Genomic DNA, 114209 nt, shown 5'->3' on the forward strand with positions numbered 1-114209 from the left:
GAAACGCCGACCTGCCCGGAGATCGCGTAGTCGGCCTCCGCGATGATCTCCTTCATGTGCTCGTCGCCGCGCGCGGTCCCATGCGTCAGCACAAAGCCATCAGGCAGCAGCGCACGCAGCCGGTCGGCCCGCTCGGGGCTGGTCATGTCCAGGAGGACGATGGTCTCGGGCATGGAAAGGTCCGGCAATTCGATCAGATCGTGAAGCGCGCGCCGGCACGGGCAAGCCCGCCGGAGATGGCAACCGGCGTGCCGTCGGCGCGCCAGCAGGCGGCCCCGGTCAGCGTGCCGTCCGCATTGAAGGCGATGGCGTTCATGCCGCCGGCAACGCGCGGCGAGCGCACGATCCGGTGGCCGCGTGCCGCAAGCTCCTGCGCGACCGCTTCAGGGATCGCCTCCTCGAGCTCGAGCACCCCGCCCTCGGTCCAGACCCGCGGCGCCTCGACCGCCTCCTGCAATGTCATGCGATGGTCGATCAGGTTGACGATCGCCTGCAGCGCCGAGGGGAAGATGCGCAGCGCGCCGGGCAGGCCGAGCGCGAAGGCGAGCCTGCCCTCCTTCAGCGCCATCATCGGCGCCATCGAGGTGAAGACCCGCTTGCCCGGCGCGATCGAGAGCGCGCGGCCGGGATGCGGATCGAAGTTGAACATGTAGTTGTTGGCGATCATCCCCGTGCCGGGGATCTGGACGCAGGCGCCGAACAAGCCGTTGATCGTCTGCGTCGCGCTGACGACGTTGCCCTGCGCATCCGCGACGGTGACATGGGTGGTGTCCGCGGATTCGCCGCCGGAAAGCCCGGCTGTCCAGCTCTTCGCCTGCCCCATCGCGATCAAGGCGCGGCGCTCGTCGGCATAGGCCTTGTCGATCAGCCTCGCGACGGGGACCTTGACGAAGGCCGGATCGGCCGTCGCCACGGCGCGGTCGGCGAAGGCGATCTTCAGCGCCTCGGCCAGCAGATGCACGGCATCGGTCGAGCCGAAGCCGAGCGAGCCGATATCGTAGCCTTCGAGAATGTTGAGCATCTGCGTGATATGCACGCCCGAGGACGAGGGCGGCGGCGGGCCGATGATCTCGTAGCCGCGATAAGAGCCCCGGATCGGCTCGCGCAATTCGATCTTGTAGTTCGCGAGGTCGGCCTGATCGATCAGGCCGCCATTCGCCGCCATATAGTCGGTCAGCGCCCGCCCGAGCTTGCCGCCATACAGCGCCTCCGGCCCCTCCGCCGCGATCAATTTCAGGCTCGCGGCATAGTCGGCCTGGACGAGCCGCATGCCCGGCTGAAGCGGCTTCCCACCTGGCAGCAGCATCGCCGCAAGACCGGGATCGCGGGCGAGATCGCTGGCGTTGTCGGTGATGCAGTTCGACAGATAGGGCGTCACCACGAAGCCGCGCTCCGCCAGCCCGATCGCCGGTTGCAGCACCTCGGCCAGCGGCAGCGTGCCGAAACGGGCGAGCGCCTCGCACCAGCCTTTCAGCGCGCCGGGAACCGCCACCGCCTTGGCGCCAACGACGTTCTCGCGGTCGCGGGTGTCGCGTTGCCTGCCGATCTCGTCGGACAGGCAGTCATACATGTCGGGCGTCGCATGGCCCGGCGCGGTCGAGAGATTGTCGATCACGACATGGCGTCCATCCGCGAGGCGGATGTGACTCAGGCCGCCACCGAGAATGCCGACCATCATCGGTTCGGCGACGGTCAGCGCGAAGAGCGAGGCGACAGCGGCGTCGATCGCATTGCCGCCGCCGAGCAGCATCTGCGCGCCCGCCGCCGAGGCGAGCGGATGATTGGTGACGACCATCCCGCGCGAGCCCGTGGCCGGCTTCTTTTCGCAGGTAAAGGAGGCGATGCGGGGTGGCGGCGCAGGAACGTTCATGGCCGGCACAGAAACGGTTTTGAGGGCCCGCGTCGAGCCTCTTCTTCAGCATGCGCGCCATGTCCCGGCTTCTCGCCGAAAGCGGCGGGCCCTGCGCCGGCAATGCTTGACAAGCCATGGCCCGAAGCCCCACCTAAAACCCGTTCCCAGGGGGGCCTCGCTAGGAGGCTGAGATTCCGCCGGCCGGGCGTCAAACCCGGCAACGCGGTGACCCTCCGAACCTGATCCGGATCATACCGGCGTAGGGATGCGGGACATGCGGCCGTCACAGGCCCTGATTCCAGCTTGCGCCCATGATCCTGTTGCGATCGACGCTCCCGGCTTGCCAGCGAGCGTCCGAACGGAGTGAGCCGCAGTGACGCAAGCCGAGATCATCGAGGCGCTCCTCGCGTTCATCTCGCTTCCCGATGCCACGGAAGCCGAATTCGAGGCGATGGCGCTGAAAGTCTTCACCTATCAGTTCCGCAACAACGAGCCCTACAAGCGCTTTGCCCTGCAGCGCGGCCGCACGCCGCTCTCGGTGAGACGCTGGCGCGACATCCCCGCCGTGCCGATCACCGCCTTCAAGGATCTGACGCTGAGCTGCAGCCCGCCGGAGGCGGCAAGCCATGTCTTCATGACGAGCGGCACGACGCAGGGCGTGCGCGGCCGCAGCTACCACCCGACGCTCGACGTCTGGAAGCGCTCGATGCTGGTGAACTTCCGCGCGCGTTTCATGCGTGGCCGCGAGCGCATCCGCATGGGCATCCTCTTCCCTGACGAGACGAAGCTGCCGAACTCCTCGCTCGCCACCTACCTCTCGCTCGCCCGGCGCGAGTGCGGCACGCCGGACTCGCAAGTCTTCATCAATGCGGACGGGCTCGACCTGGACGGCCTTCTGTCGGCGCTGGAGCAGGCGGAGACGAGCGGTGAGCCCTATTCCCTTCTCGGCGCGAGCTATTCCTTCGTGCCCGTGCTGGACGCGCTCGCCGCGAGCGGCCGGCGCTTCGCCCTGCCGGAGGGCAGCCTGATCCTCGACACCGGCGGCTTCAAGGGCCAGTCACGGGAGCTCGGCCCTGATGAGTTCTATGACGGGCTCGCAGCCGCCTTCGGCGTGCCGCGCTCGGCCTGCATCAACATGTACGGGATGACCGAGCTGAGTTCGCAGCTCTACGATGACGGAAACGAGACCTGCCCCTCGGTCAAATCCGGCCCGCACTGGATCCGCAGCCGCGTCGTCGATCCGCTGACCGGGGCGGACCTGCCGGAAGGCCAGCGGGGCGTCATCGTCCATCACGACCTCGCGCATTTCAACTGCGTTTCCGCGATCCTGACCGAGGACGCCGGCGAGATCGTCCCGGGTGGCTTCAAGCTGTTCGGCCGCGTCGACGGCGAAGCCTCGAAGGGCTGCTCGGTCGCGGTGGCCGAGTTCCTTGCGGCGGCGCGGGGCTGACCGCCGTGATCGAGCACGCAGGCCATCTGCCCGGCCTGGACCGCGAGGCGCTCCGCTGGCGCGAGGTCAGTCACAGTGCCTGGGGCGAAAGCGTCACTATCGCGCTGCCGGAGCTCGACGGAGCACAGGCCGCGGCTCTCTGCGAGCATGTGCGCAGCAATGCACGCGCCCGGCTGAAGCGGATGGACACCGCCCGCATCGTCACCGCGATCGACGCCGCCGTCGCGCGTCTGCTCGACCGCGGGCACCCGCTCCGACGCAAGGCCGAGCATCTCCTGCCGATCGTCACCGGCTATGATCGCGAGACGGTCCGCCTCGGCCTGACCGGCTATCTCAAGACCTTCCGGCGCCCGCAGCTCCTGCGCTTCCTGGCCGAGGATTTCGCCAATCCCGCCGTGCTCGACGGTTTCCAGCCGACGCCCAAGGGCGGCTACCTGCGCGCCCACGGCCCGGAACTGCTGCTGCATGTCTGGGCCGGCAACGTCCCGGCGCTCTCGCTCTGGAGCCTGATCTGCGGATTGCTGGTCAAGGCGGGCAGCGTGGGCAAGCTCGCCTCGGCCGAGCCGTTGACCGCGGGGTGGTTCGCCAGCCTCCTCGCGGAGATCGACCCGGAACTCGGCGAATGCCTCGCCATCGTCTGGTGGAAGGGCGGCGAAGCGGCGGCCGAACCGGTTTTCCTGCGCGAAGCCGACACCGTCATGGCCTATGGCGGCAACGACACGCTCGCGGCCCTGCGCGCCAAGCTGCCGGTCACCACGCGCTTCCTGCCGCATGGCCACAAGATCGGTTTCGGTGTCATCGCCCGCGAAGCGCTCGACAGCCGCAAGGCACCGGCGCTCGCCCGGCTCGCGGCCCATGACGTCGCCCGCTACGAGCAGCAGGGCTGCTACTCGCCGCAGCTGCTCTTCGTCGAGCGCGGCGGACGGGTCGCCCCCGCCGAATTCGCGCGCTACCTCGCGCAGGAGCTCGGCGCCCTCGTCCATCGCCATCCACGCCGCGCCCTGTCGCAAGGCGAAGCCGCGTCGATCGCCGCATGGCGGGGCGCGCAGGAGATGCGCGCGATGGACGGTGGGGCCGAACTCCTCGGCGAGCCCAGCGATTCCTGGAGCGTGATCCATGTCGAGGCGCCCGAAACCCTGAGCCCGACTGGCCTGAACCGCATGCTCAAGCTGGTCTCGGTCGACAGCCTCGATGAGGTCCCCGCCCTCGTCGCGCCCTACCGCAGCTTCCTGCAGACGGCGGGTGTCGCTGTGGCGCCCGAGCGGCTGTTCCTGCTCGCCGAGCGGCTAGGCGCGGTCGGCGTCAGCCGCGTCGCCCCGCTCGGACGCATGACCGCGCCGGAAGCCGGCTGGCATCATGACGGGCGCTTCAGCCTGCTCGATCTCGTCACCCTGACCGAGATCGAGCAGAGCACTGAGGCCGTGGCGGAAGGGTTCGCACCCTATGTCGATTGACCCTGCCATGCCCGGCTTCGTCGCGATCGAGCAGGTCGGATATAGCTATGACGCGTCCGGCCCCGCCATCGTCGATCGCGTCGACTGGGCCATCCCGCGCGGCGAAATTCATTGCCTGCTCGGCCGCAGCGGCTGCGGTAAGACCACGCTGCTCAAGCTCGCCGCCGGCCTGCTCATGCCGACAGAAGGCTCCATCCGCATCGGCGGTGAGCCGCTGCAGGGCCCAAGCCCGCGAGCCGGCTTCGTCTTCCAGGCTCCCACCCTGCTCGATTGGCTGAGCGCCCTCGACAACGTGCTGCTGCCGATCTCGCTGAAGCGCCGCCCGACGGCCGTCGACCGCGACGCGGCGCTCGATCTGCTCGCCCGCGTCGGACTTACGGACTTCGCCGCACGCCGGCCTTCCGAGCTCTCCGGCGGCCAGCAGAGCCGCGTCGCCGTCGCCCGCGCGCTGGTCGGTAACCCGGACCTGCTGCTGCTCGACGAGCCCTTTGCCGCGCTCGACGCCCTGACGCGCGAGGAATTGCAGGACGACCTGCTGCGGCTCTGCGCGCTCAACGGCACGACCGCGCTTTTCGTAACGCACGATATCGGCGAAGCCGTCTATCTCGGCGACAAGGTCGCGGTGATGGCCACCGGCCAGCTCACCCATGCGCGCCGTATCGAGCTGTCCCGCCCGCGCCACCGCGACATGCGCTACACTCCAGGCTTCACCGCGGCCTGTCACGATCTGCGCGACGCCATGGATGGCGGGCCGCAGGCCGCCACGAGCCGGAGGCCGGCGGCATGACGGCGCGCCTGCCCTCACTCCTGCTGCTGCTCGCCCTGCTTGCCGGCTGGGAAGCCTGGTGCCGGCTCGGCGGCCTCTCGGCGCTCGTCCTGCCGCCGCCCTCTGCCGTGCTCGCAACGCTGTGGAGCGAGATCACCACCGGCCGCCTCTGGCCGCATCTTGCCGTCACCGCCGCAGAAATGGCTCTGGGCCTGAGCATCGGCACTGTCGTCGGGCTCGGCGTCGGCATCCTGCTGGCGGAAGTCCCCGCGCTCAGCCGGCTGCTGCGCCCCTATATCCTCGCGAGCCAGCTCGTGCCCAAGCTCGCGCTCGGGCCCCTCTTCATCATCTGGTTCGGATTCGGCATGACGCCGACCGTCGTGATCACGGCGCTGATCTGCTTTTTCCCCCTGATGGAGAACACGCTGACCGGGATCAGCGAGGTCGATCCCGCCCGGCGCGAGCTCTTCCGCATGCTGGGTGCCGGCCGCCTTCAGACGCTGTTGCGCCTCAAACTGCCGGCGGCGCTGCCCGTCATCATGGCGGGCCTGCGTGTCGCCGTCGTGCTGGCGCTGGTCGGCGCCGTCGTCGGCGAATTCATCGGCGGGCGGATCGGCCTCGGCGCCTCGATCATCGCCGCCCAGAGCGTGATGGATTCGAGCCTGATTTTCGCGCTCTTCATCGTCATCACCGCTCTCGGAATGCTGCTCTATGAGGCCGTGCGCCTGCTCGAGCGCCGCGTCCTGCACCGTTTCTCGAAAGGCTAGATCCCATGTCCACGCTGCGCGCCCTTCTCCTGCTCGCCCTGTCCTGGCTGGCCGCCTCGCACGCTACAGCCCAGCCACTCGACAAGGTCACCGTCGCTGGCTGGAGCCAGCCGATCAGCGAGATCACCAATCTGCTGGCCGAGCCGGACAAAGGCTTCTTCAAGGCCAAGGGCATCGCGCTCGACTACGTGCCCGGCAATGGCGGCGGCGCAGCGCTCCAGACCCTGATCGCGGGACAGGCCGATGTCGCCTTCACCGATCCCGCCGCGCTCTATCTCGCGCTCGACAAGGGCGAGAAGCTCGTCGCGATCTACAACATCTATCCGCAGAACGTCTTCAACGTCGTCGCGCTCAAGAGCAGCGGCATCCGCTCGGCAGCCGATCTCAAGGGCAAGCGCATCGGCGTCTACAGCCTCGCCAGCGGCACCTATCAGAACCTGCTCGTGCTGCTGCATCAGGTCGGCCTGAACGAGAAGGACGTCACCATCCAGCCGACCGGCCTGCTCAATTTCGCGCCGCTGATGCAGGGCCAGGTCGACGCCACGGCCGCGACCGATACCGGCCTGCTCGTCGCCCGCGCCCGAGGACTGGGCGACGCCAACGTCATCGAGGTCCGCGACCAGCTCAACCTGCCCAGCGACATCTTCGTCGTGAAGGAAAGCTATTACGAGCAGAACAAGCCGCTGCTGAAGCGCTTCCTCGCCGCCTATCGCGACGCCGCCGCCTGGATGATCGCGAATCCCGCTGAAGCCGCCCGCCTCGCCGTCACCCGGGCCATCAACGGCCGCGACGAGGCTGTCAATCTCGAGATCATCAAGTTGCGCAACCTCTCCAGCGTCTCGCAGACGACGGAACGCGAGGGTCTCGGCCGCTTCGATCTCGACGCACTGCAGAAAGGTGCCGATACCTTCCGCAGCCTCGGCCTGATCGCCCGCCCGCTCGATATGAAGGCCGTCGTGAAGAGCGATCTCATCCCGCAGAAGGACGGCGCGCCGTGAAATTCCGCGACCGGTCCATCCTCGTCACCGGCGCGAGCCGCGGCATCGGCGCAGCGATCGCGAAGGCCTTCGCCGCCGAGGGCGGGATCGTCATCGTCAACTACCGGACGAACGATGGGGCAGCCGAAGCCGTCGCCGCGGAATGCCGCGCGCTCGGCGGCGAAGCGCTGGCCATCGCGGCCGACGTGACCTCGCCCGAGGCGGTCGCCGCCATGGCCGAGCGCATCTCGGAGGAGGTCGGCCGGCTCGACGTCGTCGTCAACAACGCCTTCGCGCCCTATCGCTTCGACCCGGACAATCGCGCCCGCTTCTGGGAGACGCCCTGGGAGGCCTATGGCCAGCAGTTCGAGGGCGCGGTGAAGGCGACCTACACGGTCTGCCGGGCTATGCTGCCGCTGCTCCAGCGCCGCAGCGGCGCCAGCATCGTCAATCTCGCGAGCGATCTGGTGACGCGCCCGAGCATTCCCTATCACGACTACACCACCGGCAAGGCGGCGCTCATCGGCTTCAGCCGCAACCTCGCGGCCGAGCTTGGCCCGCTCGGCATCCGGGTGAACTGCGTCGCACCGGGGCTGGTCTATCCGACACAGGCGAGCGAGGCGACGCCGGAGGAGGTGCGCGAAATGCTGGTCGCGCAGACGCCGCTGCGCCGCATCGCCACGCCGGCCGATATCGCGGGCCCTGTCCTTTTCCTCGCCAGTGACTGGAGCGGTTTCGTCACCGGCCAGACGCTGCATGTCGATGGCGGGCTGGTGATGGCCTGAGCCGCGGGGTGGTTAGCGACTGCTGATGTGACACCAACTCACGGTGTCATCCCGGACAAGCCGCGTCAGCGGTGCCGATCCGGGATGACGGCGTGTTTCCGCCAGGGCTCATCTCCACACTAGGCCGCCACGCTATCCCTACGCCGCTGGCGGCGTCCCATGGGTATGGAAGCTCTCGATCGTCCTGAGCCCCCAGGCCTGCCCCTTCTTCCGCTCGGTCTCGGTCCAGGTCACGGTCTGCCAGTCCGGATCGAGGATCAGCCGCGCCCCGGCATTCGCGATCTCGACGCGGTTGCCGGCCGGCTCATAGACATAGAGGAAGAAGGTCTGCTGCACGGCGTGCTTGTGCGGGCCGGTCTCGATGAAGACGCCGTTCTCAAGGAAGAGATCGGCCGCCTCCAGGATGTGCTCGCGCTGGTCGACCGCATAGGTGACATGGTGGAAGCGGCCCTGCGCCGGCGTGTGGTCGCGGGTATAGGCGATGTCGTAGCTCTTGTTGTTGACGGTGAACCAGCAGCCGCCGACTTCCCCCGAATCCAGCACGATCTGCTCGGTGATGCGGCTGCCGAGCGCCTTCGGCATGAAGTCTCGGATCGCCGCGACGTCCTGCGCCAGCAGGTTGAGATGGTCGAGCCGACGCACCGCGCAGCCACGGCCATGGTTGCGCTGTGCCTGGTTCTTCAGCGCCGGCCGCTCGCCTTCGGGGGCAACGTACTTGTTGGTGTCGAAATAGATCTCGAAGATGTGGTTGTCGGGATCGCGGAAGCGATAGGCGCGGCCGTGACCGAGATCGCCTTCGCTCCAGCCGATACCGGCCCCCAGCGCCTCAATCGCGGCGACGCGGCGCAGCAGCGCCGCCTCGCTCGAGGCGCGATAGCCGATATGGCCGACGCCGGTGGTGTTCGACGCCGTGAGTTTCAGCGTGTGGAACTCGTAATCGTCCCAGGCACGCAGATAGACCGAGTCGCCCTCGCGTCCGCTCTCGGTCAGCCCGAAGATGTTGACGAAGAAGTCGAGGCTCGCCTCGGGCTTGTTGGTGAAGAGCTCGACATGGCCGAGATGGGCGATGTCGAAACAGGGCTCGCTGCTCATCCCCAGACTTCCTTCGCGACTTCGAGGATGCGCGAGAGCTTGGCCCATTGCTCGTCCTCGGCCAGCACATTGCCTTCCTCGGTGGAGGCGAAGCCGCATTGCGGCGACAGGCAGAGCTGTTCGAGCGCGGCGTATTTCGTCGCCTCCTCGATGCGGCGCTTGAGATTGTCCTTGCTCTCGACCGTGCCGAACTTGGAGGTGACGAGGCCGAGCACGACCTGCTTGTCGCCCTTGGGCAGGAAGCGCAGCGGCTCGAAACCTCCGGAGCGGTCGTCGTCCCACTCCATGAAGTAGCCGTCGACATCGATCTGGTTGAAGACCATGTCGGCCACCGGCTCGTAGCCGCCCGAGGCGATGAAGGTCGATTTGAAATTGCCGCGGCAGGTATGGGTGGTGATCTGCATGTCCGCCGGCTTGGCCTTCAGCGCGGCATTGAGCACGTCGCGATAGACGAAGATCAGCTTGTCCGGATCGTCGCCGCGATCCGCCAGCATCTTGCGCTGCTCCGGATCGCAGAAATAGGACAGGCTGGTGTCGTCGAGCTGCAGATAGCGGCAACCGGCGTCATAGAAGGCCTTGATCGCCTTGGCGTAAGCCTTGCCGAGGTCGTCGTAGTAATCCTCCATCCTGAGATAGGCGCTCGGATCGATCGCCTTTCGCCCGCCGCGATAGTGCAGCATCGACGGGCTCGGAATGGTCATCTTAGGCACGCGGCTGGTGACCGAGGCCAGGAACCTGAAATGCTGGAGATGCGGATGATCCGCCGGGAAGTCGAGCTTGCCGGTGACGCGGATGCCGTGGCCCTTGGTCGCGACGCCCTTGAACTGGATCCCCGAGTCGGTCTCGTAGCTCGTGACGCCGGTCAAGCCGTCGAGGAAATCGAAGTGCCAGAAGGCGCGGCGGTACTCGCCGTCGGTCACCGCCTGCAGCCCGATCTCCTCCTGCTTGCGGACGAGTTTCTTGATCTCCTCGTCCTCGATCCGGGTCAGCTCGGCCTGCGCCATCTCGCCGGCGGCGACCTTGGCGCGGGCCTCCTTCACCGGCGCGCTGCGCAGCAGGCTTCCAACCATATCGCCCCGGAATGGCGGCTTCTTTCTCTGTGTCATAATGTTTCCTCCCGGTTCTTGATGGTCATGCTGCGGCGGCGAGGCCGAGATGATGTTCGAGCCGCGCGGGCTCGGCGATGAGCGTAGCACTGCGCTCGGCCAGGACCACGCGGCCGCGTTCGAGCACGATGGCGTCGTCCGTCAGTTCGAGGATCTTGCGCGCATGCTGCTCGATGACGATGGCAGCAAGCCCTTCCTCGCGGAACAGGGCCTTCAGTGCCTTGAGCAATTCCTCGACGATGATCGGCGCAAGCCCCTCGGTCGGCTCGTCGAGCAGCAACAGCTTTGGATTGAGCATCAGCGCCCGGCCGATCGCCAGCATCTGCTGCTCGCCGCCCGAGAGCTGGTTGCCGAGATTGGCCTTCCGCTCGGCCAGCCGCGGGAACATGCGGAAGACGCGCGCGACATCCCACGGCCCCGGCCGGGCGACCGCCGTCAGGTTCTCGAGCACGGTCAGCGACTTGAAGATGTTGCGCTCCTGCGGCACCCAGCCGATGCCGGCATGCGCCCGCTGCTCGGGCGAAGCGGTGGAGAGGTCGCGCCCCGCCAGCACGATCCGCCCACCGCGCCGGCGCGTGACGCCGATGATGCTGTTGACCAGCGTGGTCTTGCCGACGCCGTTGCGGCCGAGCAGCGCGAGCGAATGCCCCTCGGCGAGAGTGAGATCGATGTCGAACAGCACCTGCGCCTCGCCATAGCCGGCGCTCAGCTTCTCGATCTGCAGGAGCTCAGGCGTCGATGCGTCAGACATGGGCGCCCTCGCCGAGATAGGCCGCACGCACGCTCCTGTCGCGCGCCATCTCGTCGGGCGTGCCCTCCGCCAGCACGCGGCCATTGACCAGCACGGTGATGCGCGTGGCAAAGCGGAAAACGAGATCCATGTCGTGCTCGATCAGCAGCACCGAGACGTCGTCGGGCAGTTCGGCGACCGTCTGCATCAATTCGCGCCGCTCGGCCTCCGGCACGCCGGCGGCGGGCTCGTCGAGCAGCAGCACGCTGGGCCTCGCGGCAAAGGAAGCGGCGATCTCGATCTGGCGCTGCTTGCCATAGGGCAGCGTCGCGATCGTCCGGTCCATGATGTCGCCCAGCTTGAAGCGCGCCAGGATCTCGGCGGTCTGCTCTACGAGTTCCGCATCGCGGTCGAGCGCACGGAAGGGATGGCTGCCGCGCCCGAGCCGCTCGGAGGTGACGAGAGCGATCATCTCCAGCGGCGTCATCGTCGCGAAGAGCTGGTTGATCTGGAAGGTGCGGGCGAGGCCACGCTTCACCCGCGCCTCGCGCGGCAGCCTTGTGATGTCCTCGCCCATCAGTTCGATGCGGCCGGAGCTCGGCTTGAGCACGCCTGTGAGCTGGTTGACGAAGGTCGTCTTGCCGGCGCCGTTCGGACCGATCAGCGCGTGGCGGGCGCCCTTTGCCAGCGTGAAGTCGACATGATCCGTCGCGGTGATGCCGCCGAAGCTCTTGACGAGGTCGAAGGTCTGGAGAGCGACGCTCATCATGCCCCTCCCCGTCGAAAGCGAGCGAAACGGCCGGCAACGGCCTTGACCGCGCCATGGATGATCTCGCGCCCGCCGAGCACGAAGAGCACGAGGAAAAGCCCGATCCAGAACATCCAGTATTGCGGGGTGAAGGTCGCGATCGCGTCCTGCAGCAGCTTGAAGGCGATGGCGCCGATGAGCCCGCCATAGAGATAGCCGGCGCCGCCGATGATCAGCACGAGCATCAGATCGGCCGAGCGATGGAAGTCGAGCACGTCGAGCGAGACGAATTGCGTCGTCTGCGCGAGCAGCGCTCCCGCCGCCCCGGCATAGCCCGCGGCAAGCATGTAGGCGGCGGCGAGACGGCGCGCATTCGGTACGCCCGAGGCCGAGGCCCGCAGCGGATTGTCACGGATCGCGCGCAGGGAGAGCCCGAAGGGCGAGTGCACCACACGCCGCGCGATCAGGAACAGAACGAAGAGCACACTGAGCGAATAGAGATAGGCGGTGCGGCCGAAGAGATCGAAGTCGAACAGGCCGAGCACCGGCCCCATCATGATGCCCTGCAAACCATCGGCACCGCCGGTCAGAAAGCCGAAGGAATTCGCCAGCTCGTAGAGGATCAGCGCGACGCCGAGCGTGATCATCAGGCGTGTAAGATCCGTGCCGCGCAGCACGAGCGGGCTGGTGACGAGGCCGAGCAGCCCCGCCGCCGCCATGCCGACGACGAGGCCGCCGAGCGGATCGCCCCCGACATGCTTGGCGAAGAGCCCCGCGGCATAGGCGCCCATGCCGAGAAAGGCGGCGTGCCCCAACGACACGATGCCGGCATAGCCGAGGATCAGGTCAAGCGAGAGCGCGAACAGCGCCAGGATCGCGATCTCGTTGAGCAGCAGCAGGTTGCGTGGAAACAGCAGAAAGGCTGCAAAGGCGATCAGCCAGAAGGCGATCTCGGCCGGATGCCAGCGGCGGCCCGCATAGAGAGCCTGTCTGACGCGGCTTTCGAAGGTTTCCGCCCTCATGCCCGCGCCCTCGCGAACAGTCCGTGCGGCCGGATGATCAGCAGCAGGACCATCAGCGCGTAGATGATGAAGGCGCCGACCTGGGGCACGAGATATTTGCCGACGACATCGGCGACGCCGAGCAGCATCGCGGCGAAAAACGGGCCGGTGATGCTGGAGGTGCCGCCGACGGTGACGACGATCAGAAAGTAGATCATGAACTTCAATGGAAAGGTCGGGTCGAGGCCCATCAGCTCGATGCCGAGCGCGCCGCCCAGCCCGGCTAGTCCGCAGCCCAGCGCGAAAGTCAGCGCGAACAGCCGGTTGACCGGGATGCCGAGCCCACGCGCCACCCGCGCATCGTCGACAGCGGCGCGCAAGCGGCTACCGAAGCGCGTCCGCGTGAAGCCCCATTGCAGCGAGAATGCCAGCAGCCCACAGATCACGATGACGAAGAGCCGGTAGCGGCCGATGCCGATGCCGGCGATCTCGAAGCGGCCCTGCAGCCAGGCCGGCAGATGGATGAACTGCTGGGTCGAGCCCATCAGCCAGTCGGTGCCGGCCACCGCCATGAAGACCAGTCCGATCGAGAACATCACCTGGTCGAGATGGCTCTTGGCGTACATCGGGCGGTAGATCAGCCGCTCCAGCACGATCCCGACCAGCGCCGCCGCCAGGAAGGCGAGCGGCAGGCACGCCAGGAAAGGCATGCCGAGCCGCTGCATCGCCTGAACGGCGACATAGCCGCCGAGCATCGCGAAGGCGCCGTGGGCGAGGTTGACGAAGTTCATCAACCCCATCGTCACGGAGAGCCCGCAGCCGAGGACGAAGAGCACCATCCCATAGGCGACGCCATCGAACAGGATGGTCAGCATGAGCTTCGATCCCGGCTGGCTGTCCGGCCCGTCACTTGCGGGCCTTCACCGGGTCCTTGACGTCCTTGATCGTCGCGAACTCGACATTGTGGAGTTCCGAGCCGACCTTCTGCGTCTTGCGGACATAGATGTTCTGGATGATGTCGCGGGTATCGGGGTCGATCTTGACCGGCCCGCGCACGCTCTCCCATGACGCCCCCTTCATCGCCGCGATCAGCTTGTCGCCGCTGGCGTCGCCCTTGGTCGCCTCCAACGCCCTAGCGATCAGCTTCATGCCGTCATAGCCGCCGACCGCCATGAAGTTCGGCCGCATGCCGGGATTGGCCTTCTGGAAGGCTTCGACGAAGGCCTTGTTCGCCGGGCTGTCATGCGCGGCGGAGTAATGATGCGTGGTGATGGCGCCGAGCGCGACGTCGCCGATGCCTTCGAGGATGTCGTCATCGACCACGTCGCCGGGGCCGATCAGCTTGACGCCGGCCTTGTCCAGCCCGCGCTCGACGAACTGCTTCATGAACTGCGCGCCGATCCCCGACGGCACGAAGACGAAGAGCGCGTCCGGCTTGGCTTCCGAGACGCGCTGCAGGAAGGGTGCGAAATCGGGGTTGCGCAGCGGCACGCGCACGCTCTCGACCGTGCCGCCCGCCGCCTTGAACTTGGCCGCGAAGGAGGTCTCGGCGTCGATGCCCGGCCCGTAATCGGTGACGACCGTGAAGACCTTCTTGATGCCGTTTGCCGCGGCCCAGTCCGCCATAGGCTCCGACGCCTGCGGCAACGTGAAGGAGGTCCGCACGATATAGGGCGAGGCCTCCGTGATGGAGGCGGTGGCCGCCGCCATCACGACCTCCGGCACCTTCGCCTGCGTCGCGATCTGCGCCGTCGCCATGGCAAGCGGCGTCAGGCCGAAGCCGGCCAGCACCGAAACCTTGTCGTTGACGACCAGCTCCTGCGCCAGGCGGCGCGTCGTATCGGCATTGCCGGCATCGTCCTTGAGGATCACTTCGAGCTTGCGCCCGCCATGAACCGCGCCTTCCTTGGCGAGGAAGAGCTTCACCGCCGCATCGATCTGCTTGCCGGTCGAGGCGAAGGGCCCCGTCATCGGCAGGATCAGCCCGATCTTCACCGCTTCCTGCGCCAGTGCCGCGCTACCAGTCGTGGCCGCCAGCGTGAGGCCGAGAATTCCACCCAGAACTGTCCTGCGATGCGTCATGCCGTCATTCCTCCCGAAATGTCTGTGGTCCCCTTTTGGCGGGGCTTTTCTTCTGCTTATTCGTCTTCGTCGTCGCGATAGACGAGGCCTGCTTTGGCGAGGCCTTCGCGCATAGCGTACATGTCCAGCCCGAGTTCGCCAGAGGCCAGGCGTCTACGCTTTTCGTCTTCATTGGCCTCGCGCTTGCGGCCGGCTGCCGCGACGGCTTCCGCCTGCAGCCGCGGCACCACCACGACCCCGTCATCATCCGCGACGATCACGTCTCCGGGATGAACCAGCGCCCCGGCGCAGACCACCGGCACATTGACCGAACCCGGCGTCGCCTTGACCGTGCCCTTGGCCGAGATCGCCCGCGACCAGACCGGAAAGCCCATCTGCGTCAGCACGCGCACGTCGCGCACGCCGGCATCGATGACGAGGCCCGCGCCGCCGCGCGCCTTGAGCGAGGTCGCGAGCAAATCGCCGAACATACCGTCGGTGTTGTCGGTGGTGCAGGCTACGACGAGCACATCGCCCGGCTGCACCTGCTCGATCGCGACATGGATCATCCAGTTGTCGCCGGGCTGGGCGAGCACGGTGACGGCGCCGCCCGCGATCTGCGCGCCGGCGTAGATCGGCCGCATATAAGGCTTCATCAGCCCGGCCCGCCCCATCGCCTCATGTGTGGTGGAGACGCCGAGTTCCCCGAGATCGGCCATCGCCGCGGCCGGGGCACGCTTCTTGGTGCGGATGACGACGGGGGTCATGCCAGCGCCTCCAGCGCTTCCGGGAAGAGCCGCTGATAGGCCTCGCCATAGGTCATCGCCTTGCCGGAGTTGCGGCCACCCTGCATGCCGCGGTTGAGCGCGACACGCGTGTAGTATTCCCAGAGATGCTTCTGCGCGGCCAGGATCTCGAAGGCCTTGCGCTTCTGCTCCCAGACCGCGTCGATGTTCAGGATGACGTTCGGCTTAAAATTGCACTGCTCGGGCTGGTGCGGCTCAAACAGGAAGACAGGCGGGGCGGCATAGGCGCGCTCCGGATCAGGCTTGTGCCCGGCCGCCTGCGCGATAATGCGCGCCTCCTGCGCGAAGCGCGTCGCCTCGGGATGGTCGACATTGTAGGGATCTTCGAGCGCGTGGGTCAGCACGAAGCTCGGACCCAGCTCGTGGAAGATGTCGATGGCGCGGTCCAGCATATCGGGCGTCGTCCGCAGCGGATAATCTCCGGCATCCATGAACTCGATCTCGGCGCCGAGCAGTTCGGCCGCAGCGGCGGCCTCCTCGTGGCGCTGGGCCTTGACGTCCTCCATCCTCACCCCCGCCTTCTTCCAGGCGAACTGGCTCTCGCCGCGCTCGCCATAGGACAGGCAGAGGATCTTCACCCGCATCCCGCGCTTCGCATGCAGGGCGATGGCCCCGCCCGCCCGCCAGACGAAATCGCCCGGATGCGCGGTGATCACCAGACCTGTCTTCTGCGCGTCGGCCATTGCCGTCAGCCCTCTTTCAATCATTCGGCAGCACGGCGAGCGTTGCCCGCATGCGCCGCCATGACGCTCGCCGGCACGAAGGCGCGGCCTTCCATCAGGATGCGCGCGGTGCGCAGCAATCCGGCCCGCTCGACCAGCGGCCGCTCGGCTGTTCCGCCAACCGTCAATGTCACGGTGAATTCGCCAGTGGGATGCTCGACCGAGACTGCGCGTTCGCGCCCCTCGGGCATCGCAGCAACGGCGGCCGCCGGCGAACCCGGCAGCACTGCGGCGGTCGCCACCGTCACCGCGGCGAAGACGCCGATCGAGCCGTGGCATTCCTGGGGAATGAAGCTGCGGGTGCAGATCGCCCCGCCGGCCTGCGGCGGCGCGACGAGTGCAACCTTGGGCACGACCTTCTTGGCGACATCGCCGAGATTCATCAGCGGCCCGGCCGCAAGACGAATGCGCTCGATCCGCGCCTTCAACTCCGTGTCCTTGTCCAGTTGCTCGCGCGGCTCGTAGCCCGTGCGCCCGACATCGGCCGCGCGCATCACGATCACCGGCATGCCGTTGTCGATCAGTGTGCACGGCGCGCCCTCGATCACATCGACAACGTTGCCGGTCGGGAGCAGCGCGCCGCAGACCGAGCCTTCCGCATCGAGGAAACCGATATCGATCGGTGCCGAAGTGCCCGGAACGCCGTCGATACGCGCTTCGCCCGCAGCGCTGGCCTCGCCATCGGGCGTATCCATGGTGAGGTCGGCGATGGTGCCGGTGTTGATCGTGCGGACGCGGACGCTGGTGCGCGCGCCGGTCGCCTTGACCAGCCCCAGCGCCAGCGCAAACGGCCCGACCCCGGCGAGGATGTTGCCGCAATTCGGCGTCGTATCGACGGTTCCCGTCTCGATGCCGACCTGCGCGAACAGGAAATCGATGTCGCAGCCTGGCTCGCTCGAACGCGAGACGATGGCGACCTTGCTGGTCAGCGGATGCGCGCCGCCAAGCCCGTCGACCTGCCGCTTGTCCGGCGAGCCCATCACCGCGAGCAGGAAGGCGTCGCGCGCCGCGATATCCGCCGGCAGGTCATCGCGCATGAAATAGGCCCCCTTCGAGGTGCCCCCGCGGATCAGCATGCAGGGAACGGCGATCTGGCTCATCGCCTCACGCTCCTGCTGCGAAGTTTGCGCGTGCACCGCGTTGCTGGGCGTCGGCAACGGCGTTGGCGAGGCCGGGCTCCAGACCGGCGGCAGCGAGCATCTCAGCCGCCTCGCGCATCTCCGCCGCCCGGCGGATGCCATGGGTCGCGACACGCTCGCGCATATCGGCGGCCAGCGCATAGAAATCGATCGACGGAAACGTCGCGTGCAGGCTGGCGAAGACCGGATCCTTGACGTCCCAGGCCTCGCAGGCAGCGGCGCAATCGACCATCAACGCCTCCAGCCCCTTGATGACGATGCTGCGGCAGAGCTTCATCGCCGATGCACGGCCGAACGTCTCGGAAACCGGCGTCAGGTTCATGCCCAGCCCATTCAGCGTCTCGGCCACGACCTCGGCCTTCGGACCGCCGGCGAGGATCGCGACCTTGAGGCCGGGCTTCAGCACCGGCGCCATCACCGCGGCCTCGACATAATCGGCGCCGCTGGCCTCGACTGCCTTCGCGGCCCGCTGCTTGGTCGAAGGCGCGGCCGAATTCACGTCGACGAAAACCTGACCGGGTCTCAGCCAGCTCGCTGCCTCGGCAGCCACGGCCTCGGCGCGGTCGGCCGTCACCGCCGAAAAGATGAAGGATGCCTGCGAGCAGGCTTCAGCCGCCGACACGCCGCAGCTCACGCCGATCTGCCGCGCCGCATCCTCAAGCCGCTGCCCGGCAGCCCTGCCGAAAAGCAGGTCGTAGGTGCGAATTCCGGCCGCGCCATTGGCCAGGAGGCCGCGCGAGAAGGTTTGCCCGACCTCACCGAATCCGATGAATGCGATCGCCGCCGGTGCCGAACCAGCCATCGTCGCCACTCCTTGTGCGTTTCTTCCCGCAGCAAAGGTGGAGCAGGCTCATTGCTTCATCAAATGATAAGAATGCAGCGATTGATTAGTTTCATTCATCTCACCGCGGCGAGACCGAGCGCTTCAAGGCCTGGCTTAGCAGGGACAGAAGATCGCGCGCCGCCGGGCGCAGCGGCACGGTCTTGCGGGTGATGATGCCGAGCGTGCGCGTCACCGCCGGCGCGCGCAGCGGCACCGCGACCAGCTCTCCGGCATCGAGCACATCGAGTGCCAGCTGCGGCACCACCGCATAGCCGATGCAGGAACGCACCAGACTGACCGCAGTGACGACCCGCTGGACCTCGTAGCGCCAGGTCAGGCTTTCGCGCCGCGCGCCCAGCGCATCGTCGATCAGGATGCGGTTCCCGGTTTCGGCGCTGATGCGCACGAGCGGCTCGCCCTGCAACTGGGCCCAAGTCAGCGACGACGCCTGGGCGAGCGGCATGCTGCGATGGCTGACCAGCACGAAGGGCTCCTTCACCACTGGCTTCAGCTCCAGGTCCCAGCGATTCGCCGCAACAATGGTGACGCCAAACTCCGCCTCGCCGGACTGCACCTTGTCTGCGATCTCCGAAGCCGAGTTGTCGTGGACCCTCACCCCGACGCCGGGATGGCGCTTGGCGAAGGTCGCGATCACCGAGGGCATGCAATGGACGGCGACCGTCGGCAGGCAGCCGACCGAGACCTGCTCGTCGCCCTCCCGGACATCGACCCTGACCTCGTCGAGCGCCGATCCCAGATCCTCGAAGATTCGGCGAGCGCGCGGGAGCAGTGCCGTGCCTGCCGCCGTCAGCGAGACCTGACGCGTGGTGCGCAGGAACAGCGGCGTGCCCAGCGATTCCTCGAGCTTGCGGATGCGGTGGCTGAGCGCGGTCTGCGACAGGTTGAGATGGGAGGCGGCGGCGCGGAAGCTGCCGCGCTCCGCGATGCTGATGAACGCCTGAAGCCCTAGAACATCCACGCGCATGGGATTGCCTGGTCCTCGCGATGGCAGCCGCCGACGGAAAGCGATCCGTCACCGGTATCAGCAACCGCGCGGCTGACAAACCTCCCGCAGCCCTATTCGCCAAACTGACGAATCCAGCCGATCTGCCGGTCGATGCAGCGCTCCCGCTCGTAGCTGGCAATCACCGTCTCGCGGGCGGCCCGCCTCAGCGAACGAGCCAATGCGGGCTGTGCCAGCGCTTCCGCGATGCGTTCCGCCAAGAGCGCTTCCTCATGGAACGGCGCGAGCAGGCCATTGCTTCCGTCGCGGATGACCTCCTTCACCGGCTCCGTATCCGAGCCGATGACGAGGCAGCCACAGGCCATCGCCTCGAGCAGCGACCAGGACAGAACGAAGGGAACGGTGAGATAGACATGCGCGGCCGAGACCTGAAACAGCCGAATCAGTTTCTCATAGGACAGCCAGGGGATGTGGACGATGCGTTCGCCGAGCCCGGTCTCGGCGCACATCGCCTCACGCCAGCTGTTGTCATCGGAACGCGGGCGTCCATAGCCGGCGCCGTCGCCGCCGATCACGACGAAGATGAGGTCCGGATGGCGGGCGGCCAGGATGGCCGCGGCGCGCATGAACTGGGGATAGCCGCGATAGGGGTCGAGGTCGCGGGCGACGAAGGTGACCACCGGCGAGCCAGGCACCAGCACGCGGCCATCGGGCAGCACGAAGGACGCTTCCGCGTCGGACCTGCAGAAGGTGGTGTCGATGCCGTCATGACAGACGGCGATTCGCTTGCGGTAGGCCGCCGGATATTGCTGGCGCTGCCACTGCGTCGGCGCATAGGCGGCATCCAGCGTGTCGAGAGCGAGAAGCTGTGCGGCGTTGCGCATGCGCACGCGATAGCGGTCGGCAGCGGGAACCGGATCGCTCATGCCGAAATCCAGGTCGGACCCCGTGCTGCGATAATAGTACTCGCAATAGCCGATCAGCGCGGCATCGGGCAGCGTGTCGCGCGCGAACAGCAGCCCGCCCCACCCGATGTGTCCGAGGACGACATCGGGTGGGTCAGTGCTCTTCAGCCGCTCCATCAGCCGGGCAACCGCCTCGCCCGTCCGCAGGTGATATTCGGTGGCGGCGAGCGCGGGATGCCGCGTCGACGTCTCCTCCACCGAATAGACCAGCTGACTGACGCCGGGTTGCTCCTGCCCAGGACGCTCCGTGATCAGCGAGACCTCGACGCCCTGGGCGACGAGGCTCGCGATCAGAGCAGCGAACTGACCAGATCCTGCGCGATGAACGAATAGGACATGCATGATGCGAGGAGCACGCCGCCGTAGCGGAGCGCGTCATTCCACCATTGTTCGAGATGGCGCAGGGTTTCGTGGGTGGTGCGCAGGTCGGTGTCGCGGTTGCTTTCGAGCCGCTGGCCGAACTGGCTGGCTTCGTCGAGAAGCCGCAGACGCTCGCACAGCATCTGCCCCTTCAACGAGAGCGAGATTCGCGCCTGCCGACGATCACGAGGCGACGCACCGCGGTCGAGATAGCCACTCTCCACCAGTTGCTTGAGATTGTAGGACGCGTTGGACCCTCCGTAATGCCCACGGTCCAGGAGATCGCGGACCGCGATCTCGCCGTGCCCGATCGTCATCAGGACCATCACCTGCGATGGCGAGATGTCGTCGATGCCCAGCTTGTTCAGCTCCAGGCGCAGGTAATCCAGAAAGCGCCGGCTGACACGTTCGATAACGCGAGCCAGATCGAACGGAGAAATTCCGCGATCCCGCTCTTCTTCGAGGTCATCGGACCCATCCGCCCGATGATGGCCATTCAAGGAACTGCCTAGGAATTGCCCGCCGCTATGCAATTTAAAGTGCATCCCTTACTCCGCCTGATCGAAAAATGAACAATCCACCCCTTTTGTCCCCTTTCTCTACTAAGAGCCTATAGGCAAAGCACATGCCATATTCCTTGGCTAATAATTAAGATTGCATCAATCCAGAGATGGTCGGAAACTAATTCGAAATTCAAAGTTTTGCATAGTTTTGCCTCATTTTCTTTCTTTCGAATCGATGGACTACCTTTCTAATCTGTCATAATCTTGACACCCGCTCCGTATCACGTTTGCCTTGCTGAAAGCGGGCGCGTGTTTGACGGTCTCGCCGCCACACCCCGCACCCCAACCACAATCCTGGAGTCGTGCATGAAGGCCGCGATGCTGGCACCTGACGTCCTGATCCGAAATCTCCAGCGATCCTTCGTTGGCGGCCTCGGCTATGCGGCGTTCCTCAGCCTCTGCGTGAACCTGCTGCTGCTGACCGTTCCGCTGTTCATGATGCAGGTGCAGGACCGCGTCATCGTCAGCCACAGCTACGACACGCTCACGATGCTCCTGATCATCGCCATCGGAGCTCTGACGCTGTACGGCACGGTCGAGTTCATCCGCTCCCTGACATTCCAGACCATGGCCAGCATTTTTGCGCGCCGGCTCAATCTGCCGGCGCTGCAGGCTGCCGTGAGCTCGTCTCTGGAGCAGGGTTCGGGACAGGCGACGCAGGCGATTCGCGACCTGAACGATATCCGCTTCTTCATCGCGAGCTCGGCGATCGCCACCCCGCTGGAAGCGGCCTGGTCGCCGATCTTCCTCGCAGTCCTTTTCGCATTGCATCCGATCTACGGGCTGGTCGGCCTGGCCTCGCTGATCATCCTGCTGCTGCTCGGCGTGCTCTCCGACATGCTCACCCGCCGGATTCTCAAGGAGGCGAACGAGGCGGGGGTCGCCAGCATCAACGAAGTCGGCGCGAGCCTGCGTCATGCCGAGACGATCGAGGCCATGGGCATGCTGCCCGCGCTTTCCAGGCGCTGGCGCGGCCAGCAGCTGGCGATGATCGAGCAGCTCGACATGGGCACCCGGCGCGCCAAGTTCATCGCTGCCGTGACGCGCTCCTCGCGCATGACCATGCAGCTTGCCGTCTATGCAACCGGCGCAACCCTCATCATCCGCAACGAGGTCACCGCCGGAACGCTGATGGCCGCGAGCATCCTGAGCGGCCGGCTGCTGGCGCCGTTTGATTCGATGATCACCGACTGGCGGCAATGGGTTTTGGCGGCCGCGGCCTGGAAGCGCGTGCGCGACCTTGTTCTGGCGCGCAGTTCGCAGCGGCAGACGGTGCCGACCCCGCCCTGCCAGGGCGACCTCGTGGTCGATCGAGTCGTCTTCGCGCCGCCGGGCTCGGAGCAGACCGTGATCAAGAGCGTCTCCTTCACGCTTGAGCCGGGCGAGGTGCTCGGCGTGGTCGGCCCTTCCGGGGCCGGCAAGTCGACGCTCGCGCGGCTGCTGGTCGGCGTGCTCAAGCCCAATGTCGGCGGCGTCTATCTGGACGGGCACAGCACCTTTCTGTGGGAGCGCGGCTCCTTCGGCGCGATGGTCGGCTACCTCCCGCAATCGGTCTCGCTGCTGAACGGCACGATCGCCGAAAACATCGCCCGCATGCGCGAGCCCGACCCCCACGCCATTCTGGAAGCCGCGCGAATCGCCGGGGTTCACGAGCTGATCGGCCGCCTGCCGCTCGGCTACGACACCAACGTCGCCGATACCGGCTTCACTCTCTCGGGCGGCCAGCGCCAGCGCATCGGCCTGGCGCGCGCGCTCTACGGCTCGCCGCGGCTGATCGTGCTCGACGAGCCCAACGCCAATCTCGACGCCGAAGGCGAGCAGAGCCTGATCCGCGCCATCGCCGCGGCGCGCGAAGGCGGCGCCATCGTCGTGCTGATCGCGCATCGTCCATCGGTGATGCAGGTCGTCGACAAGCTCCTCGTGCTGCGCGAGGGCCGCGTGCAGCAATTCGGCCCACGCGCGGCCATCGCCGGCATGATCACGCCAGGTGGCCGGATCGACATGGAGCCTCCCGCAAACGCACCTGCCCCGATCCGTGAGGTGAAGGCATGACCGGACGCTCCCTGATCAAACGCCCTGAACAGCCCCTGGTCGCGCAGATCGATGCGGAGCCGCAAGATGAGCGCGTCCCGAGCCTGCGCAGCCTGGTTCTCGCCGGCGCGGCCGCAATCGGCGTCGGCTTCGGCGGATTCGGCGCATGGGCGGTCACCGCGCGGCTCGACAACGCGGCCGTCGCGAATGGCGTCGTCGCGGTCGACAGCAAGCGCAAGACCGTCAGCCACCTCGAGGGCGGCATCCTGAAGACGCTGCTGAAGGCGGAAGGTGAGCGCGTCGCCAAGGACGAACCGCTGCTGCGGCTCGAAGACGCCCGCGCCCGCGCCGAATTGCAGCAATTGCAGGCCAAGCGCATCGGACTGGAAGCAAAGCTCGCCCGCCTGCGCGCCGAACAGACGAATGCGACCGATATCGCCTTCCCCGCCGATATCGCGCGCATGGAAACGCCGATCGCACGCGAAGTGCTGCGGGCCGAGCAGACGTTCTTCAAGTCACGCGGCCAGGTCCAGGACGGCAAGACCCATATCCAGCAGCGCGTCATCGAACAGCATCAGGCCGAAGCCGACGCGCTGAAGGCCCAGATCGACGCCACCCTTCAGCAGCGCTCGCTCATCGACGAAGAGGTCCGGATCATGGCCGACCTCTACGAAAAGCGCTACGCCAAGCGCGGCCAGCTCGTCGAACTGCAGACCAAGCAGAGCGAACTCGTCGGCCGGGCGGGCGAGTTCGCCGCCCGCAAGGCCAAGGCCGAGCAGGCGGTGGCCGGCGCCAATCTGGAAATCCTCTCGATCAGCCTGGAACGGCAGAACGACATCGCGCGGGAGATCCAGGAATCCCAACTCATGCTCTCCGAGGTCACCGAACGCATCGTGCAGGCCGAGGATGTGCTGCGCCGGCTGGTCGTGACCTCCCCGCAAGAGGGCATCGTCGCCAACATCCGGATGCGCACCGCTGGCAGCGTGATCGCCGCCGGCGAGGCGATCCTCGACATCGTGCCGGAGCGCGAACCGCTGATCGTGGAAGCGAAGGTCGATCCGCGCGACATTGATGCGGTCCGCGTCGGCGCCAACACCCGCGTGCGCCTGACCGCCTTCAACTCCCGTCTGCTGCCGCCGATACAGGCGAAGGTGACCTATGTCGCGCCGGATCAGCTCATCGATGAGAAGACCGGCGCGGCCTACTTCGTCGTGCGCGCCGAAATCGATCAGGAAAGCCTGCGCGACTACAAGGTTTCGCTGCACGCCGGCATGAACGCGGAGGTCATGATCGTCAATGGCGCGCGCCGGGCGATCGACTATCTGGTTTCTCCGTTCACCGACAGCTTCAACCGCGCCTTCCGCGAAGACTGACCCGCCCGCCGCGGCTGCCGCCGGCAAGCCACGGCTCGGCATGTATTTCGATTTTGGAAGTATATTTACGGCATACTCAAAAGAATTATCTCCGTAAATTAGAATCTAAACTGCGCTTCATCGCAAAATCGTCACAACAAATGTCTTGCTGCAACGCACTCATTGAGTAATTCTTAGATTGTCGAGCGACAGCATGACTATGCGGAGCTGTCGGAACCGTTCCTGGACTTTCAGTTCCGCGGCGCCACCGCCGAACGACCGGGATCACCAGATCGCTATGGAGGTGCCGTATGGCGACGATCGAAGGAAGTGCATTCGACGACTTTTTGATTGGGAGTCGGTTCAGCGACGTTATCTTGGCCGGTGCCGGCCACGATATCGTGCATGGCGGCGATCAGGTCGACTCGATCTTCGGCGAGGAAGGCAATGATCTGCTCTATGGCGACGGCGGCAACGACGCCCTGTTCGGCGGCGAGGGCGACGACATCCTCTTCGGCGGGCTCGGCGACGACATCCTCTCCGGCGATGAGGGCAACGACGCCCTCTTCGGCGGCGAGGGCAACGACACGCTGATCGGCGGCGCCGGCGACGACATCCTGCGCGGCAATGCCGGCGACGATGTGCTGATCGGCGGCGAGGGCAACGACCTGCTGCAAGGTGGGCCGGGCGACGACATCCTTCAGGGTGGTGCCGGCAACGACATCCTGCAGGGCGGCGATGGCGCCGATATCCTCTATGGCGGCGCCGGCGACGACATCCTGCAGGGCGGCGCCGGTGACGACATGCTGTTCGGCGGCGCCGGCAACGACGTTCTGCACGGCGGCGCCGGCAGCGACGTCTTCGTCTTCGCCGGCGGCGGCGGCAACGACGTCGTCCTCGATTTCGAGGCCGGCTCGGACATGCTGCAGATCGCGCACGACATCAATGGCACCGGCGTGGCTTCGGCCGAGGACGTGGCGGCGCGCGCCACCACGGTCGGCGGCAACACCGTCATCGATCTCGGCAATGGCGACACCCTGACCCTCGTCGGCGTCCACGCCGAGGACGTGCAGGCCGATCCGCACTCCTACTTCTCGGTCGCCTGATCGCCCTGACGCGCTGTCCCGCCGGCCATGGTCGGGCGGGACAGCACGCCTCAACAACGTCCCGGAGCGCCCTTTGCGGGGCGCTCCGGGCTCCCCCGTGCCGCAGGAACGCCTCCATGCTTTCACTTGCGCCCGCCCCTGTTGCGGTGACACCCCCGGCCCAGCTCGAACTCCATCGCCTCGGCGGCTCTATCTTCCTGCTTTGCTGGACGCTCGAGGCTTCGCCCTTCGGCAAGCCGTCGATCGCCCTGACCGGAGGAGGCAGACGCCTCGCAGCCGCATCGATTTCGCTCGGATTGCGTGACGGGCGCGAGCGGCTTGCAATCGCCTTCCGTTCCTCCGGGCACGACAGCATCGTCGCGACCCTTTCTGATCAGGGTCCGCAGGGTGACGTAACCGCTTCATTCGACCCCGCACTCGTCCATGGCCTCGCCGATCCCGCCGAGATCCTGAAGGATCTTGCGCCGCAAGCCCGGCTGACTCTGGCCAATGCGCTGGTGCGCGCCTGGCCGCCGCTGTTCGGCCTCTCCTCAATTCCCAACTACCTGTCCTTTCTGCGCCAGCTCCTGCTGACCTTGTTCGCAAAGCCGGCCGCGATGCAGCCCACTGCGGCGCTGGTCGAAGGCCAATGGCTCGTCGAGACCTTCGTGCCTGCAGATTTCGGCGCGTTGCGCACGGCGTCTCGCCTCGACGGTGCCGGCCTCACCCGCCTGGATCTGAAATCGCGCGTCGGCGCCGCCGATCGCAGCGGCAAGCGCGAGCTGCACCTCGTGCTGGAGGAGCCGCCCGTTCGTGGCGGCGGATTGCTGATCCTGCAGAGCGAGCGCTCCCTGATCGTCCGCGCTCTGCCCGGCCGGCAGGCCGCGCCCTCGCTTGGCCGCTGGTGGGCCGGGAAGGCGGCGAGCCGCGACGGCCTGCGCAACTGGGTCGTCGAACAGCTTGCCGGCCTGTCCGAGCAGGGGCGGCTCCTGGCCGTCGAAATGCAGCGGCGCGTTCCGCTCGCCGTCCAGCATGTCCGCCGGAACGATGACCTGCCCGCCGCCGAGCTCGACCTCGCGGTCTGCAACCGCGCCGGCCTGCTGATCGGCGGTTGGCTGCGCGATCCCGACGACCTCCTGCAGGAGGTGCTGTTGCATCGCGGCGCCGGCGAGCCGATCGCCATGCTCTCCCGCCTCCAGCGCTTCCCCGTGCGGCTGCCGACCGGCGCGGAAGGCGAAACGCGCACTGCGACGGGCTTCGCCGCCTTCGCCTCCGACTATGCCGGCGGAGCGCCGGTGCTGCAGCCGCGCTGCGAGATCAAGCTGAAATCCGGGACGACGCTGACGCTGCGCCCGGCAGTGCAGCCGGCCGACGCGGCAACGATCCGCGCCCGGGCCCTCGCGGCGATCCCGCCGCAATATCTGACGGCCGCGATGCTGGAGGGGACGCTCGCGCCGATCCTCGCCGCCTGTCAGGACGAATTGAGCGAAAGCCGCCCGGAACCAACGGTCAGGGAATTCGGGAAAGCCCCGGCCCGCCCGAAGGCCTCCGTGGTGATCCCGCTCTATCGGGTCTACGACTTCCTGCGGATACAGGTCGCCGCCTTCGCCGGTGATCCCTGGTTCGTCGAGAATGCCGAGCTGATCTATGTGCTCGACTCGCCCGAGCACGAGGCGGAGGTCGCACATCTGCTCGGCGGGCTCCACCTCGCCTACGGCCTGCCGATGCGGCTCGTCGCGATGCGGCGCAATGGCGGCTTTTCCGCCGCCTGCAATGCAGGTGTACGCCAGGCGCACGGCGAGGCTCTCGCGCTCGTCAATTCCGACGTGATCCCCAGCAGAAACGGCTGGCTGGCGGCGCTGATCGCCAAGCTCGACCGCCGCCGCCGGGTCGGAGCGGTCGGGCCGAAGCTGCTCTACGATGATGGCTCGCTGCAGCATGCCGGGCTTTACTTCAAGCGCGACAGCAAAGGCACATGGCTCAACCACCATTACTTCAAGGGCATGCCGGGTAGCTATGCTCCGGCCAATATCGAGCGCCCCGTGCCCGGCGTTACCGGCGCCTGCATCGTCATCGCGCGCGAGCTCTTCGACGAACTCGGCGGCTTCGACGAGAGCTATGTCATCGGCGACTACGAGGACAGCGACCTCTGCCTCAAGGTCCGGCGCGCCGGCTTCGGCATCCTCTATGCGCCGGATACGGCGCTCTATCACCTCGAGCGTCAGTCGATTTCCAAAAGCTCCGACTACACGCGCGGCGCCGCCTCCCAGCACAACGCCTGGCTCCAGACCCGGCGTTGGGACGCGCAGATCGATGCGCTGATGCAGGCCTTCGAGACCTCGGCGGCGGAGCCCGCGCTGCAAGGGCCCACGCCGAGCGAGCCCGACCTTGTTCCCCGCTTCGGCTTCAGGAAAGCGACCGCGGCATGACGGCTATCACAGCCCTGAGACAGATCGCGCCTGAGCCGGCGTCCGGGACCACCCCCATAGAGCCGCAGCTCGACTGGCTGCTGGCTTCGCTGCAGACCAACCGGTTCATGCCGCACCCGCCGCCGGACTCGATCTTCGTCGGCGATGGCGACTACCGCGCGATCGGCGCCGAGTTCCTCGGCCACTTCATCCGGATCGGCGGCTTGAAGCCGCATGAGCGCGTCTTCGACATCGGCTGCGGCATCGGCCGCATGGCCATTCCGCTGACGCAATATCTGGACTCCGAACGCGGCAGCTACGACGGCGTCGATCCGGTGATGGAGGGCATCCTCTGGTGCGCCCAGACGATCACCCCGGCCTATCCGCGCTTCCGCTTCCAGCGCCTCGACATCGCCCATCCGCTCTACAATCCGCGGGGTTCGCTGCCCGGCATCGAGGTGCGCTTCGGCTTCGCCAATGGCAGCTTCGATTTCGTGACGATGATCTCCGTCGCCACCCATCTTCCGCCCGACGAGCTCGTCGTCTATCTGCAGGAGGCTTCGCGGCTTCTCGCGCCGGGCGGCCGTCTCTTCCTGACCGCCTTTGCGATCGACGGCACCGCCACCGGCCAGGAACGCCTGTCGTTCAAGCGCTGGCAGGATGGTCCAGGCTGGTACGCCATCGACGAGGCGCCGCTCGCCGCCGCCGGCATTGATCCGAATTTTCTCATCGAGCAGGCGGCGCAGGCTGGTCTCGAAGTCGCTCCGCTGCGTCCGGGTCATTGGCGCGGCATCAGCGCGGCGCACTATCAGGACGTCCTGATCGCGACGAAGCCGCGGGGTCGGACATGACCCGCCGCATCCTCGTCGTCGCGCACAACCATCCCTCGCTGCATCCGGGCGGCACCGAGATCTTCGCGCATGATCTCGCCGGCGCCTATCGCGAGCAAGGTTGCGAGGCGCTGTTCCTCGGCGCGACCAACGCGATCCATCGCCAGCCGCATCCCGGGACGGCGCTGCAATCGGTCGGCGACGACGTGGTGCTCTGGAGCGGCCATTTCGACCGGTTCCACATGAGCCAGATCGATCACTACGGCACGCTGCAGGACCTTGCGACGCTGCTCGGCGAGTTCCGGCCGGATGTGATCCATGTCCATCATCTCGTGCTGATCGGCGCCGAGTTCCTGACGCTGGCGCGCCGGCTCCTGCCGGAAGCGACGATCGTGATGACCCTGCATGACTACTACCCGATCTGCCATCATGACGGGCTGATGGTGCGGCCGGCCGACCGCCAGCGCTGCTCCGGCGCCTCCCCCGCCGCTTGCCATGGCTGCTTCCCCGAAATCGGCTCCGACCGCTTCCTGCTGCGCGAGCGCTTCATCAAGACGCATCTGGCCGCCGTCGACCGCTTCGTCGCGCCGAGCCGCTTCCTGCGCCAGCGCTATGTCGAGTGGGGCCTGCCGGCGGAGAAGATCGAGGTCATCGCCAATGCTCGCCCCAGCCAGGAGCCGGCCCCGCACCGGCCCGGCGACGGGCGCCGAGCGAGCTTCGGCTACTTCGGCAATCTCAATCCCTGGAAAGGCGTCCTCCCATTGCTTCAGGCCGCGCAGCTGCTGCGCGCTGCCGGGGAGCGGGAATTCTCGCTGCGCATTCATGGCGGCGCGCCGTTCCAGAGCGAGGCTTTCACGACCGCCCTCGATGCGGCCCTCGCCGGTACCGAAGGTGTCGTCACCCATTGCGGCCCTTATCGCCGCGAGGAGGTGCCGGCCCTGATGGCCGAGGTCGATTGGGTCGTGATGCCTTCGATCTGGTGGGAGAATGCGCCCCTCGTCATCCAGGAAGCGTTCCAGCATCGCCGGCCGCTGATCGTCAGCAATATCGGCGGCATGGCCGAGATGGTGCGCGACGATGTCGACGGGCTCCATGTCCGGCCGGGCGACCCGGCCGCGCTGGCCCGCGCGATGCGCCGGGCAATGGATGAATACGGCCTCTGGCAGCGCCTCGTCGACGGCATTGCCAGCCAGCCATCGCTCGCCGAATGCGCCGGCCGCCACCTCGCCCTCTTCGATCGCCTCAAGCTTGCGGAGGCCGCATGACGACAGCCCAGCAACAGGACAGGGAAATCCGCCTGCCGAACATCAGCCCGGCGAAATTGAACGGACGGATCGACGCCCTCGACGGCAGCCGCCTGCATGGCTGGATCTGGGACGAAGCCCGTCCCGACGAAGCCATCACGGTCAAGCTCTATTGCGACGGCCAGCTCGCCGGCGAGACCAAGGCCGATCAGAGCCGGATCGACCTGCGCCGCAACGGCATCGGTGACGGCAGGCACGCCTTCTCGATGGAACTCGACGAGACGCTGGTCGCGGCCCGCAGCCGCCTCACCGTCGTCGGTGTTTCGCCGGCGACCGGCGCCGAACTGGAGCTGCGCCTCCCGGCGGCGGACGAGCTCGCGGCGGAAGCCGCGATCGCCGTACCGCTCGCGCGCTTCTTCGACAAGGTCGAGATGCTGATTGCGCTCAACCGGCGCAGCCAGCTTGCCCAGAAGGAGCTGAACGAAAAGCTCGACCGCATCGCGGCGCGGCTCGAAGAGAATCATGCCCTGGCGGAGGCCACCAAGGCCGAGACGGAGAGCCAGAGCGAGATCGTCCGCCGTCTCGGCGAGCTCGATGTCTTCCAGCTGCGCTTCGACGGCACGCTGCGCGGCTTCGACGAGCGGCTCGATGCGATCCGCAAGGAAGCGCGCGCCCCGCTGCGGCAGGTCACCGTCATTCTCGGCTTCCTGTCGGCGCTGGCCGCGATGATGTCCTTCGTCACGCTGGCCGTGACGCTCTGGGGAGGCTGAGGCGATGAGTGAGGTCATCGTTCCCGAGAGGACTGCGGTCGCCCCGGCTCCGACGGTCGCCTGGACGCCGCTCGGCGAGAACGCCATCCTCGTCCGCAGCACCTGCGACGCCATCCCGGCCAAGGTCCCGGTCGCGGTCGACGGCAATCCGCGCAACCGCGCCCAGACCATGGTGCTGAGCTGGCGTCGGCCCGGAGCCGAGGCTTCGGCAGCGACCGGCTTCCTCTGCCTGGCACCGGCCCCGAGCGTCGACAGCAGCGGCACCGGCGCGCTCCTGATCGGCCGCCCCGGTCGTCCGCTTCGGCTGATCCTGGCACCGAAGCCGCAGCCGCTTCAGGTTTTCCTGTCCGAACTCGCCGACGACGCCGGACAAGCCTTTCCGAGCGTCGTCGACGGCCTGCTCGAAGTGCTGCTGACCGGCGCGCCCAATCCGCGCCGCCTGCGCGCGGTCGCGATGCTCCTGCAAACCGTCGCGCGGCCCGGCGGCTTCGTCGAGGTGATGGGATCGCTCGATGGCGACGGCATCTTCCTGCAGGGTTGGACCTCCCATTTTGCAGCCGGGCGGATCAAGCTTCTGATCGCCCATGGCGGCCTCTCCCCAGCCAATCTCGAAGCCGGAACCTTGGAGCGGGATGATCTCGGCGAAGGCGCCCGCGGCTTCTTCGGCCTGCTCGAGGATTGCCAGGCCCAGCAGCCGGGAGAGATCGAGCGGCTCTATTTCCGCGGGAACGACGGCTGGCGCGCGCTCGAGGTCTATGAGCGCTATGTCCTGCTCGAACCGATCACCGTTCCCGGCCATCTCCGCGACGGGCTCCAGCGCGGCACGGCCCCCCAGGCCACGGCCGACAAGCTGCGGCGCGCCTCCCAGCGCTTCGACGGCCGCGACACTGTCTGCCTCCTGGAAGAGCCGGTCCGCGCCGGCATCGACGCCGTCACCATTGTCGAGAACACCGGTGTTCTGATCATCGGCTGGCTCTTTGATCCGGAGCGCCGGGTCGACGCGGTCACGCTGCGCAGCGGCAGCCAGTCCTGCGCCGTCGACCGGCTCTGGACCCGCGTGCAGCGGCCGGACGTCACGGCGGCCTTCATGGAGGACCCGCGCTTCGGCCCGGCCCTCGCCTCGCGGCGCAACAGCCACGGCTTCATCGTCTTCGCGCCCAAGCTCGTGCCGGAACCCGGCCAGCCGCTCCACCTCGCCTTCGAGGTCCAGGGCACCGGCCCTGCCTTCCTGCCGCTCGAACCCAATCGCGGCCAGGCGCGCCGGGCGCTCGAGCGCATCCTCGGTCTGCTCGACCCGCGTTCCGCGACGGCGAATGCCGTCGTCGAGCGCCAGATCGCTCCGGCCCTGCAGGCTGCGGAGATCGCGCCGCCGCGTGCCGTCGAGACCCTCGATGTCGGCGCGTTCGACCCGGAGGCTCAACTCGGCCTCGTCATCGGCCTCGACCATCGCCAGCGCGAATTGTCAGCGCTCTTCGCGCTGATGGCGATGGACCCGGAGGTCAGGCCGCTGCCGATCGTGCTCGCTGCGCCCTCGGAGAGCTTCGACCGCGTCGGTGCCGAAGCCCGCCGGCTGGCCCGCTTCTACGGGCTCTCGGTGCGTCTCATCGCCGTCGAAGGTGTCGAGGACGCCTGCGACGCGCTGGAGGCCGGTGTCCGCGCCTGCCGCTTCCAGACGGTGGCCCTGCTATCGGGCGCCGCCCAGATCCGGATGCCGGGCTGGCTCGGCCGGCTCGAACGGGCCTATCGCGCGCGCGGCGGCCAATGCGTTGCCAGCCCCACCCTGCTCTTCGAGGACGATTCAATCCGCTGGGCCGGCGCCTGGCTGGAGGGCGAGGGAGCCAGCCGGCGCATTGCCAATCGTTTCGTCGGCTATCCGCTGGAGGCGGTCGGCAATCTCGGTCCGATGGAGGTCGCGGCCGGCGCGAGCGAATGCTGCGTGCTCTCGCGTGCCGCCTTCGTCCAGGTCGGCGGCTTCGCGCGCAACTACTTCACCACGGCGGAGAAGGGTCTCGATCTCTGCCTCAAGCTCAGGATGGCGGGCTCCCCCTCTCTCTGGGTGCCGGATGTCGAGGTCTACGCGGTCGATGACGCCGAGATCGCCTCGCCCCATCTCGGCGCGCTCGCCCAGCTCGCGGACCGGACCAGCTTCGACCGGCGTTGGGCACTCGCCATCTCCAATATGAAAGGCTGAGGATGCGGGTTCTCGTGATATCCCACGGCCATCCCTCGCTCTCGCTCGGCGGGGCGGAGATGGCGTCCTACAACCTGCACAAGGGGTTGCAGACGGGCGAGGGTGTCGATTCCCATTACCTCGCCCGCGTCGGTTCACCGACCCCGCGCCATGCCGGAACGGCGCTGATGAGTCTGCGCCAGCGCGGCGGCGAACTGCTCTACTACGCCGAAGATTACGACCACTTTCTCATCTCCAACCGCGCGACGGAGGAGATCGAGCGCGACTTCGTGCGCGTCCTGAACGATTTGAAGCCGGACGTGGTGCATTTCCACCATTTCATCGGGCTCGGGCTCGAATGCCTGTTCGCAGTGCGCGACGCGTTGCCGGATGCATTGATCGTCGTGACCTTCCACGAATATCTCAGCATCTGCCACCACCACGGCCAGATGGTGAAGACCGGCGCCTTCAAGCTCTGCTACCGGGCCTCGCCGACCGACTGCAACGCCTGCTTCCCCGAGATCTCGCCGGCGCGCTTCCTGGCCCGCGAGACCTTCATCAAGGGTATGCTCGGCCTCGCCGACCATTTCGTTTCGCCGAGCCGCTTCCTCGCCGATCGCTATGTCGGCTGGGGGCTGGCGCAGGAGCGGTTCTCGGTGATCGAGAACGGCATCGACGTCGCTGCCGCCGCGCCGCCGCGGCCGTTGCCCGAAGGCAAGACGCGGCGCTCGCGCTTCGCCTATTTCGGGCAGCTGACGCCCTACAAGGGCGCCGATGTGCTGATCGACGCGGTGACGCGCATCCCGGATTCCGTCTGGGACGAGGATGCGATCCTGCTGATCTATGGCGGCAATCTCGAACGCCAGCCTCAAGGATATCAGGACAAGTTCGCCAAGCTGGTCGAGAGTGCCGGCCGGCGCGTGCGCTTCTGCGGCGCCTTCCAGAACCACGAGATGCCCAACCTGATGCGCTCGGTCGACTGGGTGGTGATGCCCTCGGTCTGGTGGGAGAACTCACCCATCGTGATCCAGGAGGCGTTCTTCCACGGTCGTCCGATCCTGGCGAGCAACCTCGGCGGCATGGCCGAAAAGATCACCGACGAGGTCGACGGCCTGCATTTCCGCGCCGGCAGCCCGGAAGACCTCGTCGACTGCATGACGCGCGCGCTGACCGAGCCCAAGCTCTGGGACCGGCTGCGCGGGGGCATCAAGCGGCCGATGAGCCATCGCGAATGTGCGCAGACGCATCTCGACCTCTATCGCCGCCTCCTGGCCGAACGCAGCCAGCCGGCGCCGAAGCGGCACGATCCGGCCGCGATGATCGCGTGAAACCATAACGAGATAACAGGGGAGACCTGACATGGCCCGCATCCTCGTCATCAGCCCGTCGGGAGAGGTCTACGACCACGACAATGTGCGCTGGTATCGCTATGCCGACCTGCAGAGTCACATCGACCACTACCACAACATCGGCGACGCCTTCGTCTTCGATTCCTCGCTGAAGCTGCTCAACTTCGACAAGCTCGACGAGCTGCCGATCGCGCATGTCGATCCGGCCAGGATCGACCGGCTCAATGCCGAGTACGACTACGTCTTCTTGCGCGGCTCAAACTACATCCATGCGCAGATGAACTGGTCGCGCGCCGCCGAAGTGCTGCGCCGGCTCAAGCTGCCGGTCATCGCCTTCGGCATCGGCGCGCAGGCGCCGGTCAGCGGCAAGCTGGAATTGAGCGAGGACACCAAGACCGTCCTGAAGCTCATTTCGGACTCCACCGCCTCGCTCGGCGTGCGCGGCGCTTACTCCGCCGAGGTCCTGAACAATCTCGGCATCCACAACGTCCGGATCATCGGCTGCCCGACCGCGTTCCGAAACAACAACCCCGATCTCGCCATTCGCCTGCCCGCGCTCGACCAGGTCAAGAAGGTCGGCGTCACGCTGCGGCGCGAGGTCTCGAAGACCTATGCGCAGGACATCAAGCGCTACCTCACCTTCCACCGCGATCTGGTGAAGGCGATGGCTGATCGTTTCGAGGTCACGCTGATGTCGCAGGGCGAGGTCGAGGAGAAGAAGCTCGCACTCGGCACGCCCGAGCAGAAGGCGCAAGCCATGGCGTCGCTGCGCGACAACGCCTGGGCGCGCGACTGGTACATCGATGAGCAGGTCTCGAGCCTTTACCAGAGCCGCATGTTCTATTCCGATGTCGTCGCGGAATATGAGCGGCTGGTGCGCGGGCTCGATCTCGTCCTCGGCTACCGGCTGCACGGCAATCTGATGGCGCTCGCCAACGGCACGCCCTCGATCTACTTCACTTATGACAGCCGCACCGTGGAGTTCGCGGACACCTTCAAGATCCCGAGCGTCGATGTCTTCTCCGGCCAGGACTTTCGGCTGGAGGATTACTGGGAGCAGTCCCGTTTCGACCGATTCAACGAGGCTTACGCCCAGGTCTACGGGCAGATGCGCGACTTCCTGGTCGAGAACCGCGTCGACAACAAGATGGCGGGTCGCACAGCCGCGGAACCGCAGCGGAAGGTGGCATGAGGGGCGCTCGCGCCCTCCTGCGCACGGCGCCGCTGCTTGCGGCGCTGCTGCCGGCTTCGCTCGCCGGTGCCGCGGAAGGCTCACGCTACCGCCTAGAACTTGCGCCGGGTGCGAAGGAAGAAACGGTCTTCGACTGGTCGAAGGAGCGCTGCCAGGAATGGCATATCCCCGATGCGCCGCTGCGCGCCTTCCGCGACGACAAGGGCGAGGTCGTCGCCTTCGCCAGCCACTATCGCAACCGCGCGCTGATCGGCGCAGGCCTCGACCGGATCAAGACCACTTGTGCGATCTCGTTCGAGGCGAAGAACAGCGCCGATCCCAGCCAGTTCAGCGACATGAGCTGGATCGCCGCGACCTGGACCAAGGACGGGCGCCGCGTCTACGCGCTGATGCATGACGAGTATCACGCCGACCGCCACCCGGGCGCCTGCCGGTTCAAGGACGGGATGAGCTGCTGGTACAATGTCGTGACGGCAGCGCGCTCGAACGATGGTGGCGAGAGCTTCAAGGTCGACGACCCGCCGACCGTCGTCGCCGCGCCGGCCTTCAGGCAGGATGCCGGGCAAGGCCGTCATCGCGGCTTCTTCAACCCCTCCAACATCGTCGAGAAGGACGGCGCCTGGTACGCGCTGATCGCGACGACCGGCGGCGAGGGCCAGAAGGGAGGCACCTGCCTCTACCGGACGACCGACATCACCGACGCGAAGGCATGGCGTGCTTTCGACGGCGAGGATTTCACCGTGCGCGCCGTCGATCCCTATCGCGGGGATGCCAGGCAGGCCAAACCCTGCCAGCCGCTCAAGGTGCTGCCAACGGTCGTGGGCTCGGTCACCCGCCACGAGGCGAGCGGAGAATGGCTCGCCATCTTCCATCTCGGCCCCGATCCCAAACAGGGCATCGCGGGTGGACGTGTCGCCTATAGCTGGTCGAAGGACCTGATCAAATGGACGCCGCTGCAAACGCTCCTCATGCACCCGACGATGTGGAGCAAGGATTGCGGCGACAGCGTGCGCTACGCCTATGGCGCCATCGCCGACCCCGCCTCGCCCTCGCGGAATTTCGAAACGACGGGCGATGAGCCCTACCTGTTCATGACCAAGATGCATGTCACGGACTGCAAAATGGGGCCGCAGCGCGACCTCGTCCGCATCAAGGTCCGCATCGTGAAGGAAACGCCATGAATGCGAATGCGCACGCGCAGCAATTCGCTGCGAGCCAGGCCGTGCAGACCATGAAGATCCTGCGCGCCAGCACGCGGGAGGTCGTCGTCCTTGTCGCCCGGGAACCGGGTGGAAGCTGGCCCTCCCTGCGCCTCCTGCTCGACGGCGAGGACTATGCCACGATCCATCCCGGCGCCCTTGTCGCCGGCGATGCGACGGTGGCGGAAATCGCCATTCCCCTGCCGGCCCTCCCCGAAACGCGGCTGCGCTCGATCGCGGTGGCCGATGCCAGGACCGGCGCGCTCGCCCCCGGCTCGCATTTGCGCCCCGTCGCCACGACGAAGGCTTTGCGCGCGCTGGTGATCTACCCGGCGGGCGAGGTCTACGACCACGACAAGGTGCGCTGGTACCGCGCGCCGCTGGAGAAGCTGCTCTCCGATTACTTCAATATCGGCGACATGATCGTCTACGATTCGACGCTGAAGTTGCTCGACTATGCGCATCTCGAGCCGATGAAGATCATGAACCCGACCGAGGCCGACATCGAGCGCTATGCCAGCGAGTTCGACTTCGTCTTCGTGCGCGGCTCCAACTTCATCCACGAGAAGATGGAGTGGTTCCGCGCCGTCGAGGTGCTGGAGAAGGTCCAGCTGCCGGTCTACGCCATCGGCGTCGGTGCGCAGGCCAGCCAGAACCGGGCAATCGATCTGCCCGAGAGCTCGAAGCGCTTCTGGCAGATCGTCGCCGATCGCTGCGCTGCCATCGGCGTGCGCGGCGCCTTCAGCGCCGAAACGCTGCGCCGCAACGGCGTCGGCAATGTCGAGGTCGTCGGCTGCCCCTCGATCTTCCGCACCCGCAACCGCGAGCTCCAGATCCGCGTTCCGGACCAGCGCGCGATCCGGAAGGTCGCCTTCAGCCTGCGCCGCGAGGCCGACAAGAGCTACACGGTCGACCCCGAAGCCTATCTGCGCAACCAGCGCGCGGCCCTGCTCAAGGTCGACGGCCAGAGCGAGATGGTGATGTCCTCGCATGGCGAGCAGGAGGAGAAGGCTTTCTTCCTGCGCGACGAGGCGGCCAAGGAAAAGGCCATCGCCGAATTCGCCAGGACCGGCTGGTGGGACGGGCCGAACGATGCCCGGATGCGCGAGATCTATGAGCGCAGGATGTTCACCTTCTTCGATGTCGAGGATTACGACCGCTTCGCGCAAGGGGTCGATCTCGCCGTCGGCTACCGCGTGCACGGCGTGCTGCCGGCTGTCGCGCATGGCGTGCCCGGCGTGCTCGTCGCCTACGACACGCGCAGCCAGGAGCTGGCGGAGACGCTGAAGATCCCGGTCGTGCCCGAGCAGGCTCTGGCCGAGGGCGGCTGGCGCGCCGTCTATCGCGAGGCGGCGCTGAACGGGCTCGCCAAATCCTATGCCGCCTCCTACGATCGGATGCGCGCTTTCCTCGATCGCAACGGCGTCCCGCACCGGATGTGACCGGAGGAGCCGGGGAATGAAGAAGGTCGCCGTGGTGACGATGCAGTACAACGAGGCGTTCTACGTCTCGCGCTGGATCGACTATTATTCCGGGCTCGTCGGCCGCGAGAATCTCTATGTGATCGACCATGACAGCGACGCGGAGATACGCGAGACCCTGCAGGGCGTCAGCATCGTCCGCTATCCCCGCTCGGCGCTGGACGATCAGGAGCGCGCGCGCTTCGTCTCGAAATTCGTCGGCGCGCTGCTCGAGCTCTACGAGACGGTGATCTATTGCGATTGCGACGAGTTCGTCAGCCACGACCCCCGCCGTTTCGAGAGCTTCGGCGCCTGGCTGGACGCCACCGATTTCGAGTACGCGACCTGCATCGGCTTCAATGTGACGCCGATGCTGCAGGGGGAGAACGCGGCGCTCCTCGACGGGCCGATCCTGCGCCAGCGCGGCCATGTCCGCTTCGTCTCGCCGATGTGCAAGACGTTGATCGTTCGCAAGCCCATCCGCTGGGGCGGTGGCTTTCACCACGCCAATCAGCCGCCGCATTTTCCCGGCGCCTATCTGTTTCACCTCAAATACGCCGATCTGGGCGAGCGCGTGTACCGGCAATCGCTGACGCGCGGGCTCGACTTCACCCAGGTCGACCAGGGCCATCACCAGCGCAGCAGCGACCTCGACCTGCTCAACCTCTATTGCAGCTTCGACCGGCTCGAGCGCCGCGACTGGGATGACGACGCGATCGAGCGCTACTGCCAGAGCTTCATCGAAGGCATCAAGCGCTCGGAGCGCGGCGGCGAGGTCGGCACCATGTATGTGGCACCGCTCAATATCGCCGGCACGGAAGCCTGGCGTCTGCCCGACAGCTTCCGCGGATTATTCTGAGCGGTTCGCCGCGGCCTAGCCCAACTCAGGCAACGGCGGGGCCTGAAGCCAGAGGGTCATGGCCGGCCTGCGCGGCGTGGAGGCTGCGATAGCGCCCATCCTTGCGGGCGAGAAGCTGGGCGTGGCTGCCCTGCTCGACGACATCGCCGTTCTCGACCACCACAATGCGGTCGGCATTGGCGATCGTGGCAAGCCGGTGGGCGATGACCAGCGTGGTGCGGCCGCGCGACAGCTCCGACAGCGATTGCTGGATCGCCTTCTCGGTCTCGGTGTCGAGCGCCGAGGTCGCCTCGTCGAGGATCAGGATCGGCGGATTCTTCAGGAAGATGCGGGCGATGGCGAGGCGCTGCTTCTGGCCGCCGGAGAGCTTGACGCCACGCTCGCCGATCACCGTGTCGAGCCCCTGCGGCAATGCGGCAATAACGCCGTCGAGCCGCGCACGACGCGCCGCCTCGACGATCTCCTCCTCGGTCGCATCGAGACGGCCATATGCGATGTTGTCGCGGATCGTGCCGGCGAAGAGGAAGACATCCTGCTGGACGATGCCGATGTTCGAGCGCAGCGACTTCAGGGTCATGTCGCGGATATCGATGCCGTCGATCAGGATCGCGCCACCCGTGACTTCATAGAAGCGCGGCAGCAGAGAGCAGATCGTGGTCTTGCCCGCGCCGGAGGGGCCAACGAAGGCGATGGTCTCGCCGGCCCTGATGTCGAGATCGAGGCCATCGAAGATCAGCCTTCCCGCGCCGTAGCCGAAGCTGATACCGCGATAGGCGATATCGCCCCGCAGCCGCTCGACGTCTCGAGCGCCCGGCCTATCGGCGACGTCGGGGCGCGTCGCCAGGAAGGCGAGATAGCGCTGGAAGCCGGCGATACCCTTCGGATAGCTCTCGATGACCGCGTTGATCTTGTCGACCGGGCGGAAGAACACATTGACCAGCAGCAGGAAGCCGATGAAGCCGCCCGCGGACAATTCGCCGCGCACGACGAACCAGCCGCCCGCCAACATCACCACCACCTGCACGAAGCGCATCGAGAGGTAGGAGAGCGAGGTCGAGGCCGCCATCAGCTTGTAGGCCTGCAGCTTCGTATCGCGATAGTGGCGGTTGCTCTCGGCGAAGAGCCGGCGCTCGTGGTCCTCGTTGGCGAAGGCCTGGACGACGCGGATGCCGCCGACATTTTCCTCGATGCGCGCGTTGAAATCCCCGACCCGGCCGTAGAGCGCGTGCCAGTTCGTGGTCATGCGGCTGCCGTAGCGGATGGTGACGAACGCCGTGAGGGGAACCACGAGCGCGGTGACGATGGCGAGCGGAGGATGGACCCACAGCATCAGCGCGAAGGCGCCGATCAGGGTCATGATCGCGATAAACAGGTCTTCCGGCCCGTGATGGGCGACCTCGCCGATCTCCTCGAGATCCTTGGTCAGCCGGGCGACGAGATGGCCGGTTTTCTGGTTGTCGAAGAAGCCGAAGGAGAGCTTCTGCAGATGGTCGAAGGCCTTGGCGCGCATCTCGGTCTCGATGCCGATGCCGAGCATATGGCCCCAATAGGTGACGATGACCTGTAGCCCTGCGCTGATGAGATAGGCGACGAAAAGACCTGCGGCGGCGACCGCGATCATTCCGATCTCGCCGGTCGGGAGCAGCCGGTCGATGAACAGCGTCACCGCGACGGGAAAGGCGAGCTCCAGCAGGCCGGCCGCGACCGCGCTGCAGAAGTCCAGCAGGAACAGGCCGCGATGCGGCCGATAATAGGCGGCGAACCGCTTGATCAGATCCATATCGGTCTCCGCGGCGGCCGCTCTCAGGCTGGAAGAGCGATCGGGCGCTGGGTCTGTGGGTGGGCGATGACGCTCATGTCGACGCCGTAGATGCGGCCAAGTTGCTGCGCGGTCATGACCTCCTCCGGCGTTCCCCGGACGATCATCTTGCCGGAATGCAGCGCAATGATCTCGTCGCAGAACCGGGCCGCCATATTGACGTCGTGCAGCACGACGATGACACCGAGGCCCTTGTCCGCGGACAGCCGGTGCACCAGCGACAGCACCTCGATCTGGTGCGCGATGTCGAGCGCGGAGGTCGGCTCGTCGAGGAGCAGGCATTCGGCATCCTGCGCCACGAGCATCGCGAGCCAGACGCGCTGGCGCTCGCCGCCCGAGAGAGTGTCGACCAGCCGGTCCGCGAAGGGCTCGACATCGGTCAGCGCCATGGCTTCAGTGACCTTCTCTCGGTCCTTCGCGCCGAAGCGGCCGAGTGCACCGTGCCAGGGATAGCGGCCGAGCGCGACGAGTTCCTTGACCAATAGTCCCGAAGATGGCGGCGTCTGCTGCGGCAGATAGGCGACCTTGCGCGCGAAGGCGCGGCCGTTCCAGGCGTCAAGCGCCTTGCCTTCGAACCGAATCGTCCCGCCCGAGGGCGCCTGCTGGCGGGCTAGCAGCTTGAGCAGCGTCGACTTGCCCGAGCCGTTATGGCCGATCAGCCCGATGACCTGCCGGGTCGGCAGCGACAGCGTCAGCGGCTCCAGCAGCACCCGGCCGGGCACGCTGAAGGTGACGCCCTCGAGATCGAAGAGGTCGCCCTGGCTGTCGGCGGCAAGCGGGCCGTTCCCGGCCATCGAAAGGGCCTTCGCCGCCAGAGCGCCATCACCGGACGGAAATGCGGTAGCCTTGCTCTGCATGGTCGGCGCGCCTTCGGGATCATCGGTTTTCAGCCGCAGCTTCCTCGGCCTACACCGCCGCGGCCCATGGCGAAAGTGGAGTTGTTTCGTCTCCGAAAGCCAGCGGGCTCGGCCTGCACGAGCCTCGCCCGATAGACGGTCCCAATCCATCGACGCACAGCCCTGCACCGTCACCGTCTCGGTAAACGACCGCTGGTAAGAGGCTCCCTCGTCAGGGCTGTGCTAGACCCGAGCGCATGATCGGCATCCCGTCATCCCCGACGCGGCGCGGCGCACTGGCGCTTCTCGGCGCCACCAGCCTCCCGCTCCCGGCCGTGGCGGCGGGGCTGCGCGTCGCGACCGTCGACTGGTCGGTGCTGGAGACCTTGCTTGCGCTGGGAGTGCCGCCGATCGCGGCACCGGAATTGCGCCAATTCCGCGAAGTCGCGGTCGAACCCGCGGTTCCCGCGAGCGTCACCGATCTCGGCCTGCGCGGCACGATCAATTTGGAGCTGCTCTTGCTGCTACGGCCGGAGTTGATCTTCTCGTCGAGCTTCTATGTCGCCTCCGAGCCGCGGCTGCGCCGGATCGCGCCGGTCGAGAGCTTCTCGATCTACGCGCCGCACCGCTTGCCCTATGAGCCGGCGGTCGCGATGACCCGCAGCATAGGCCAGCGCCTCGGCATCGCCGCGAAGGCGGAGCGCTACATCACCGGGACCGAGGCGGAATTCGCGGAGCTGCGCGAAAGGCTGAAGCCGCTGGGCGCGCGTCCGGTGCTCCCCGTCAATCTCGGCGATGCCCGGCATTTCCGTGTTTTCGGCGATGACAGCATGTTCGGCGAGGTGCTGAAGCGGCTCGGGCTCGCCAATGCCTGGACCGAGCATACGAACTATTCGGCCATGGCCCCGATCGGGCTCGAAGCGCTCGTCCATGTTCCCGACGCCTTCATCGCGCTGATCCCGCCCGTCCCGCCCGGCGCCATGCAGACCCTCGCGGCCAGCGCCTTCTGGAACGCCTTGCCGAACCTGCGCGAAGGCCGGCTCCTGCAGCTTGGCGCCATCAACCCCTATGGCGGCCTGCCGGCGGCGCGGCGTTTCGCGCGATTGCTGACCGACGCCTTGCTCAGGGCGGAGACTGCCCGTGGCTGAGGCGGTCCGAGCACTACGCCCGCCAACCGGCGGACACTCCGGTGCCTGGTTTCTCGCGGCGATGACGGCGGCTGCCCTTTTCTTGGCGGTGGTCGTGACGCGCCCGTCCCTGTCGGCGCCGCCCGAGCTCGCACGAACCCTCGAATCGATCCTGCTTTGGCACAGCCTCGTGCCGCGCGCCGCAACCGCTCTGATCAGCGGCGCGGCGCTCGGGCTCGCTGGCATGCTGCTGCAGCGCGTGCTGCATAACCCGATCGCGGATGCCTCGACGCTCGGCATCGCCTCCGGCGCGCAGCTCGCGCTGACTGCCGCCACGGCTTATGCGCCCGCCCTGCTCGTCTTCTCGCGCGAAGGCGTCGCGTTGGCCGGCGCCATCGCCGCGGTCGCTCTCGTCCTCGGCCTGAGCTGGCGGCGCCGGCTCGATCCGATGACGGTCGTCCTATCGGGCATGGTCGTCTCGCTCGTCTCCGCGGCAGCGAGCGCGACCGTCATTCTCGCCAAGGGCGAGTATGTACTGTCGCTGTTCATCTGGGGCGCGGGCTCGCTCAATCAGCAAAGCTGGGACGCAGCCATGGCGCTCGGCCCGCGTCTCGTGCTGAGCACCCTTGCCACCGCGCTGCTCTTGCGCCCCCTCGCCCTTCTGGGGCTCGACGAGGATATGGCGCGCGGCCTCGGCCTCGCCCTTCATGCGACACGTCTTGCCGTCCTCTGTATCGCCGTATGGCTGGCGGCGAGCGTCACAGCAGAGGTCGGCGTGATCGGCTTCGTCGGCCTTGCCGCCCCCGCGCTGGCGCGCGAACTCGGCACCCGCACCCCGCGACAGATGCTGCTGGCAGCACCCGCGCTCGGAGCCTTGCTGCTCTCGATCACGGACAGCACGGTGCAGTTGCTCGGCTCCGGCTTCAACGATCTCGCGCCGACCGGTGCCGCCACCGCCCTGTTCGGCGGCCCACTGCTGCTGTGGCTGATGCGCAGGGTCCCGCCCACCTTGCCGCCGCAGGCAGCCGATCCCGTTTGGCGCCTGGACCGGACCGCACGCTCGCTCCGGGCGCTCGTTCCGCTCGCCGCCATCATCGCGCTCGTCGCGGCGCTCGGTCTCGTGCTCGGGCGCGGACCACAGGGATGGGAGTTGGCGACGGGTTCTCTCTTCCGGGATCTGCTGCCGTTCCGTGGTCCGCGCCTCGCCGCGGCGGGCTCGGCAGGCGTTCTGCTCGGCGCCGCCGGCTGCCTGATGCAGCGCCTCACCGCGAACCCTCTCGCCGGCCCCGAGGTGCTCGGCGTCAGCGCCGCCGGCGGCGTCGGATTGCTGCTCGCCCTCACATTCTTGCCGGCGAGCCCCTTCGCGATGCTGGCAGGCGTAGCGGGCGGCTCGCTGGCGGTGCTCTTCGTCATGCTGCTGTTCGCCGGCCGCCCGGGCATCGGGCCGCAGCGCCTGCTGCTTGCCGGCATCGCCATGGGCGCGCTCAGCATGGCGGTGGTCTCGACAGCGCTCGCCCAGGGCGATCTGCGTGCCTACATGCTGCTGGTCTGGCTTTCAGGCTCGACCGACCGGGCCGGCGAGATCGAGGCCTGGACCGGCCTTATCGCATGCGTCCTGCTGATCGCGCCTCTTCTGCTCGCGATGCGCTGGCTCGATCTGCTGCCGCTCGGGGACGCCACCAGCCGCAGCCTCGGCCTCGCGGTGGAGCGCAGCCGCCTCTGCCTCGCTGCGCTGGCGGCGCTGATGACGGCGGTGGCCTCGCTTCTGGTTGGGCCCTTGAGTCTGATCGGGCTCATCGCCCCACATCTCGCCCGCCTCGCCGGCTTCGCACGCAGCCGCGACCAGCTTCTCGCCTCCGCCCTGATCGGCTGCGGCGTGATGATCGTTGCGGATTGGCTCGCGCGTCTCGTCGCTTTTCCCTATCAGGTACCCGTCGGGCTATTCGCCGCGCTGATCGGCGGGCCCTACCTGATCTGGCTTCTGAACCGCGGAGGAAGCCGAAATGGCTGACACCGCCGGTCCGCGTGCGAATCGGTTGTGGGAAGGCGGCCGTCAGGCCGCCTTCTTGCCCGCGTCGAACGGGATTTCGATATCGACGGCCAGGGTCGAGACCTGGGCGCCGCGTTCCATGCGGACGGTGACCTTCTCGTCATCGACCTGCATGTGCTTCGAGATCGCGCGCAGGATCTCATCCCGCAGCTTGGTGACGAGATCCGAGTCGCCGACGGCAGCGCGCTCATGAGCGAGCAACACCTGCAGCCGCTCACGCGCGGCGGGCGCCGACCGGGGGCGGGAGAAAAGACGAAGCAGGTTCATGCCGCCTTCCTTCCGAAGATCTTGCCGAAGAAGCCGCGCTTCTCGCCGGGAACGGTGACCGGCAGGGCCTCGCCCCTGAGCCTGCGCACGGCGTCGAAATAGGCGACGGCAGGCGCGCTGCGCTCGTCGGCCAGCGTGACGGGCGAGCCGACATTGGAAGCCCGCAGCACATCCATGCTTTCCGGGACGATGCCGAGCAGCGGGATCGACAGGATCTCGAGGACGTCGTCCACCTTGAGCATGTCGCCGCGCTCGGCCCGGACGGGGTCGTAGCGGGTCAGGAGGAGATGCTTCTCGATGCGCTCGCCGCTCTCGGCCTTCAGCGTCTTGGAATCGAGCAGGCCGATGATGCGGTCGGAATCGCGTACAGAGGAGACTTCCGGATTGGTCACGACGATCGCGATATCGGCGTGGCGCATCGCCAGCGTCGCGCCGCGCTCGATGCCGGCCGGGCTGTCGCAGATCACCCAGTCGAACGAGGTCTTGAGAGCGCCGATGACCGCCGCAACGCCTTCGGCCGTCAGGTTGTCCTTGTCGCGCGTCTGCGAGGCCGGCAGCAGGTAGAGCGTCTCGAGCCGCTTGTCGCGGATCAGCGCCTGCGTCAGCTTGGCTTCGCCCTGGATCACATTGACGAGGTCGTAGACCACGCGCCGTTCCGCCCCCATGACCAGGTCGAGATTGCGCAGGCCGACGTCGAAATCGACGACCACGACCTTCTCGCCGTCGCGCGCCAGGGCAGCGCCAAGTGCCGCCGAGGAGGTCGTCTTGCCGACGCCGCCCTTGCCCGATGTGACCACGATGACCTTGCCCATTGACCTCTCCTGTTGATGTGGACGCGCCTTCGGCTCAGGCGAGTGATCCGACCTTGAATGTCTCGCCTTCCAGCCAGAACTGGACGGCCTTTCCGTGCAGGCCCGGCTCCAAATCCTCGGCGGTCTTGTAGTAGCCGTCGATGGCGACGAGCTCGGCCTCGAGCTTGCGGCAGAAGATGCGTGCCTCGGCATTGCCGATCGTCCCGGCCATGGCCCGGCCGCGCAGCGTGCCGTAGACATGGATCGAGCCGCCCGCGATGACCTCCGCCCCCGACGCGACCGAGCCGACGATCGTGACATCGCCCTCGGCGAAGATCACCGACTGTCCCGAGCGGACGGGCTGGGTCACGACCAGGGACGGCAATGCCTGGGGCACGGCCATGGCCGCCGGGGCGACGCTTTCGGGAGCCGGCGGCTTGCCGCCCTCGTCGGCAGCCGGCGCTTCGATATCCGATGTCGGGCGGCCATCCGCCATCGCCGGCGGCAGATCCGTCCCGAGCAGCGAGGGGCGCGCGCCTTCGATGCCCATGATCCGCACATTGCGCGTGCCGAGCCGGTCGATCAGATCGCGCAGCTGGGGCCGGTCGATGTCCAGCCCGGTGATGTCGAGAACCACGGGCCGGCGCATGAAGAAACCGGTCGAGCGCGAGGCCAGGTCATCGAGCCGGACCAACCAATCCTCGAAGGGAAGCTCGGGGGTCAGGGCCAGCGCAAGGAAGCTGCGTCCCTTGAGACGAATGGGTCGGGATTGGGTTAACACGCCGGTCATCTTGGTAAATTTTCGGTTGCTTCGGTGTATCGAGCGTATGGTTAACAAGCGGTAAACCGGCGCCGCTTATCCACGCGAAGAAGCCGGCATCGCGCACCGGCCGGACCGATCTGTCAGGGTGTATGGAGCGCCTGAGCCGGGCCTCGCGGCATGCGAAAACCCGGCCAGATCGGCGACGGCAGGCGTGCGGAAGACCTCCGGCTATTCGGCAGGAGCAGCCTTTTGCGACGTCGAGCCTTGAGCGAGGAAATAGAACGCCAGCGAAGCCAGCCAGACGACTAGGCCGAACACGGCTGCTCCGCCCAGAACCAGCCCGAAGCCGCCCTGCGCATAGAGGACCGCCAGCATGGGCACCACGAAACCGCTCACGGTGAAGCCGAGGAAATAGCGCACGCTGAACGCCTTGGCGCGGTGCTGGGCCGGCACATAGCGCGCGACCATGGCATCGTTGACGACGACCTGCCCGTAGATCGCGGTCATCGTCAGGACGAGGCCGAGCAGCAGGGGGACGCCTTGGGTCGTTGCCGCCAGCACGAGGCCGAGCGGCTGCAGGAGGGCGAGGCCGACGAACAGGGCTGGCAGTGTGTAGCGGTCGACAAGCCGGCCCATCAGCCATTGCGCCCCAGCCCCGAACACGAAGACCAGCGTCGCCAGCGAGCCCGTCAGCACCAGCGGCAGGTCCAGCCCGAGCCGCTCGTCCAGGACCTTCGGCAAGGAGATGGTCGTGATGTTGAAAGTCATGCCGCCGGCGATGATCGCGACGGCGAAGACAGCGAGAAGCGCCACGGGGCGGCCCACAGGAATGAGCTCCGCCTTGCCGGAGCGGCTCGCATGCGGCGCCCCGTCGCCGGGCACGAGCGCTATGAACGCAACACCAACCGCGAGGCAGACGAGGCCCGGCAGCACGAAGGCCACACGCCAGCCGAAGCTTGCCGCCAGCAATGCGGTGACGCCGGCAGCCGACGCGGCGCCGAGATTGCCCCAGACCGCGTTGACCCCGAGATCGCGCCCGAGTTGGCGGGCGTGGTTGACCAGCATCGTCGAACCCACCGGATGATAGATGGCCGACGCCACGCCGAGCACGAGCAGCCAGGCCGCGAAGGCCGCAGGCCCGCTCGCGCTGGCGACGCCGAGACAGGACAGCCCGTAGCCGAGGAAGAATATCGCGAGCATGTTGCGCCGGCCGAAGCGGTCCGAGAGCCAACCCATCGGCAGCGAGCACAGGCCGAAGGCGACGAAGGCGCCCGTCGCAAGACCGATCAGCTCGGCATAGCTCAGGCCGGTCTGTGCCGCGATGGCGATCACGGCCGTGGGATAGATCAGCAGCACGAAGTGATCGAGCGCATGGGCTGCGTTGACGAAGAGAAGCGTGCGCTTGGACAGCGTCTCAGGGCTCATGGCGATGCTCGCGACAGGGGACGGTATTCTTATATCTTGACCCGCTGCGCTCTGTTGGGCCGTTATTCTGCACGATCGGGCCAAACGGAGTTTGCGATGCGTGGCGACAGCGACGCCTATCAGACGGTTCCGCGGGCCATCGGCGTCATGCCGAAGACCTATGAGGCGGGCGCGACCACCGGCTGGCACAGCCACCCACGAGCCCAGCTTCTCTATGCCACCGCCGGGCTGACCCTGGTGACGGCGGAGGACGGAACCTGGATTCTGCCCGCACAGCATGCGCTCTGGATTCCACCGGGGCTTTTCCACGAGGTCAGGATGCATGGAAGAGTCTCGATGTGCTCGGCCTATGTCGCACCTGAATCCGTGGGTGTCCTGCCGAAGGGATGCCGCGTTCTTCAGGTGACGCCGTTGCTGGCTTCGGCGCTGGCGTCGCTGGCGGCCGAGCCCCTCCTCTATGATGAGAACGGGCGCGGCGGGCATCTCGCCGCGCTGATACTCGATGAAATCGCGCGCGCGCCGGAAACAGCTTTGACCCTGCCCCTGCCGCGCGATCCACGGCTGCGTCGCGTCTGCGAGGCGTTGTTGAAGGACCCTGCCTCGCCCCTCGACCTCGACGGCTGGGCGCAGCACGCCGGCGCAAGCCGGCGCACGCTGACGCGCGGCTTCCGCATCGAGACCGGCATGAGTTTTGGCGAATGGAGGGCACGTTTGCGGCTGGTTCGCGCTCTCGCCCTGGCGACGGACGGCCGCCCCCCGCACCAGATCGTCCGCGCCGTCGGTTATTCCGATCTGCGGGCGCTGAGGGCTGCCGCCGAACGCATCCTTGGCAGCACAGCCTTGTCATGGCGGTGAATGACGAGGGGATATGCCGTGGATGCGCGCGAATCCATTCCGACAACGGGTCGCATGGGTGTTTTCGATGGCTCGGGGCGTCGGTGCTTTCACCGCGCTGCCGACGCGAAGCCCCGCGGCTACAGAGCGCCAAAAGCAGGCTTCGAATGATCCCTTGCATGCAGACATTCATGATCGGTCCGATCGCTTCGCAGTGGCGATCGGAGGGAGGCTTTCGCGGCGAAGCGACAACCCTCGGTCGGATATCCAGCAGACCAATGCCCGCACAGCAGCGCCCCAGAGCACTCATCGTCGGATTGGTCACACGATAGTACCAAACGAGACCCATCGCCTGCTGGAAAGCCCATGCAGCCCCGGGCGTCCATTCCAATTCACCGGTTTGAGTAGCTTCGCGAAAGGCTGCCCGAGGGGCACGATCCAGTAGGTGCCATGCAACGACGAGATCGAGCGCCGGATCGGCAGGGCTGCCACCGTCGAGAACTTCGGCACGGCTTCCGACGCGGAAGATATCGCGCAGCCTTCTCCACCTGCTCTTTCCGACCGAGAAGGAAATCCGCCTGATTGGAGTGATTCCGTCGTCGTTTGAAGACGATCGGCGAGATGAGCCAAGCCAGCCGAGCCTGATGATCTAGGCTAATGCCTGTGCTGAATTGCAGTGTTGCGTGAGCTTCCGCCGCTGCTCGAAGGAGGAGGACGTGCCGATCAAATGCGAGGCTTCGTCCGGGCGCTTTGCTGAATGGCTTAGTCGAGGATGCTTCGAGCGGAGCGTGATTGCTGGTGCGCTGACCAACGCCTGAGCGACAATGTCGCCTGTGGGCCACAAGCGCCCGTTCGGCAGCAGCCCGGCTTGTCGCCTTCCACTCGACCAGTTCCCTGAAGCATCGATTTGATGCAACTGCGCGGTCGGGCAGACGCGCCCTACAATCTCGCACAGGTGCTGGTGATGGGTGAGGTAGATCGCCTGTCCGGCCTGGGCCATCTCGGCGAAGAGCCGGAAAGCCTCCTCCGCGCGCAACTCCGCTGTAGCACGGATAGTTGCTCCGCTTGGCGTTTTGAAGCCAGCGCTTCCCGGCTTCTTTCCTCAACCCTTCGCAGTGTCCCGCGCCTCCTGGATCGCACGCCAGACTCGGGAGGGGGTGGCGGGCATGTCCAGATGCGTGACGCCGAGAGGCCGAAGCGCGTCGAGGATGGCGTGGATGACGGTCTGGGGCGCGCCGATGCAACCGGCCTGTCCCGCTCCCTTGGCACCGATCGGATTGGCCTCGGTTGCCAATTCCACCATCGAGAGCTCGAATGAGGGCAGGTCCATCGCGCGCGGCATTGCATAATCCATGAAGGTTGCGCTCAGGAGCTGGCCGCCATCGGGATCGTAGCGGGCTTCCTCCATCAGCGCCTGGCCGATGCCTTGCGCCAGCCCGCCATGCACCTGCGCTTCGGTCAGCAGGGGATTGATCAACGTGCCGTAGTCGTCGACGGCGACATAGCGCAGCAGGACGACTTCGCCGGTGTCGGGATCAACCTCGACCTCTGCCGCTTGCGCGCCGTTCGGAAAGGTCAGCGGAGCGTTGCGTCGCGCGCCATGGCTGGCAAGCGCCTGGCCTGTCGTCTCCGCGACATGGCGCGCGACATCGACGAGGTCGACTTCGCCGGCCCCGGGGGCACGGAAGCGTCCACCTTCGAAGGTGACCGTGTCGGGAGAACTCTGGAGGAGCTGGCCTGCTGCGGGCTTGCCGGCCTCGACCAGCGCCCTCGCGGCCAGAACCAGCGCCCCGCCGCCCATATGCAGCGAGCGTGCGCCGCCATGGCCGCCGCCGCTGGGGACGAGAGCCGTATCGCCCTGGACAAGATGGAAGCGCTCCACAGGCAGGCCCAACTCGCTCGAAAGCAGTTGGGCGAAGCTCGTCTCGTGACCCTGGCCGTTCGACTGGGTGCCGACCGCCATGTCGATGCGGCCATCCGCGCGGAACGACAACCAGGCATCCTCGTTCGGGGCGCCGCGCGAGGTTTCCAGAAAGCAGCCGATGCCAAAGCCGCGCAGCTTGCCGCGCCGACGCGACTGCGCCTTGCGGCGCCGAAAGCCGGGGCGGTCGGCCGCAGCCAGCACGCCGTCGAGATTGCTTCCAAAGCTGCCGCAATCGAGCACGGCGCCGAAGGGCTTCCGATAAGGGAAGCGGTGGATGAAGTTGCGCTTACGCAAGGCGGCGGGGTCGATGCGCAAGCGATGAGCCGCCTCGTCCACCAGTCTTTCGATCAGATAGTTGGCCTCCGGTTTGCCGGCGCCTCGATAGGCGTCGATCGGAACGGTGTTGGTGAAGATGCAGCGGACATCCATCGTCATCGCCGGGATGTCGTAGAGCCCTCCCATGGCCGGAGTCGGCGCAGTGGTCGCACTGCCCGGACCGAGCGAGGAGACATAGGCGCCGAGATTGGCGATGGTTTCGACCTGAAGCGCCAGGAAACGGCCCTTTTTGTCCAGGGCGAGTCTGCCGGTCGTCAGATTGTCGCGGGCGTGGACGCCGCCCGAGAAGTCCTCGATGCGCTCGGCGAGCCAGCGCACCGGCCGGCGGAGGCGCTCGGCCGCGACGAGCACCAGCGCATATTCCGGATAGGTGACATTCTTCATGCCGAACCCGCCGCCGACATCGGGGCAGGCGACATCGAGCCGTTCGGGCGCGACGCACAACACTGCCGCGAGCTCGCGGCGGATGTCGTGCACCGAGGCGCCGCTGAGCGACAACCGGTAGCGGCCGCTGGTCGGATCGAAGCGTCCGAGCGCGGCGCGCGGCTCGAGCGCGGCCGCCGCGATCCTGTTGTTCACGACCCGGCAGCTCACGACGTGGGCGGCCCGTTCGAAGGCGGCAGCCACGATGGCCTCGTCGCCGAGGCGATAGCGCAGCGCGAGGTTGCCGGGCGCCTGCGGCCAGATTTCCGGCGCGCCGAGCTCAGCCGCGGCTGTAAGGTCGGTGACGGCAGGCAGAATGTCGTAGTCGACGGCAATGAGTTCGCAGGCTTCGCGGGCAAGATCGATCGTCTCGGCCACGACGAAGGCGACGGGATCGCCGACATGGCGGGCGCAGTCACGCGCAAGGGCCTGCCGGGATGGCACGATCAGCGGCGCATCGCCAGCCACCGCCAGCGAGCAGGGAAAGGAGCCGAGATCGGCGATGTCCGCCGCGGTGTAGATCGCGTGGACACCGGGCAGCTTCCGGGCAGCCTCGGTATCAACGGCGAGGATCGCGGCATGAGCGTGCGGCGAGCGCAGCACCATCGCATGCAGCACCCCGGGCACCGCCTCGTCGTCCAGGTAGTTGCCGCGCCCTGTCAGGAAGCGCTCGTCCTCGAAGCGGCGCAGCGAGCGCGGGTCCGACGAGGCTGAATCCACGACGGCCGGCTCCTTCTCGTGGCTCGAAACTTTCGCATGCATCAGGCTGTCACTCGTCCGCCGAGGATAAAGGCCATACTCCAATTCTTGCGCCAATGCCCGGCTCGTTGTTGACGGGGACATCAGGAAATTCGGGAGAAAGCGGCAGCTTCCCGCCCGGCGATGCGTCCGCTGAAACAGCTCGGGCCGACCATCATGCCTTCGAGCGGCTTGATGCCGCCTATATGGCCACCGGCCATTCCCGCCACTTCGCCCGCAGCATAGAGGCCGGGAAGAGCTTCGCCGGACTCCAGCAAGGCGCGGCATTGCCGGTCGGTCTGCACGCCACCCATCGCCTTGCGCCCGATCGGCACGAAGCGGACGGCGTAGAAGGGAGGTTTGGCCAGCGGAGGAAGGCCGGCCAGCGGACGATGTGTCGCCGGTTCGCGCGCCAGCCCGGCAGCGAGCCTAGCATTCCACTGCGCGACCGTTTGCCCGGCGCCTTCCGCATCGATGCCCGAGCGGTGGAAGAGTTCGTCGAGCGTATCTGCCTGCCAAGCCCAGGTCGAATGAGCAAGATGGCGTCTCGCAGCCTCGTTGCCGGTTTCCGAGCCCGGTGGGACATGGTGGTCGTCGACGGTGATCGCCGGCAGCATGGCTGTGTCGAAGATCGCCCAGGCGGTGGCGCCGGGCTGGGAGAGCAGGCGCGGCACGGCGAGGTTACCGCTGGTCGACTGGCTTTCGTCGTGGAAGCGCCCGCCGTCCTGATTGAGCCAGAGCCAGCCGGTATTGCCCCTGAATACGACGCCGCGCTCGCCGGCCGGGTCACGGTAATCGGGGACGCCGGTCGCGTAGCAGTAGAGTTCGTCGAGATGGTCGAAGCGAACGCCATGGCGCTGCAGGATGGTGATCGCCTCGCCCTGGGCGCCAGGGCCGCCGCCCGCCAGGACCTGAGGCACGCTGTCGAGCCGGCGCGCATGGCGGCGGATCATCGCCAGGCTGCCGGCGAAGCCGCCGATGGCGATGACGACCGCCGGAGCGCGTAGCTGCTGCTCGCGGCCCTCTCCGTCGCGGCAGATCACGCCGTTCACCTTGCTGTCCTCGACGACGAGCTCGGTCAGCCGCCAGCGGAAACGCCAGGCCCGCTGCAAGCCGCGCTCCTGCATGCGTTCCCACAATACTCCCATGAGCCCGGCTCCCCCGTTCAGCGGGCGATGGAAGCGTGGAACGCTGTCGCCTTCGAAATGCCTGATGTCGGGAAAGCTCACGCCGAGCCCGGAGAGCCAGTCGATCAGGTCTGTGGAACCACGCTCGAAATAGGAGCGAGCCCAATCGCGGTCGAAATCATGGCCGTTGGCTTCCAGGTCTGCGAAGGCGAGATCGGCGGAGTCGACGATGCCGCGCGTGGCCTGAAGGGACGTCCCCGGCACGCACATGCCGCCGCCTGCCAGCCGGGCGGTGCCGCCGAAGCCGGGAGCTGCATCGATCCCGATGACGCTGGCACCGGCCGCCGCCGCTTCGAGGAAGGCGCTGGCACCGGCCACGCCCGCGCCGACGACGATGACGTCGGCATCCTTGTCCCTCTCAAGCGCCATGGGAGCCCTCCATGCGGTTGGGTGCGATCAGGTCCCGGGTGAGTTCGCCGATGATGCGACTTCCGGTCAGTGCCATCGTGCAATCCAGCTCGGCTTGCAACAGGCCGAGCACATGACTTGCTCCAGCCTCGCCCGCGGCGGCGATGCCGTAGAGCGGAGCGCTGCCGGTGAGCACGGCGTGGGCGCCCAGCGCGAGCGCCTTCGCGATGTCGCTGCCGCGGCGGATGCCGCCGTCGAGGAGGACGGAGCCCTTGCCCCCCGCCACGGCGGCGATGCGGGGCAGAGCATCGAGCGTGCAGGCGGCGCTGTCGAGATTGCGTCCGCCATGGTTCGAGACGACGACGCCATCGCAGCCGAGCGCGAAAGCGCGTTCGGCCTCCTCCTCGCGCATGATGCCCTTCAGTAGGAGCTGATGCGGCCAGCGCTGGCGCAGCCGGGCGATGTCGTCCCAGGTGACGGAGGGGCAGAGCGAGGTGCGCCGGGCGATCTCCTCGTCCACGAGCCCGGGGCCCGGCTGAGGCCTGTTGACGACGCGCGGCAGGCCCCCGGTCGCGAGATAGCGCAGTGCAACACCGATGAGCCAACGAGGATGCAGCAGCATCTCGGTGCAAGCCGCAAGCGAGGGGCCATAGGGCGGTATCAGCCGATCGCGCTGGAGATATTCGCGCTGGCCGAGCACCGGCGTATCGACCGTCACGACGAGGACACGAAAGTCGAGATCGCGCGCCCTGTCGACAATCTTGCCGGTGAGCGAACGGTCCTTCCAGAAATAGAGTTGTTGCCAGACGGTCGCACCGGTCGCCGCGATATCGCCCATGGCGACGGTCGAATAGGTCGAGAGCGTGAAGGGCAGGTTGGCGCGTGCCGCGGCCTTCGCCAGTTCCAGCTCACCGCGGTACCACAGCAGGCCCGCAGGCCCGGCTGGCGCGACCGCGAGCGGCATGGCATGGCGCTCGCCGAAGAGGACAGCTTCGGTCGAGCGTTCAGCCACGTCGACGAGGGTGCGCGGCAGGAAGGTCAGCGCGCGGAACGCGGCGCGGTTGCGGCCCCGCGCGAGGTCATCCTCGGTCGCCCGGTCGATGAAGTTGAACAGGCCCTTCGGGAGGCGTCGCTTTGCGAGGCGGCGCACATCCTCGACGTTGAAGCAGCGCGCGAGCGCCATCGCCTCAGGCTTTCGACATCGCCGTTTCCTGTGCCGTGATGAATTCGAGCAGGACCGGCTGGCCTTCCTTCGTCCTGGCGATGCCTCTATCGATCGCACTGCGGATCTCGGAAGGGTCGGTGATGCGCTCTGCATAGGCGCCGAAGGCGCGCGCCATCTCGCAGTAATTGCCGGTGATGCGGTTGGCTGCGTAGAGGCGGATCGCGTTCGGGATGCTGTTCAGCTCGGTGGCCATGCCGCCGTTGTTGAACAGGATCGAGAGGATCGGGATGCGTTCGCGGGCCGCTGTCTCGATATCCATGCCGGTAAAGCCGATCGCCGCGTCACCCCAGACATTGATGCAGAGCTTGTCCGGGCATGCGAGCTTGGCGCCCATGACGATGCCGAGGCCGTAGCCGAGCTGGGTGGTCTTACCCCAGCCGATGAAGCTCAGCGGATCGCGCGCGACCCAGAACGGCGTGAGCTGGTCGCGCGGCCGCCCGGCGTCGTTGGTGATGATCGTTGGCTCGTCTTGCGTTGCCGCCATCAGCTCCCAGACCACGCGATAGGGATTGATCGGCATCTCCGCCGAAGTCAGCTTCGGCATCCATTCGGCGAGCCAGGCCTCGCGTGCGCCGCGGATGCGGGTGGCGACGGCTGCTCCCTTGTCCGATTGCATACCGCGCCGTTCCAGTTCGCCGAGCAGCGCCTGCAAGCCAAGTTTTGCATCGCCGACGAGGCCGATCTCGGCGGGCACATCCTTGTTGAGATGCGCATGATCGAGCGTCATATGGATGATACGCTTGCCCTTCGGCACCGGCACCGCGAACAGAGTCTCGGTAAAGCTGCAACCGATGCCGAGGATAACGTCTGCCTCGTCGAGGAAGGCCTTCACAGGCATTGGATAGGTCAGGCCGCCGGAGCCGAGCGAGAGCGGATGATCCTCGGGGAACGCGCTCTTGCCGGGCAGGGTGGTGACGACCGGACAGGCGAGGCGCTCGGCCAATGCGCGCAACTCGTCCCAGGCCTGGGCGTAATGCACGCCCTGGCCGGCATGGATGACGAGATTGCAGGCGGAGCCGATCAACTCGGCAGCGCGGGCGATGTCGTCGGGATCGGGCGCCGTGCGATGGCCGCGGACCGGGACGTAATCCTCCGGCTGCGCCAGCTCTGCGGTCCAGAGATCGTTCGGCACTTCTACGAGCACCGGGCCGCCGCGGCCATTGCGAAGCTGGCTCAGTGCGCGGCGCATCACATTGACGACCTCGCCGGGTAGGTTGAGCTGCTCGGCCGACTTGGTGATGTCGCGCATACTCTGGACGGCGTTGAAGTTGGGCTTGATGCCCGCGACGCGCTGCGGATAGCCCTGCGGGATCACGAGCACCGGCACGGAATCGGCATAGGCCTGCGCGACAGAGCCGTAGGAGTTCTCGATGCCCGGCCCGTGCTGCATGGCGAAGACGCCGAACTTGCGGCCCGAAGACAGCCGCGAATAGGCATCGGCCATATGCATGCCCGTGCGTTCCTGGCGCACGACGATCGGCCGGATGCCGGCGAGAGCGGCCTCGTCGATCAGCTTGTTCGTGGGGTAGCAGAACAGTAGTTCCACCCCTTCCTTCTTGAGGATGGCGGTCATGGCCTGGGCGACGTTCATGATGCGGGCACTCCGGTTCTCAGGCCTGATCGGCCGCTGGACGCAAATCGGCGAGGGCTGGCGCCCCCAGCATTCCCATGGTGATCCTGAGTTCGTTGGTGAGGATGTCGAGGATGCGGCCCGCTCCCTCCGCTCCCCCGATCGCCACGCCGTAGAGCGGTGCGCGTCCGACGAGGACGCCGCCTGCGCCCAGCGCGAGGAATCGGGCGATGTCGGCGCCGCGGCGCACGCCGCTATCGGCCAGGATCTCGAGCCGGCCGGCGACGGCATCGGCTATCGCAGGCAGCACCTGCGTCGAACCGGGCGCACAGTCGAGATTGCGCGCGCCATGGTTCGACACGACGATGGCATCCACGCCGTGCGCCAGGGCCGCCAGCGCGTCCTCCACCCGCAGAATTCCCTTGAGCACGAGCTTGCCGCGCCAATGCCGGCGCAACAGCTCCACATCCTCCCAGGTCACGTCGGTCGCCAGGGCCAGCTCGTCGGAAAGCGAGGCGCGGCCGAGCTTGGTGCGGAACTCGTCGGGGTAATGCGCATAGGTCGGCACGCCGCCCGCCGTCAGAGCCCGCAGCATGACCGAGCCCGCCCAGCGCGGATGCAGCACGACGTCGAGCCCGGCTTTCCACGAGGCCTTGAGAGGAATGCCGAAGCCGTTGCGGAGGTTGTATTCGCGATTGGGGCCAACGGCGGTATCGACGGTCAGGACGAGGGTCTCGGCGCCCGCCGCCCAGGCCCGGTCGAGCAAGGCCAGCATGCGCTGCCGGTTCTTCCAGACATAGAGCTGGAACCAGAGCCGCGCGCCTGACTCAGCGGCAATGCGCTCGATCGCGGTGATCGACTGGGTCGACACGCAGAAGGGGATGCCCGCCGCGGCCGCGGCCTTGGCGATCGCGATCTCGCCATCGTGCCAGACGAGACCAGCGACGGCGGTGGGCGCGATCACCAGGGGAAGCGGTTGGCGGTGGCCGAGGATCTCGGCCTCGGTCGAACGTTGCGAGACGTCGACCAACACAGCGGGCGAAAGCCGGATCGCATCGAGCTGGCTGCGATTGCTCGCGATCGAGACCTCGTCCTCGCTGCCGCGATCGACATATTCGAAGAGGCCGCGCGGCAGCCGCCGTGAAGCGGCACGTCGCGCGTCGGCGACGTTGAGGATATGGGCGAAGGCGGGCTTGGCGGTCATCGCGTCAGGATCACCGTGGCAATTTTGCGCCGACACCGCGCTCTCGTGCGCGGACGACGACGAGATGCGCGAGCGCGAGATCGGCGAGGGCAAAACCGCGGAAGCAGAAGAAGGAACGGGCGGCCGGCGCGGTCGGATGGGCGGCGCTCGCCAGCTCGACGAGATCGTGGCCGAAGCGGACCGTCGTCACCGGGTTGCCGTCGATATCGTAGGGCGCCTTCGACTGTTCGAGGCTATCGGTCGCGAGGACATCGAAGGCCGGCATGCTTTCTGGAATCCAGCTTCGGCCGATATCGACGGCGGCGGCGAAGGCATTTGGCTTCATCAGCCTGGCGTCGAGGAATGGCTTCAGCCCCGGTGCGCCCGGAACCATCGAAATGATGATATCGCTGCGCGCCAATAGGGTATCGGCATCCGCAACGACCTCCGCCGCGAGCCCTTGCCCGGAGGCGGCTTGCGCGAGCTGCTCCGCCGAGGAGCGGCTGCGGCTCAGCATGAGCGCCGTGGTCAGGCCGGGATAGAGATCGAGGAAGGCGGTGAGATGGGCATGGGCCTGCAGGCCGCAGCCGACGAAACCGATGATCCTGGGCGCGGGCGGCGCCATCCGCGCGGCGGCGGCGGCCGAGAGCGCGGCGGTGCGGATCAGCGTGATCTCGTCGCCCTCTAGCACGGCCAGCGGCGCCCCGCTCGCGTAGTCGCTGACGCAGATCAGGGCGTTGATGCCGGGCACCGGACTATCCGGGGCAACCGGTGCCATCGAGACCCATTTCAGGGTGGCGATCCCGTCCGCCTGCGAGGCGGCCGTCATCGCCTGGAAGCCATGGCCGGGGCCGAGCCCCAGCGCGCTCTTGGGCAGGCTGCGGTTGAGGCCGGCGGCATGGTCGCGGAAGGCGCGGAGCACGGCCTCGCGCGCCGCGCCGGGAGCAATGGCCAGGGCCTTCACGTCATTGCGCGAGAGATAGAGCAGGTGCTCGCTCATCGGGCGAATCTCCGGGCGGAATAGGGGGTGGGATCGAAGGGCGGCTCGCGACCGTCGATCAGCGCAGCGACGAGCTTGCCTGTCGCCGGAGCCTGGGTGAGCCCGGTATGGGCATGGCCGAAAGCATGCAGGATATCGTGCGAGCGGGACGCGAAGCCGATGCAGGGCAGGCCGTCCGGCGTCGAGGGGCGATTGCCCATCCAACGGTCGACTTCGGCCGTATCGAAGCGCTTCGCCTGTTCGGGAAACATCTTGCGGGCATAGCCCAGCAGGATTTCGGCGCGGCGCCAGTCGGGCGGTGCGGAGGGATCGGCAAGTTCGACCTGTCCGGCGAGCCGCAGCCCTTGCGGCGTCGAGACGACGCCCATCTGGCCGTCCGAGGGCATCAGCCCGGCGCCCAGCTCCACATCCGGCTCGGGGATGACGACATGGTAGCCGCGCTCGGAAATCAGGGGCACACGGTCGCCGGCGAGCCGGGCCAGGGCGGCCGAGCCGATGCCGGCCGCAATGACGGCGCGCTGGCAGGCGACGGGCCCCCGATCGGTGGCGACGCCGCTCAGCCTGCCGACCTCGAAAGCGAAGCCGGTGGCAGTGGCGGTGAAGCGCTGTGCTCCGCGGCTGACCAGAAGCTGGGCGAGCGCGGCGCAATAAGCGCCGGGGTCGATGATCTGGCCGGCATCGTCGAGCCGAGCACCGAAACGATAGGCCGGCGACAGCTCCGGCTGAAGGCGACGCAGGTCGGCTTCCTCGACCTCGCTGAAGCGCACGCCCAATTCTTGGCGCATCGTCCAGATCCGGCTCTCCGCAGCGAAGGCGGCTCGATCCGGATAGACATAGACCAGCCCTTGCTGCCGGATCAGGTGGCCGACGCCGGCCTCGGCGGCATAGGACTGGTGATCCGCCACCGTGTCCTTGCAGAGCGGGTAGCGCTGGCGTGCGCTCGTCGTGATCCGATCCCAGTCCCGGCCGGCGGCGATGAAGCGGGCGAGCCAGCCGGCATGCCGCGGCAGGTCCCGCCACCGCACCGTGAACGGTCCGGTCCGGTCGAGCAGGAAGCCGGGCACCTTGCGCCAAAGTCCGGGCAGGGAAATCGGTGCGATCGCGCCGGGGTTGATCCAGGTTGCGTTGCCGTAGGAGGCCGCCTGCCGGCCGCCGGGCTCGCCCGGTTCGATGAGGAGGACATGATGGCCGCCGCGCTGGATCTCCAGCGTCGCGCACAGGCCCACGATTCCGGCGCCGATTACGGCGACGGTCAGGGGCGCATCCTTCGACATGGATCGCCTCAGCCGCGATTGTGGAAATGGCTGAGGAAGCTCTTGGTCGCTTCCTGCTGAGGCTGGCCGATCACCTCGCGCGCCGGCCCCTCCTCGACGATCACCCCGTCGCGCATGAATACGACGCGATCGGCGACCTCGCGGGCGAAGCCGATCTCGTGAGTAACGATGATCATCGTCATGCCCTCAGCTGCGAGATCGCGCATGACGCCGAGGACTTCGCCGACAAGCTCGGGATCCAGAGCGGAGGTCGCCTCGTCGAAGAGCATCACCGCGGGCTCCATGGCGAGCGCGCGTGCGATGGCGACGCGCTGCTTCTGGCCGCCGGAAAGCTTGCTGGGAAAGACGTCGACCTTGTCGCTCAGGCCCACTTTGGCGAGCAACTTGCGGGCGAGCTCCTCGGCTTGCGGCTTCCGCATCGCCTTCACGGAGATCGGGCCTTCCATGACGTTCTGGATCACCGTCATGTGCGGGAACAGATTGAAGTGCTGGAAGACCATGCCAGCGTTCGAGCGGAAGCGCGCCTGCTCGCGAGTGCCCGGCAGCTTCGAGCCGTCGCCGAAGGCGAAGCTGTCGTCGCCGATGCGGATGCGGCCGCCCTCGGGCATGACGAGCAGGTTGAGACAGCGCAGCAGCGTCGACTTGCCGGAGCCGGAAGGGCCGATCAGCGCGACGACCTGCGCTTCCTCTACCCTGAGGTTGATGTCGCGCAGCACCGTCAGCGAGCCGAAGCTCTTGCGCAGGCCGGAGACCTCGATCTTGTAGCTCATCGCTGCGCCCTCAATTGCTATGGGCAAGCCGCTTCTCGGCTTGCTTGACGATCGCGGTCAGCGGCAGCAGCACGATCACATAGATCGCAGCGACCACCGTGTAGACTTCGAGCGCGCGGTAGGTGTCCATCGCCGCCACCTGGCCCTGATAGAGCAGGTCCGGGACAGCGAGGACCGAGACGAGCGAGGTGTTCTTGAACTGGATGATCGACTGGTTCATGAGCGGCGGGATCATCCGCTTGATCGCCTGCGGCAGCACGATGCGGCGCATCACGCGCGCCGGGGTCATGCCCAAAGCCAGCCCCGCCTCGCTTTGTCCGGGATCGATCGAGACGATCCCGCCGCGAATGACCTCCGCGTAGAAGGAACCGCCATACAGCGTCAGCGTCACGATCGCGGCGGTGATCGCGTCCAGCTTGATCCCGGTCAGGATCGGCAGCGCGTAGTAGAACCACAGCAACAGCACGAGCAGCGGCGTCAGCCGGAACATCTCGATATAGGCCCAGGACAGCCAGCGTAGCGCCGGGGAACGCGAGAGCTGCGCGATGCCGGCGACCAAGCCCACGATCAGGCCGAGGATCACGACCGCGATCGTGATCCCGATCGTTACGCCGGTTCCGGTGAGGAAGATCCAGCGGTAGCTCCAGACGATGTCGAAGTTCCAAGTATAGGACATGCCAACCCTGCCCGCGCCCCGCGCGGCCTGAAGCCGTTCACAAGAATGGATGGGCTTCCCGCGGGCGGGCGCGGGAAGCCGAGGAGGCCTTAGAGAGTGATCCCCGCGGGGATGTCCTCGGGCTTGACGCCGACCTGATCCAAGCTCTCGACGACAGCGCTGCGGACGAGGCCGAGGCCGCGGGCATAGCCGACCCAAGTGTTGACGAAGAAGAGCCAGGTCTTGTCCACCTCGCGGCGGACGGCCGCATTCGATGTCGATCCGAAGAACGGTTGCGGCACGACAACCTTGCCGAGGCTGGGATCCGCTTTCACGGCACGCACGCCGCCCATCCAGAAGATGCACTGCGCATCGACGCGGCCGCTGCGCAGCGCCAGCATCGCTTCATTGATGGTCTTGAAGCGCGTGATCTGAGCCTTGGGGCACAGGAGCGTAGCGATCTGGTCATGCGCCGAGCCGACGTCGACCGAAATCTTGACCTCCGGCTTGTTCAGGTCGGCCCAGCTCTTCGGATCGAAGCCCGGCTTGGCGATGACGACCAGTGCGCTGTCATAGACGCCGTTCGAGAAATCGACCGCCATGGCTCGTTTCGGCGTCGGGTTGAGGCCGAACATGATGTCGATCTTGTCTGCCTGCAGGTCGAGCACCGCGTTGCCCCAGGTCGTCTCGACAAGCTCGAGCTCGACGTCCATGTCCTTGGCGAGCGCCGAGCCGATCGCGTAGAAATGACCGCTCCATTTGCCGGAGGCCGGGTCCTTGATGAACCAGGGGGCACTCGAGGTCACGGCGCCGAGCCTCATTTTCTTGCTGGCGATGATGCGGTCGAAGGTGTTCTGCCCGGCGGCCTGCGCCCTTGCTCCGTTGGAAGCCAGCGTCAATGCGCCGGCTGCAACTGCGCCGGCGCCGATGAGGCCTGCCAGATCCCTGCGTGTCGTCATTTTCACTCTCCCGGCGTTGTGAGGCGAACCTCGTTATGTCTGGTGAGGCAGGCTCCCGCTTCCCCTGCGGGCTTTCCGTGATCTTCCGCCCCTCACCGGAGGCGGCAGCGGATTTTTCCGTCGTTTTCAAACCGCTTTCGGCGCGAGCAGAACACCCGGATTCATCAGGTTTTGCGGGTCGAACAGCGTCTTGATCTTATTCATCAACTCGTAGCGCAGCGGATCGGCGAGACGCTCGAGCTCCTCCGTCAGCTTGCGGCCGACGCCGTGTTCGGCGCTGAAGGTGCCGCCGAAGCGCGCCGCGGCGTCATGGATGTCGCGCTCGACTTCGAGTGCGAAGGCGTCCTGATCCGGCAGCGACGCCCAGAAATCGCGCTGGAACATCAGGATGTAGTGCACATTGCCATCGCCGAGATGGCAGACGACCTGCGTGACCGCCTGTGGGTAGCGCTCCGCTGCGACCGTGTCGGCCGCGGCGATGAAGGGGGCGACATCGGAGGAGCGCACAGCGACGTCATGGACGATGCCGATGCCTTCCTTCTTGTTGGCTTCGGAGACCGAATGGCGGACGTGCCAGAATTCGGCCGCCTGCTGCTCGGAGGTCGCGACGACCGCGTCCACGGACTCGCCATTTTCAAGCGAAGCGCCGACGACCTCTTCGAGGATGACCTGGAGGTTCGTGGTCGTATCCTCGCTGCCGAGCTCGATCAGCGCGGACCAGGCGGGTATCTCCGCGAAGGGAAAACGCACCCGCTCAACGTGCCGGCGCACCAGTTCGAACTGCGAGGCGGAGATGAGCTCGAACGCCTGGATATAGGAGCCGGCACGGTCCTGGAGGGAAGCCAGAAGCGCGACGGCCGCCGCCGGATCAGCGACGGAAACCCAGGCATGAGCGGTGTTCGGCGTCTGCGGATGCAGTCGCAGCGCCGCGCCCGTGATGATGCCGAGCGAACCTTCCGCTCCGATAAAGAGATGGCGCAGCATGTAGCCGGTATTGTCCTTGCGCAGAGCCGCGAGGTCCGCCAGCACGCGCCCGTCCGGCAGCACCACTTCCAGCCCCGCGACGAGATCGCGCATCGGGCCGTAGCGGACGACGCCGGTGCCGCCGGCATTGGTCGAGATCAGCCCGCCAATCTGGGCGCTGCCCTCGCTGCCGAGATGCAGCGGGAACTGCCGCCCCGCTTCGGTAGCGGCGCTGTGCAGATCGCCGAGCACCACGCCTGCATCGACCGTGGCGATGCCGGTCGCCCGATCGATGGTTCGGATGCGGTTCAGGCGGCGCAGGGATAGCACGATGCCGGGCTTGTCGCTGCGGTCGCTTTCCGGCACGGCGCCGAAGCACAGCCCGGTATTGCCGCCAACCGGGAAGACCGGCTGCCCCTCGGCTGCGCAGAGCGCGACCACGGCCGCGACCTCTTGCGTCGAAGCTGGCTGGACCACGGCGAGTGCGTGGCCGCGCCGACGCTGGCGCCAGTCCGTGAGCCACGGTTCCATCTCTGCCGGATCCGTGATCAGCCCCTTGTCGCCAACGATGCTGTGAAGCGTCTCGATCACGAGCCGGTCTCCGCTCAGGCGAGGCTGACGGCTTTGGCTCGCTCGGCGGCAACCTTGAGCTTTGCCAGCGTTTCCGGGCTCGGCCCGAGCAGCGGCAGGCGGACCCCGCCTACCGGCCTGCCGGCGAGCGCCATGTATTCCTTCAGGGGGCCCGGGTTCGTCTCGACATAGATGGCATCGACGACCGGGTCGATCTTGTCCTGGAGCTTGAGCGCTTCCTTCAGCTTGCCTTGACTGGCGAGCTCGAAGATCTCGATCCAGATCCGGGGATAGATCGTCGCGGAAGCAAGCACGCCGCCGCGCGCGCCAAGCGCGACATGGGTCGCGAAGAGCGGTTCCTCGCCCGAGAGGATCGCGATCTTATCGCCCGCGAGCTTCACCGTACGGATGAAGTCCGGCATGTCGTAGGAGGAGTACTTCATTCCGATGATCGAGCCGTCCTCGGCCATGGCCTGCACCGTCTCGGCGAAGGCGGAGACCGTGGTGCGGCGCGGGATCTGGTACAGCATGACCGGCAGGTCCAGCGCATCGCGATAGCGGGCAAACCAGGCACGCATGCCCTCCTGGGTGCCGGGCGCGTAGTAGGGTGTCACGGTCATGACCGCCGAGGCGCCGACCTTTGCGAAGTCGCGGCCGGCCTCCAGCGCATCTTCGTAGCCGGTCGCAAGCACGCCGGGGATCACCGGCTTGCCGTCCGCCACGTCGACGCAGGCAGCGACGATGTCGCGGCGCTCGCCACGCGAGAAGACGGGATATTCGCCCGTGCCGCCGATCGGCACGATGCCGGCGGCGCCGGCGGCGAGCTGGAACCGCACCAGCGCCTGGAGACCCTTGATGTCGACCGCGCCATCGGCGTCGAGCGGCGTGACGATCGCGGTATACAGACCGCCGAGAGTGTCGTGCGTAAGCGTCATTTGAAGCATCCCCGCAGTGATGCTGCCGGTTCCAGCGTGTCGGCCCCTCGCCAACCGCGCCCAGTTCCTTGCCGGCGCATCGTTGGGAATGGAGCCTCTTTCAGGGGCGTGGACGTGTCAACACAAAAATACAGAAATGTCGGATACGAAAATTATTGAACCATACGCAATGGCATTCTCTTTCCCTCCGCGCACCCAGAGATTATGACAGGAGTATCCCCATCGGGGGGACGAGGAGAATCGGCATGCCGGAAATCTCGCTGGCGGAACGCGGGGATATCGAACCGCCTGAGGCCTGGCAGGCCGGCGACGAGCCGCGCGGCGGGGTCGATATCGGCGCTCGGCTGCTCAAGCTGCGTAAAGGTCGGGGCCTGACGCTGCAGGACGTCAGCGCGATGACGGGGGTTTCCGCCTCGGCCTTCTCGAAAATTGAACGCAACGAGCTTTCGCCGACGATCTCGACGATGCAGCGGATCGCGCATGGGCTCGACGTCGAATTGGTGACACTTTTGTCCAGCGGCCAGGACAACGGCACAATTAGCTTCGCCGGACGCCGCAGCATCAGCAGAGCCGGCAGCGGCAGCAAGCATACGACCGGCACTTGCAACAACGTCCTGCTCTGTGCCGATCTCAAGAACAAGCGCGCCACCCCTATACTGACGACGGTGACCGCGCGTTCTCCGGATGAATATGCAGCGTGGGCAAAATCCGAGGCGGAGATCTTCGTGATGGTCCTCGAAGGCACGCTCATCGTGCACAGCCGCCTCTACGAGCCGCTTGAGCTCAACAAGGGCGATTCCGTCTACTACGATGCCACTACCGAACACACCTGGACCTCGAAAGGGGTCTCCAACGCCGTGGTTTTGTGGGTACTCGTCGATCTTTAAAATCGTTCCGGCTCCGCCATCATCGAGCAAGTCGGCCTCGCGATGGCCGCGAGCCCAGCGTAATGGCCGCGGCCGCGCGGCTCATTCGCGAGACGGCGCAGCCCTGTTCAAACGATTGGTGGCGGCGGTGGCAGATGCGGCCGTGCAGAGCGCATCCCAGTCGTCAGGCGGATTGCCATCGTCCAGCATGCTCTTGAAGACATTGTAGGCATCGGTTTTTGAGCCATAGGTCCGCAAGCCGTTCTCGTCATTCACCCGTGCGAAGATGAAGGCGGGGCCGTTGGGCCGGCGGGCACCGTCTCGGTGACGAGCTTGACCAGAGCCGCATGTAGCTTGGCATCGGCCGATTTCTGATAGTCGTCGGGCCTGTTCGCCTTCTGTGCCTCGACTGCCGCGATCAACTTTTCCCACTGATCGAGCACGAGGGGATGCGCGAGGATGGTCCAGCCATTGATGGTCATGGTCGGAGCGAGACATCACCCTCGATCACGGCATCGGGATCGACCAACATGCCCTTGGTCAGGGCCGTGGCGCATTCGAGCGTCACCCTCGAAGATGGGTGCCACGTGGCGGCATGACGATCGCGTCGCCGACAATGCGCGGGCTACCGACCAGTCTGTTCGACCAACTTGTCACCTCGAGGGGTGGAATTGCGAAAGCGCTTCCACCCCAACAAGCAGCGAATGTGACGCACTTTCACTCCGACAAGGCAACTGCTAGACGGGTGGCGATCGCGCGTGCACGGCGCAAACAGGTTACACACAATATGCTTCTTCGCGTTGGCACCCGCCGCAGCCCCCTCGCCATGACGCAAACCAACTTTGTAATTGGTTCAATTCAGGCTCTTCACCCTCATATCGAATTCGAGATCCGGCCCATTTCGACGGTCGCGGATCGTGACAGGATCTCCGAATTTCATCAGTTCGGCATGATCGGCGTCTTCACCACGGAGCATGAGGAGCAGTTGCTGCGCAAGGACGTCGATTTCGTCGTCCACTCCCTCAAGGATTTGCCGACCGCTCTGAAGGACGGGCTCACGCTGGCATCGGTGCCCAAGCGCGAGGACCCTCGCGATGTCCTCTGTGGCTCGACCCTCGACGACTTGCGGCCGGGAGCAAGAGTTGGAACCGGATCGCTGCGTCGCCGCGCCCAGATCCTGAGCCTGCGGCCGGATGTGACCGTCGTTCCCATCCGCGGGAACATTGGCCCCCGGCTTGCCAAGATCGAAGGGGACGATGCGCTCGATGCCGTCATCCTGGCGCAGGCCGGCCTGGAGCGCCTCGGCCTCGGCGGAAAGACGACCGAGCTTCTCGACCCTCACCTGTTCCCCTACGCCGTCGGCCAGGGCGCCCTTGGCATCGAGGCGCGCAGCGCGGATAGCGAGATCGTCGAGATCCTGCGCTCGATCGAATGCAAGGCGACCCGGGCCGAGGTCGATGCCGAGCGTGAGATGATGCATGCGCTGGGCGCCGGCTGCAGCCTGCCCGTGGGCGCCTTCTGCAACTGGAAGGAAGAACGCCTGATCCTGCAAGCCCAGATTACCTCTCTCGATGGCGAGGAACGGGTGGTTGCCATCGAGGACGAACCTGGAGACCGGGCGCGAGAACTCGGCCTCGCTGCCGCCGAAACCCTGAAAGTCTGCGGCGGCGAGAAGATCCTGCACTCGAGCTACCGGGAATTCTGCAGCCACTTCAAGATGCTGCAATCCTGAAGAAGCCGCCTCGATCACCCGGCCTTCGCATGCGCCACGGCGTCCACCGCCGCGGCGATCGCCGCTTCGGTTGCCTCGATATCGGCTAGGCTGTGCGCGGCGGAGAGGTAGCAGAGACCACGCGGCAAGGTCAGCACCCCTTCCCTGAGGAGAGCGCCGGTGAACGAGAGCGTTTTCTCCTTGTCGACCTGCGCCGTGTCACGCAACGTCTCGATTGCCGCCTCGGCGGCGAAAATCTGCAAGGCAGCTCCTGCCTGCCGAGCGCGGACCGGAACACCCCTCAAGGCGGCCCGATCATTCAGGAAGCGGCACAGCCGGCCGGCAAACGCGTCCATCCGAGGATAGATCTCGCTGCGCCCATCACGCAGTTCCTCAAGACAGGCAATGGCCGCCGCCACGGAGAGCGGATTGCCGTTGAAGGTGCCTCGATGCATCAGGCGCCCGCTGGAGAGAACATCCATTGCTGCACGGCTACCTGAGACCGCGCTGATGGGCAGGCCGGCGCCCAGCGCCTTGCCGAGGACGCTGAGATCGGGCGTCACGCCGTAGCGCTCCTGCGCGCCACCGAGACCGAGACGAAGGCCGGTAATCACCTCGTCGAAGATGAGCAGCGCGCCGCAGCGCTTCGTCGCGGCCCGCAGCCGCTCCAGGAAGCCGGCAGGCGGCTCGAAGCAGCCGCCGTTGATCGCGGCCGGCTCGACGATCACGGCCGCGTAGCTGGCGTCGAGCAAGGCCTCGAGCCCGCCCGCATCGCCCCAATCGGCCAGCGTCACCGTTCCGGCCGCCTGCGGATCCTGTCCCAGCGCCGATGGGCCATCCTGCCCAATGGCGCTGCCGATGTGGAGGCTGTCGAACCAGCCGTGATAATTCGCGCGGAACTTGATGACCTTAACCCGGCCGGTCGCGGCGCGTGCTACACGCAATGCGAGCTGGATCGCCTCTGTTCCGGTGCTGACGAAGCTCGTCTGCTCGGCCGAGGGAACGCAAGCGGCGATCAACTCTGCCAGTCGTGCCTCACCGCGATGGACGCTCGCGGTGCGCAAGCCGCTGTTCAGCTCATTTTGAACGGCTGCGAGGACGGAAGCGGGCGTATGCCCCAGGATCAGTGGGCCATAGCCGAGGGCGTAGTCGATGAAGCGATTGCCGTCGACGTCCACGACATGGGCGCCCTCGCCGCGCTCGATCGCGATCGCCACGGGATGCTGCGTTGCGCGCGGCGTGGACGAGACGCCGAATGCGAGATGCGACAGCGCCTTCTCGCGATGCGCGTAGGAGCCAGCAAAACGCTGGCGGTCTGCGGCCTCAAGGCTATCTCTCATCACCCGTCTCTCATCGGTACCGGAGTCGTTTGATAGGTATCAATGATATAAATATAATACAATATATTATCGCGAGCCGGGGCCTGATTGGTATTCCAGACCATACATGCTAGCGATTCCGCGGATGAACCGGGAAGGGCAACTCATGGCAAGACCGCAGACGGGTACGGCGGAGCGGCCCGCGTCGGAGCGAGACGTCATCCCGCTCTATCACCGCGTCTACGTCATGCTGCTTCAGAAGATCATGGACGGCTCATATCCGGCCGGCGCCCCGATCCCGAGCGAGGACGACCTCGCCGAGACCTTCAGCGTGTCGCGGGTGACGATCCGCAAGGCAATGGAAAGACTGGAGCGCGAAGGGCGCGTCCTGCGCCAGCGCGGGCGCGGCACCTTTCCGCTGACGCCCGCCAACGAGACGGGCGAGCCCGCGAGCCAGCTGCTCAACAACCAGATCTCGCTGGCCCGTAAGACGAAGATCGCCTTGCTCTCCTATGAGTTCGTCCGGCCCTCGCCCTTGCTCGCCCAGACCTTCGGCATCGTCGAGGGCACCGAGCTGCTGCGGATCGAGCGGGTGCGCGGCGACGAGCGCTCGCCGATCTCGCATACCCTCTGCTATCTCCCTGCAGATCTCGCCCCGCTGGTGCCGCGCACGGCGATCTCCTCGCTGCCGGTCTCCGCCACGCTCGCAGCGGCCGGCGTCAAGCTCGCCCGTTTCGAGGAGAAGATCACGGCCGTGCTCGCCGATTCCGACGTGTCGCCGCATCTCGAGATCGCGATCGGCACGCCCCTGGTGGCGATGACCCGCCAGGTCCGCGACGAGGACGGGCGCCTGATCGAGTTGCTTCAGGCGCTCTACCGGCCCGACCGCTACGAATACCGCGTCCAGTACTCGATCGACGGCCAGAATCTAGGCACGCCGTGGAAGGCGATGATCACCGATAGCGGCGCCGCCTGAGGCGCAGCCATCGGTTTTCGACCGTCTCAACGGCGGATGAACGGGTTCGGGATGTCCGTCGCCGTCGAGATCCAGACGCTCTTGGTCTCCATGTATTCCCGGATGCCGGCGATGCCGCCCTCGCGGCCGACGCCGCTCATCTTGAAACCGCCGAACGGCGAGGTCGTGCTGGTCGAGCGGTAGTTGTTGACCCAGACGGTTCCGGCGCGGACGCGGTTCGCCATGGTGAGCGCCCGGCGCATCGACTGCGTCCAGATGCCGGCGGCGAGGCCGAACTGTGTGTCATTGGCGATGCGGACCGCATCGTCCTCGTCGGTGAAACGGATCACCGAAAGAACAGGCCCGAAGACCTCTTCCTGCGCGATACGCATCTCGTTCTTCACGTCGACGAAGATGGTCGGCTTGTAGAACAGCCCCTTCGGATAGCCTGGGACCGAAGCCGGCTCGCCGCCCGCGACGAGGCGGGCGCCCTCGGACTTGGCGATCTCGACATAGGACTTGATCTTCTCGAGCTGCGGCCTGGTCGAGATCGGCGCGATCTGGGTGCCCGGATCGGAAGGATGGCCGAACTTCACATCGGCGATGAAAGCCTTCAGCCGCTCGACGAAGGCATCATGGATCGTGTCCTGCACCAGCAGGCGCGAGCCGGCGACGCAGGTCTGGCCCGATGCCGCGAAGATGCCGGCGACGGCGCCCTTCACAGCCTGGTCGAGATCGGCGTCGTCGAAGATGATATTCGGCGACTTGCCGCCAAGCTCCAGCGTCACCCGCTTCATGTGGCGGGCGGCCTTCTCGTTGATCATGCGCCCGGCCTCCGGCCCGCCGGTGAAAGCGATGCGCTCGACGAGGCGGTGGCTGATCAGCGCGTCGCCGACCTCCGCGCCATAGCCGGTGATGACGTTGACGACGCCCTTCGGGAAACCGGCCGCTTCGACCAGCTTGGCAAATTCGAGCAGCGAGGCCGAGGTGAATTCGGACGGCTTCAGCACCACGGTGCAGCCCGCGGCGAGCGCCGGGGCGAGCTTCAAGCTCGTCAGCGGCAGCGGCGAATTCCATGGCATGATGCAGGCGACGACGCCGATCGGCTCCGGCTTGGTGTAGTTGAACACGCCGGGCTTGTCAGTCGGGATCACCGTGCCCTCGATCTTATCGGCCAGCCCGCCATAGTAGTAATAATAGTTGGCCATGTAGCGCATCTGCATCGACAGCTCGGCCAGAAGCTTGCCGTTGTCGCGCATCTCGACCCGCGCCAGCCATTCTGCGTTCTCGGTGATGAGGTCGCCGAGCTTGCGCATCAGCGCGCCGCGACCCGAGGCCGAGAGGGCCGGCCAGGCTCCTTCCGAGAAGGCGCGATGCGCGGCCTGCACCGCGGATTCGACATCAGCTCCATTGCCGCGCGGCACCCAGGCCCAATCCTCGCCCGTCACAGGATCGGAGGTCTCCAGCCAGGTTCCACCCACCGGATCGACGAAGGTGCCGTCGATATAATGCTGGTAGCGATAGCGCTGGTCCGCATCCTGCTTGGTCGGGCGGATCGCGGGCGAGATCGGATCGAGCGAAAGCATGGCGGCTGTCATCGGAGGTCCCTGGAGATCACGGCGGCGGGGTGCCGTTGACAGATATGTATCATCATCATATCAAAAATACCAATACGCTTATCACAGGGGGACGGGCCCTTCTTTGCGGCAGCGCAAACTGTCAACGAGATCGGAGCGACCCGTTGGGTATCCGCAAAAACGAGGGGACCAGTATGAACACCGCAAAGTATGCCCGCTTGGGATTTCTCGCGCTCGCCCTGATGACGGCAGCAGCTCCGGTCGCGGCACGCGACCTGATGGTCGTCGGCTTCGGCGGCGGCTTCCAGGACAATGCCCGCAAGCATCTTTTCCAGGGTTATGCCGCCGAGAAGGGCGTGAAGGTCGCCGACGACGTCTATAACGGCGAGATGGCCAAGATCTATTCGATGGTGAAGTCGAACGACATCACCTACGACGTGATCATGATCGAAGCTCCGGAGCTCGCTCGCGGCTGCGAGGATGGCGTGTTCGAGAAGCTCGACTGGAGCGTCATCGACCAGAAGAAGTTCATCCCCGGCGGCACCACCGCCTGCGGCGCCGGCGCCGTCGGCTGGGGCGTCAGCCTGTTCTACGACCAGGCCCGCACCCCGACCGGCCCGGCGAACTATGCCGAGCTCTGGGACGTGCAGAAGTTCCCGGGGAAGCGTTCGCTGCGCTCGGGCGCGAAGATGACGCTCGAGGTCGCGCTGCTCGCCGACGGCGTGCCGCCCGCCGAAGTCTACAAGGTCCTGGCGACGCCGGAGGGGCAGAAGCGAGCTTTCGCCAAGCTCGACCAGCTCAAGCCCCATGTCGTCTGGTGGAAGTCGGGCACGCAGCCGCTGCAACTCGTCGGCTCCGGCGAGGCCGCCTATGCGGTCGGCTATGTCGGCCGCACGATCCGCGCCAATGAAGGCGGCGCCAAGTACCCCGTGCAGTGGAACACCCTCCTGTTCTCGTTCGACTACTGGGCCGTGGTTCGCAACTCGCCGAACAAGGCCGATGGCATGAAGCTCATCAACTACATGACCGACGAGAAGCCGCTGACGAGCTTGGCGCAGGACTGGGCCGTCTCGCCGGCCAACGCCTCCGTCGCCAACAATCCCGAGATCATCAAGAAGAACCCAGGCATGGTCGCCAACCACGCCAAGGAAGGCCTCTTCATCAACACAGACTTCTGGGTTGAACACGGCGAGGATCTCGAAGCCCGCTTCAACGCCTGGTTGGCGAAGTAAGCCTCCCATCCGGCGCGAGGGCTCGGCATGTCACGACGGAACCTGGTGGCGGCGGCGCTGATCGCGCCCCTCCTGCTCCTGGTCACGCTGAGCTTCCTCGTGCCGCTTGGCGCGACGCTCTACCGGGCGGTCGAGGATTCAGAATTCTCGACCGCCCTGCCCCGCACCGCCGCCCTGCTCAAAGCCTGGGACGGCAAGGAGTTGCCGCCGGAAGAAGCCTTCCGTTCGCTGATCGAGGAGCTGCGCCTGGCGCAACAGGATCAGGCGGCCGGGGCCGTGCTCTCCCGGCTCAATTTCGAGGAAACCGGCTTGCGCAGCCTGCTGCTGCAGGCCAGCCGGGCCTCGGCCCGCCTAGCCGACCCGTTCAAGGACTCGCTGGTGGCGCTCAACCCGCGCTGGGGCGACCCCGCCCTCTGGCGCCTGTTCAAGCGCGCGACCGGCCCCTGGACCTCGCTCTATCTGCTGCGCTCGCTCGACCTGCGCCCCACTGACCAGGGCGTCATCCGCGCCCCCTCCGAGGACGCAGTCTTCCTGCCGCTGTTCTGGCGAACCTTCGAGATCAGCCTTGTGGTGACGCTGATCTGTGCGCTGCTAGCCTACCCCGTCGCCTATACGCTCTCCATCCTGCCCCAGGGCTGGGCCAATGCCGGGATGATGCTCGTCCTTATCCCGTTCTGGACCTCGATCCTGGTCCGGACCACCGCCTGGTTCATCATCCTCCAGCGGGAAGGGCCGATCAACGCGCTGCTCATGGCCTTCGACATCGTCAACCAGCCGTTGGCGATGATCTTCACCCGCTTCGCGGTGTATCTCGCCATGGTGCATGTGCTGCTGCCCTTCGCCATCCTGCCGCTCTACGGCGTGATGAAGGGCATCAAGCCCGACTATATGCGCGCCGCCGCCTCGCTCGGCGCGCCGGGCTGGCGCCGCTTCCTGCGCATCTACCTGCCGCTCACCATGCCGGGCGTCGCCGCCGGCTCGCTGATGGTCTTCATGCTCTCGGTCGGCTTCTACATCACGCCTGCCCTGGTCGGCGGGTCCGGCGACCAGATGGTCAGCTACTTCATCGCCTTCTTCACCAACACCTCGGTGAATTGGGGCATGGCGGCCGCGCTGGCGACGCTGCTGATGACGATGACCGGCTTATTCGTCGTCGTCGCCCGCCTCGTCTTGCCCGGCTTCCGCTCCGGCGGCGTGAGGGTCTGACGATGGCCGGAGCACCCGCCCCCGCCCTGCGCAAGAAAGCCTCCGCCGGACGCCTCGCGCTCGCTTTCGTTACGAGCCTGATCCTGCTCTTCCTCGTGGCGCCGATCGTCGTGGTCTTCCCGCTCTCGCTCTCCTCGGGCGAATTGCTGGTGCTGCCAACGCCGGGCTATTCGCTGCGCTGGTACGCCGATTTCTTCAGCTCCAGTCGCTGGCTCGCTGCGACCTGGAACAGCTTCGTCGTCGGGATCGCTACCATGGTGCTGGCGACGCTGCTCGGCACGCTCGCCGCCTTCGGCCTCTTCCTCGGCCGCTTCCCCGGCAAGGCGATCCTGCTCGCCATCCTGTCGCTGCCGATGGTCACGCCCGTCATTGTCACCGCCATCGCCATGTATTTCGCGCTCTCGCTGGTCGGCCTCGGCTCGACGCTCACAGGCCTCATCCTCGCGCATACGGTGCTGTCGGTGCCCTTCGTGCTGCTGACCGTGCTCGCCTCGCTGCAGACCTTCGACCAGAACCTGCTGCGGGCCGCCGCCAGCCTCGGCGCCAATCCGGTGGTGAGTTTCCGACGGGTCGTCCTGCCGCTGATCGCGCCGGGCGTGGCGACCGGAGCGCTCTTCGCTTTCGCCACCTCCTTCGACGAGCTCATCGTCGCGCTCTTCATCGCCAGCCCCGGCCAGTTCACCCTGCCGCGCCAGATGTATGCGGGCCTGCGCGAATTCCTGAGCCCGACCATCGCGGCTGCCGCCGTGCTGCTCATCCTGTTCTCGGTGCTGCTGCTGGCCCTGAACGAATTCATCCGGAAGCGCGCCCAGGCCCGCGGGGCCTCTCCCTCCGGACCTACCCCATGAGTGCGAGCATGTGCGACCCGATCATCGTCTTCGACAAGGTCACCAAGAGCTATGACGGCGCGACGCAAGTCGTGAAGTCGCTCGACTTCGCGGTCGAGCGCGGCGAGTTCGTCACGCTGCTGGGGCCTTCCGGCTCGGGCAAGACCACGACGCTGATGATGCTGGCCGGCTTCGAGGACCCTTCCGGCGGCACTATCACCTTCGACAAACGCCCACTCAACAACGTGCCGGCCCATCGGCGCGGCATCGGCGTGGTCTTCCAGAACTACGCCTTGTTCCCGCATATGAGCGTGGCCGCCAACCTCTCATTCCCGATGGAAATGCAGAACGTCGGCCGAGCCGAGCGCGAGGAGCGCGTGCGCGGCGCGCTCGACATGGTCAAGCTCGGCCATCTCGCCGACCGGCGGCCGACCCAGCTCTCGGGCGGCCAACAGCAGCGCGTCGCTCTGGCCCGCGCTCTGGTCTTCCGCCCTAAGCTCGTCCTGATGGACGAGCCGCTCGGCGCCCTCGACAAGCAGTTGCGCGAGCATATGCAGATCGAGATCAAGCATATCCACGAGCAGCTCGGCGTCACCGTCGTCTACGTCACGCACGACCAGGGCGAGGCGCTGACCATGTCGAACCGCGTTGCCGTGTTCCACCACGGGCGCATCCAGCAGCTCGCCCCGCCGGCGGAGATTTACGAGAAACCCGCCAATGCCTTCGTCGCCTCCTTCATCGGCGAGAACAACAAGCTCGACGGCACCATCGCCGCGCGCGACGGGGGCTCCTGTCTGCTGCGCCTCTCCGATGGCAGCCAGGTCCGCGCAGTCGCCGGCGCCGATCTCCCGGTCGGCGCGTCGGCCGTTCTGGCGCTGCGGCCTGAGAAGGTGCTGATCGGCCCGGCCGCAGCGGACGAGAACCGCTTCGAGGCCGAAATCGAAGAGCTGATCTATTTCGGCGACCACACCCGCCTGCGGCTGAAGCTCGGCGGCTCGGATAGCTTCACCGCCCGCGTCACCTTCCGCGACGGCTTGCCCGCGCTGCAGCGGGGCGAGCGCATTGCGGTTAGCTGGGCTGCGGCCAACTGCCTCGCACTCGGCCCCGAAGAGACTTGAGCACGTCGACGTTTTGGCCTTGCCGAAACATATTAAGTAGCATACTTAATACAATTACGTGGCGCCGAACGCCGCTGCGGAGGACTCCATGACTGCCAGCCTGAAAACGCAAGTGATCGTCGCCGGCGCCGGCCCCGTCGGGCTTGTCGCTGCGTTGATCCTGGCGCGCGCCGGAATCGACGTCGTCGTGCTGGAAAAGCGCGCGGGGCTCAACACGGCCTCGAAGGCTTCGACTTTCCACCCGGCGACGCTGGAGATCCTCGACGATCTCGGCGTACTGGAGCCGATGATGGGTCAGGGCGAGATCGTCCGGCGCATCCAATACCGCACGCCGGAAGGCCCCTTCGCCGAGTTCGTCCTCGCCGATCTGGCGGACCGCACCCGCTTCCCCTTCCGCCTGCATCTCGAACAGGCCCGGCTGACCCCGCTGCTGCTGGCGCGGATCGACGCCCGCGACAACGCGCAGGTACTGTTCGATACCGGCTTCGAAACCCTGACACAGGATGAGAACGGCATCACGGTTACTGCCGACCGGGGCGGCGAGAAGCTCACCATTGCGGCCGATTACCTGATCGGGACGGACGGGGCCCGCAGCACCGTGCGCGACGCGCTCGGCCTCGCCTTCGACGGCATGGTCTATCCCCACAAGATCCTGCGGGTCATGACGCCGGACGATCTCGACAACGTACTGCCGGGCATCGCCGCCATCACCTATCTCCACAACGGCCCGAAGTCGCTGAGCTTCCTCAAGATGCCGGATTGCTGGCGCATCATCATCCGCGTACCGGAAGAGGTAACGGACGAGACTGCGCTCCAGGACGGCTGGTTCGCCGAGCGGTTGCGCGAGGTGCTGCCGAGCTGGACCACGCCGCCCGCCGTGGGCGGCCGCGACGTCTACGGGGCGAGCCGGCGCGTGGCATCGCAATACCAGGTCGGGCGCGCTTTCCTGGCCGGTGACAGCGCGCACGTCACCAACACCCGCGGTGGCATGAACATGAATTGCGGCATCCATGATGCCCAGGCCTTGACCCATGCCATGATCCGCGCCCTGCGCGACAACAGGCCCGCACTGGTCGCAGCCGCCGCCGATGAGCGCAAGCGCGTCGCCGAGGAGATGCTGATCCCGCGCACCGACCGCAACGTCGCCGGCGGGGAGGGCTGGTTGCAGAAGGTCCGCGAACTCGCGAGCTCGCGCAGCAGCGCAGCCGATTATCTCGCCACGGCCGCCATGCTCGACATGCTCGAGCGCCCCGCCAGCGCCGCCGCCTGAGGAGGCCACCATGGATCTCGCCGAACTCGCCACCCGGCCCGCGCTCGGCCTGCTCGTGCCGCCGGCCAATCCGACAGTCGAGCCGGAGATGAACCGGCTGATCCCGTCCGGCGCCCGGCTCTACGCAACGCGCCTGCCGGTGATGCCCGATACCACGCTGGACCAGCGCAACCGCGCCTACATCGCCTCCTACGAGCCGGCGCTGAAGAGCTTTGGCAGCCTGAAGCTCGACGCCGCCACCGTGGCACTGACCGGGCCGAGCTACCGGCTAGGCGCCGGCGAGGACGATGCGCTGGCGGCGCGCCTCTCGGCCTCGGCCGGCTGCCCGGTCGAGACCGCGAGCGGCGCGATCCGGCATGCGCTGAAGGCGATCGGCGCGAAGCGCATCTGCCTGTTCTCGCCCTATCCGGCCTGGCTCACCGAGGAGGCCGCCGGTTACTGGACCGGCGCCAGCTTCACCGTCGCGCAGGTGGTCAAGGTCTCCGAGACCTTCCGCGCCTATGAGCTGACCACGGAAGAGGTCGAGGCAGCCCTGTGCCAGGTCGAGACCACCGGCATCGACGCCATCGTCATGAGCGGCACCGGCATGATCACGCTACCGGCGATGGCGGCGCGCCCGGAGCGTTCGAGCCCGCCGCTGCTGTCGTCCAATCTCTGCTGCGCCTGGTGGATGATGAAAAAGACGAGCGTCGCGCCCGGCCCGGCCTTTGCTCGCGCCTGCGCCCAGCTCGCCGCGGCCTGAGGCTGCCGTTTTACCCAGCCCCTGCCGGCCGGCGCCGGCGTGACGAACCCGATCCCGCCATAGAAGCCCTGACCCGTGAAGCCGTCTCCGTCTTCGCCGGGCTCTGCAAAACCGCAGGGAATGCTTGCTGCCGCCGGACGGCCGGCCGGTTGCGCTCCAGCTCGTTGGCGCGCTATGCCGAAGCCGTGGTCCTGCGGGCGAGCCGTTCCTTCGAGGCCGCGCGGCCCTTGGCCCGTCCGCCGCTGTGCTGAGTTGCCGCCGCCCCTCCCGCATCCGCCGCGCCGATCTCTCAGCGCGAGCCGGAGCCGCCTTTGGGGCAGTGCGCAACGCATTTGATCTCGACCAGCAGGCCGGGATGGGCGAGCTCGGAGACGCCGATCCGGGTCCAGGCATAGCCTTCGCGCGGGACGAGGCGATTCTTGACCTCCCGGAACACGTCCATGTGGCGGGCCATCCCCACGTGATAGGTGGTGACGTCGACCATGTCGGCGAAGCCGCAGCCGGCCGCCTCGAGGACGATCCGGACGTTCTCCCACGCGGCGGCGAACTGCTCCGCCGGATCCTCGATCACCTGAAGGTCGGGCGTGCGACCGACTTGCCCGACCACATAGACGATCTCGCCGACACGTACGGCCGGCGCATAGCCGGCACGCTCGACGATGGCGCGCATCGATTCCGGGACGATGATCTCGCGGTCGGCCATGGGGTTCTCTCAAGCGTCATGCTCGGGCCTGCCCCGAGCATCTCAATCCGAATGGGGCTCTGGAGCGTGCTCGTCCAGAGATTCCCGGCTCGCCGCTGCGCTTCGGCCGGGAATGACGCCCCGGCCGTTGGCTCAGCCCTGCACGCCGGTGGGCAGATCGTCGCGTATGGCGAGACCGCCGAGATAATCCTTCACCTCGGCTGACGGAATGACGTCGGCATATTTGCAGTTGAGGTCGAAGAGATTGATGGCGTGGCTCGCCTGGAATCGGTCGAAGGCCGTCTCCTCCGGGATCACCACCTTGAAATTATAGGAATAGGCGTCGACCGCGGTGGCGCGCAGGCAACCGGAGGTAGTGCAGCCGGTGAGGATCAGCGTGTCCACATCGAAGAAGTTCAGATGGCTCATGAAGATCGTGCCAAAGAAGCAGGACGGCTTGCGCTTGCCGATGCGGATATCCTGCGGTCGCGGCGCCAGCGGTGCGACGGTCTGCGTCGCATGCGTGCCCTCGGTCGAGGTCTTTTCGGTGCCGCGATGGTTCTTGCCGACCTGCACGCCGGAATCGATCATGTCCGGCCGGCGGGCGCTCTCGGTGTAGAAGACCGGGATGTTCTTCTCGCGGGCCATCTCCAGTAGCGGCACGATATGCTCGACCGCGGCCCAGGCCTCGGGACCGCAATGGGTGCGGTACTGCTTCAACCCTTCCAGGATCTCCTCCGGCTTGTCGCCGCAGAAATTGTACTGCACGTCGATGATGAACAGCGCCGGGCGCTTGCCGAAGCCTCCGCGCTTGCCATAGCCGGCCTGAGCGTAGACTTGCTTGTCGCGCTCGGTCAGGAAATCGTCCCAGATACGTTTGGTCATGGTCGTCAGCCTCAAATCTCAGGAACGGTGCAGGTAGCGGCCGGCGGGAGTCGCGCGGGCTTGGCGGTCGACGGCGCCGTCGCGGGCGATGGTGCGGCCGCGCAGGATCGTGCGGACGGGCGCGCCCTTGAAGGTCATGCCTTCATAGGGGGAGTAGTCGGAGAAGGATTCCTGCGTCGCCGGGTCGATGGTGATCTCCCTATCGGGATCGACGACGACGAGGTCGGCATCCATTCCGACTGCGATATTGCCCTTGTTTGGGATCGAATAGAGCTTCGCGACATTGGCGCTGGTGACGGCGGCGATGCGCTCGATCGGCAATCCGCGCTTGTGCACGCCCTCATGGATCAGCACCGGCAGCAGCGTGCCGATGCCGGGGAAGCCGGCCGACGCCTTCCAGATATCCGGGCCCTTGGTCTCGCGCTTGCGCGGCACATGGTCGGAGCCGACGGTCGAGATCGTGCCGTCGCGCACCCCTTCCCACAGCGCCTCGACATCGGCGGCCGGGCGCAGCGGCGGGTTGACCTTGCCGAGGAAGCCTATCGGCGACTGGCTGGTCAGCGCGAGGTAATGGCTGCAGGTCTCGACATGGATCGGGGCGCGTCCGGGCCGCTTCGCCCGGCGCACGATCTCCAGGCTCTCGGCGCTGGACATGTGCACGATGTTGACCGGGCATTCGGCTTTCTCGCCGAAATAGATGACGCGGAAGACGTTCTCGGCTTCGAGGAAGCCGGGGCTCTGCTCGTCCCAGACCGGCAAATCGTTGCGGCCTGCTTCCTTCAGCGGCTCGCGGAAGACCGGGATGACCTCGACATTCTCGCAATGCACCCCGACGACGCCGCCCTTGATGCGCGCGCCCTGCAACAACGCCCGGTAGAGGAGGCCGTCATCGATCTCGGTGAAACCCTTCGCGGCGCCGGAAGCGCCCTTGTACATCAGATAGACCTTGATCGAGGTCACGCCGAAGCGCTCGGCGCATTCCGGCAGCGTGTCGATATGCAGCTTGCTGGTGACGCCGAAATGGAAGCCGAAATCGATCAGCGACTGGCTCTCGCCGCGCTCCTTCCATGGCCCGGTCGACTGGCGCAGATCGTTGGAGCGATGGAAGGTCATCATGCCCGTGACGCCGCCGATGGCGGCCGAGCGTGACTCCGTCTCGAAATCCGTCTCGTTCGAGCCGAAGCCGATATGGGTATGCGGGTCGATCAGCCCCGGCATCACCCATTTGCCGCGGCAGTCGACGACTTCCTTCGCCTGCACTTTTTCGCCGGTCGCCAGCAGCGCGGCGATGCGCCCGTCCTTGACTGCGACCGAGCCGGTACGCACACCCATATTCGGGAAGACGATCTCGCCCCCCTCCAGCAGCAGATCGAAACTCATGGATGCTCCGTGACGCTCGCCGGCACGACGCGCCGGATGAAGAAGGCGAGGACCTCGGCCATGACGCCGCCGGCGCGCAGGCAGGCGCGTTCGCTCAACGTCGAAATGTCAGCCGTGACCGCAAAGCGGATCGGACCTGCGGCGCCGGTCGCGGTGACGCTGGCGGGCGCCGTGCCGTCGATGGCGCCGGACAGTCCCTCGATATCGAAGCTCTCGGTGCCGTCGAGCCCGAGCTCGCGCCACCCCTGCCCTTCGGCGAAGCGCAGCGGCACCACGCCCATGCCGATCAGGTTGGAACGGTGAATGCGCTCATAGCTCTCGGCGATGACGGCCCGCACGCCGAGCAGGGCGGAGCCCTTGGCCGCCCAGTCGCGGCTGGACCCCATGCCGTAATCCTTCCCGCCGAGCACGATTAGCGGCACGCCGCGCTTGGCGTAAGCCGTTGCGGCCTCGTGCACGGAAACGACCTCGCCTTCAGGCAGGAGGCGCGTCCAGCCGCCCTCGCGGCCGGGCACCATCTGGTTCTTGATGCGCAGATTGGCGAAGGTCGCGCGTGCCATCACCTCGTGATTGCAGCGCCGTCCGACATAGGTGTTGAACGCCTTCGGCTCGATGCCGAGCCCGATAAGATAGCGCCCTGCCGGACTGTCGATCGGAATCTCGCCGCTCGGCGAGATGTGGTCGGTGGTCAGCGAGTCGCCGTAGGCGCCGAGTGCGCGCGCGCCGCTCAGGCGTTCCGGGACGCCCTCCCGCGCCCGCGCGCGGGCAAGCTCCAGGAAGGGCGGCTCGACCAGATAGCTGGATTTCGGGTTCCAACGGAAGCGCAGGCCGGTCGGCGCCGCGAGTTCGTTCCAGAGCAGATCGGAGGGCGTGTCACCATAGACCTCGCGGAACAGGCGCGCGTCGCCGGCCCGCGCGGCAAGCGCGGCGATCTCGGCCTCGTCCGGCCAGAGATCGACAAGGCGGATCGGCGTCGGCGCATCCGGTCCGTTGAGCGGCTCGGTTTCGAGGTCGATGTCGATCCGCCCGGCCAGCGCGAAGGCGACCACCAACGGCGGCGACATGATGTAGTTGGCCCGGATCTGCCGGTGGATGCGGCCCTCGAAATTGCGGTTTCCCGAAAGCGCGGCGGCCGCGACCAGCCCGCCCGCGTCGATCGCCTGCGCCATCACCGGCAGCAGCGGCCCGGATTTCCCGCCGCAGGTGGTGCAGCCATAGCCGACCACGCCGAAGCCGAGCGTTTCCAGCGATGCGAGCAGGCCGAGTTCTTCGAGATAACGCGTCACCACGCGCGAACCCGGCGCGAGCGAGGTCTTGACCCAGGCCGGCACCGTCAGCCCCGCCGCGATGGCGTTGCGCGCCAGAAGCCCGGCGGCGATCATCACAGCCGGGTTCGAGGTGTTGGTGCAGGCGGTGATGGCGGCGATCGCCAGCGCCCCGTGACGCAGCGTGGCCGGACCGTCGGGCGTCGCAATCGGGACGGCGGTTTCGGGATCAGTGGCAAAACCGCCCTCCGCCAGCGGCTGCGGCAGCCGGCCGACGAAATCCCTGGCGACGGCGGTGAGATCGAGCCGATCCTGCGGGCGGCGCGGGCCGGCCACGCTGCGTCTCACCCCGGCAAGGTCGATCTCGATGACGCGGGAACAAAGCGGATCGGGCAGACCCGGCTCGCGGAACATCGCGTTGGCGCGCGCATAGGCTTCGACGAAGGCGGCATGCTCCGGCGATCGCGTCCGCGCGATATAGGCGATGGTCTGCGCGTCGATCGGAAAGAAGCCCGCCGTCGCGCCGTATTCCGGAGCCATATTGGCGAGCGTCGCCCTGGATGGAACCGACAGGGTCGCGGCACCCGAGCCGAAATATTCGATCACGGTCGAGACCACCCGCTCGCGCCGTAGCCTCTCGGTGACGGTGAGGACGAGGTCGGTCGTGGTCGCGCCCGGCGGCAGCGTACCGATAAGCCGCACGCCGACGAATTCCGGCACTGGAAAGACATAGGGCTGGCCGAGCATCGCGGCCTGCGCCTCGATGCCGCCGACGCCCCAGCCGAGGACGCCGATGCCGTTGACCATCGGCGTGTGGGAATCGCCGCCGATGACGAAATCCGGGCAGGCAACCTCACCGAACGGCGTGTCGACGCGCGTCACGACCGAGGCGATATGCTCCAGATTGACCTGGTGGATGATGCCGGTGCCGGGCGGATAGACCCGTACGGAGCGGAAAGCCTGCTGCGCCCATTTCAGGAAGCTGTAGCGCTCGCCGTTGCGCTCGAACTCCCGCGCCATGTTGCGCGCCATCGCGTCAGGCGTGCCCGAAACATCCACCTGCAACGAATGATCGACGATGACGTCCACGGGAATGCGCGGCTCGACGGTCGTCGGATCGCAGCCCGCCTCGGCCACCGCATCACGCAGCGAGGCGAGATCAAGCAGCACCGGCAACCCGCTGGAATCCGGCAAGATGACTCGCCCGACGCTGAGCGGCACGCCGACGCCGTGGCTCTCGCGCCAATGCAGCATCGCCTCGACGGCATCCGCGCCGATGTTCGGATCGCAGAGCCGCCCGCGTTCGAGGTTCTCGACGAAGACCCGGCAGGCATAGGGCAGATCGGCAAGGCTCACTCCGGCCCGCGCCGCGGCGGCGGCGACGGAGACGTAAGTGCCCGCCACGGCATCGACCGCCAGCGGCTCATCGGTCGTCATGACGTCGGGCATTTCGCCGCTCGCATCGTCCAACAGGCCCGCACCCCGTGAAAGTGAGCCATTTAATGTCAACACTTTTATAAACGTATCTTATGCAAGACGTTTTTAGCTTCCCCTCGATTTCAAGTCAAACGCTGAATGGCGCCTTCGCCCTCCGCACAACTGATCCTTCGAAGGAGCATTTTCGCAAAACTGTTGACACATTTTCCGCTCGCTCCTAACGTCACCGCGATGGAACTGCAGCTCCTAGCCACAGGTGACAGGCGTACCGAGACGCTCGGCGACGAGGTTTTCGGCCGCATCCTCGATCTGATCTACAGCTGCGAACTCGCCCCCGGAATGGTCGTCAACGAGTCGACGCTCGCGACGCGCTTCGGCGTCAGCCGCGGCCCGGTCCGCGAGGCCATCCGCCGCCTCCAGGGCATCCAGCTCGTCTCGCGCGAGCCCTTTATGCGGGCTCGCGTCGTCTCGCTCTCGCCGCAGGCGATCCTCGAACTGTTCCAGATGCGCGAGGCGCTCGAAGGCTATGCCTGCCGGCTGGCCTCCCAGCAGATGAGCGATGCCGAGATCGCTGCGCTGATCGCCGACCTCGAGGCCGCCCATTCCGGGCAGCAGCCGGAGGATATGCGCTTCGACTTCCATGAGCGGATTGTGCGCGGCAGCGGCAACAGCCGCATCATCGATAGCCTCTGCGGCGACCTCTACCACCTGCTGCGCATCTACCGGCGCATCTCCGGCGCCGTGCCCGAGCGCAAGGAGCTCGCCTTCACCGAACACTGGCAGATCCTGCGCGCGATCAAGATGCGCGACCCCACCCTCGCCGAATCCCTGATGCGCTCGCATGTCGAGCGCGCCGGCCGACATGTGCTGGCCCAGGTTCCCGAAGCCTCAACCAACGACGCCGCCGGCGCGGAGAAACGAGCATCATGATCGCCAGACGCGAGATTTCGGCCCCCGCCGCCTTTCGGGCGCTGCTCAATTCCGGCGAGTTCATCGTCTCGCCCGGCGTCTTCGACGGCTACAGCGCCAGGCTGGTCGAGGCCGCCGGCTTCAAGAGCGCCTGCACCAGTGGCGCCGCCATCGCCAACGCCATCCTCGGCGTCGAGGACCTCGGCATGATGGGGCTGAACGAGAACGTCAACCATTGCCGGCATCTGGCGCGCGCGATCTCGATCCCGCTGACCTGCGACGCCGACAATGGCTACGGCAACCCAATGAACGTGCACTACACCGTGCAGATGTTCGAGGAGGCCGGCGTTGCCGGCGTCAACCTGGAGGACCAGGTCAGCCCGAAGCGCTGCGGCCATATGCCGGGCAAGGAAGTCGTCTCGCGCGACGAGATGGTGAAGAAGATCGAGGCCGCCTGCCTCGCCCGCCGCGACGATGATTTTGTCATCATTGCCCGTACGGACGCGCTCGCCGTCGAGGGGCTCGACGCGACGCTGGAGCGCATCCGCGCCTATGTCGCGGCCGGCGCCGACGCGATCTTCCCCGATGCGGTCAAGACCGAGGACCAGATCGCCCGCGTCGTTGAGGCGGCCGGCGGCAAGCCGGTCTCGATCAATATGGGCTTCGGCATCCGCCCGCGCCCGACCACGCCGCTGATCCCGCTGCCGCGCCTCAAGGAACTCGGCGTGCGCCGCATCAGCCTGCCGCGCATGCTGCCCGCCGCCGCGATCAGGGCGATGCGCGAGGCGCTGTCGGTGATGCGCGAGGTGATGGAGACCGGCGTGCCGGCCGACCGCTCGGACCTGCTCGTTGGCATCGACGAGATCTGGAACCTGATGGGCTTCCCGGCCATGCAGGCGCTGGAGAAGCAACTCCTGACGGTCGACAGCTACGCGTCGAAATACGAGGCTGCGGCAGTCCCCGCCTGAGGCCGGCGCGGTGGGCCGCCGTTCACTCAAGGCGAGAGTGAGGCAGAGCCGCCGTTCGGCGCTGTCGTTCCAGACTTCATGACGCCGAATCGGCCGTCACGCAGATCGAAGAGGTCGACGAAGCGGATGCCGGCGAAAGCACTCAGAATCTGCTGCTTTACGAAGCTGGCCCTCTATTCTGCCTGCACCCAGGCGAATGCTCATGCGCGTATGCCGGAAGCGTCCCGCAACGCATCGCCTTCGGTATCCTGGAAGAACAACACGCCCGAGCAGTAGCGATGGGATTGCGTCGGGGCATTCGTCCCCGTTCTAGCTCCGATAGCGTTCGATGACGGACATGTCGGGCTCGAAGCCGATGCCTGGTTTATCGGGAATGCCGATGGCTCCGCCAACCGGCAAGGTCGGATCCAGGCCACACCAGGCTTCCGGGCGGACATAGAGGAATTCGAATACTTCGCAGGTGTCGATAGCGGCGGCGAGCTGCAGGCTCGCCCAATAGCCCGGCCCGAAATAGGGCGAGTGCGGCGCCAGGCGCTTGCCGGCGGCGCGCGCGAGCTGCGCGACTTTGACGAACTCGGTAACGCCGCCGACTTTCGTGACGCTCGGCTGGACGATGTCGAGCGCCGGCACGAGGCGGCCGAACTCGACCGCCGTGCAGGCATTCTCGCCAGCGGCGATGGCGATCCCCTCGGCTGCGATGGCCCGCCAGGGTGTTGGATCTTCAGGAGGAAAGGTCGGCTCCTCCAACCAGTTCACATTGCTCTCCGCAAGCACCGGCAGCATGGCGCGAACCTGCTCCAGCGACCACTGGCAGTTGACGTCCACGGTCAGCCGGGCATCCGACCCCGCCCCCCGGCGGCCGGCCGCGATCGTCGCCGGCAGCACTTCGTGCAGCTTCACTTCGTCATAGCCGAGCGCCGTGGCCTCAGCCGCGAAGTGCGCGACGCGCTCGGCATCGCCGTAGCGGACAAGGCTCGCATAGGCGCGGATCCTGTCGCGGCGGGGCGGCCCGATCAGGCGCGATAGCGCCAGATCGGCGCGCTTGCCCGCGATATCCCACAGCGCGATGTCCAGCCCCGAGATCGCGAACATGGTGATGCCATAGCGGCCGAACAGGGCCAGGGCCTGCTGAGCCGCCAGGTTGACGGCCTGCGGATCCTGCGAATTCCGCCCGATCACCGCCGGCGCAACCAGGTCGCGAACCGCGACGGCGGTGGCGTTCTGGCACATATAGCCGAAGGCTTCGCCCCAGCCGACCAGGCCCGAGCCGGTTTCGACCCGGACCAGGACGATGTCGAGATTGCTCCACCGGGTCGGCGTGATGCCCTGCCCCTTGCCGCCGTCGTCGAACGGAATGCGCAGGACAATCGGTTCCACCTTGGTGATCGGATCGGACATGGCCTTCTCATCGGGTCAGGAGCCGGCCCGACGCGGCCGGCCCGGCGAAACAGGGCTCGGATCGCCGACGGCCTGCCGGACATGGCAGACCGGGCACGGCAGGCTGATCAGGCTCGCTTGCCGATTTCCTCATCCCATCTGCGGAAGGCCATGACCATCTGATTGGGTTCGAGAGGCAGTTCGAAGGGCGTGTCCGCGATCAGCTTCGCATATTCGGGGCGGCCGAATTCCGCGATCGCCGCCTGGCTCTCGGGCGGGGCCATCGAGAGCGGGACGTCCTTCACCGCAGGGCCGGGATAGAGGTAGCCCTCGTCATAGGTGAAGGCCTGCGCCGGCTTGGTCAGCATGAACGCCATCAGGTCGAGCAGGACGGCGATCTTGTCGTTGGGCAGCCCCTTCGGGATCGCCATGTACTGGCCGTCGATGACCCAGCGGAAATTCTTCAAGGTTGAGATCCGCGCCTCTTTCGGGACGACGCCGAGGACACGCGGATTGATGTCCCAGCCCGTCGTGGTGGCGATGATGTGGCGGGTGCCGTCGCCGAGCTCCTTCATCACCGCGGAGGTGCCGGTCGGGTAGTATTCGATATAGCGGCCGAGCTCCTTCAGATAGGCCCAGGTCTTGTCCCAGCCCTTCATGGGATCCTTCGGGTCGCTGTCGCCAAGGATGTAAGGCAATCCCATGATGAAGGTGCGGCCCGGGCCGGAATTGGCCGGCCGGGCATACATGAACTTGTTGGGATGGGCCTTGGCCCAGGCCAGCAGCTCTTCGAGCGAGCCGGGCGGGTTGGGCACGTGGTTCGGCAGGTATTCGAGCAAAGGCCCTGAGGGATAATAGGCGACGACCACACCCTGGCCGCGAGCCAGGCCCTGCATCATGGCCGCGCCCTTTTCATAGATCTCGTCGAGATTCGGCAGAGCGGGCTTGTGAGCCGCGAGCAGATCGACCCACAAATTCTGCTCGATCCCCGCCGCCAGCGCATCAGTGCCGGTCAGCACGAGGTCGATGTCGACGCGACCGGCAACTTGCTGCGCCTTGATCTTGCCGGGCAGTTCCGGGGCCGGCGCCTTGGTGAAGGTCATCCGCGACACCAGGCCAGGCTTCGCCTGGCGATAGGCCTCGAATGCCTTCTGGGTCAGCGCGAGATTGCCGGCCACGTCGACGATATTGAGATTGACCGGGGCCTTCGGCAAGGCGAGTTGCGCCTGCGCAAGGCTCGGCGCCAAGGCGGCAAGCCCTGCCGCCCCGCCCAGGAACTGGCGCCGAGATGGGTCCGTCATCGTCATCCTGTCATCCTCCCAATGGTTGCCGCCGGAGCGGCACTGTTGCGTGGCGTCTTGTGGCGCCATCGTTTCTTGCGCGGCATTCCGAGCCGATGCGGCTGGTTGCCGGCTCACCAGTCCTCGATCCGCGCGGCGTCGCCGACGAAGCTCCCCTCGGCCATCGTGCCGCCGATGACGCGGCTGGCGAGCCGGCCGGGATCTTCCGGCGGCACGGCCGCCATGACGGCCTCCGCATAGTCGTCGGCACTGTCCTGCGGCCGGTACCCCAGGCGCCATGCCGCGGCATTGTCGAAGAAGCTGCGGGAATTGTCGGACACGCCGTAGACGACCGCGAAGCGCAGGGTCTCGTGCTCCAGGCCGATCCGGATCAACTGCACGAGATCGCGCGGGCTCGTCCAAATGGCCAGGCGGCGGCGATCGACCGGCCGTTCGCCCATGAAGCCGACCCGGATGGCCAGGACCCGCAGCCCGAACTGGTCGGCAAAAAAGGCCCCCGCCTGCTCACCGAAAGCCTTGGTCAACCCGTAGCGGCTGTCCGGACGCAACAGGACATCGGAGCCGACCCGCCTGTGGCGCGGATAATGGCCGACGACGTGATGCGAACTGGTGAAGACCACCCGCTCGATACCAGCGGCCCGCGCAGCGTCGAAAACGTTCCAGGCGCCCTGAACGTTGCCGGCGATCTGTTCCTCGATCCCGGCCTCGGTGGTGCAGCCGGCCAGATGGACCACGGCCGATGCGCCGCGCAGGGCATCGGCCAGCGCAGTTTTGTCCGCGATGTCTCCGAGGATAGCTTCCTCATTCTCCCCGAGATCCGTGATGGCATTGCGATCGAACAGGCGCAGACGATGGCTGCCGCGCAGCAAGGGGCGGATCGCACGGCCGACGACGCCACCGGCCCCGGTCATCACGATGGTCTTTGTCACGGATTGGTCTCCCGGTCTGTGGCCGGCCCTGCGCCTCTCCGTCCGGGGCCAAGCTCGACCCAGGCACTGAAACGCGCACCGGCTCCGAGCAGGCGCGTGCCGGTACCCGCGACGCCAGCCGCGTCCAGGTTGAAGCCGTTCGCGACATGGGAGACCGGCTCGACGCAGAGATAGGCATCGTCGTCCGGGCGATGCAGAACGAGATGGGAAAGCGCGGGGTCTGCCGCGACATGGACACAGTGCCCATCGGCATGGCTGATTTCCAGCCCGGTCCAGTCCGAGAGATAGCTGGTCCGGCCATCGACGGCGTCGGCTGGCACCACCTCGCCGGTCGCGACATAATCCTCGTCATACAGCCAGCGCCGCCGGGCGTCGTGACGAACCTCCGCGTCCTCCGACCAGGCCAGATAGGGGTGCCAACCCAGCCCAACGGGGAAGGGCTCGGCGCCACGGTTCTCGATGCTCAGGCTGACGCGCAGGGATTGCGGCGTGAGCTCGAAGGATTGCCGGGCGAAATAGGGCCAGGGCCAGTCGCCATCCGGCTCGGCGGAAAGCGTCAGTTCCGCCCTCGCCCGATCGCAGGCTTCGACCTTCCACGGGCGCAGATGCGCCGGTCCATGGAGGCTGTGCGGGTCGGCGTCCGGGTGCGGCGCGACGGACCACGCGCGCCCGGCATGGCGCAGGCAGCCATCGGCGATGCGGTTGGAATAGGGAATGAGCGGATAGGCACCGCCCTTCGGCCAGCGCCGGGGTTCGGCCGGCCAGTCGCGCAGGGGCACGACGAGATCGCGCGCGGGAGTGCTGGACAGGTCGCGAAACGTGGCGAGGCGTCCGCCCGCGGCAGGCGAGAGGGTCGCCTCGAGCGCGCCGGCCCGCAACACCAGCCTGTCGTCCTCACGGACGGACAATGCTGGCTCCGTGCCCTCACGCGGTATCGCAGGAAGCTCCATGGTTTCAGCCATCCCGCCGATCTCTTTGGCTAGGCTTGCGGACCGAGGTGATAACCGCGGCCGGCATAGTCGAATTCGACGAGTTCGCTGATCGGCAGGCTGGCATCTGCGGCAGAGGCGTAATAGGCCCGGATTTCCCGGATCAAGCCGCTCTCTTCGTCGAAGACATACCATTCATCGCCGCGCAGCGCGGTCTTGGCCCTGGGCTTCCAATGCGTCCATTCGATCACCGCCTCCGGCGCGGTCGGCGAGCACAGGATCTTTTCGATCGTCCAGCGCGAGCCGAGGTTCTCGACGCACCAGACCCATTTGCGGGCGATCACATCGGCGGTCCGCCAGGGAATTTCGGGCAGGCCAGGCGGAAAATAATGGACAGCGTCGGGCGTGAAGCATGAGACGAGCATGGCGTAGTCGCCGGCATTGCAGGCTTCGAAATAGCGCCGGATCGCCTTTTCCATGAAGGCGGGGGTGATCTCAACCATGGCTGGCCTCCGCACGAATGCGCGTGATGTCCTCTTCGCGGGAGCCGGCTTTCTGCCAGGCCTCGAAATCGGCGCGGGTCTGCGGCGTCGGCGGATAGACGCCATAGAGCCCCTCGCCGGAGGCGATGCGCCTGACCAGATAGCCTTCCAGGACGTCGCGCTTCTCGCCGGCATCGGCGATCTCGGCGGCCAGACGGCGCGGCACCACCGTGACGCCGTCACCGTCGCCGACCAGGATGTCGCCGGGATAGACGGCGACGCCGGCGCAGGAGACCGGCACGTTGAGATCGGCTGCATGATGGGTCGAGAGCCGGGTCGAGGCGACGACCTCGCGGGCATAGGCAGGGAACGCCATCGCAGCGATCTCCTGGCCGTCGCGGAAGGCGCCGTCGGTGACGACGCCGGCCACGCCCTTCACCATCATCCGCGTCAAAAGGACGTTTCCGGCCGAGGCGGAGGAAATGTCGCCGCGGCTGTCGATGACGAGAACCTGGCCCGGGCCGATCTGCTCGACCGCCTCCCACTGGAGATTATCGGGGTTCGGATAGGGGGTCAGGGTCGCGTAAGTGTCGATATCCTCGCGAGCCGGAATGAAGCGCATCGTGAAGGCCTCGCCGGCGAATTTGGCGGCCTTCGGGTTCAGCGCCTTCAGCCCGACCAGGAAGCACTGGCGCAAGCCGCGGCGGAACAGTTCGGTGGTGAGCGACCCGCTGCTGATCGTCTTCAGCCGGTCGATCACCTCCTGCGGGACGGCGACGGGATGTTGCGTGGATAAGCTCATGAAGCGCTGTCCGGCCTGCGAAGGAGTTCCGTTCTCAAGTCGGCGATGCGGTCGTCCGCACACCGGCCTTGACCTTTCTGACCTACATATTGATCCTCGGAAAGCTTGGAGATCGGCGCTGCGCGTCCACAGTCTCACAATATGGGATCGCTCGATGGCAGAACCGCAAGCGGACGCGTTCCGATGGATGCCGGACGATCGCCGCGAGCAGCCGGCCGTTCCCGGCACGGCCCTGATCGGCAAGGCCTTTCGGCTGATCGACCTGATTGCGGCCGCCCCCGGCCTGATCTCGGCGGCCGAACTTGCGGCGGCGACGGGTTGGCCAAAGGCGACGCTTTACCGGATCCTCGCCTCAGTCACGGCGCACGGCTTCGTTCGCCTCGACCCGCAGTCCCAGGGCTATACGCTCGGCTATCGCCTGCTCGAGCTGGCCCAGAATGTCTGGGTCGCGCCCGACCTCGCCGCGGTCGCCAGCGTCGAGCTGCAGCGCCTGCGCGACATGACCGGGGAGACCGCCTATCTCGCCGTGCCCGATGACGGCATGGTTCTGGCGCTCGGCAAGTTCGAAAGCCCGCACGACATCCGCTCGGCCGCGCGCCTCGGCGTGCGCAAGCCTCTGCACTGCACCAGCCAGGGAAAGGCGATCCTGGCCTTCCTGCCGGAAGCGGAGGCCGAGGCCATGCTCGGCCATGGGCCCCTGGAGCGCTTCACGCCGCAGACGATCACCGATCGCGGCACGCTGATGACGCAGCTGCGCATCATCCGGGCTCGCGGCTATGCCGTCGAGGACCAGGAAATTCTGCCGGGCAATCGTTGCGTCGGGGCGCCGGTGCTCGATTCTACTGGCCAGCCGATCGCCGCCATCAGCGTTGCCGGGCCGGTCTATCGGCTGACGAGCGAAAGAGTGGCGCAGCTCGGCCCGGAGATCGCGAATGTCGCCCGCAATATCAGCCTGGGGCTCAGGGGCGCGCCGACGCGGCAACCGCAGGCAGGCATGCCCTGGCAGCCGCACGCCCCGCACGGCAAGCCCGTCTTCTACGGTGCCCATCCGGTCTGGGACCCGGAGCGCTCATCCCTTGTCTGGGCCGATCGGCTCGGACCCACCCTCTACATGACGGCGGGATCTCGGACGGCGGCAATCCGGCCGGAGCCCGGCGCACCGATCGACGGTCTCGCCGTCACGGCCGAAGGCGACATCGTTCTGCTGCTCGGCGGGCGCATGCTCAGGATCGACAAGAGGGAATGCGTGCTGGATCGCACCGTTCCCGAGCTTGCCGGCGCCACCGCCATGGCAACCGATCTCAACGGGCAGCCATGGGTCGCCGTGCACCAGGGCGACGAAACCCGGATCGGCAAACTCGGCGCTGATGGAACGCTCGAAACCGTATGGGCCCTGCGCAAGCGGATCGGCGCGATCGCCTGGTCGCAGGCGAGCGGCAGGCTTTTCGCCTCTGACCCCCAGAGTGGCACGATCTATCTCCTTGAGCGCGGTGGCGCGGCGCCCCGGCTTTTCACGCGCATACCGCGTGTCTCGGGCGAACCGCGCAGCCTTGCAGTGGACGCGGATGATCGACTTTGGGTTGGTCTCTATGACGGCTGGAGCATCGCGCGGCTGACGACCGAAGGCGAGATTGAGCGGCTGCTGCCGCTGCCAGTGCCGCGTCCGACCGGCCTTGCCTTTGGCGGTGAGGGCAAGGACCGGGTCTACGTCACCACTGCGCGGATCGACCTTGCACGCGAGGTCTTGGAAAAAGCGCCGTTGTCCGGTCATTTGCTGGTTGCGCTAACGACTGCCGGCTGATCTGCCGGCGCGGGGAGGCTAATGCGCCTTCAGCAATTCGCGCTCAGCACGGTTGAGAAACGCATGAACAGGCCCGTCCGGATCATGGGTAAGGAGCGATTCCGGCCTGAACAGCAAACCGCCTACCGGCAGCGTTTCATGCTCGAGTGCCAGCACTTCCCTCGCAGGGCCCTGCGCGATTTCGCGTAAACAGTCTGGAACTTGGCCGGAAAGGACGACCCGGCGGTGGTAGCAGCCGACGACGAACGACTCGGCGCGGTTCGGCAGCAGCCATGAAGGGCCAGCCGATGGCAGCGCCAAAACGCGCTCGCCATGGCGCGGTGTGTCCGCCGGCGGGGCCTTCGCGCCGAACAATTGAGCGAGCGCCACCATGCCGTGCCCCAGCGCCAGCACCGGACGCTGAACCGCGAGAAGGTTGGCGAGGACCTCGCGCGCGGTGTCTAGCCCGATATCCGACAGATCCGGGGAGACGATATAGGCTCCCTCTCTCCACAGGGCCCGCGAGCCTCCTGTCAGGGGCTGCAGGGCGACATCGGCCCCGGCCGATTTCAGAAGCGCTGTCAGGGTCTGCGCGAATGGCACGCCGCCCAGGATCGTGACCGGTATCCGGGCGCTTTCGGCCGGGCGCGCGGGGCTTCGCGGCGACGGCGCGGCCTCGAGCTCAGCAGGTTGCGCCGATGCAAGGTCGAGCGTGCGCAGGAGCGCGCCGGCTTTCGTCACGGTTTCGCGTTCCTCGTCGATCGGGTCGGAGGAATGCAGGATCGTCGCGCCGACCGTGATTTCCGCCGTTCCGCCGGCAAGCCGCATCGAGCGCAGCACGATGCCGGTATCCATTCGGCCATCGAAGCCGAGCCGCCCGATGGCGCCGCCATACCAGCGCCGCGGGGCTGCCTCGTTGGCATCGATGAAGGCGATCGCCTCGCGGCGGGGCGCGCCGGTCAGCGTCACCGCCCAGACATGCGCGCGAAAGGCGTCGATCGCATCGCGGTCTGGACGCAGTATCCCCTCGACATGGTCGACCGTATGCAACAGATGCGAGTAGGTCTCGATCTGGCGGCGGCCCAGAAGGCGGATCGAGCCGGGCTCGCACAGGCCGGCCTTGTCGTCGCGGTCGATGTCCGTACACATCGTGAGCTCGGCCGCCGACTTGGAAGAATTCAGGAGCTCCAGAGCCCGCTCGGCATCCGCGATGGCATCCTCTCCGCGCCGGACCGTCCCCGAAATCGGGCAGCTTTCGACACGCCGGCCTTCGACGCGCACGAACATTTCCGGCGAGGCACCCACCAGCGCTTCGCTCCCGAGATTGGCCAGGAACTCATAAGGGCTCGGATTGATGCGATCGAGCAGGCGAAAGAGGGCATCGGGCCCTGCCGGAAGCTCGCGCCTGAAGGTTTGCGCCAGGACCACTTCGAACAATTCGCCGGAGCGGCAGGCTTCGACCGCCCTGCCTACCATATCGGAATAAGGCTGTTCTTGTGCCGCAGGTGCCGCCGTCCGGCTCCCCAGAGCGGATGGATTTCCCGTACGCGCGAGACCTCGTGTCGATTGCGAGCCCAGAGCGAAGTCATAGGTGACGATCTTGGCCTGGCCGGTTTCTGGATGATCGGCGACGACGATCCGATCCGGCAGATAGAGGACCATGTCGTCGTGGTCGGTCTGCGGCCGGGCGTGCCGCTCCAGCCCCAGCGTATGGAATGCCAGATCGAAGCCGAACGGGCCAAAAAGGCCGAGATGCGGGTCGTCCGAGCGGAACGCCGCGACAAGGCTTCGCAGGGTTTCGAAAAGGGTCTCGCCCGTTGCGAGGCGCCCTTCGACGACATCCGAACCCGTCTCCAGATCGGCGATGCCGCCCTGCGCGAAAGCGGCGGCGATGGCCGGCAGGATAATGCTGCCGCGCTCGTTCAGCGCCCGGCAGATCAGGCGATCCGCGCGCAGCGAGAGCCGGAGCGGCGGGTCGACAAACCCGAGCCAATGCGGGCGGTAGCGGCCGGGAAACGCGAAATTGCAACGCAGCAGCAGACCCTGCCGCGTCCCGAGGCCGTCGATCAGCGCATCGAGCCCTTCCGGCGCATCGATCGCTTCCACGCTCCGCGTCACGGCGAGTCCGGATGGCGTTATGAAGCTGTGCGTCACGTGGGTGATGTCCGGTTGTAGTCGAGGTGCCGCTCAAGGCGGGCGGCCACTCTCGAAAGGCCAAAGCAGATTGCAAAGAAGAACAGGCCGGCGAAGAGATAGGCTTCGGCCGAATAGCCGTTCCATTTCGGGTCGGCGACCGTGAGCTGCACGACGCCGAGCAGGTCGAAGACGCCGACAACGAGGACCAGGGTCGAATCCTTCAGCATCTGGATGAAGGTGCTGACGATGTTTGGCAGAGCGGCACGCAGCGCCTGCGGCAGCACGACGAGGCTGAGGCAGCGCCAATAGCCCAGCCCGAGGGACCGGGCCGCTTCGGCCTGCCCGGCCGGGATGGTGCGTAGCGCCCCCCGGATGACCTCGGCCATATAGGCCGCGGCGTAGAGACACAGGCCGACCACCACCCGCGTGAACAGGCCGATGCCTTCGCCACCCGGCACGAAGAGCGGCAGCAGCACCACGGCCGTGAACAGGATGGCCAGGAGCGGCACGCCGCGGATGACTTCGACCGTCATGTTGGCGAGCCCGCGCCAGAGCGGGCTGTCGGCCTGCCGGCCGAGCGCCAGCGCGATCCCGGCCGGCAGCGACACGACCATCGCGGTGATCGACAGCAGCGCCGTGACGAAGAGACCGCCCCACTGGTCGGCTTCGACCGGAGCCAGACCGAACACGCCGCCGGCCGCCAGCAGGAGGGCCGCCGCGATTCCGATCGCAGCTCCCGCAAAGGTCACCGCCATTCTCCGGCGCATGCCGGGAAGCAGCGGCAGCGCGAGCCAACCGAACAGCAGCAGGAAGCCAATATTCAACCGCCACCGGGAGGGGGCCGGATAAAAGCCATAGATAAATTGCGGCAACCGCTCGCGGATGAAAAGCCAGCAGGCGCCGCGCCCGTCGCAGCTCGCCGCTTCGCCCCAGGGGAAGGCGGCGTCAAGCACGGCCCAGCGAAACAGCCGCGGGCCGAGGAGAATGCCGAGCGCCAGGAGTGCCGCGAGCAGGAGGACGCTTCCCACGCGCCATCGCCGCTGCGTGGATGACCGAGCTGGCCGATCGGCGGTAGTCACGGATGGGCAAGCCGGGGCCTCGGTCATGCGCGCCAGCGCCTGGCTTCGCTGCGATGAATCAGACCGGAAATGCTGAGGCTGATCGCGAGATAGACCGCCATCGTGATGCTGATCACCTCGACGGCCTGTCCGGTCTGGTTGAGCGTGGTCTTGCCGAACACCTGCATCAGATCGGGAAAGCCGACGGCCGCAGCCAGCGACGAGGCCTTCACGACGTTGACGAACTGGTTCCCGAGCGCCGGCAGGGCGGCGCGGATCGCTTGCGGCAGAACGATCAGCCGCAACGTGGCGAAGCGGCCGAGACCGAGCGATTGGGCCGCTTCCCACTGGCCAGCCGGCACCGAAACGAAGCCGCTCCGAAAGGCCTCTCCGATGAAGGCGGCGGCATAGATTGCAAGCGCCGTGACCAGCGCGGCGAATTCGGGGGGCAGGGTGAGGCCGCCGGTCACGTTGAATCCGCGTTGAACCGGCAGGTCCCAGTCGGCGGAAGCTGCAGCAGCGAGAAGGAGGAGCACGCCTGCGATTGCGAAGGCGGTCCTGACCGCAGATCGCTGGAAAAGGCCGATCGGCCAGGGCAGAGGACGCGCCATGGCAGCGATCAGGATCGATATTGCTCCGACGACCAGACACGCCACGCCGAGGGAATTCAATCCCGGTGCCGCAACCACGATCCCGCGATTGTTGAGCAGCGTGAAGCTGCCGAGATGAAGCGACTGCCTGACGGGCGGCAGCGCGCCGAACACCATGAAATACCAGACGAACAGCTGCAGCAGCAGCGGCGTGTTGCGGACGAGCTCGGTCGCCGCGGTCGCCAGCGTGCGCAAAGGCGGATCCTCGGATAGGCGAGCGATCGCGAGGCCGAGCCCGAGGCACGTCGCCAGCCCGATCGCCACGGCCGAAACGACGAGCGTGTTCAGCAGGCCGACGATGAAAGCGCGGGCATAGCTCTTCGTCGCATCGTACGGAATCAGGCCGAAACTGATGTCAAAGCCGGCCGTATCCCAGAGAAAGCCAAAGCCCGCGTGGATGCCGCGGGCCCGAAGCGTGAAAATCGCCATGACGGCGAGCGCCGCGACGATGCAGGCCGTCGCGACATAAACGCCATACTCGATCCCATGGCGACGCATGAAGCTCTTGCCTGCGTCTCGGGAAGCCGCCGCCATGGGATTAATTCACCGCGGGTCGCGAGGCGTCACTGGAAGGAGGGCGCGAACAGCAACCCACCATCGCGCCAGAGGCGGTTCAGGCTGTTTTCGCGCGGGATGACGATCGCGCCCTTCGGCCCCAGGTTGCGCTCGTACATCTCGCCGTAGTTGCCGACGGCCTTGATGACACGCCCGGCCCAGTCCTTGTCGAGGCCGATCAGCTTTCCGAGATCGCCGTCAGTGCCCAGCAGCCGGCGGATCTCCGGGTCGGTCGCATTGGCCGCAAGATCGTCCACCTTCGCCGTGGTCACGCCCAGCTCTTCGCCCGCGATCAGTGCATTCAGCGTCCAGCGTACGAGATTCGCCCATTGGTCATCGCCCTGGCGCACCACGGGGCCGTTGGCCGCCTTCGAGATCGTCTCGGGCAGGATGACATGGGCACTCGGGTCTTTCAGCTTGGCGAGGCGGGCCGAAAGCGTCGACTTGTCGGTAGTGAAGGCGTCGCAGCGTTCCGCCTCATAGGCGGCGACGACCTGGTCGGCCTGCTCGAACACCACCGGCTTGTACTTCATGTTGTTCTGCCGAAAGTAGTCGGCGAGGTTGCGCTCGGTCGTCGTCCCGGTCTGGGTGCAAATCGTCGCCCCTTCCAGCTCGCGGGCGCTCTTGATCCCTGCCGACTTGCGGACGAGGAAGCCCTGGCCGTCGAAGAAGGTGACGCCGGGGAACGACAGGCCGAGCCCGGCCTCGCGCGACATGATCCAGGTCACGGAGCGAGACAGGATATCGACCTGGCCCGACTGAAGCTGGGCAAAGCGCGCTGCGGGCGTCGCCGGCAGGTATTTCACTTTTTCCGGATCGCCGAGAACCGCAGTCGCCACGGCCCGGCAGAAATCGACATCGAGGCCACTCCAGCGCCCCGACGCATCGGCGGCGAAGAAGCCGGGAAAGCTCTCGCCGACGCCGCAATTGAGCGTGCCGCGCGCCTTCACGGTGTCCAGCGTGCCCGCGTTCGCAGGGCTCAGCAGCGGGGCGACCAACAGGGCCGCAGCCACGGCAAGCTCACGTAATTTCATTGCATAATTCCCCGGAACAATCACGACCGCGAGCGCGGGTTTAAGCAGCTCAATCTGGTAAGGCAAGCATCGCTCGACGAACGCCGGGCGCTTGCGATGATCAGCCCTTGAGGAAACGTCGACCGGCTCGTTCTCTCGCTAGGAAGCCGCACGAATGCCTACCGCCAACCTTTTCCGGACGTGGATCGCTGGCGGCAGAAGCCGCCTGTCTTGAGTTGCACTGAAGAGCGACGAAATCAGCCGTTCGTCGCATCCTCGGCTGGAGCTTCGCGCCATTTTCAGACGTTGGCTCGACGTCAGAAAGCGGACCTTCCGGACAGTGGCGCTTTGGATCCGGTCTCGACAGACACGCTGCCAATTACTGCGGCCTGGGTTGCCTCGATCTGCCCCGAGGCGGGGTCGTAGTGGTTCCATTTTGCTGCACGAAATGTACCGCGAAGCTTGGCGTGCCATGGCGCTCTTGGCGCCTCGGTCGTCGAAGTCGGAGTGGGGTCCTCGGTCGTAGAAGCCGCCACGGTCGGCATTTCGATCGGGCTCTTGCGCAGCCGTCCTGGCCGGCTCGCCTTCCTCGCCCGTTACGGTCGCAATTTGCCCACCAGGAACGAGACAAAGCGTCGGACCTTCACCGCTATATGGCGGTTGGCCGGATAGACCGCTTGCAACTGTATCGTGGTGATGTCCCAGTCGGGCAGAAGGCGTATGAGCCTGCCCTGCGCGGCGCCACCGTCGCCGGCCTTGGCATCGGCTGCATGCCGGATTTCCTGGCGCGCGATGCGCTGGCGGACGGGAAATGCGCACCTTGCTCGACGCGCGGATCGATGCTCCCGGCCATTTCAGCCTGATCTGCCCTCCACCCGCAACCTCTCGCGGAAAGTCGAGGTCTTCGTCGATTTTATTGGCGACGCCTGTTTTCAACCCGCTGCGAGACACTTCCCCAAGCAACGGTCGACCCGAGTTGAGCCAGCCCCCCGTTCTTTACGCTGTCCCAGCCGCGTTCGGAGCATCGCCTGGTCGGTATCATGCCCGACCTCGTCGATAGCTTTTTGTCGCTTCTAGCGCTTGGACAAGCGCCGCACATTCGAGCGCACCTTCGTCCTGTATCCGCGAATGACTTGGGTGGGGGGTGTTCCGGTTGCGAGCTTGCCGGCCGCCCGTTGAGCGGCGGAAACCTTCTCTGTCACCATCAACTTTGCCTCGCGACTGGCCGCTCGGCCGCCCTTGGAAAGTCTGATTGTGCGCAGCCAAATCGCTTGCTGCGCTTCGAACGCGAGCATCGACATCTCGAAGAAAATTTTGAACATCCGAGCCGCGCTCCTTGCGACATGTTACTACGCGAGCCGGAGCCTGTTGTTCCACAAGCCGCCACGCGATCATTCCTTCGGACGTTTGTCGAACCTCGCTTGCCAGATCGCATCGCGCAAAAGCCGGACATTGGGCCTTACCGGCAAGCGGACGTTTATGGATGAGCCGCCCGAAGCCTGGCTCGGGCGTTCCACTCCGAACTTCTCAACCGAAGCTTGCCATCAGGCTCGCACCAGAGATTTCGAATTTGGTGTTTTCACTTGCCGCAAGCCTCAGAAATCGTTCGAAGATTGGCAGCGCACGCGATGGCTCCTTGAGCAGAGCCGGAAAGCCCGCCTTGTTGCATTCGGTGGCGCGAAACTCGATCGCAGAGATGCCGCCGCTGTCGATGTGGATGCGGCTTACCAAGGACCACGGGTCGATCTGCGAGAAGATGGCCTGCTGATCGGGCGTTGCGTTGTCCCAATACTGTTGGGCGATATGATTGCCAAGACTGTAGAGAATAGGCTTTCCCTGATAGGTTTCGAGACCTGCAGGGCTGTGAGCGTGATTGCCGAGCACCATGTCAGCACCTGCATCGATCAAAGCGTGTCCAAGCGGGCGTTGATACTCCGCCAGCGGGTCGCCGCGCCCATAGCCCCAATGTACGCTGACTATGAGCACGTCGACATGCGGCCGCAGGTTTGCAATCGCATCCCGAAGACGATCGAGATGGCCAGCGGACACCTTGCTGCGCATCCGCATCGGCGCGCCAGGCTCGGTGGCAAGCAGGATAGGATGAATCTCTGGCCACTGCTCGATCGCCAGCGGCGCGATACCGGGCCGTGTTTCGGTCGCAGCATAGTCAGGCGGTAACAAGCAGGACACGGCGAGCGTGCCGATCCTGCAGTCGCCCATCTCCCGGATGTCGGGTTCGAAGGATGCGTCGAGGCTAACTCCTCCGCCGACTGTAGACACTCCGGCCTCATTTAAGTGCCGAATGGTCTCCAGAAATGCGTCCGGTCCAAAATCACAAGTGTGATTGGTCGCGACCGTGAGCAGGCCGAATCCCGCTCGTCCTAAATCACCTGCAACGGCTGGATCGACGAGATAAGCGATCGGCGCATCGCTACGATATCCGCGGCTAGCGAACTGAACTTCGCAAGCCCCCCAAACGAGATCGCTCTCGCGCAGATACGAAAGCGTCTCCTGATAATCGCGATCGATCGCTTCACCATCCGCGTAAATCCTGCTGCGGACGACGATATCTCCCACTGCGCCGAGCACTGCCATTGTTGTTTCATCCTATAATATTTTTTTGATGCATCATATCGATGTCAGAAAATTGCAGGCGTCAATCCCCCTATCCTTCTGCCTGAGGCCCTTGTTGAGGGCGCTTGACTCGCCTCGCAGATTCATGATGTTTTTTTAATGCCCCACAAATCAAGCCTGTCCAGCATATGCTGGCGAAAGGCCGCTGAGGGGAATTTCACATGGCCGAAACATCATTGGTGGGTGTCGCCGCCCGCTCTCGGGATGCGCTGCTGGACGGTGCCTATGCAGGATCTTCTGGCGCCTGATCCCGCTGATCATGGTTCTTTGGGTGCTTGCCTGGGTCGACCGCGTGAACGTCAGCTTCGCGAAGCTGCAGATGGCGGACGAACTCCGGTTTTCGGAGGCGATCTATGGTCTTGGTGCCGGCATCTTCTACATCGGATACTTACTGTTTGAGGTCCCGAGCAACTTGCTGCTGCAGAAAATCGGGGTACGAAAGACGATCGCGCGCATCGCCATTGGCTGGGGAGCTGTCTGCATAGCGATGGCATCCGCGACAACACCCGCGACCTTTTACGTGTTGCGTTTTCTACTCGGCGCTTTCGAGGCCGGCTTCTTCCCAGGAGTGATCTTGTACCTCACCACATGGTTCCCGACGGAACGCAGGGCAAAGGTCTTCGGCATTTTCATGTCTTCGGTCGCCTTGTCGGGCGTGATTGGCGGCCCGCTGGCCGGGCTGATCATGACATCGATGCAGGGCTGGGGCGGGCTTTCTGGTTGGCAATGGTTATTCATTGTCGAGGGTGCACCGACCATCCTTATCGGGCTCGCCGCCCTGCTTTGGCTTACTGACCGACTGGAGCAGGCACATTGGCTGACCAACGACGAGCGCTTCGCGGTTCGAAGCGATCTTGATCGTGACGCGCGAATGCTGGGCCAGCGGGAGCACGCGCTTTCAACGGCGCTGCGCGACCCCCGCCTGTGGATTTTCACGCTTGTCTACTTCTGCGTTATCGTCGCGAACGCCACCGTCGCATTCTGGGGGCCAACGATCATGCGCGAGGCCGGATTTGCAAATGTGGCCACGATTGGCTGGCTGGTCTCAGGCGCTTCGCTCATCGGCTCAGCAGTCATGATCGGCAATGGGCTGATGGCCGATCGCACCGGGCGTCCGCTTTGGCAGTGCATCGGCTCGCTGGCCGCGGGCGCACTAGGGTTGGCTGGCATTGCCGCCGTTCTTCATTCCTCGCCACAGCTCGTGTTTGTCATGTTCGCGTTGGCTCTCGCGGGCGCGTACGGTGCAATTCCTGTCTTCTGGCAACTGCCGAGCAAGCTCTTCGCGGGGACCGCCGCGGCAGCAGGCATCGCGATCATCAACTCGTTCGGCAACCTCGGCGGCTTTCTTGCCCCCTATGGCCTGGGCCTGCTGAAGGACGCCACCGGCAACATTGCACCTGGCCTCATGGCTGTCTCGATTGTCGAGGCTTTTGCGGCGTTGGTGCTGATCCTGATCGTGCGGCGCTTCTTCGCCGGACGCAGTGCTTGACGTGCTGTCTCAACGAGGCCGACTTTTAGGCAAGACACGCAGTCGCGGTACATCACGTACCGCGATTCGCAACCCGCAGAGGACAGGGTGATGCTGGCGAAGACCGATGCGAAAACGGAGGGAAAGATCTCCCTGGCCGATCGCGTCTATGAGGAGCTGCGAGCCGCGATCGTTCTGGGGGAGATCGCTCAAGGGTCTGTCTTCAATGAATCGGACCTTGTTTCTCGCTTCAAGGTCAGCACGTCGCCATTGCGCGAGGCACTATCGAGGCTCAGGCAGGATGGCCTTGTTCGCGTCATTCCTCGTCGCGGCTACAGCGTAACGGAGCTTACGCTCCGCGACTTTCACGAGCTGATCCAGATGCGCCTGATCCTGGAATGTTCGGCGGCAGAACTTGCCGCCCCCCGCATTGCCGACAGCCATGTCGAGACAATGCGGCGATTGTCATCCGTGGAGTTGGAAGTCGGCAATCAAGCGAGCTACCGCGCCTTTATGCGAGCCAATCAAGAATTCCATGAGGGAATTGCGCAGATCGCGGACAACAGCAGGCTCTCTCGTGCAATCGGCCAGACCATGGACGAGATGCAGCGTCTACTGTTTGCCGACCTTGGCGCAGTCGAGGATGGCGATGAGGTTCGGCACGATCACGACGAAATCATCGATGCTCTCGCGCGACGAGATGCTGCTGCTGCGCGGGACGCTGTGGCCCGGCATGTGAAGGTTTCAAGAGACCGTGTCGTCGGCCGCATGATGCGACGACATAGTGGCTTTGCTGACAAGCCTGTCTTTTCAGCCTGAGCGACCACAACATTGCCGGTGAGGCAAATTCTGGACCGGCCTGATGAGACGTTTCATAGCGGCGTTGCGCCAACTACGGATATTGAGAGGTTGCCATAAACCAGACATTGTTATCGCGGCTCGGCTAAGAGGGCTGCTCCATCCAGCGCCTCGTCTGCACAGGCCGAGCGAAAGATCTCGATGAAGTGGCTGTGGAATTGGCGCGGGGCGACGACAAGGCTCCTGCACTGGAGCGGATCACCGTCGCCGTCGATCTCGGTCGCGAGGCATCCGGCCTCCCGTGCGATAATCACCCCGGCGGCGAGGTCCCAGAGATCGAGCTTTGCGCCTGAGGTCCAGAAGCCGTCGAAGCGGCCTTCCGCGACATAGGCAATCTCCAGCGCGGCCGAGCCGGGGCTGCGGATGCCCGAGACGCGGGGCATGATCGCGGCCATCTCTCGGGCCGCCTTTTCGGTGTCGCCCTTGCCATTATAGGGGAAGCAGGTTCCAACGACCGCATGGGCGAGGGACTTGCGGCTGGAGCCATTCAGCCTCCTGTCGCCGAGATAGGCGCCTTCTCCGGCTGCGGCCCAGGACATCTCGCCGCTGAGTGGATTATAGGTCACGCCCGCCGTGACCTCGTCGCCTTCCATCAGGGCGAGCGAGGCCGAGAATTGCGGCATGCCGTGCAGGAAATTGTTGGTGCCGTCGAGCGGGTCGATGATGATCCTGAGCCCGTTGCCTGCATCCGGGGATGCGGCGCCCTCCTCGCCGAGCACCGCGACCTCGGGCAGTTTCTCATTGAGATAGGCGACGATCAGGCGCTCGGATTCGATATCGGCGGCGGAGACGAAATCGGACGGGCCCTTTTCCAGGATGGGCAGGGCCGAGAGACGGGCAAAATTCTCGGCGAGCGAGGCGCCGCCGATGCGCGCGGCCTCTTTCATGGCCTCGACGATCTCGCGACGGATCTGGGGCTTGGTGGTCATGATGGCTAGCCTGGCTGAAATGGATGCTCTGGTCGGTCGGCTCAGGCGGCCGGCATGATCCCGGTGCGCGGGGCGGCGATCCGGTTCAGCGCCACCTGATGCAACTCGGGATTGGCCGCGGCGAGGCAGTGCCCGCTCGAATGCAGGGTCAGCGGGGCACCGTCCCAGTCGGTGATGACGCCACCGGCATTGGCGATAACCGGAACATGGGCGAGCACGTCGTGCGGGGTGGTGAAGCGGTCGATCGCGATGTCGATCCCGCCCGAGGCGAGCCGCCCGTAGGAATAGCAGCTCCCGCCATAGACGCACCAATGCACCGACGAGCGCAGGGCCTGGAAGACAGGCAGGGTCTCGGCGTCATAGAGCTCGATATTGCTGGTCGCGAGAACAGATTCGGCAAGGAACTTGCGGCCGGAGGTCGCGACGCGGATGTCGTTCAGGGTGGTCGGGTAACCCTCGGCGCCGATCCAGCGCTCTCGCGTCATCGGCTGGTCGATGACGCCGAGGATCGGGGTACCGCGGCGGGTGAGCGCGATCAGGGTGCCGAAGACCGGGATGCCGGCGACGAAGGCCTTGGTGCCGTCGATCGGGTCGAGCACCCAGACATACTCGGCATCGGTCGCCTGCGCGCCGAATTCCTCGCCCTGGATGCCGTGCTGCGGAAAAGCCTTCTCGATGCGGCGGCGCAGTTCGGTCTCGACGCGACGATCGATCTCGGTGACCGGGCTGTCGTCGCCCTTGGAGACGAAGGCGTTGTTGTGGCGGGCGGCATTGCGGATGATCGTGCCGCTCGCCTCGGCCAGCCCTTGGGCGAAGGCGATGAAGTTCCTGATATCGCTAGTCGGCATGGCGGACCTGTCCGGGAATTGCAGCTGCGCTCTCGAGCGGGCGCTGGTGCTTGCCGAGCGCGTATTCGAGGTATTTGAAGCAACGCGTGATCACGAGCGTGATCGCGAGGTAGATCAGCGCCGCCATGATGAAGACCTCGTAGGGGGAGAAGGTGCTGGCGACGATGGTGTTGGCGACGCCGGTCAACTCCATCAGCGTGATCGTGCTGGCGAGCGAGGTGCCTTTCAGCATGCCGATCGCCTGGTTGCTGTAGGCGGGCAGCATGAGCCGGAGCGCGATCGGCAGCACAATCAGGCGCTGGACCTGGAGGGCGGACATGCCGCAGGCGTTCTCGCGAAGCATGTCAGGCGCATGCGGCTCATCTATCGCGAGCGGGCGCCGATCCTGGTCGATGCCCTCAGGCAAACCCTCGGAGACCGGCTGCTCATTCCCGACGTCACAGCAGGATTGCACCTGACGGCCCATGCGCTGGGACCACTGGACGACGCCGCCATCACCAATGCGGCGAGGCAGCGCGGCATCGATGCGCCAGCCCTCTCGCGCTACCGCTTGCAGGACCGGACGGCGACAGGTTTCGTCTTCGGCTTCGGCAATACCGTGCCTGAACGCATAATCCCGGCCGTGCGGCGCTTCGCCGAGGTCATGGCTGCCGCTTAGGGCTCCTGGGAATCGATCGTTTCACCCCGGCAGCAACAGGGCCGGGTCAGGAGGACCTGATGATGGACAGGGGTGGCTTGGCCGCGCGGCTGATCGGGGATCATGATCGGAAGGAGAAGTTCCGCCCCTTCGCCGCGGCTAACGGCATCACCTCGCTCGATGATGCCTATGACGTGCAAGAGCACTATGTCTCGCTCTTGAAGCCGCGCTGCGGTGCAGCCGTCGGCTACAAGATCGGCCTGACCTCGCAGCGCATGCAGGTGATGTGCGGCATCGACCAGCCGATCGCCGGCGTCGTGCTGGCCGACCGGCTGCACCATTCGGGCGCGCGCGTCGCAATCGCCGATTATGGCCGCATGGGTCTCGAATTCGAGATCGCGGTGCGCATGGGCAGCGATCTTCCGAGCGGAGGCCCGGCCTGGACGCCGGAGAGCATCGCGGCCCATGTCGCCGGGGTCTGCGCGGCCTTCGAGATCATCGACGACCGCGCGGCCGACTATGCCGAGCTCGACGTGCTCTCGCTTGTTGCCGACAATTCGTGGAATGGCGGCGTGGTGCTCTCGGAATTCCGCAGCAGCTGGCCGGCGCTCGATGCCGTCTCCGGCGTGGTCAGCCGCAATGGCAGCGAGCTCGACCGCGGCCATGGCCGCGACGTCCTCGGCCATCCCTTCGCGTCGCTCGCCTGGCTGGCCAATGCGCTGGCGGCGAAGGGGCAGAGCCTGCGCGCCGGCGAGATCGTGATGACCGGAAGCCTCGTCACCACCCGTTTCCCCACCGAAGGCGAAACCTATCGCTTCGAACTCGCTGGCGTCGGCGCCGTCGAGCTCGACGTCACTGCCGCGGCTGCCTGAGCGCCGGAGACAAAAGCCATGACGCATCGCCTCGCCGCCCGGATGAGCCGGGTCAAGCCCTCCGCCATCCGCGAGCTCCTGCGCCTCGGCGCCGATCCCGACGTGATCTCCTTCGGCGGCGGCTATCCCGACGCCTCGCTGTTTCCGATCGAGGGGCTGGACCAGGTTTTCCGCAAAACGCTCGCCGAGAACGGGCAGGAGGCGCTGCAATACACCGTGTCGAACGGCATGCCGCTGCTGCGCCGCCAGATCGCCGAACGGATGACGCGGGATGGCGTGCCCTGCACCGCCGACGAGGTCCTGATCCTGCAGGGGGGCCAACAGGGGCTCGACCTCGTCGCCAAGATGCTGATCGACAAGGACGACATCATCGTCGTCGAGGACCCGACCTTCCTTGGTGCGCTGATCGCCTTCAACCCCTGCGAGCCGCGTTATGTCACGGTCGGCATGGACGGGGACGGCATGGATGTCGAGGCGCTCGATGCGGCGCTGAAGGCTAATCCGGGGGCGCAGTTCATCTACACGGTCCCGGATTTCCAGAACCCGACCGGCGTCACCATGAGCCTGGCGCGGCGCAAGCGGCTGGTGGAGATCGCCAACGCCCATGACCTGATCATCCTCGAGGACTCGCCCTATCGTGAGATCCGCTTGGAGGGCGAGCGCATCCCGCCGATCAAGATCGGCCTGAGGCGACGAAGAAGCGCCAAATGCCGGCATTGGATCAATGCCGGAAAGCGGACGCCTGCTCCCGCGGCTCCTTGCTACGTCGGACAAATTAGCTCCAGACGTAGGCAAGGGCGAAAATGTCGCGGTTTAGTTTGGGCCGGCCGGGAGCATTTTGCGCGCCGTGGAGGTCAACCGCCTTCCGCCGTCGGCTTCGACGACAACGGTTTCGCTGAAACCCAGCCCCCCGGCCGAGACGTACATGTGAAAGACCATGCCGGCTTCGAGACGCCAGCGGGCATTCGGCAGGAAGACACGGGAGAAATCGCTGGTACGAGGCGTGCGGCCGTACAGGCCGAGCGCATAGCCGGTGACGTTGTCGTACACTGGGCGCAAGCGCTCGGTGAGCACGCCGTCGCGCAGGATCGCGTCGATATCGCAGGCGCGCGCTCCCGACCGCATCGCAGCGATCTGCCGGTCCTGCAAGGCCACGAGTCGTTCGGCGACCGGCGACAGGCCGCGCCGGTCCGTGCCGATCAGCAGCGGCCGCATCAGCCGGGCGCCGTAATTGCGCACCTTCGGGATCAGCTCGACATGCAGGATGTCGCCGTCGCCGAGCGGATGGGCGGTCATCATGCCGTGCAGGAATTCGTGATTGCCCACGCCCGGCACGATCGGCCCGGTCTCCCCGCTATCGGCGCCGTTCTCCAGGAAGCAGGCCGCGGCGATGGCGGCCGCGGCGCGCGGCGAGATTCCCGGTTCGGCCTGCGCGGCGATGGCGGCCATCGCCTTGTCGGCAATGCCCGCGGCGTCCGCGATCAAGGCGATTTCCGCCGGCGACTTCACGGCCCGTAGCAAGTCGCTCGCGCACGGCAGGTCGATGAAGGACGCATCGGGCAGCAGCGCGCCGAAGCGTTCACGCGTCTGCATGGTGAAGCCATACGAAGCGTGATCGGCACCGATCCCGGCCTGCGCGAAGCCGCGGCGGCGGATTTCCTCGGCCATCACGGCCTGCGGCTCGGCCGTGTCCGGGAAGCCGACGATGTCGGTGAACCAGCAGGCATCGCGGCAGGGCCCGGCATCGAGCTCGCGCAGCACGAACCAGGGCTCGCCCTCGCGCGGCAGGAAGGCGGCGCGGTACATCGTCTCGGAGACGGTGTAGCCGGTCAGCCAGGCCAGGAACTCGGCATGGTCGACGAGCAGCAGTTCGGCGCCCGCTTCGGCCATCGCGAGGCGGGCCTTGGCGACCCGCCCTGCGAACTCCTCACGCGTGAAGAGTGGCCTCACGCCACCTCGCAGATATCGAGGATGGTCAGCATGTAGATGCGGACCATGTCGAGGAAATCGCGGATCTCGACGCGCTCGTCGGGCATGGTGTTGTAGCGCCCGCCCGGCCCGCAGACGATGCCTTCCATGCCGGCCTCGGCATAGAGGTGGCCGGCATCGGTGCCGAAGAAACCCGGCGGCTTGATCGCCCCCGTCGGCTGCGTCTCCCCACGCACCGCCTCATAGGCGGCGTTGACGGTCTTCACGATGCGCGCGTCCTTGGCGACCTCGAAGGCCGGCATCGACTGATGCCCTTCCTTCTTCTCGATACGGATCGCGGTCTTCAGACCCGGGAAACGCTGCTCCAGCGCGGCGAGCTCGTGTTTCATGTCGGCGAGCGCGCCCTCTTGCGTCTGCCCGGGCGCATAGCGGCCAGAGCCCTTGAGCTTGCAGTAATCCGCCACCTGCGGCGCGCGCCATTCGTGTAGCTCCTTGCCCAGCGCGCCATGAACGACGCCGACATGGACGCGGTTGATCGATTCATGCTCGGGCGAGGGCGCGCCGGAAAACGTCATCGCGTTGAGCCGCGGGATCAGGTCGCAGGCTGCCATGATAGCATCGACCGCCTGCTCGCGCTTGGAGAGGTGACGGGTATTGCCGGTGAGTTCGATCACGAAGGAGAAGGCGCAGGCGTGCATCGTAACGGCCTGCACGTCCGTCGGCTCGCTGTTGACGAAATAATCGGCGCGGATGCCGTTGCGGATCGCCGCCACCGTGCCGACGCCGCCCTGCAACTCGCCGACGACATAGGTCAGGATCACATCGCCCTTCAGCTTCACCCCGGCATCGAGCAGGGTCTTGACCGCGCAATAGGAGGCGGCATCGCCCGCCTTCATGTTGGAGACGCCGATGCCGTAGATGAATTCGTCGTCGACCAGGCCGCCCCAGGGATCGACGGTCCAGCCCTCGGTCGCTGGATTGGTGTCGAGATGGCCGTTGAACAGCAGGCTCTTGCCCCCGCCGGTGCCCTTCCAGCGACCGATGGCATTGGCGCGGCGCCCCTCGTCGAAGGGTTGCTCTTCGGCCTCGATGCCCATCGCCTTCATCTGGCCGACGACGTGGCGGACCAGCGCCTTCTCGCCCTCGGTCTCCGAATAGCTCTTGTGCTTCGCCCAGTCCGAGAGGAGCGCGAGGCAGGCCTTCTCGTCGAGCGAATGGATCAGGTCGCGGGGGTTCATGGTCATGGCCTCGAATGTCAGGCGGCCGTGGCCGGGGCGGGCACGGCTTCGAGCAGGGATTGGGTGTAGGGGTGGAGGGGGCCGGTCGAGAGCGCCGCTATATCGACGAGATCGACGAGGTCGCCGCGGTACATCACCGCGATCCGGTGGGCGATCTGGCGCACCAGATTGAGATCGTGGGTGATGAAGAGATAGGCCGTGCCGAAGCGCTTCTGCAGATCGACCAGGAGCTCCACCACGGAGGCCTGCACGGAGACGTCGAGCGCCGAGGTGATCTCATCGCAGATCACCAGCTTCGGCTTGGAGGCGAAGGCGCGCGCGATGGCAACGCGCTGCTTCTCGCCGCCGGAAAGCTGGTGCGGATAGCGCTCGGCATAAGCCGCCGGCAGTCGAACCTGCTCCAGCAATTCGCCTATCGCAGCCGCGTCCCGGCGGGCGCCCGGCTCGCCGTAGAGCGCAAGCGGTCGCGACAGGATCTCGCGGATGCGCTGGCGCGGATTGAGCGAGGAATCCGGATGCTGGAAGATGATCTGGACGTCGCGGCGATAGGCCCGGTCCATATCGCCGAGGCCGGTGATGCGGCGGCCGGCGAAGCGGATCTCGCCCTCAAAGCGATTGAGCCCCGTCATCGCCTTTGCCAGCGTCGACTTGCCCGAGCCGGATTCGCCGACGATGCCGAGGATTTCGCCCGGCATCACCGACAGGCTGACCTCGCGATTGCCAGTGAATTGCGTATTCGCCCGGCCGAGCAGGCCGGCGAGGAAGGGCTTGCGGCCATAGAGCACGCTGACCTTCTCGACCTCGACCAGCGGCTTGGCCGCTACGGGTGCCTCCGTGTCGACCAGCCGGTGGTCCGGCCGCGGTACGGCGGCCAGCAGCTTTTTCGTATAGGCGTCCTGCGGTCGAGCGAAGACGTCGCCGACGGCGCCCTTCTCGACGATTCTGCCACGATGGATCACCGCGACCTTCGTGGCGATCTGCGAAACCAGTGCGAGATCATGCGAGATATAGAGCGAGGCGACGCCGGTTTCCTCCTGCAGTTCCTTGAACAGGTCGAGGATCTGCCGGGCGGTGATAACGTCCAGCGCCGTGGTCGGCTCGTCGAAGATGATGCATTCCGGCAGGCAGGCGAAGGCGGTGGCAATGACGACGCGCTGCTTCTCGCCGCCGGAAGCCTCATGCGGATAGCGCCGCATCATCTGCCGGGGCACCTTCAGCCCGACATGGGCGAGGCGCTCCTCGCCCTCGGCCCAGGCCTGCCGGCGCGTCAGGCCGCGATGGCGCACCAGCACCTCGGCGAGTTGCTCGCCGAGCGGCAGCGTCGGGTTGAGCGAGGTGCTCGGGTCCTGGAAGACCATGCCGATGCGCTTGCCGCGGATCGCGTCGATCTCGGCTTCGGATGCCTTGAGCAGGTCCTGCCCGGTCAGGCGGATGCTGCCCGCCTCGCGGGCGGTCGCGGGCAGGTAGCGCATGATCGCCCAGGCGAGCGAGGTCTTGCCGGAGCCGGATTCGCCGACAAGGCCGAGCACCTCGCCCTTGGCGACAGATAGAGACACATCGTCGAGGGCGCGGGTGAAGCCGGCCGGCGTCGCGTAGTCGAGACCATAGCCGGCGATGTCGAGGATCGGTTCGCTCATCGCTCAGGTCCTCGGGTTGAGCGCATCGCGCAGCCCGTCGCCGAGCAGGTTGAAGCCGATCGCGACGAGCGCGACGGCGAGGCTCGGCCACAGGATCATCCAGGCGCTCAGATGCATGAAGCGGCGGGCTTCGGCGACCATCAGCCCCCATTCGGAGGCCGGGGGCTGGGCGCCCAACCCCAGGAAGGAGAGCGTCGCGAACAGCATTACGGCGAAGGCGACGCGGATCGTCATCTCGACGATTATCGGCGCCACCACATTCGGCAGCATCTCGCGCCAGACGATGAAGGCCGCGCTTTCGCCCCGCGCGATCGCCGCATTCACGTAATCCTGCTTGCGCACGGCGAGTGCGACAGAGCGCGTCACGCGGGCCATGCCGGGCGCGAAGGCGAGCGCGATCGCGAGCAGTGCATTGCTGCTGCTCTTACCGAGCAGGTTCACGATCAGCAGCGCCAGCAGCAGGCTCGGGATCGACATGATCGCATCGACGGTGCGCATGATCGCTTCGTCGCTGCGCCCGCCCAAGAAGGCCGAGACCGTGCCGATGACGGCACCGACAAGCGTCCCCAGCGCAGTCGCCAGCACGGCCATGACGACGGTGGCGCGGGCGCCGTGCAGCAGCCGGCTCAGGATATCGCGCCCGTATTGGTCGGTGCCGAGCCAGAACTGGGCGCTCGGCGGCTTATAGCGCATCAGCGGCGCCATCTTCTCGGGGTCGTAGGGCGCAAACCATGGCCCGACGATCACGACGAGCAGGATGAGGCCGACGATGACGAGGCCGAGCGCGCCTTGCGGCGAACGCAGCATGCGCTTGAGGATCTCAATCATACTGGATCCTCCGGTCGAGCCAGGCATAGGCGATGTCGGCGAGGAAATTGGCGATGGCATAAGTCGTCGCCATGATCAGCGCGCCCGCCTGGATTGAGGGTAGGTCGCGCGCCTGGATCGCGACGATGAGCTGGCGCCCGATGCCGGGCAACGCGAAGATCTCCTCGACCACGATGACGCCACCGAGCAGATAACCGACATCGAGCGCGACGATGGTGATGGTCGGCAGCAGCGCATTGCGCAGCGCGTGCTTGAACAGTACCTGCCGCTTCGACAGCCCTTTCAGCCGGGCGGCGCGGATATAGTCGGAATGCAGCACGTCGACGAGTTCCGACCGCACCATGCGCGAGACATGCGCGATCAGGATCAGCGACACCGTCAGCACCGGCAGGACGAGGTGCTTCAGGCCACGCAGCGGGTCCTCGGTCAGCGGCACATAGCCTGTCGCCGGCAGCCATTGCAGCCAATCGGCCAGCACAAGTACGACCAGCGTCGCCGTGACGAATTCCGGCAGCGAGACGCCGATATAGGAGAGAAAGCTGACGCCGAGATCGGCCGCCCTGCCCCGCCTGACAGCCGCGACGATGCCGAGCGGGATCGCGACCGCCAGCATCAGCAGAATCGAGAACAAGGCGAGCAACAGCGAGCGGCCGAGCGCTTCCAGCATGGCCGGCGCGACCGGCTGGCCGGTGCGCATCGATACGCCGAAATCGCCCCTGACGACCCCGCCGAGCCAGTGCAGATACTGCATCCAGATGGGGTTGTTCAGCCCCATCTTGACGCGCAGGGCGGCCAGCGCGTCCGGCGTCGCATTTTCGCCCAGCATCATGACGGCGGCATCCGCCGGCAGGATCTGGGTGATCGCGAAGACGATCAGCGACACGACGAGGAGCGTATAACCGATCAACAGGATCCGCTTGAGGATATAGGCCGGCGACACGCCCGCTGCCCCGCTTCGTTCAGCCGCGCTTCGGCGCGTTGGCGCCGAGCGAGACGAAATCGAGCCGGAAGACCGCGCCGCGCGGATGGAGCTGATAGCCCTGCACCCATTCGCGCTGCGCGCCGAGCAGATCGAAGAAGGCCGGGATGATCGATGGAACCTCGTCATACATCAGCTTCTGTGCCTCGGCGTAGAGCGCCCGGCGCTTGGCCTCGTCGACCGTGGCGCGCGCCTCGAAAATCAGCTTGTCGAACGCGGTGTTGTTCCAGCGCGTCTCGTTCCAGGCGGCGTTGGAGGTGTAGAGCAGAGAGAAGATGGCGTCGGCCGTCGCCTGCATGTTGTAGAAGCCGACATAGAACGAGCCCTTCTTCCAGACCTGGTCGAGATAGGTCGCGTGCGGCATGGTCTCGACCTTGATGTCGAAGCCGGCGGGTTTGGCCATCTCGCGTAGCGCCACGGCGAGCTGGGTGCGCTGGCCCGGCCGGTCGGATGCGATCAGCGTCGCCTCGAGTCCTTTCGGATAGCCGGCTTCCGCGAGCAGCGCCTTGGCCTTGGCGATATCGGCTTTCTTGGCCGGCAGGTCGGCGTAGAAGCGATAAGCGGGGCTTAGCGGCGTGTCGTTGCCCGGCGAGCCGAAGCCCTCGGTGACAAAATCGACCATCGCGGCGCGGTCGACGGTGAGCGCCAAGGCCTGGCGGACGCGCACGTCGTTGAAGGGCTTCTGGTCGCAACCGAAATTGACATTGCAGAACTGGCCCGAAGGCACGCGCAACGCCTTGACGCCGTTCGCCTTCTGCAGGCGCCCGAATTCGGTCGGCGGCGTCGTGGAGATCAGGTCGGTGTCGCCCACGATCAGCGCGGAAGCCTCCGCGCTGACATCCGGGAAGACCACGACCTCGATCTTGTCGAGATAAGGCCGGGCCTTGTCGTAATAAGCGTCGTTGCGGGTGACGACGATCTGCCGCTCCGGCTCGAAGG

General features: G+C 66.4%; 100 protein-coding genes, 1 pseudogene and 1 riboswitch (1 of these 102 running past the window's edge). Of the genes and pseudogenes, 39 read left to right on the forward strand and 62 right to left on the reverse strand.

Annotation, left to right across the window (positions count from 1 at the left end; translation table 11 throughout):
- Positions 1-193 precede the first annotated feature (193 nt).
- Positions 194-1870, reverse strand: a complete 1677-nt coding sequence (locus AC1DNE_RS14280; protein WP_441469162.1) for a cephalosporin acylase I — start codon at positions 1868-1870, stop codon at positions 194-196.
- Between the two features lie 138 nt (positions 1871-2008).
- A riboswitch (TPP riboswitch) is annotated at positions 2009-2136 on the forward strand.
- 89 nt (positions 2137-2225) lie between these two features.
- Between AC1DNE_RS14280 and AC1DNE_RS14285 the strand changes: the two genes are divergently transcribed.
- The 6 genes from AC1DNE_RS14285 to AC1DNE_RS14310 are packed head-to-tail and all read left to right on the forward strand — an operon-like array spanning position 2226 to position 8051.
- Positions 2226-3302 (forward strand): LuxE/PaaK family acyltransferase, encoded by a 1077-nt coding sequence (locus tag AC1DNE_RS14285; RefSeq protein WP_441469163.1) that lies wholly within the window; start codon positions 2226-2228, stop codon positions 3300-3302.
- Between the two features lie 5 nt (positions 3303-3307).
- Positions 3308-4756 (forward strand): acyl-CoA reductase, encoded by a 1449-nt coding sequence (locus AC1DNE_RS14290; protein WP_441469164.1) that lies wholly within the window; start codon positions 3308-3310, stop codon positions 4754-4756.
- Positions 4746-5543 (forward strand): ABC transporter ATP-binding protein, encoded by a 798-nt coding sequence (locus tag AC1DNE_RS14295; protein WP_441469165.1) that lies wholly within the window; start codon positions 4746-4748, stop codon positions 5541-5543. Before AC1DNE_RS14290 ends, AC1DNE_RS14295 begins: the two co-directional genes overlap by 11 nt.
- The gene (locus AC1DNE_RS14300) at positions 5540-6289 is read left to right on the forward strand and encodes an ABC transporter permease (RefSeq protein ID WP_441469166.1); all 750 of its coding nucleotides are present in this window, start codon (positions 5540-5542) and stop codon (positions 6287-6289) included. The genes AC1DNE_RS14295 and AC1DNE_RS14300 overlap by 4 nt, the downstream gene beginning before the upstream one ends.
- A 5-nt stretch (positions 6290-6294) precedes the next feature.
- Positions 6295-7287, forward strand: a complete 993-nt coding sequence (locus tag AC1DNE_RS14305; RefSeq protein WP_441469167.1) for an ABC transporter substrate-binding protein — start codon at positions 6295-6297, stop codon at positions 7285-7287.
- On the forward strand, positions 7284-8051 hold the full coding sequence (locus AC1DNE_RS14310) for an SDR family oxidoreductase (protein WP_441469168.1): 768 nt from the start codon (positions 7284-7286) through the stop codon (positions 8049-8051). Before AC1DNE_RS14305 ends, AC1DNE_RS14310 begins: the two co-directional genes overlap by 4 nt.
- A gap of 138 nt (positions 8052-8189) precedes the next feature.
- Here the strand turns inward: AC1DNE_RS14310 and AC1DNE_RS14315 are convergent, their stop codons facing one another.
- From AC1DNE_RS14315 to AC1DNE_RS14380, 14 genes are all read right to left on the reverse strand, one after another.
- A complete protein-coding gene (locus AC1DNE_RS14315) occupies positions 8190-9143 on the reverse strand; it encodes a catechol 2,3-dioxygenase (protein WP_441469169.1) in 954 nt (317 codons plus the stop codon).
- Positions 9140-10249, reverse strand: coding sequence for a 5-methyltetrahydropteroyltriglutamate--homocysteine S-methyltransferase (locus AC1DNE_RS14320; RefSeq protein WP_476803688.1), 1110 nt, complete (start codon positions 10247-10249; stop codon positions 9140-9142). The genes AC1DNE_RS14315 and AC1DNE_RS14320 overlap by 4 nt, the downstream gene beginning before the upstream one ends.
- A 25-nt stretch (positions 10250-10274) precedes the next feature.
- Positions 10275-11000 (reverse strand): ABC transporter ATP-binding protein, encoded by a 726-nt coding sequence (locus tag AC1DNE_RS14325; RefSeq protein ID WP_476765375.1) that lies wholly within the window; start codon positions 10998-11000, stop codon positions 10275-10277.
- A complete protein-coding gene (locus AC1DNE_RS14330) occupies positions 10993-11745 on the reverse strand; it encodes an ABC transporter ATP-binding protein (RefSeq protein WP_476841108.1) in 753 nt (250 codons plus the stop codon). Before AC1DNE_RS14330 ends, AC1DNE_RS14325 begins: the two co-directional genes overlap by 8 nt.
- Positions 11745-12749 carry a branched-chain amino acid ABC transporter permease gene (locus AC1DNE_RS14335; protein ID WP_476765377.1) on the reverse strand — a complete coding sequence of 335 codons (1005 nt, stop codon included), beginning with the start codon at positions 12747-12749 and terminating at the stop codon, positions 11745-11747. Before AC1DNE_RS14335 ends, AC1DNE_RS14330 begins: the two co-directional genes overlap by 1 nt.
- Entirely contained in the window at positions 12746-13603 is an 858-nt protein-coding gene (locus AC1DNE_RS14340; RefSeq protein WP_476765378.1) for a branched-chain amino acid ABC transporter permease, read from the reverse strand. The genes AC1DNE_RS14335 and AC1DNE_RS14340 overlap by 4 nt, the downstream gene beginning before the upstream one ends.
- Positions 13604-13634: 31 nt before the next feature.
- Positions 13635-14810, reverse strand: a complete 1176-nt coding sequence (locus tag AC1DNE_RS14345; RefSeq protein ID WP_476841109.1) for an ABC transporter substrate-binding protein — start codon at positions 14808-14810, stop codon at positions 13635-13637.
- Positions 14811-14866: 56 nt separating this feature from the next.
- Positions 14867-15556 carry a 4-carboxy-4-hydroxy-2-oxoadipate aldolase/oxaloacetate decarboxylase gene (locus tag AC1DNE_RS14350; RefSeq protein ID WP_441469176.1) on the reverse strand — a complete coding sequence of 230 codons (690 nt, stop codon included), beginning with the start codon at positions 15554-15556 and terminating at the stop codon, positions 14867-14869.
- Positions 15553-16278, reverse strand: coding sequence for a PIG-L deacetylase family protein (locus AC1DNE_RS14355; protein ID WP_441469177.1), 726 nt, complete (start codon positions 16276-16278; stop codon positions 15553-15555). Before AC1DNE_RS14355 ends, AC1DNE_RS14350 begins: the two co-directional genes overlap by 4 nt.
- Positions 16279-16298: 20 nt before the next feature.
- The gene (locus AC1DNE_RS14360; RefSeq protein ID WP_441469178.1) at positions 16299-17417 is read right to left on the reverse strand and encodes a 4-oxalomesaconate tautomerase; all 1119 of its coding nucleotides are present in this window, start codon (positions 17415-17417) and stop codon (positions 16299-16301) included.
- Positions 17418-17421: 4 nt separating this feature from the next.
- Complete coding sequence (locus AC1DNE_RS14365) at positions 17422-18258, reverse strand: NAD(P)-dependent oxidoreductase (RefSeq protein ID WP_441469179.1); 837 nt, start codon at positions 18256-18258, stop codon at positions 17422-17424.
- Positions 18259-18358: 100 nt separating this feature from the next.
- A complete protein-coding gene (locus AC1DNE_RS14370) occupies positions 18359-19264 on the reverse strand; it encodes a LysR family transcriptional regulator (RefSeq protein ID WP_441469180.1) in 906 nt (301 codons plus the stop codon).
- Between the two features lie 92 nt (positions 19265-19356).
- Positions 19357-20550: a glycosyltransferase gene (locus AC1DNE_RS14375; RefSeq protein WP_441469181.1), complete on the reverse strand. Its 1194-nt coding sequence runs from the start codon at positions 20548-20550 to the stop codon at positions 19357-19359.
- Complete coding sequence (locus AC1DNE_RS14380; RefSeq protein ID WP_441469182.1) at positions 20499-21113, reverse strand: MarR family transcriptional regulator; 615 nt, start codon at positions 21111-21113, stop codon at positions 20499-20501. Before AC1DNE_RS14380 ends, AC1DNE_RS14375 begins: the two co-directional genes overlap by 52 nt.
- A gap of 324 nt (positions 21114-21437) precedes the next feature.
- On the opposite strand from AC1DNE_RS14380, the gene AC1DNE_RS14385 reads away from it, so the two are divergent.
- From AC1DNE_RS14385 to AC1DNE_RS14445, 13 genes are all read left to right on the forward strand, one after another.
- Positions 21438-23183 carry a type I secretion system permease/ATPase gene (locus AC1DNE_RS14385; RefSeq protein WP_441469183.1) on the forward strand — a complete coding sequence of 582 codons (1746 nt, stop codon included), beginning with the start codon at positions 21438-21440 and terminating at the stop codon, positions 23181-23183.
- Positions 23180-24535, forward strand: coding sequence for an HlyD family type I secretion periplasmic adaptor subunit (locus AC1DNE_RS14390; RefSeq protein ID WP_476841110.1), 1356 nt, complete (start codon positions 23180-23182; stop codon positions 24533-24535). Before AC1DNE_RS14385 ends, AC1DNE_RS14390 begins: the two co-directional genes overlap by 4 nt.
- A gap of 290 nt (positions 24536-24825) precedes the next feature.
- A complete protein-coding gene (locus AC1DNE_RS14395; RefSeq protein WP_441469185.1) occupies positions 24826-25620 on the forward strand; it encodes a calcium-binding protein in 795 nt (264 codons plus the stop codon).
- A gap of 116 nt (positions 25621-25736) precedes the next feature.
- Positions 25737-28028 carry a glycosyltransferase gene (locus AC1DNE_RS14400; RefSeq protein WP_476765382.1) on the forward strand — a complete coding sequence of 764 codons (2292 nt, stop codon included), beginning with the start codon at positions 25737-25739 and terminating at the stop codon, positions 28026-28028.
- Positions 28025-28858 carry a class I SAM-dependent methyltransferase gene (locus AC1DNE_RS14405; RefSeq protein WP_476765383.1) on the forward strand — a complete coding sequence of 278 codons (834 nt, stop codon included), beginning with the start codon at positions 28025-28027 and terminating at the stop codon, positions 28856-28858. The genes AC1DNE_RS14400 and AC1DNE_RS14405 overlap by 4 nt, the downstream gene beginning before the upstream one ends.
- On the forward strand, positions 28855-30102 hold the full coding sequence (locus tag AC1DNE_RS14410; protein ID WP_476765384.1) for a glycosyltransferase family 4 protein: 1248 nt from the start codon (positions 28855-28857) through the stop codon (positions 30100-30102). The genes AC1DNE_RS14405 and AC1DNE_RS14410 overlap by 4 nt, the downstream gene beginning before the upstream one ends.
- Positions 30099-30851 carry a hypothetical protein gene (locus tag AC1DNE_RS14415; protein WP_441469189.1) on the forward strand — a complete coding sequence of 251 codons (753 nt, stop codon included), beginning with the start codon at positions 30099-30101 and terminating at the stop codon, positions 30849-30851. Before AC1DNE_RS14410 ends, AC1DNE_RS14415 begins: the two co-directional genes overlap by 4 nt.
- A 4-nt stretch (positions 30852-30855) precedes the next feature.
- Positions 30856-33042 (forward strand): glycosyltransferase family 2 protein, encoded by a 2187-nt coding sequence (locus AC1DNE_RS14420; RefSeq protein WP_441469190.1) that lies wholly within the window; start codon positions 30856-30858, stop codon positions 33040-33042.
- A 2-nt stretch (positions 33043-33044) separates the two neighbouring features.
- A complete protein-coding gene (locus AC1DNE_RS14425) occupies positions 33045-34349 on the forward strand; it encodes a glycosyltransferase family 4 protein (RefSeq protein WP_441469191.1) in 1305 nt (434 codons plus the stop codon).
- A gap of 31 nt (positions 34350-34380) precedes the next feature.
- Positions 34381-35562, forward strand: a complete 1182-nt coding sequence (locus AC1DNE_RS14430; protein WP_441469192.1) for a polysaccharide pyruvyl transferase family protein — start codon at positions 34381-34383, stop codon at positions 35560-35562.
- Positions 35559-36743, forward strand: coding sequence for a hypothetical protein (locus tag AC1DNE_RS14435; RefSeq protein ID WP_441469193.1), 1185 nt, complete (start codon positions 35559-35561; stop codon positions 36741-36743). The genes AC1DNE_RS14430 and AC1DNE_RS14435 overlap by 4 nt, the downstream gene beginning before the upstream one ends.
- The gene (locus AC1DNE_RS14440; RefSeq protein ID WP_441469194.1) at positions 36740-38203 is read left to right on the forward strand and encodes a polysaccharide pyruvyl transferase family protein; all 1464 of its coding nucleotides are present in this window, start codon (positions 36740-36742) and stop codon (positions 38201-38203) included. The genes AC1DNE_RS14435 and AC1DNE_RS14440 overlap by 4 nt, the downstream gene beginning before the upstream one ends.
- Before the next feature lie 16 nt (positions 38204-38219).
- Positions 38220-39080, forward strand: coding sequence for a glycosyltransferase family 2 protein (locus tag AC1DNE_RS14445; protein ID WP_441469195.1), 861 nt, complete (start codon positions 38220-38222; stop codon positions 39078-39080).
- Between the two features lie 25 nt (positions 39081-39105).
- Here AC1DNE_RS14445 and AC1DNE_RS14450 read toward each other — a convergent pair whose 3' ends face one another.
- Together AC1DNE_RS14450 and AC1DNE_RS14455 are read right to left on the reverse strand one after the other, a co-directional pair.
- On the reverse strand, positions 39106-40860 hold the full coding sequence (locus AC1DNE_RS14450; protein WP_441469196.1) for an ABC transporter ATP-binding protein: 1755 nt from the start codon (positions 40858-40860) through the stop codon (positions 39106-39108).
- Between the two features lie 23 nt (positions 40861-40883).
- Positions 40884-41693, reverse strand: coding sequence for an ATP-binding cassette domain-containing protein (locus AC1DNE_RS14455; protein WP_441469504.1), 810 nt, complete (start codon positions 41691-41693; stop codon positions 40884-40886).
- Positions 41694-41992: 299 nt separating this feature from the next.
- Between AC1DNE_RS14455 and AC1DNE_RS14460 the strand changes: the two genes are divergently transcribed.
- Positions 41993-42883, forward strand: coding sequence for an ABC transporter substrate-binding protein (locus AC1DNE_RS14460; RefSeq protein WP_441469197.1), 891 nt, complete (start codon positions 41993-41995; stop codon positions 42881-42883).
- A 61-nt stretch (positions 42884-42944) separates the two neighbouring features.
- Entirely contained in the window at positions 42945-44873 is a 1929-nt protein-coding gene (gene fhuB, locus AC1DNE_RS14465) for a Fe(3+)-hydroxamate ABC transporter permease FhuB (RefSeq protein WP_476841119.1), read from the forward strand.
- A gap of 42 nt (positions 44874-44915) precedes the next feature.
- Here fhuB and minE read toward each other — a convergent pair whose 3' ends face one another.
- The 4 genes from minE to AC1DNE_RS14485 form a co-directional block, all read right to left on the reverse strand.
- Positions 44916-45179: a cell division topological specificity factor MinE gene (gene minE / locus AC1DNE_RS14470; protein WP_441469199.1), complete on the reverse strand. Its 264-nt coding sequence runs from the start codon at positions 45177-45179 to the stop codon at positions 44916-44918.
- A complete protein-coding gene (gene minD / locus AC1DNE_RS14475) occupies positions 45176-45991 on the reverse strand; it encodes a septum site-determining protein MinD (RefSeq protein WP_441469200.1) in 816 nt (271 codons plus the stop codon). Before minD ends, minE begins: the two co-directional genes overlap by 4 nt.
- A 34-nt stretch (positions 45992-46025) precedes the next feature.
- Positions 46026-46760, reverse strand: a complete 735-nt coding sequence (minC, locus tag AC1DNE_RS14480) for a septum site-determining protein MinC (protein WP_476765385.1) — start codon at positions 46758-46760, stop codon at positions 46026-46028.
- A gap of 201 nt (positions 46761-46961) precedes the next feature.
- Complete coding sequence (locus AC1DNE_RS14485; RefSeq protein WP_476765386.1) at positions 46962-48158, reverse strand: MFS transporter; 1197 nt, start codon at positions 48156-48158, stop codon at positions 46962-46964.
- A gap of 96 nt (positions 48159-48254) precedes the next feature.
- Here AC1DNE_RS14485 and AC1DNE_RS14490 point away from each other — a divergent pair, with 96 nt between their 5' ends.
- Positions 48255-49013, forward strand: coding sequence for an AraC family ligand binding domain-containing protein (locus AC1DNE_RS14490; RefSeq protein ID WP_476765387.1), 759 nt, complete (start codon positions 48255-48257; stop codon positions 49011-49013).
- A gap of 1081 nt (positions 49014-50094) precedes the next feature.
- Here the strand turns inward: AC1DNE_RS14490 and AC1DNE_RS14495 are convergent.
- The 12 genes from AC1DNE_RS14495 to dapA form a co-directional block, all read right to left on the reverse strand.
- A complete protein-coding gene (locus AC1DNE_RS14495; RefSeq protein ID WP_476841111.1) occupies positions 50095-52395 on the reverse strand; it encodes a xanthine dehydrogenase family protein molybdopterin-binding subunit in 2301 nt (766 codons plus the stop codon).
- 122 nt (positions 52396-52517) lie between these two features.
- Complete coding sequence (locus AC1DNE_RS14500; protein ID WP_441469206.1) at positions 52518-53969, reverse strand: FAD-dependent oxidoreductase; 1452 nt, start codon at positions 53967-53969, stop codon at positions 52518-52520.
- The gene (locus AC1DNE_RS14505; RefSeq protein WP_441469207.1) at positions 53959-55131 is read right to left on the reverse strand and encodes an alpha-hydroxy acid oxidase; all 1173 of its coding nucleotides are present in this window, start codon (positions 55129-55131) and stop codon (positions 53959-53961) included. Before AC1DNE_RS14505 ends, AC1DNE_RS14500 begins: the two co-directional genes overlap by 11 nt.
- A 4-nt stretch (positions 55132-55135) precedes the next feature.
- The gene (locus tag AC1DNE_RS14510) at positions 55136-56812 is read right to left on the reverse strand and encodes a thiamine pyrophosphate-requiring protein (RefSeq protein WP_476765423.1); all 1677 of its coding nucleotides are present in this window, start codon (positions 56810-56812) and stop codon (positions 55136-55138) included.
- On the reverse strand, positions 56784-57947 hold the full coding sequence (locus tag AC1DNE_RS14515) for an alpha-hydroxy acid oxidase (protein ID WP_441469208.1): 1164 nt from the start codon (positions 57945-57947) through the stop codon (positions 56784-56786). Before AC1DNE_RS14515 ends, AC1DNE_RS14510 begins: the two co-directional genes overlap by 29 nt.
- Positions 57948-57957: 10 nt before the next feature.
- Entirely contained in the window at positions 57958-58926 is a 969-nt protein-coding gene (locus AC1DNE_RS14520) for an ornithine cyclodeaminase family protein (protein ID WP_476841112.1), read from the reverse strand.
- Entirely contained in the window at positions 58923-60200 is a 1278-nt protein-coding gene (locus AC1DNE_RS14525) for an NAD(P)/FAD-dependent oxidoreductase (protein ID WP_441469210.1), read from the reverse strand. The genes AC1DNE_RS14520 and AC1DNE_RS14525 overlap by 4 nt, the downstream gene beginning before the upstream one ends.
- A gap of 8 nt (positions 60201-60208) precedes the next feature.
- Positions 60209-60970: an amino acid ABC transporter ATP-binding protein gene (locus AC1DNE_RS14530; RefSeq protein ID WP_441469211.1), complete on the reverse strand. Its 762-nt coding sequence runs from the start codon at positions 60968-60970 to the stop codon at positions 60209-60211.
- Between the two features lie 10 nt (positions 60971-60980).
- Positions 60981-61646 (reverse strand): amino acid ABC transporter permease, encoded by a 666-nt coding sequence (locus tag AC1DNE_RS14535; RefSeq protein WP_441469212.1) that lies wholly within the window; start codon positions 61644-61646, stop codon positions 60981-60983.
- Between the two features lie 89 nt (positions 61647-61735).
- On the reverse strand, positions 61736-62584 hold the full coding sequence (locus tag AC1DNE_RS14540; protein ID WP_441469213.1) for a transporter substrate-binding domain-containing protein: 849 nt from the start codon (positions 62582-62584) through the stop codon (positions 61736-61738).
- A gap of 126 nt (positions 62585-62710) precedes the next feature.
- Positions 62711-64138, reverse strand: coding sequence for an FAD-binding oxidoreductase (locus AC1DNE_RS14545; protein WP_441469214.1), 1428 nt, complete (start codon positions 64136-64138; stop codon positions 62711-62713).
- Between the two features lie 14 nt (positions 64139-64152).
- Positions 64153-65052, reverse strand: coding sequence for a 4-hydroxy-tetrahydrodipicolinate synthase (gene dapA / locus AC1DNE_RS14550; RefSeq protein ID WP_441469215.1), 900 nt, complete (start codon positions 65050-65052; stop codon positions 64153-64155).
- Between the two features lie 245 nt (positions 65053-65297).
- On the opposite strand from dapA, the gene AC1DNE_RS14555 reads away from it, so the two are divergent.
- On the forward strand, positions 65298-65939 hold the full coding sequence (locus tag AC1DNE_RS14555; protein WP_441469216.1) for a helix-turn-helix domain-containing protein: 642 nt from the start codon (positions 65298-65300) through the stop codon (positions 65937-65939).
- 81 nt (positions 65940-66020) lie between these two features.
- Here AC1DNE_RS14555 and AC1DNE_RS14560 read toward each other — a convergent pair whose 3' ends face one another.
- Entirely contained in the window at positions 66021-66176 is a 156-nt protein-coding gene (locus tag AC1DNE_RS14560) for a type II toxin-antitoxin system YhaV family toxin (RefSeq protein ID WP_441469217.1), read from the reverse strand.
- Positions 66177-66190: 14 nt separating this feature from the next.
- Positions 66191-66400 carry a type II toxin-antitoxin system YhaV family toxin gene (locus tag AC1DNE_RS14565; RefSeq protein WP_441469218.1) on the reverse strand — a complete coding sequence of 70 codons (210 nt, stop codon included), beginning with the start codon at positions 66398-66400 and terminating at the stop codon, positions 66191-66193.
- A 113-nt stretch (positions 66401-66513) separates the two neighbouring features.
- On the opposite strand from AC1DNE_RS14565, the gene hemC reads away from it, so the two are divergent.
- Positions 66514-67650: a hydroxymethylbilane synthase gene (gene hemC, locus AC1DNE_RS14570; protein WP_476765392.1), complete on the forward strand. Its 1137-nt coding sequence runs from the start codon at positions 66514-66516 to the stop codon at positions 67648-67650.
- A gap of 14 nt (positions 67651-67664) precedes the next feature.
- Here the strand turns inward: hemC and AC1DNE_RS14575 are convergent, their stop codons facing one another.
- A complete protein-coding gene (locus AC1DNE_RS14575; RefSeq protein WP_476765393.1) occupies positions 67665-68969 on the reverse strand; it encodes an aspartate aminotransferase family protein in 1305 nt (434 codons plus the stop codon).
- 145 nt (positions 68970-69114) lie between these two features.
- Between AC1DNE_RS14575 and AC1DNE_RS14580 the strand changes: the two genes are divergently transcribed.
- A complete protein-coding gene (locus AC1DNE_RS14580; protein WP_441469221.1) occupies positions 69115-69924 on the forward strand; it encodes a GntR family transcriptional regulator in 810 nt (269 codons plus the stop codon).
- Between the two features lie 26 nt (positions 69925-69950).
- Here AC1DNE_RS14580 and AC1DNE_RS14585 read toward each other — a convergent pair whose 3' ends face one another.
- Positions 69951-71501 carry an aldehyde dehydrogenase gene (locus tag AC1DNE_RS14585; protein ID WP_476765394.1) on the reverse strand — a complete coding sequence of 517 codons (1551 nt, stop codon included), beginning with the start codon at positions 71499-71501 and terminating at the stop codon, positions 69951-69953.
- 173 nt (positions 71502-71674) lie between these two features.
- Between AC1DNE_RS14585 and AC1DNE_RS14590 the strand changes: the two genes are divergently transcribed.
- The 6 genes from AC1DNE_RS14590 to AC1DNE_RS14615 all read left to right on the forward strand — a co-directional run bounded on the left by AC1DNE_RS14590 (position 71675) and on the right by AC1DNE_RS14615 (position 77875).
- A complete protein-coding gene (locus tag AC1DNE_RS14590; RefSeq protein WP_476765395.1) occupies positions 71675-72712 on the forward strand; it encodes an ABC transporter substrate-binding protein in 1038 nt (345 codons plus the stop codon).
- Between the two features lie 27 nt (positions 72713-72739).
- Positions 72740-73918: an ABC transporter permease gene (locus AC1DNE_RS14595; protein WP_476765396.1), complete on the forward strand. Its 1179-nt coding sequence runs from the start codon at positions 72740-72742 to the stop codon at positions 73916-73918.
- A 2-nt stretch (positions 73919-73920) separates the two neighbouring features.
- On the forward strand, positions 73921-74766 hold the full coding sequence (locus tag AC1DNE_RS14600; RefSeq protein ID WP_441469225.1) for an ABC transporter permease: 846 nt from the start codon (positions 73921-73923) through the stop codon (positions 74764-74766).
- A gap of 8 nt (positions 74767-74774) precedes the next feature.
- A complete protein-coding gene (locus AC1DNE_RS14605; protein WP_476765424.1) occupies positions 74775-75863 on the forward strand; it encodes an ABC transporter ATP-binding protein in 1089 nt (362 codons plus the stop codon).
- 88 nt (positions 75864-75951) lie between these two features.
- Entirely contained in the window at positions 75952-77133 is a 1182-nt protein-coding gene (locus tag AC1DNE_RS14610; protein WP_476765397.1) for an FAD-dependent oxidoreductase, read from the forward strand.
- A 10-nt stretch (positions 77134-77143) separates the two neighbouring features.
- Positions 77144-77875, forward strand: a complete 732-nt coding sequence (locus tag AC1DNE_RS14615) for a maleate cis-trans isomerase family protein (RefSeq protein WP_441469227.1) — start codon at positions 77144-77146, stop codon at positions 77873-77875.
- A 289-nt stretch (positions 77876-78164) separates the two neighbouring features.
- Here the strand turns inward: AC1DNE_RS14615 and AC1DNE_RS14620 are convergent, their stop codons facing one another.
- The 4 genes from AC1DNE_RS14620 to acnA all read right to left on the reverse strand — a co-directional run bounded on the left by AC1DNE_RS14620 (position 78165) and on the right by acnA (position 83536).
- Positions 78165-78578, reverse strand: coding sequence for a RidA family protein (locus tag AC1DNE_RS14620; RefSeq protein WP_476765398.1), 414 nt, complete (start codon positions 78576-78578; stop codon positions 78165-78167).
- A gap of 132 nt (positions 78579-78710) precedes the next feature.
- Positions 78711-79442: an isochorismatase family protein gene (locus AC1DNE_RS14625; protein WP_476765399.1), complete on the reverse strand. Its 732-nt coding sequence runs from the start codon at positions 79440-79442 to the stop codon at positions 78711-78713.
- A gap of 18 nt (positions 79443-79460) precedes the next feature.
- The gene (locus AC1DNE_RS14630) at positions 79461-80822 is read right to left on the reverse strand and encodes a dihydroorotase (RefSeq protein WP_476765400.1); all 1362 of its coding nucleotides are present in this window, start codon (positions 80820-80822) and stop codon (positions 79461-79463) included.
- A complete protein-coding gene (gene acnA, locus AC1DNE_RS14635; RefSeq protein WP_476765401.1) occupies positions 80819-83536 on the reverse strand; it encodes an aconitate hydratase AcnA in 2718 nt (905 codons plus the stop codon). Before acnA ends, AC1DNE_RS14630 begins: the two co-directional genes overlap by 4 nt.
- 183 nt (positions 83537-83719) lie before the next feature.
- Here acnA and AC1DNE_RS14640 point away from each other — a divergent pair, with 183 nt between their 5' ends.
- A complete protein-coding gene (locus AC1DNE_RS14640; protein ID WP_476765402.1) occupies positions 83720-84454 on the forward strand; it encodes a GntR family transcriptional regulator in 735 nt (244 codons plus the stop codon).
- The gene (locus tag AC1DNE_RS14645; RefSeq protein ID WP_476841113.1) at positions 84451-85401 is read left to right on the forward strand and encodes an isocitrate lyase/PEP mutase family protein; all 951 of its coding nucleotides are present in this window, start codon (positions 84451-84453) and stop codon (positions 85399-85401) included. Before AC1DNE_RS14640 ends, AC1DNE_RS14645 begins: the two co-directional genes overlap by 4 nt.
- Before the next feature lie 309 nt (positions 85402-85710).
- Here AC1DNE_RS14645 and AC1DNE_RS14650 read toward each other — a convergent pair whose 3' ends face one another.
- The 6 genes from AC1DNE_RS14650 to AC1DNE_RS14675 form a co-directional block, all read right to left on the reverse strand.
- Positions 85711-86799 (reverse strand): mandelate racemase/muconate lactonizing enzyme family protein, encoded by a 1089-nt coding sequence (locus AC1DNE_RS14650; protein ID WP_476765404.1) that lies wholly within the window; start codon positions 86797-86799, stop codon positions 85711-85713.
- A 107-nt stretch (positions 86800-86906) separates the two neighbouring features.
- On the reverse strand, positions 86907-88079 hold the full coding sequence (locus AC1DNE_RS14655) for an extracellular solute-binding protein (protein ID WP_441469507.1): 1173 nt from the start codon (positions 88077-88079) through the stop codon (positions 86907-86909).
- Positions 88080-88192: 113 nt separating this feature from the next.
- Positions 88193-88990 (reverse strand): NAD-dependent epimerase/dehydratase family protein, encoded by a 798-nt coding sequence (locus tag AC1DNE_RS14660; RefSeq protein ID WP_441469508.1) that lies wholly within the window; start codon positions 88988-88990, stop codon positions 88193-88195.
- A 14-nt stretch (positions 88991-89004) separates the two neighbouring features.
- Positions 89005-89970, reverse strand: coding sequence for an aldose epimerase family protein (locus tag AC1DNE_RS14665; protein ID WP_476765405.1), 966 nt, complete (start codon positions 89968-89970; stop codon positions 89005-89007).
- Between the two features lie 17 nt (positions 89971-89987).
- Positions 89988-90440, reverse strand: coding sequence for a nuclear transport factor 2 family protein (locus AC1DNE_RS14670; RefSeq protein WP_441469236.1), 453 nt, complete (start codon positions 90438-90440; stop codon positions 89988-89990).
- Positions 90433-91221: a ribonuclease activity regulator RraA gene (locus AC1DNE_RS14675; RefSeq protein ID WP_441469237.1), complete on the reverse strand. Its 789-nt coding sequence runs from the start codon at positions 91219-91221 to the stop codon at positions 90433-90435. Before AC1DNE_RS14675 ends, AC1DNE_RS14670 begins: the two co-directional genes overlap by 8 nt.
- A 187-nt stretch (positions 91222-91408) precedes the next feature.
- On the opposite strand from AC1DNE_RS14675, the gene AC1DNE_RS14680 reads away from it, so the two are divergent.
- Positions 91409-93022 carry an IclR family transcriptional regulator domain-containing protein gene (locus AC1DNE_RS14680; RefSeq protein WP_476765406.1) on the forward strand — a complete coding sequence of 538 codons (1614 nt, stop codon included), beginning with the start codon at positions 91409-91411 and terminating at the stop codon, positions 93020-93022.
- An 18-nt stretch (positions 93023-93040) separates the two neighbouring features.
- Here the strand turns inward: AC1DNE_RS14680 and AC1DNE_RS14685 are convergent, their stop codons facing one another.
- The 6 genes from AC1DNE_RS14685 to AC1DNE_RS14710 all read right to left on the reverse strand — a co-directional run bounded on the left by AC1DNE_RS14685 (position 93041) and on the right by AC1DNE_RS14710 (position 101008).
- On the reverse strand, positions 93041-95119 hold the full coding sequence (locus AC1DNE_RS14685; protein ID WP_476765407.1) for a chorismate-binding protein: 2079 nt from the start codon (positions 95117-95119) through the stop codon (positions 93041-93043).
- A 32-nt stretch (positions 95120-95151) separates the two neighbouring features.
- Entirely contained in the window at positions 95152-96165 is a 1014-nt protein-coding gene (locus AC1DNE_RS14690; protein ID WP_476765408.1) for an amino acid ABC transporter permease, read from the reverse strand.
- A 74-nt stretch (positions 96166-96239) separates the two neighbouring features.
- Positions 96240-97343, reverse strand: coding sequence for an amino acid ABC transporter permease (locus AC1DNE_RS14695; RefSeq protein ID WP_476765409.1), 1104 nt, complete (start codon positions 97341-97343; stop codon positions 96240-96242).
- Positions 97344-97408: 65 nt separating this feature from the next.
- On the reverse strand, positions 97409-98434 hold the full coding sequence (locus tag AC1DNE_RS14700) for an amino acid ABC transporter substrate-binding protein (protein ID WP_476765410.1): 1026 nt from the start codon (positions 98432-98434) through the stop codon (positions 97409-97411).
- Between the two features lie 1052 nt (positions 98435-99486).
- Positions 99487-99735: a hypothetical protein gene (locus AC1DNE_RS14705; RefSeq protein ID WP_476765411.1), complete on the reverse strand. Its 249-nt coding sequence runs from the start codon at positions 99733-99735 to the stop codon at positions 99487-99489.
- Positions 99736-99940: 205 nt separating this feature from the next.
- Positions 99941-101008, reverse strand: a complete 1068-nt coding sequence (locus AC1DNE_RS14710; protein WP_476765412.1) for a CapA family protein — start codon at positions 101006-101008, stop codon at positions 99941-99943.
- A gap of 298 nt (positions 101009-101306) precedes the next feature.
- On the opposite strand from AC1DNE_RS14710, the gene AC1DNE_RS14715 reads away from it, so the two are divergent.
- Complete coding sequence (locus AC1DNE_RS14715; RefSeq protein WP_476765413.1) at positions 101307-102536, forward strand: MFS transporter; 1230 nt, start codon at positions 101307-101309, stop codon at positions 102534-102536.
- 90 nt (positions 102537-102626) lie between these two features.
- Entirely contained in the window at positions 102627-103334 is a 708-nt protein-coding gene (locus tag AC1DNE_RS14720; RefSeq protein ID WP_441469246.1) for a GntR family transcriptional regulator, read from the forward strand.
- A 110-nt stretch (positions 103335-103444) separates the two neighbouring features.
- Here the strand turns inward: AC1DNE_RS14720 and AC1DNE_RS14725 are convergent, their stop codons facing one another.
- From AC1DNE_RS14725 to AC1DNE_RS14735, 3 genes are read right to left on the reverse strand one after another with little or no spacing between them, the layout of a single operon-like run.
- A complete protein-coding gene (locus AC1DNE_RS14725; protein WP_441469247.1) occupies positions 103445-104302 on the reverse strand; it encodes an inositol monophosphatase family protein in 858 nt (285 codons plus the stop codon).
- Between the two features lie 41 nt (positions 104303-104343).
- Positions 104344-105150: an inositol monophosphatase family protein gene (locus tag AC1DNE_RS14730; protein WP_441469248.1), complete on the reverse strand. Its 807-nt coding sequence runs from the start codon at positions 105148-105150 to the stop codon at positions 104344-104346.
- Positions 105140-105493, reverse strand: coding sequence for an ABC transporter permease subunit (locus tag AC1DNE_RS14735; protein ID WP_476765414.1), 354 nt, complete (start codon positions 105491-105493; stop codon positions 105140-105142). The genes AC1DNE_RS14730 and AC1DNE_RS14735 overlap by 11 nt, the downstream gene beginning before the upstream one ends.
- Before the next feature lie 9 nt (positions 105494-105502).
- On the opposite strand from AC1DNE_RS14735, the gene AC1DNE_RS14740 reads away from it, so the two are divergent.
- From AC1DNE_RS14740 to AC1DNE_RS14750, 3 genes and pseudogenes are all read left to right on the forward strand, one after another.
- Positions 105503-105808 (forward strand): aminotransferase-like domain-containing protein, encoded by a 306-nt coding sequence (locus tag AC1DNE_RS14740; protein ID WP_441469250.1) that lies wholly within the window; start codon positions 105503-105505, stop codon positions 105806-105808.
- Between the two features lie 59 nt (positions 105809-105867).
- Positions 105868-106659 (forward strand): 2-keto-4-pentenoate hydratase, encoded by a 792-nt coding sequence (locus tag AC1DNE_RS14745; protein WP_441469251.1) that lies wholly within the window; start codon positions 105868-105870, stop codon positions 106657-106659.
- A gap of 42 nt (positions 106660-106701) precedes the next feature.
- Positions 106702-107307, forward strand: a pseudogene (locus tag AC1DNE_RS14750) (aminotransferase-like domain-containing protein); the annotation flags it as partial.
- A gap of 165 nt (positions 107308-107472) precedes the next feature.
- Here AC1DNE_RS14750 and AC1DNE_RS14755 read toward each other — a convergent pair.
- The 6 genes in view from AC1DNE_RS14755 to AC1DNE_RS14780 are tightly spaced (at most 19 nt apart) and all read right to left on the reverse strand, a layout consistent with a single transcriptional unit that may run on beyond the window.
- Positions 107473-108609, reverse strand: coding sequence for a M24 family metallopeptidase (locus AC1DNE_RS14755; protein ID WP_441469252.1), 1137 nt, complete (start codon positions 108607-108609; stop codon positions 107473-107475).
- Positions 108606-109826 (reverse strand): M20 family metallopeptidase, encoded by a 1221-nt coding sequence (locus tag AC1DNE_RS14760; protein WP_441469509.1) that lies wholly within the window; start codon positions 109824-109826, stop codon positions 108606-108608. Before AC1DNE_RS14760 ends, AC1DNE_RS14755 begins: the two co-directional genes overlap by 4 nt.
- Positions 109827-109843: 17 nt before the next feature.
- Complete coding sequence (locus tag AC1DNE_RS14765; protein WP_441469253.1) at positions 109844-111463, reverse strand: dipeptide ABC transporter ATP-binding protein; 1620 nt, start codon at positions 111461-111463, stop codon at positions 109844-109846.
- 3 nt (positions 111464-111466) lie between these two features.
- Positions 111467-112291, reverse strand: coding sequence for an ABC transporter permease (locus AC1DNE_RS14770; protein WP_441469254.1), 825 nt, complete (start codon positions 112289-112291; stop codon positions 111467-111469).
- Positions 112284-113231 (reverse strand): ABC transporter permease, encoded by a 948-nt coding sequence (locus AC1DNE_RS14775; RefSeq protein ID WP_441469255.1) that lies wholly within the window; start codon positions 113229-113231, stop codon positions 112284-112286. Before AC1DNE_RS14775 ends, AC1DNE_RS14770 begins: the two co-directional genes overlap by 8 nt.
- Positions 113232-113250: 19 nt before the next feature.
- On the reverse strand, positions 113251-114209 hold the 3' portion of the coding sequence (locus AC1DNE_RS14780) for an ABC transporter substrate-binding protein (protein WP_441469256.1). 595 nt of this gene lie beyond the right edge of the window; the window shows 959 of its 1554 coding nt (coding positions 596-1554); its start codon lies off the right edge, out of view — the gene reads right to left on this strand; the stop codon is at positions 113251-113253.

The organism is Allobosea sp. 05L423, assembly GCF_056397745.1.

Bases quoted from the DNA above. Each gene is read 5' to 3' on its own strand.
- AC1DNE_RS14280 (WP_441469162.1), bottom strand. From the start codon at position 1,870: ATGAACGTTCCTGCGCCGCCACCCCGCATCGCCTCCTTTACCTGCGAA.
- AC1DNE_RS14295 (WP_441469165.1), top strand. From the start codon at position 4,746: ATGTCGATTGACCCTGCCATGCCCGGCTTCGTCGCGATCGAGCAGGTC.
- AC1DNE_RS14300 (WP_441469166.1), top strand. From the start codon at position 5,540: ATGACGGCGCGCCTGCCCTCACTCCTGCTGCTGCTCGCCCTGCTTGCC.
- AC1DNE_RS14305 (WP_441469167.1), top strand. From the start codon at position 6,295: ATGTCCACGCTGCGCGCCCTTCTCCTGCTCGCCCTGTCCTGGCTGGCC.
- AC1DNE_RS14315 (WP_441469169.1), bottom strand. From the start codon at position 9,143: ATGAGCAGCGAGCCCTGTTTCGACATCGCCCATCTCGGCCATGTCGAG.
- AC1DNE_RS14320 (WP_476803688.1), bottom strand. From the start codon at position 10,249: ATGACACAGAGAAAGAAGCCGCCATTCCGGGGCGATATGGTTGGAAGC.
- AC1DNE_RS14325 (WP_476765375.1), bottom strand. From the start codon at position 11,000: ATGTCTGACGCATCGACGCCTGAGCTCCTGCAGATCGAGAAGCTGAGC.
- AC1DNE_RS14330 (WP_476841108.1), bottom strand. From the start codon at position 11,745: ATGAGCGTCGCTCTCCAGACCTTCGACCTCGTCAAGAGCTTCGGCGGC.
- AC1DNE_RS14335 (WP_476765377.1), bottom strand. From the start codon at position 12,749: ATGAGGGCGGAAACCTTCGAAAGCCGCGTCAGACAGGCTCTCTATGCG.
- AC1DNE_RS14340 (WP_476765378.1), bottom strand. From the start codon at position 13,603: ATGCTGACCATCCTGTTCGATGGCGTCGCCTATGGGATGGTGCTCTTC.
- AC1DNE_RS14345 (WP_476841109.1), bottom strand. From the start codon at position 14,810: ATGACGCATCGCAGGACAGTTCTGGGTGGAATTCTCGGCCTCACGCTG.
- AC1DNE_RS14350 (WP_441469176.1), bottom strand. From the start codon at position 15,556: ATGACCCCCGTCGTCATCCGCACCAAGAAGCGTGCCCCGGCCGCGGCG.
- AC1DNE_RS14355 (WP_441469177.1), bottom strand. From the start codon at position 16,278: ATGGCCGACGCGCAGAAGACAGGTCTGGTGATCACCGCGCATCCGGGC.
- AC1DNE_RS14360 (WP_441469178.1), bottom strand. From the start codon at position 17,417: ATGAGCCAGATCGCCGTTCCCTGCATGCTGATCCGCGGGGGCACCTCG.
- AC1DNE_RS14365 (WP_441469179.1), bottom strand. From the start codon at position 18,258: ATGGCTGGTTCGGCACCGGCGGCGATCGCATTCATCGGATTCGGTGAG.
- AC1DNE_RS14370 (WP_441469180.1), bottom strand. From the start codon at position 19,264: ATGCGCGTGGATGTTCTAGGGCTTCAGGCGTTCATCAGCATCGCGGAG.
- AC1DNE_RS14375 (WP_441469181.1), bottom strand. From the start codon at position 20,550: ATGCATGTCCTATTCGTTCATCGCGCAGGATCTGGTCAGTTCGCTGCT.
- AC1DNE_RS14380 (WP_441469182.1), bottom strand. From the start codon at position 21,113: ATGCACTTTAAATTGCATAGCGGCGGGCAATTCCTAGGCAGTTCCTTG.
- AC1DNE_RS14385 (WP_441469183.1), top strand. From the start codon at position 21,438: ATGAAGGCCGCGATGCTGGCACCTGACGTCCTGATCCGAAATCTCCAG.
- AC1DNE_RS14390 (WP_476841110.1), top strand. From the start codon at position 23,180: ATGACCGGACGCTCCCTGATCAAACGCCCTGAACAGCCCCTGGTCGCG.
- AC1DNE_RS14395 (WP_441469185.1), top strand. From the start codon at position 24,826: ATGGCGACGATCGAAGGAAGTGCATTCGACGACTTTTTGATTGGGAGT.
- AC1DNE_RS14400 (WP_476765382.1), top strand. From the start codon at position 25,737: ATGCTTTCACTTGCGCCCGCCCCTGTTGCGGTGACACCCCCGGCCCAG.
- AC1DNE_RS14405 (WP_476765383.1), top strand. From the start codon at position 28,025: ATGACGGCTATCACAGCCCTGAGACAGATCGCGCCTGAGCCGGCGTCC.
- AC1DNE_RS14410 (WP_476765384.1), top strand. From the start codon at position 28,855: ATGACCCGCCGCATCCTCGTCGTCGCGCACAACCATCCCTCGCTGCAT.
- AC1DNE_RS14415 (WP_441469189.1), top strand. From the start codon at position 30,099: ATGACGACAGCCCAGCAACAGGACAGGGAAATCCGCCTGCCGAACATC.
- AC1DNE_RS14420 (WP_441469190.1), top strand. From the start codon at position 30,856: ATGAGTGAGGTCATCGTTCCCGAGAGGACTGCGGTCGCCCCGGCTCCG.
- AC1DNE_RS14425 (WP_441469191.1), top strand. From the start codon at position 33,045: ATGCGGGTTCTCGTGATATCCCACGGCCATCCCTCGCTCTCGCTCGGC.
- AC1DNE_RS14430 (WP_441469192.1), top strand. From the start codon at position 34,381: ATGGCCCGCATCCTCGTCATCAGCCCGTCGGGAGAGGTCTACGACCAC.
- AC1DNE_RS14435 (WP_441469193.1), top strand. From the start codon at position 35,559: ATGAGGGGCGCTCGCGCCCTCCTGCGCACGGCGCCGCTGCTTGCGGCG.
- AC1DNE_RS14440 (WP_441469194.1), top strand. From the start codon at position 36,740: ATGAATGCGAATGCGCACGCGCAGCAATTCGCTGCGAGCCAGGCCGTG.
- AC1DNE_RS14445 (WP_441469195.1), top strand. From the start codon at position 38,220: ATGAAGAAGGTCGCCGTGGTGACGATGCAGTACAACGAGGCGTTCTAC.
- AC1DNE_RS14450 (WP_441469196.1), bottom strand. From the start codon at position 40,860: ATGGATCTGATCAAGCGGTTCGCCGCCTATTATCGGCCGCATCGCGGC.
- AC1DNE_RS14455 (WP_441469504.1), bottom strand. From the start codon at position 41,693: ATGGCCGGGAACGGCCCGCTTGCCGCCGACAGCCAGGGCGACCTCTTC.
- AC1DNE_RS14460 (WP_441469197.1), top strand. From the start codon at position 41,993: ATGATCGGCATCCCGTCATCCCCGACGCGGCGCGGCGCACTGGCGCTT.
- fhuB (WP_476841119.1), top strand. From the start codon at position 42,945: ATGACGGCGGCTGCCCTTTTCTTGGCGGTGGTCGTGACGCGCCCGTCC.
- minE (WP_441469199.1), bottom strand. From the start codon at position 45,179: ATGAACCTGCTTCGTCTTTTCTCCCGCCCCCGGTCGGCGCCCGCCGCG.
- minD (WP_441469200.1), bottom strand. From the start codon at position 45,991: ATGGGCAAGGTCATCGTGGTCACATCGGGCAAGGGCGGCGTCGGCAAG.
- minC (WP_476765385.1), bottom strand. From the start codon at position 46,760: ATGACCGGCGTGTTAACCCAATCCCGACCCATTCGTCTCAAGGGACGC.
- AC1DNE_RS14485 (WP_476765386.1), bottom strand. From the start codon at position 48,158: ATGAGCCCTGAGACGCTGTCCAAGCGCACGCTTCTCTTCGTCAACGCA.
- AC1DNE_RS14490 (WP_476765387.1), top strand. From the start codon at position 48,255: ATGCGTGGCGACAGCGACGCCTATCAGACGGTTCCGCGGGCCATCGGC.
- AC1DNE_RS14500 (WP_441469206.1), bottom strand. From the start codon at position 53,969: ATGGCGCTTGAGAGGGACAAGGATGCCGACGTCATCGTCGTCGGCGCG.
- AC1DNE_RS14505 (WP_441469207.1), bottom strand. From the start codon at position 55,131: ATGGCGCTCGCGCGCTGCTTCAACGTCGAGGATGTGCGCCGCCTCGCA.
- AC1DNE_RS14515 (WP_441469208.1), bottom strand. From the start codon at position 57,947: ATGACCGCCAAGCCCGCCTTCGCCCATATCCTCAACGTCGCCGACGCG.
- AC1DNE_RS14520 (WP_476841112.1), bottom strand. From the start codon at position 58,926: ATGAGCGAGCACCTGCTCTATCTCTCGCGCAATGACGTGAAGGCCCTG.
- AC1DNE_RS14525 (WP_441469210.1), bottom strand. From the start codon at position 60,200: ATGTCGAAGGATGCGCCCCTGACCGTCGCCGTAATCGGCGCCGGAATC.
- AC1DNE_RS14530 (WP_441469211.1), bottom strand. From the start codon at position 60,970: ATGAGCTACAAGATCGAGGTCTCCGGCCTGCGCAAGAGCTTCGGCTCG.
- AC1DNE_RS14535 (WP_441469212.1), bottom strand. From the start codon at position 61,646: ATGTCCTATACTTGGAACTTCGACATCGTCTGGAGCTACCGCTGGATC.
- AC1DNE_RS14540 (WP_441469213.1), bottom strand. From the start codon at position 62,584: ATGACGACACGCAGGGATCTGGCAGGCCTCATCGGCGCCGGCGCAGTT.
- dapA (WP_441469215.1), bottom strand. From the start codon at position 65,052: ATGACGCTTACGCACGACACTCTCGGCGGTCTGTATACCGCGATCGTC.
- AC1DNE_RS14555 (WP_441469216.1), top strand. From the start codon at position 65,298: ATGCCGGAAATCTCGCTGGCGGAACGCGGGGATATCGAACCGCCTGAG.
- AC1DNE_RS14565 (WP_441469218.1), bottom strand. From the start codon at position 66,400: ATGACCATCAATGGCTGGACCATCCTCGCGCATCCCCTCGTGCTCGAT.
- hemC (WP_476765392.1), top strand. From the start codon at position 66,514: ATGACGATCGCGTCGCCGACAATGCGCGGGCTACCGACCAGTCTGTTC.
- AC1DNE_RS14575 (WP_476765393.1), bottom strand. From the start codon at position 68,969: ATGAGAGATAGCCTTGAGGCCGCAGACCGCCAGCGTTTTGCTGGCTCC.
- AC1DNE_RS14580 (WP_441469221.1), top strand. From the start codon at position 69,115: ATGGCAAGACCGCAGACGGGTACGGCGGAGCGGCCCGCGTCGGAGCGA.
- AC1DNE_RS14585 (WP_476765394.1), bottom strand. From the start codon at position 71,501: ATGACAGCCGCCATGCTTTCGCTCGATCCGATCTCGCCCGCGATCCGC.
- AC1DNE_RS14590 (WP_476765395.1), top strand. From the start codon at position 71,675: ATGAACACCGCAAAGTATGCCCGCTTGGGATTTCTCGCGCTCGCCCTG.
- AC1DNE_RS14595 (WP_476765396.1), top strand. From the start codon at position 72,740: ATGTCACGACGGAACCTGGTGGCGGCGGCGCTGATCGCGCCCCTCCTG.
- AC1DNE_RS14600 (WP_441469225.1), top strand. From the start codon at position 73,921: ATGGCCGGAGCACCCGCCCCCGCCCTGCGCAAGAAAGCCTCCGCCGGA.
- AC1DNE_RS14605 (WP_476765424.1), top strand. From the start codon at position 74,775: ATGTGCGACCCGATCATCGTCTTCGACAAGGTCACCAAGAGCTATGAC.
- AC1DNE_RS14610 (WP_476765397.1), top strand. From the start codon at position 75,952: ATGACTGCCAGCCTGAAAACGCAAGTGATCGTCGCCGGCGCCGGCCCC.
- AC1DNE_RS14615 (WP_441469227.1), top strand. From the start codon at position 77,144: ATGGATCTCGCCGAACTCGCCACCCGGCCCGCGCTCGGCCTGCTCGTG.
- AC1DNE_RS14620 (WP_476765398.1), bottom strand. From the start codon at position 78,578: ATGGCCGACCGCGAGATCATCGTCCCGGAATCGATGCGCGCCATCGTC.
- AC1DNE_RS14625 (WP_476765399.1), bottom strand. From the start codon at position 79,442: ATGACCAAACGTATCTGGGACGATTTCCTGACCGAGCGCGACAAGCAA.
- AC1DNE_RS14630 (WP_476765400.1), bottom strand. From the start codon at position 80,822: ATGAGTTTCGATCTGCTGCTGGAGGGGGGCGAGATCGTCTTCCCGAAT.
- acnA (WP_476765401.1), bottom strand. From the start codon at position 83,536: ATGCCCGACGTCATGACGACCGATGAGCCGCTGGCGGTCGATGCCGTG.
- AC1DNE_RS14645 (WP_476841113.1), top strand. From the start codon at position 84,451: ATGATCGCCAGACGCGAGATTTCGGCCCCCGCCGCCTTTCGGGCGCTG.
- AC1DNE_RS14650 (WP_476765404.1), bottom strand. From the start codon at position 86,799: ATGTCCGATCCGATCACCAAGGTGGAACCGATTGTCCTGCGCATTCCG.
- AC1DNE_RS14655 (WP_441469507.1), bottom strand. From the start codon at position 88,079: ATGACGGACCCATCTCGGCGCCAGTTCCTGGGCGGGGCGGCAGGGCTT.
- AC1DNE_RS14660 (WP_441469508.1), bottom strand. From the start codon at position 88,990: ATGACCGGGGCCGGTGGCGTCGTCGGCCGTGCGATCCGCCCCTTGCTG.
- AC1DNE_RS14665 (WP_476765405.1), bottom strand. From the start codon at position 89,970: ATGGCTGAAACCATGGAGCTTCCTGCGATACCGCGTGAGGGCACGGAG.
- AC1DNE_RS14670 (WP_441469236.1), bottom strand. From the start codon at position 90,440: ATGGTTGAGATCACCCCCGCCTTCATGGAAAAGGCGATCCGGCGCTAT.
- AC1DNE_RS14675 (WP_441469237.1), bottom strand. From the start codon at position 91,221: ATGAGCTTATCCACGCAACATCCCGTCGCCGTCCCGCAGGAGGTGATC.
- AC1DNE_RS14680 (WP_476765406.1), top strand. From the start codon at position 91,409: ATGCCGGACGATCGCCGCGAGCAGCCGGCCGTTCCCGGCACGGCCCTG.
- AC1DNE_RS14695 (WP_476765409.1), bottom strand. From the start codon at position 97,343: ATGCGTCGCCATGGGATCGAGTATGGCGTTTATGTCGCGACGGCCTGC.
- AC1DNE_RS14700 (WP_476765410.1), bottom strand. From the start codon at position 98,434: ATGAAATTACGTGAGCTTGCCGTGGCTGCGGCCCTGTTGGTCGCCCCG.
- AC1DNE_RS14705 (WP_476765411.1), bottom strand. From the start codon at position 99,735: ATGTTCAAAATTTTCTTCGAGATGTCGATGCTCGCGTTCGAAGCGCAG.
- AC1DNE_RS14710 (WP_476765412.1), bottom strand. From the start codon at position 101,008: ATGGCAGTGCTCGGCGCAGTGGGAGATATCGTCGTCCGCAGCAGGATT.
- AC1DNE_RS14715 (WP_476765413.1), top strand. From the start codon at position 101,307: ATGGTTCTTTGGGTGCTTGCCTGGGTCGACCGCGTGAACGTCAGCTTC.
- AC1DNE_RS14720 (WP_441469246.1), top strand. From the start codon at position 102,627: ATGCTGGCGAAGACCGATGCGAAAACGGAGGGAAAGATCTCCCTGGCC.
- AC1DNE_RS14725 (WP_441469247.1), bottom strand. From the start codon at position 104,302: ATGACCACCAAGCCCCAGATCCGTCGCGAGATCGTCGAGGCCATGAAA.
- AC1DNE_RS14730 (WP_441469248.1), bottom strand. From the start codon at position 105,150: ATGCCGACTAGCGATATCAGGAACTTCATCGCCTTCGCCCAAGGGCTG.
- AC1DNE_RS14735 (WP_476765414.1), bottom strand. From the start codon at position 105,493: ATGCTTCGCGAGAACGCCTGCGGCATGTCCGCCCTCCAGGTCCAGCGC.
- AC1DNE_RS14740 (WP_441469250.1), top strand. From the start codon at position 105,503: ATGCGGCTCATCTATCGCGAGCGGGCGCCGATCCTGGTCGATGCCCTC.
- AC1DNE_RS14745 (WP_441469251.1), top strand. From the start codon at position 105,868: ATGATGGACAGGGGTGGCTTGGCCGCGCGGCTGATCGGGGATCATGAT.
- AC1DNE_RS14760 (WP_441469509.1), bottom strand. From the start codon at position 109,826: ATGAACCCCCGCGACCTGATCCATTCGCTCGACGAGAAGGCCTGCCTC.
- AC1DNE_RS14765 (WP_441469253.1), bottom strand. From the start codon at position 111,463: ATGAGCGAACCGATCCTCGACATCGCCGGCTATGGTCTCGACTACGCG.
- AC1DNE_RS14770 (WP_441469254.1), bottom strand. From the start codon at position 112,291: ATGATTGAGATCCTCAAGCGCATGCTGCGTTCGCCGCAAGGCGCGCTC.